At 32.2% G+C, this 115,343-nt stretch carries 125 protein-coding genes and 2 tRNA genes; 114 read left to right on the top strand and 13 right to left on the bottom strand.

The genetic code is table 11. The features are described 5' to 3' along the window. The first annotated feature begins 264 nt into the window (after nt 1–264). The 37 genes from rpsL to ctlX all read left to right on the top strand — a co-directional run bounded on the left by rpsL (nt 265) and on the right by ctlX (nt 23,855). Complete coding sequence (rpsL, locus tag JOD96_RS13085; protein WP_007136570.1) at nt 265–648, top strand: 30S ribosomal protein S12; 384 nt, start codon at nt 265–267, stop codon at nt 646–648. Between the two features lie 23 nt (nt 649–671). After that, entirely contained in the window at nt 672–1,148 is a 477-nt protein-coding gene (gene rpsG / locus JOD96_RS13080; RefSeq protein WP_007803600.1) for a 30S ribosomal protein S7, read from the top strand. 10 nt (nt 1,149–1,158) lie between these two features. Next, complete coding sequence (gene fusA, locus JOD96_RS13075) at nt 1,159–3,315, top strand: elongation factor G (protein ID WP_209564686.1); 2,157 nt, start codon at nt 1,159–1,161, stop codon at nt 3,313–3,315. A gap of 11 nt (nt 3,316–3,326) precedes the next feature. Beyond that, nucleotides 3,327–3,632, top strand: a complete 306-nt coding sequence (gene rpsJ / locus JOD96_RS13070) for a 30S ribosomal protein S10 (protein WP_007803605.1) — start codon at nt 3,327–3,329, stop codon at nt 3,630–3,632. A 403-nt stretch (nt 3,633–4,035) separates the two neighbouring features. Further along, nucleotides 4,036–4,653 carry a 50S ribosomal protein L3 gene (rplC, locus tag JOD96_RS13065; protein WP_007803612.1) on the top strand — a complete coding sequence of 206 codons (618 nt, stop codon included), beginning with the start codon at nt 4,036–4,038 and terminating at the stop codon, nt 4,651–4,653. Beyond that, nucleotides 4,653–5,282, top strand: coding sequence for a 50S ribosomal protein L4 (gene rplD / locus JOD96_RS13060; protein WP_065450855.1), 630 nt, complete (start codon nt 4,653–4,655; stop codon nt 5,280–5,282). The genes rplC and rplD overlap by 1 nt, the downstream gene beginning before the upstream one ends. 7 nt (nt 5,283–5,289) lie before the next feature. Next, the gene (gene rplW / locus JOD96_RS13055) at nt 5,290–5,580 is read left to right on the top strand and encodes a 50S ribosomal protein L23 (RefSeq protein WP_007803621.1); all 291 of its coding nucleotides are present in this window, start codon (nt 5,290–5,292) and stop codon (nt 5,578–5,580) included. 14 nt (nt 5,581–5,594) lie between these two features. Beyond that, nucleotides 5,595–6,419: a 50S ribosomal protein L2 gene (rplB, locus tag JOD96_RS13050; RefSeq protein ID WP_007803623.1), complete on the top strand. Its 825-nt coding sequence runs from the start codon at nt 5,595–5,597 to the stop codon at nt 6,417–6,419. A gap of 6 nt (nt 6,420–6,425) precedes the next feature. Then, nucleotides 6,426–6,704, top strand: coding sequence for a 30S ribosomal protein S19 (gene rpsS, locus JOD96_RS13045; RefSeq protein ID WP_007803626.1), 279 nt, complete (start codon nt 6,426–6,428; stop codon nt 6,702–6,704). A gap of 6 nt (nt 6,705–6,710) precedes the next feature. Continuing rightward, complete coding sequence (rplV, locus tag JOD96_RS13040) at nt 6,711–7,124, top strand: 50S ribosomal protein L22 (RefSeq protein ID WP_007803631.1); 414 nt, start codon at nt 6,711–6,713, stop codon at nt 7,122–7,124. A gap of 5 nt (nt 7,125–7,129) precedes the next feature. Next, on the top strand, nt 7,130–7,891 hold the full coding sequence (gene rpsC, locus JOD96_RS13035; RefSeq protein ID WP_007803635.1) for a 30S ribosomal protein S3: 762 nt from the start codon (nt 7,130–7,132) through the stop codon (nt 7,889–7,891). Between the two features lie 19 nt (nt 7,892–7,910). After that, nucleotides 7,911–8,336 (top strand): 50S ribosomal protein L16, encoded by a 426-nt coding sequence (rplP, locus tag JOD96_RS13030; RefSeq protein ID WP_007803637.1) that lies wholly within the window; start codon nt 7,911–7,913, stop codon nt 8,334–8,336. A 13-nt stretch (nt 8,337–8,349) separates the two neighbouring features. After that, on the top strand, nt 8,350–8,541 hold the full coding sequence (rpmC, locus tag JOD96_RS13025; protein ID WP_007803639.1) for a 50S ribosomal protein L29: 192 nt from the start codon (nt 8,350–8,352) through the stop codon (nt 8,539–8,541). Between the two features lie 17 nt (nt 8,542–8,558). Then, nucleotides 8,559–8,819 (top strand): 30S ribosomal protein S17, encoded by a 261-nt coding sequence (gene rpsQ / locus JOD96_RS13020; RefSeq protein ID WP_007803646.1) that lies wholly within the window; start codon nt 8,559–8,561, stop codon nt 8,817–8,819. A 2-nt stretch (nt 8,820–8,821) separates the two neighbouring features. After that, entirely contained in the window at nt 8,822–9,190 is a 369-nt protein-coding gene (gene rplN / locus JOD96_RS13015; RefSeq protein ID WP_007803649.1) for a 50S ribosomal protein L14, read from the top strand. Between the two features lie 11 nt (nt 9,191–9,201). Further along, nucleotides 9,202–9,516, top strand: a complete 315-nt coding sequence (gene rplX, locus JOD96_RS13010) for a 50S ribosomal protein L24 (protein ID WP_007803650.1) — start codon at nt 9,202–9,204, stop codon at nt 9,514–9,516. A gap of 2 nt (nt 9,517–9,518) precedes the next feature. Next, nucleotides 9,519–10,070, top strand: coding sequence for a 50S ribosomal protein L5 (gene rplE, locus JOD96_RS13005; RefSeq protein ID WP_007803652.1), 552 nt, complete (start codon nt 9,519–9,521; stop codon nt 10,068–10,070). A 3-nt stretch (nt 10,071–10,073) separates the two neighbouring features. Next, a complete protein-coding gene (rpsN, locus tag JOD96_RS13000) occupies nt 10,074–10,343 on the top strand; it encodes a 30S ribosomal protein S14 (protein WP_007803655.1) in 270 nt (89 codons plus the stop codon). Between the two features lie 104 nt (nt 10,344–10,447). Continuing rightward, nucleotides 10,448–10,846: a 30S ribosomal protein S8 gene (rpsH, locus tag JOD96_RS12995; RefSeq protein ID WP_007803657.1), complete on the top strand. Its 399-nt coding sequence runs from the start codon at nt 10,448–10,450 to the stop codon at nt 10,844–10,846. An 18-nt stretch (nt 10,847–10,864) separates the two neighbouring features. Beyond that, a complete protein-coding gene (gene rplF / locus JOD96_RS12990; RefSeq protein WP_042565877.1) occupies nt 10,865–11,407 on the top strand; it encodes a 50S ribosomal protein L6 in 543 nt (180 codons plus the stop codon). Nucleotides 11,408–11,418: 11 nt separating this feature from the next. Beyond that, nucleotides 11,419–11,769 carry a 50S ribosomal protein L18 gene (gene rplR / locus JOD96_RS12985; RefSeq protein WP_042565878.1) on the top strand — a complete coding sequence of 117 codons (351 nt, stop codon included), beginning with the start codon at nt 11,419–11,421 and terminating at the stop codon, nt 11,767–11,769. Between the two features lie 3 nt (nt 11,770–11,772). Continuing rightward, nucleotides 11,773–12,297, top strand: coding sequence for a 30S ribosomal protein S5 (gene rpsE / locus JOD96_RS12980; protein WP_085950926.1), 525 nt, complete (start codon nt 11,773–11,775; stop codon nt 12,295–12,297). Nucleotides 12,298–12,309: 12 nt separating this feature from the next. Beyond that, entirely contained in the window at nt 12,310–12,492 is a 183-nt protein-coding gene (gene rpmD, locus JOD96_RS12975; RefSeq protein WP_017495010.1) for a 50S ribosomal protein L30, read from the top strand. An 11-nt stretch (nt 12,493–12,503) separates the two neighbouring features. Then, nucleotides 12,504–12,956, top strand: coding sequence for a 50S ribosomal protein L15 (rplO, locus tag JOD96_RS12970; protein WP_007803667.1), 453 nt, complete (start codon nt 12,504–12,506; stop codon nt 12,954–12,956). A gap of 12 nt (nt 12,957–12,968) precedes the next feature. Further along, nucleotides 12,969–14,315, top strand: coding sequence for a preprotein translocase subunit SecY (secY, locus tag JOD96_RS12965; RefSeq protein ID WP_209564685.1), 1,347 nt, complete (start codon nt 12,969–12,971; stop codon nt 14,313–14,315). A 7-nt stretch (nt 14,316–14,322) separates the two neighbouring features. After that, on the top strand, nt 14,323–14,538 hold the full coding sequence (gene infA, locus JOD96_RS12960) for a translation initiation factor IF-1 (protein ID WP_007136545.1): 216 nt from the start codon (nt 14,323–14,325) through the stop codon (nt 14,536–14,538). 12 nt (nt 14,539–14,550) lie between these two features. After that, nucleotides 14,551–14,667, top strand: a complete 117-nt coding sequence (gene ykgO, locus JOD96_RS12955) for a type B 50S ribosomal protein L36 (RefSeq protein WP_002987490.1) — start codon at nt 14,551–14,553, stop codon at nt 14,665–14,667. A 2-nt stretch (nt 14,668–14,669) separates the two neighbouring features. Continuing rightward, nucleotides 14,670–15,044, top strand: a complete 375-nt coding sequence (gene rpsM / locus JOD96_RS12950; protein ID WP_007803675.1) for a 30S ribosomal protein S13 — start codon at nt 14,670–14,672, stop codon at nt 15,042–15,044. 8 nt (nt 15,045–15,052) lie between these two features. Continuing rightward, nucleotides 15,053–15,436: a 30S ribosomal protein S11 gene (gene rpsK, locus JOD96_RS12945; protein WP_007803677.1), complete on the top strand. Its 384-nt coding sequence runs from the start codon at nt 15,053–15,055 to the stop codon at nt 15,434–15,436. Nucleotides 15,437–15,526: 90 nt separating this feature from the next. Further along, a complete protein-coding gene (rpsD, locus tag JOD96_RS12940) occupies nt 15,527–16,132 on the top strand; it encodes a 30S ribosomal protein S4 (RefSeq protein ID WP_035619621.1) in 606 nt (201 codons plus the stop codon). Nucleotides 16,133–16,153: 21 nt separating this feature from the next. Next, on the top strand, nt 16,154–17,146 hold the full coding sequence (locus tag JOD96_RS12935) for a DNA-directed RNA polymerase subunit alpha (protein ID WP_026109818.1): 993 nt from the start codon (nt 16,154–16,156) through the stop codon (nt 17,144–17,146). A gap of 36 nt (nt 17,147–17,182) precedes the next feature. Then, nucleotides 17,183–17,674 (top strand): 50S ribosomal protein L17, encoded by a 492-nt coding sequence (gene rplQ, locus JOD96_RS12930; RefSeq protein ID WP_209564684.1) that lies wholly within the window; start codon nt 17,183–17,185, stop codon nt 17,672–17,674. Nucleotides 17,675–17,914: 240 nt separating this feature from the next. After that, nucleotides 17,915–19,033: a glutamine-hydrolyzing carbamoyl-phosphate synthase small subunit gene (gene carA / locus JOD96_RS12925; RefSeq protein WP_209564683.1), complete on the top strand. Its 1,119-nt coding sequence runs from the start codon at nt 17,915–17,917 to the stop codon at nt 19,031–19,033. A 101-nt stretch (nt 19,034–19,134) separates the two neighbouring features. Beyond that, the gene (eno, locus tag JOD96_RS12920) at nt 19,135–20,427 is read left to right on the top strand and encodes a phosphopyruvate hydratase (protein WP_209564682.1); all 1,293 of its coding nucleotides are present in this window, start codon (nt 19,135–19,137) and stop codon (nt 20,425–20,427) included. A gap of 154 nt (nt 20,428–20,581) precedes the next feature. Next, complete coding sequence (locus tag JOD96_RS12915) at nt 20,582–21,859, top strand: citrate synthase (protein ID WP_209564681.1); 1,278 nt, start codon at nt 20,582–20,584, stop codon at nt 21,857–21,859. A 64-nt stretch (nt 21,860–21,923) separates the two neighbouring features. Beyond that, nucleotides 21,924–22,838, top strand: a complete 915-nt coding sequence (locus JOD96_RS12910; RefSeq protein ID WP_209564680.1) for a dimethylarginine dimethylaminohydrolase family protein — start codon at nt 21,924–21,926, stop codon at nt 22,836–22,838. A gap of 81 nt (nt 22,839–22,919) precedes the next feature. Then, complete coding sequence (gene ctlX / locus JOD96_RS12905) at nt 22,920–23,855, top strand: citrulline utilization hydrolase CtlX (RefSeq protein ID WP_209564679.1); 936 nt, start codon at nt 22,920–22,922, stop codon at nt 23,853–23,855. 76 nt (nt 23,856–23,931) lie between these two features. Here the strand turns inward: ctlX and JOD96_RS12900 are convergent, their stop codons facing one another. Then, on the bottom strand, nt 23,932–24,561 hold the full coding sequence (locus tag JOD96_RS12900; RefSeq protein WP_209564678.1) for a MarC family NAAT transporter: 630 nt from the start codon (nt 24,559–24,561) through the stop codon (nt 23,932–23,934). Between the two features lie 151 nt (nt 24,562–24,712). Between JOD96_RS12900 and JOD96_RS12895 the strand changes: the two genes are divergently transcribed. The 63 genes from JOD96_RS12895 to JOD96_RS12585 all read left to right on the top strand — a co-directional run bounded on the left by JOD96_RS12895 (nt 24,713) and on the right by JOD96_RS12585 (nt 93,681). Further along, a complete protein-coding gene (locus tag JOD96_RS12895; RefSeq protein WP_209564793.1) occupies nt 24,713–25,078 on the top strand; it encodes a CoA-binding protein in 366 nt (121 codons plus the stop codon). 104 nt (nt 25,079–25,182) lie between these two features. Then, nucleotides 25,183–25,803 (top strand): recombination mediator RecR, encoded by a 621-nt coding sequence (recR, locus tag JOD96_RS12890; protein WP_209564677.1) that lies wholly within the window; start codon nt 25,183–25,185, stop codon nt 25,801–25,803. A gap of 71 nt (nt 25,804–25,874) precedes the next feature. After that, entirely contained in the window at nt 25,875–26,669 is a 795-nt protein-coding gene (locus JOD96_RS12885) for a polysaccharide biosynthesis/export family protein (protein ID WP_209564676.1), read from the top strand. Between the two features lie 14 nt (nt 26,670–26,683). Continuing rightward, nucleotides 26,684–29,131, top strand: coding sequence for a polysaccharide biosynthesis tyrosine autokinase (locus JOD96_RS12880; protein ID WP_209564675.1), 2,448 nt, complete (start codon nt 26,684–26,686; stop codon nt 29,129–29,131). Between the two features lie 8 nt (nt 29,132–29,139). Further along, entirely contained in the window at nt 29,140–30,123 is a 984-nt protein-coding gene (locus JOD96_RS12875; RefSeq protein ID WP_209564674.1) for an SDR family oxidoreductase, read from the top strand. A gap of 28 nt (nt 30,124–30,151) precedes the next feature. Then, a complete protein-coding gene (locus JOD96_RS12870) occupies nt 30,152–31,543 on the top strand; it encodes a UDP-glucose 6-dehydrogenase (protein WP_209564673.1) in 1,392 nt (463 codons plus the stop codon). An 81-nt stretch (nt 31,544–31,624) separates the two neighbouring features. Continuing rightward, on the top strand, nt 31,625–32,089 hold the full coding sequence (locus JOD96_RS12865) for a UpxY family transcription antiterminator (RefSeq protein ID WP_209564672.1): 465 nt from the start codon (nt 31,625–31,627) through the stop codon (nt 32,087–32,089). A 262-nt stretch (nt 32,090–32,351) separates the two neighbouring features. Further along, the gene (locus JOD96_RS12860; protein WP_209564671.1) at nt 32,352–33,662 is read left to right on the top strand and encodes a nucleotide sugar dehydrogenase; all 1,311 of its coding nucleotides are present in this window, start codon (nt 32,352–32,354) and stop codon (nt 33,660–33,662) included. A gap of 36 nt (nt 33,663–33,698) precedes the next feature. After that, nucleotides 33,699–34,706 (top strand): mannose-1-phosphate guanylyltransferase, encoded by a 1,008-nt coding sequence (locus JOD96_RS12855; RefSeq protein ID WP_209564670.1) that lies wholly within the window; start codon nt 33,699–33,701, stop codon nt 34,704–34,706. Between the two features lie 5 nt (nt 34,707–34,711). Next, nucleotides 34,712–35,758, top strand: coding sequence for a dTDP-glucose 4,6-dehydratase (gene rfbB, locus JOD96_RS12850; protein WP_209564669.1), 1,047 nt, complete (start codon nt 34,712–34,714; stop codon nt 35,756–35,758). Nucleotides 35,759–35,783: 25 nt separating this feature from the next. Continuing rightward, a complete protein-coding gene (locus JOD96_RS12845; RefSeq protein ID WP_209564668.1) occupies nt 35,784–38,183 on the top strand; it encodes an SLBB domain-containing protein in 2,400 nt (799 codons plus the stop codon). Nucleotide 38,184: 1 nt separating this feature from the next. Beyond that, nucleotides 38,185–39,252 carry a Wzz/FepE/Etk N-terminal domain-containing protein gene (locus JOD96_RS12840; RefSeq protein ID WP_209564667.1) on the top strand — a complete coding sequence of 356 codons (1,068 nt, stop codon included), beginning with the start codon at nt 38,185–38,187 and terminating at the stop codon, nt 39,250–39,252. 68 nt (nt 39,253–39,320) lie between these two features. Then, on the top strand, nt 39,321–41,210 hold the full coding sequence (locus JOD96_RS12835; RefSeq protein ID WP_209564666.1) for a DCC1-like thiol-disulfide oxidoreductase family protein: 1,890 nt from the start codon (nt 39,321–39,323) through the stop codon (nt 41,208–41,210). A gap of 12 nt (nt 41,211–41,222) precedes the next feature. Next, nucleotides 41,223–42,065, top strand: a complete 843-nt coding sequence (locus JOD96_RS12830; RefSeq protein ID WP_209564665.1) for an NAD-dependent epimerase/dehydratase family protein — start codon at nt 41,223–41,225, stop codon at nt 42,063–42,065. After that, a complete protein-coding gene (locus JOD96_RS12825) occupies nt 42,044–43,021 on the top strand; it encodes an ATP-grasp domain-containing protein (protein ID WP_209564664.1) in 978 nt (325 codons plus the stop codon). Before JOD96_RS12830 ends, JOD96_RS12825 begins: the two co-directional genes overlap by 22 nt. A 3-nt stretch (nt 43,022–43,024) precedes the next feature. Next, nucleotides 43,025–43,660: an HAD family hydrolase gene (locus JOD96_RS12820; RefSeq protein WP_209564663.1), complete on the top strand. Its 636-nt coding sequence runs from the start codon at nt 43,025–43,027 to the stop codon at nt 43,658–43,660. Beyond that, on the top strand, nt 43,660–44,289 hold the full coding sequence (locus JOD96_RS12815) for an acetyltransferase (RefSeq protein WP_209564662.1): 630 nt from the start codon (nt 43,660–43,662) through the stop codon (nt 44,287–44,289). Before JOD96_RS12820 ends, JOD96_RS12815 begins: the two co-directional genes overlap by 1 nt. Before the next feature lie 5 nt (nt 44,290–44,294). Then, entirely contained in the window at nt 44,295–45,479 is a 1,185-nt protein-coding gene (locus tag JOD96_RS12810) for an acyltransferase family protein (protein WP_209564661.1), read from the top strand. Further along, nucleotides 45,476–46,612, top strand: coding sequence for a dTDP-4-amino-4,6-dideoxygalactose transaminase (gene rffA, locus JOD96_RS12805; protein WP_209564660.1), 1,137 nt, complete (start codon nt 45,476–45,478; stop codon nt 46,610–46,612). Before JOD96_RS12810 ends, rffA begins: the two co-directional genes overlap by 4 nt. Further along, nucleotides 46,612–47,967: a lipopolysaccharide biosynthesis protein gene (locus JOD96_RS12800; protein ID WP_209564659.1), complete on the top strand. Its 1,356-nt coding sequence runs from the start codon at nt 46,612–46,614 to the stop codon at nt 47,965–47,967. Before rffA ends, JOD96_RS12800 begins: the two co-directional genes overlap by 1 nt. Then, nucleotides 47,948–49,258, top strand: a complete 1,311-nt coding sequence (locus tag JOD96_RS12795; protein WP_209564658.1) for a glycosyltransferase — start codon at nt 47,948–47,950, stop codon at nt 49,256–49,258. The genes JOD96_RS12800 and JOD96_RS12795 overlap by 20 nt, the downstream gene beginning before the upstream one ends. Before the next feature lie 18 nt (nt 49,259–49,276). Then, nucleotides 49,277–49,903: an acyltransferase gene (locus tag JOD96_RS12790; protein ID WP_209564657.1), complete on the top strand. Its 627-nt coding sequence runs from the start codon at nt 49,277–49,279 to the stop codon at nt 49,901–49,903. A gap of 2 nt (nt 49,904–49,905) precedes the next feature. Continuing rightward, complete coding sequence (locus JOD96_RS12785; protein ID WP_209564656.1) at nt 49,906–50,979, top strand: glycoside hydrolase family 99-like domain-containing protein; 1,074 nt, start codon at nt 49,906–49,908, stop codon at nt 50,977–50,979. 1 nt (nt 50,980) lies between these two features. After that, nucleotides 50,981–52,069 (top strand): glycosyltransferase, encoded by a 1,089-nt coding sequence (locus JOD96_RS12780; RefSeq protein ID WP_209564655.1) that lies wholly within the window; start codon nt 50,981–50,983, stop codon nt 52,067–52,069. Further along, nucleotides 52,069–53,091, top strand: coding sequence for an EpsG family protein (locus tag JOD96_RS12775; protein ID WP_209564654.1), 1,023 nt, complete (start codon nt 52,069–52,071; stop codon nt 53,089–53,091). Before JOD96_RS12780 ends, JOD96_RS12775 begins: the two co-directional genes overlap by 1 nt. 22 nt (nt 53,092–53,113) lie before the next feature. Then, nucleotides 53,114–54,199 carry a glycosyltransferase family 4 protein gene (locus tag JOD96_RS12770; RefSeq protein ID WP_209564653.1) on the top strand — a complete coding sequence of 362 codons (1,086 nt, stop codon included), beginning with the start codon at nt 53,114–53,116 and terminating at the stop codon, nt 54,197–54,199. Nucleotides 54,200–54,268: 69 nt separating this feature from the next. Next, nucleotides 54,269–55,087 (top strand): glycosyltransferase, encoded by an 819-nt coding sequence (locus tag JOD96_RS12765; protein WP_209564652.1) that lies wholly within the window; start codon nt 54,269–54,271, stop codon nt 55,085–55,087. Beyond that, entirely contained in the window at nt 55,087–55,983 is an 897-nt protein-coding gene (locus JOD96_RS12760; protein ID WP_209564651.1) for an NAD-dependent epimerase/dehydratase family protein, read from the top strand. The genes JOD96_RS12765 and JOD96_RS12760 overlap by 1 nt, the downstream gene beginning before the upstream one ends. 8 nt (nt 55,984–55,991) lie before the next feature. Further along, nucleotides 55,992–56,540: a dTDP-4-dehydrorhamnose 3,5-epimerase gene (rfbC, locus tag JOD96_RS12755; protein ID WP_209564650.1), complete on the top strand. Its 549-nt coding sequence runs from the start codon at nt 55,992–55,994 to the stop codon at nt 56,538–56,540. After that, nucleotides 56,540–57,388, top strand: coding sequence for a dTDP-4-dehydrorhamnose reductase (rfbD, locus tag JOD96_RS12750; protein WP_209564649.1), 849 nt, complete (start codon nt 56,540–56,542; stop codon nt 57,386–57,388). The genes rfbC and rfbD overlap by 1 nt, the downstream gene beginning before the upstream one ends. 33 nt (nt 57,389–57,421) lie before the next feature. Continuing rightward, nucleotides 57,422–58,291 carry a glucose-1-phosphate thymidylyltransferase RfbA gene (rfbA, locus tag JOD96_RS12745; RefSeq protein ID WP_209564648.1) on the top strand — a complete coding sequence of 290 codons (870 nt, stop codon included), beginning with the start codon at nt 57,422–57,424 and terminating at the stop codon, nt 58,289–58,291. A gap of 30 nt (nt 58,292–58,321) precedes the next feature. Continuing rightward, complete coding sequence (locus JOD96_RS12740; RefSeq protein WP_209564647.1) at nt 58,322–59,284, top strand: MraY family glycosyltransferase; 963 nt, start codon at nt 58,322–58,324, stop codon at nt 59,282–59,284. Continuing rightward, the gene (locus tag JOD96_RS12735) at nt 59,284–59,712 is read left to right on the top strand and encodes a WxcM-like domain-containing protein (protein WP_209564646.1); all 429 of its coding nucleotides are present in this window, start codon (nt 59,284–59,286) and stop codon (nt 59,710–59,712) included. Before JOD96_RS12740 ends, JOD96_RS12735 begins: the two co-directional genes overlap by 1 nt. Next, nucleotides 59,702–60,838, top strand: coding sequence for a DegT/DnrJ/EryC1/StrS family aminotransferase (locus JOD96_RS12730; RefSeq protein WP_209564792.1), 1,137 nt, complete (start codon nt 59,702–59,704; stop codon nt 60,836–60,838). The genes JOD96_RS12735 and JOD96_RS12730 overlap by 11 nt, the downstream gene beginning before the upstream one ends. Nucleotides 60,839–61,005: 167 nt before the next feature. Beyond that, on the top strand, nt 61,006–62,973 hold the full coding sequence (locus JOD96_RS12725) for a polysaccharide biosynthesis protein (RefSeq protein ID WP_209564645.1): 1,968 nt from the start codon (nt 61,006–61,008) through the stop codon (nt 62,971–62,973). Between the two features lie 171 nt (nt 62,974–63,144). Then, nucleotides 63,145–64,011 (top strand): ABC transporter permease, encoded by an 867-nt coding sequence (locus tag JOD96_RS12720; RefSeq protein WP_209564644.1) that lies wholly within the window; start codon nt 63,145–63,147, stop codon nt 64,009–64,011. Nucleotides 64,012–64,065: 54 nt separating this feature from the next. Beyond that, nucleotides 64,066–65,334: a polysaccharide ABC transporter ATP-binding protein gene (locus JOD96_RS12715; RefSeq protein WP_209564643.1), complete on the top strand. Its 1,269-nt coding sequence runs from the start codon at nt 64,066–64,068 to the stop codon at nt 65,332–65,334. 56 nt (nt 65,335–65,390) lie between these two features. Next, nucleotides 65,391–66,554: a hypothetical protein gene (locus tag JOD96_RS12710; RefSeq protein ID WP_209564642.1), complete on the top strand. Its 1,164-nt coding sequence runs from the start codon at nt 65,391–65,393 to the stop codon at nt 66,552–66,554. Nucleotides 66,555–66,604: 50 nt separating this feature from the next. Next, nucleotides 66,605–67,543, top strand: coding sequence for a glycosyltransferase family 2 protein (locus JOD96_RS12705; protein ID WP_410744289.1), 939 nt, complete (start codon nt 66,605–66,607; stop codon nt 67,541–67,543). Nucleotides 67,544–67,551: 8 nt separating this feature from the next. Beyond that, nucleotides 67,552–68,391 (top strand): glycosyltransferase family 2 protein, encoded by an 840-nt coding sequence (locus JOD96_RS12700; RefSeq protein WP_209564640.1) that lies wholly within the window; start codon nt 67,552–67,554, stop codon nt 68,389–68,391. Nucleotides 68,392–68,420: 29 nt separating this feature from the next. Continuing rightward, nucleotides 68,421–69,548, top strand: coding sequence for a glycoside hydrolase family 99-like domain-containing protein (locus JOD96_RS12695; RefSeq protein WP_209564639.1), 1,128 nt, complete (start codon nt 68,421–68,423; stop codon nt 69,546–69,548). A gap of 2 nt (nt 69,549–69,550) precedes the next feature. Then, entirely contained in the window at nt 69,551–70,564 is a 1,014-nt protein-coding gene (locus tag JOD96_RS12690) for a glycosyltransferase (protein ID WP_209564638.1), read from the top strand. Further along, nucleotides 70,565–71,491, top strand: coding sequence for a glycosyltransferase family 2 protein (locus JOD96_RS12685; RefSeq protein WP_209564637.1), 927 nt, complete (start codon nt 70,565–70,567; stop codon nt 71,489–71,491). It abuts the gene before it with no gap. Then, complete coding sequence (gene wecB, locus JOD96_RS12680; protein ID WP_209564636.1) at nt 71,488–72,594, top strand: non-hydrolyzing UDP-N-acetylglucosamine 2-epimerase; 1,107 nt, start codon at nt 71,488–71,490, stop codon at nt 72,592–72,594. Before JOD96_RS12685 ends, wecB begins: the two co-directional genes overlap by 4 nt. 6 nt (nt 72,595–72,600) lie before the next feature. Next, nucleotides 72,601–73,203, top strand: coding sequence for an acyltransferase (locus JOD96_RS12675; RefSeq protein ID WP_209564635.1), 603 nt, complete (start codon nt 72,601–72,603; stop codon nt 73,201–73,203). 1 nt (nt 73,204) lies between these two features. Beyond that, entirely contained in the window at nt 73,205–74,449 is a 1,245-nt protein-coding gene (locus JOD96_RS12670) for a UDP-glycosyltransferase (protein WP_209564634.1), read from the top strand. Next, on the top strand, nt 74,442–75,365 hold the full coding sequence (locus tag JOD96_RS12665; protein ID WP_245188407.1) for a glycosyltransferase family 2 protein: 924 nt from the start codon (nt 74,442–74,444) through the stop codon (nt 75,363–75,365). Before JOD96_RS12670 ends, JOD96_RS12665 begins: the two co-directional genes overlap by 8 nt. Before the next feature lie 9 nt (nt 75,366–75,374). Then, nucleotides 75,375–76,043, top strand: a complete 669-nt coding sequence (locus tag JOD96_RS12660) for a cytidylyltransferase domain-containing protein (RefSeq protein ID WP_209564633.1) — start codon at nt 75,375–75,377, stop codon at nt 76,041–76,043. A gap of 15 nt (nt 76,044–76,058) precedes the next feature. After that, entirely contained in the window at nt 76,059–77,099 is a 1,041-nt protein-coding gene (neuB, locus tag JOD96_RS12655) for an N-acetylneuraminate synthase (RefSeq protein WP_209564632.1), read from the top strand. 51 nt (nt 77,100–77,150) lie between these two features. Then, nucleotides 77,151–78,272 (top strand): UDP-N-acetylglucosamine 2-epimerase, encoded by a 1,122-nt coding sequence (gene neuC / locus JOD96_RS12650; protein ID WP_209564631.1) that lies wholly within the window; start codon nt 77,151–77,153, stop codon nt 78,270–78,272. Between the two features lie 21 nt (nt 78,273–78,293). Then, the gene (locus JOD96_RS12645; RefSeq protein WP_209564630.1) at nt 78,294–79,094 is read left to right on the top strand and encodes a hypothetical protein; all 801 of its coding nucleotides are present in this window, start codon (nt 78,294–78,296) and stop codon (nt 79,092–79,094) included. Further along, nucleotides 79,091–80,488: a CDP-glycerol glycerophosphotransferase family protein gene (locus JOD96_RS12640; protein WP_209564629.1), complete on the top strand. Its 1,398-nt coding sequence runs from the start codon at nt 79,091–79,093 to the stop codon at nt 80,486–80,488. The genes JOD96_RS12645 and JOD96_RS12640 overlap by 4 nt, the downstream gene beginning before the upstream one ends. After that, nucleotides 80,481–81,572: a glycosyltransferase family 4 protein gene (locus tag JOD96_RS12635; protein WP_245188406.1), complete on the top strand. Its 1,092-nt coding sequence runs from the start codon at nt 80,481–80,483 to the stop codon at nt 81,570–81,572. Before JOD96_RS12640 ends, JOD96_RS12635 begins: the two co-directional genes overlap by 8 nt. A gap of 18 nt (nt 81,573–81,590) precedes the next feature. Next, nucleotides 81,591–83,024: an MBOAT family O-acyltransferase gene (locus JOD96_RS12630; RefSeq protein WP_209564628.1), complete on the top strand. Its 1,434-nt coding sequence runs from the start codon at nt 81,591–81,593 to the stop codon at nt 83,022–83,024. Then, nucleotides 83,024–83,905 carry a hypothetical protein gene (locus tag JOD96_RS12625; RefSeq protein WP_209564627.1) on the top strand — a complete coding sequence of 294 codons (882 nt, stop codon included), beginning with the start codon at nt 83,024–83,026 and terminating at the stop codon, nt 83,903–83,905. The genes JOD96_RS12630 and JOD96_RS12625 overlap by 1 nt, the downstream gene beginning before the upstream one ends. Before the next feature lie 4 nt (nt 83,906–83,909). Continuing rightward, on the top strand, nt 83,910–85,055 hold the full coding sequence (locus JOD96_RS12620; protein ID WP_209564626.1) for a glycosyltransferase family 4 protein: 1,146 nt from the start codon (nt 83,910–83,912) through the stop codon (nt 85,053–85,055). A gap of 14 nt (nt 85,056–85,069) precedes the next feature. After that, nucleotides 85,070–86,608 (top strand): glycosyltransferase family 2 protein, encoded by a 1,539-nt coding sequence (locus JOD96_RS12615; RefSeq protein ID WP_209564625.1) that lies wholly within the window; start codon nt 85,070–85,072, stop codon nt 86,606–86,608. A 6-nt stretch (nt 86,609–86,614) separates the two neighbouring features. Next, complete coding sequence (locus tag JOD96_RS12610; protein WP_209564624.1) at nt 86,615–87,628, top strand: glycosyltransferase family 2 protein; 1,014 nt, start codon at nt 86,615–86,617, stop codon at nt 87,626–87,628. 12 nt (nt 87,629–87,640) lie between these two features. Next, nucleotides 87,641–88,645 carry a glycosyltransferase gene (locus JOD96_RS12605; protein ID WP_209564623.1) on the top strand — a complete coding sequence of 335 codons (1,005 nt, stop codon included), beginning with the start codon at nt 87,641–87,643 and terminating at the stop codon, nt 88,643–88,645. Nucleotides 88,646–88,654: 9 nt separating this feature from the next. Then, complete coding sequence (locus JOD96_RS12600) at nt 88,655–89,773, top strand: glycosyltransferase family 4 protein (protein WP_209564622.1); 1,119 nt, start codon at nt 88,655–88,657, stop codon at nt 89,771–89,773. Then, nucleotides 89,770–90,858, top strand: a complete 1,089-nt coding sequence (locus JOD96_RS12595) for a glycosyltransferase (RefSeq protein ID WP_209564621.1) — start codon at nt 89,770–89,772, stop codon at nt 90,856–90,858. Before JOD96_RS12600 ends, JOD96_RS12595 begins: the two co-directional genes overlap by 4 nt. Nucleotides 90,859–90,879: 21 nt before the next feature. Further along, nucleotides 90,880–92,229, top strand: a complete 1,350-nt coding sequence (locus tag JOD96_RS12590; protein WP_209564620.1) for an O-antigen ligase family protein — start codon at nt 90,880–90,882, stop codon at nt 92,227–92,229. Between the two features lie 57 nt (nt 92,230–92,286). Beyond that, nucleotides 92,287–93,681, top strand: a complete 1,395-nt coding sequence (locus JOD96_RS12585; RefSeq protein ID WP_209564619.1) for a sugar transferase — start codon at nt 92,287–92,289, stop codon at nt 93,679–93,681. 1 nt (nt 93,682) lies between these two features. Here JOD96_RS12585 and JOD96_RS12580 read toward each other — a convergent pair whose 3' ends face one another. Together JOD96_RS12580 and JOD96_RS12575 are read right to left on the bottom strand one after the other, a co-directional pair. Beyond that, nucleotides 93,683–94,816, bottom strand: coding sequence for a DUF4105 domain-containing protein (locus JOD96_RS12580; RefSeq protein ID WP_209564618.1), 1,134 nt, complete (start codon nt 94,814–94,816; stop codon nt 93,683–93,685). A 33-nt stretch (nt 94,817–94,849) separates the two neighbouring features. Then, a complete protein-coding gene (locus JOD96_RS12575; protein ID WP_209564789.1) occupies nt 94,850–95,833 on the bottom strand; it encodes a PorV/PorQ family protein in 984 nt (327 codons plus the stop codon). 277 nt (nt 95,834–96,110) lie between these two features. On the opposite strand from JOD96_RS12575, the gene JOD96_RS12570 reads away from it, so the two are divergent. Together JOD96_RS12570 and JOD96_RS12565 are read left to right on the top strand one after the other, a co-directional pair. After that, nucleotides 96,111–96,842, top strand: a complete 732-nt coding sequence (locus tag JOD96_RS12570; protein WP_209564617.1) for a CDP-alcohol phosphatidyltransferase family protein — start codon at nt 96,111–96,113, stop codon at nt 96,840–96,842. Nucleotides 96,843–96,851: 9 nt separating this feature from the next. Next, nucleotides 96,852–97,706 carry a glycoside hydrolase family 25 protein gene (locus JOD96_RS12565; protein ID WP_209564616.1) on the top strand — a complete coding sequence of 285 codons (855 nt, stop codon included), beginning with the start codon at nt 96,852–96,854 and terminating at the stop codon, nt 97,704–97,706. Here JOD96_RS12565 and JOD96_RS12560 read toward each other — a convergent pair. The 5 genes from JOD96_RS12560 to JOD96_RS12540 all read right to left on the bottom strand — a co-directional run bounded on the left by JOD96_RS12560 (nt 97,703) and on the right by JOD96_RS12540 (nt 101,084). Next, nucleotides 97,703–97,927 (bottom strand): DUF5808 domain-containing protein, encoded by a 225-nt coding sequence (locus JOD96_RS12560; RefSeq protein WP_209564615.1) that lies wholly within the window; start codon nt 97,925–97,927, stop codon nt 97,703–97,705. The genes JOD96_RS12565 and JOD96_RS12560 overlap by 4 nt on opposite strands. Nucleotides 97,928–98,000: 73 nt before the next feature. After that, a complete protein-coding gene (lptB, locus tag JOD96_RS12555; RefSeq protein WP_029272155.1) occupies nt 98,001–98,741 on the bottom strand; it encodes an LPS export ABC transporter ATP-binding protein in 741 nt (246 codons plus the stop codon). Between the two features lie 219 nt (nt 98,742–98,960). After that, nucleotides 98,961–99,311: a carboxymuconolactone decarboxylase family protein gene (locus tag JOD96_RS12550; protein ID WP_209564614.1), complete on the bottom strand. Its 351-nt coding sequence runs from the start codon at nt 99,309–99,311 to the stop codon at nt 98,961–98,963. Beyond that, nucleotides 99,304–100,119, bottom strand: coding sequence for a twin-arginine translocase subunit TatC (tatC, locus tag JOD96_RS12545; RefSeq protein WP_209564613.1), 816 nt, complete (start codon nt 100,117–100,119; stop codon nt 99,304–99,306). Before tatC ends, JOD96_RS12550 begins: the two co-directional genes overlap by 8 nt. Beyond that, entirely contained in the window at nt 100,119–101,084 is a 966-nt protein-coding gene (locus tag JOD96_RS12540; protein WP_209564612.1) for an SIS domain-containing protein, read from the bottom strand. The genes tatC and JOD96_RS12540 overlap by 1 nt, the downstream gene beginning before the upstream one ends. A gap of 86 nt (nt 101,085–101,170) precedes the next feature. Here JOD96_RS12540 and recQ point away from each other — a divergent pair, with 86 nt between their 5' ends. The 3 genes from recQ to JOD96_RS12525 all read left to right on the top strand — a co-directional run bounded on the left by recQ (nt 101,171) and on the right by JOD96_RS12525 (nt 104,560). After that, nucleotides 101,171–103,366, top strand: coding sequence for a DNA helicase RecQ (gene recQ, locus JOD96_RS12535; RefSeq protein WP_209564611.1), 2,196 nt, complete (start codon nt 101,171–101,173; stop codon nt 103,364–103,366). 115 nt (nt 103,367–103,481) lie between these two features. Next, nucleotides 103,482–104,138, top strand: a complete 657-nt coding sequence (locus JOD96_RS12530) for a hypothetical protein (protein ID WP_209564610.1) — start codon at nt 103,482–103,484, stop codon at nt 104,136–104,138. A gap of 2 nt (nt 104,139–104,140) precedes the next feature. After that, a complete protein-coding gene (locus JOD96_RS12525) occupies nt 104,141–104,560 on the top strand; it encodes a hypothetical protein (RefSeq protein WP_209564609.1) in 420 nt (139 codons plus the stop codon). A 99-nt stretch (nt 104,561–104,659) separates the two neighbouring features. Here JOD96_RS12525 and JOD96_RS12520 read toward each other — a convergent pair whose 3' ends face one another. Then, the gene (locus JOD96_RS12520) at nt 104,660–104,899 is read right to left on the bottom strand and encodes a hypothetical protein (protein ID WP_209564608.1); all 240 of its coding nucleotides are present in this window, start codon (nt 104,897–104,899) and stop codon (nt 104,660–104,662) included. A 124-nt stretch (nt 104,900–105,023) separates the two neighbouring features. Here JOD96_RS12520 and JOD96_RS12515 point away from each other — a divergent pair, with 124 nt between their 5' ends. Further along, on the top strand, nt 105,024–106,583 hold the full coding sequence (locus tag JOD96_RS12515) for an NAD(P)/FAD-dependent oxidoreductase (RefSeq protein WP_209564607.1): 1,560 nt from the start codon (nt 105,024–105,026) through the stop codon (nt 106,581–106,583). Between the two features lie 69 nt (nt 106,584–106,652). Then, nucleotides 106,653–107,744: a hypothetical protein gene (locus JOD96_RS12510; protein WP_209564606.1), complete on the top strand. Its 1,092-nt coding sequence runs from the start codon at nt 106,653–106,655 to the stop codon at nt 107,742–107,744. Nucleotides 107,745–107,801: 57 nt separating this feature from the next. On the opposite strand, the gene JOD96_RS12505 is transcribed toward JOD96_RS12510, so the two are convergent. From JOD96_RS12505 to msrB, 4 genes are all read right to left on the bottom strand, one after another. After that, a complete protein-coding gene (locus tag JOD96_RS12505; RefSeq protein ID WP_209564605.1) occupies nt 107,802–108,761 on the bottom strand; it encodes a quinone oxidoreductase family protein in 960 nt (319 codons plus the stop codon). A gap of 236 nt (nt 108,762–108,997) precedes the next feature. Further along, nucleotides 108,998–110,398: an aminopeptidase P N-terminal domain-containing protein gene (locus JOD96_RS12500; protein ID WP_209564604.1), complete on the bottom strand. Its 1,401-nt coding sequence runs from the start codon at nt 110,396–110,398 to the stop codon at nt 108,998–109,000. A 121-nt stretch (nt 110,399–110,519) separates the two neighbouring features. Beyond that, on the bottom strand, nt 110,520–111,137 hold the full coding sequence (gene msrA, locus JOD96_RS12495) for a peptide-methionine (S)-S-oxide reductase MsrA (RefSeq protein ID WP_209564603.1): 618 nt from the start codon (nt 111,135–111,137) through the stop codon (nt 110,520–110,522). 8 nt (nt 111,138–111,145) lie between these two features. Beyond that, the gene (gene msrB / locus JOD96_RS12490) at nt 111,146–111,709 is read right to left on the bottom strand and encodes a peptide-methionine (R)-S-oxide reductase MsrB (RefSeq protein ID WP_209564602.1); all 564 of its coding nucleotides are present in this window, start codon (nt 111,707–111,709) and stop codon (nt 111,146–111,148) included. 287 nt (nt 111,710–111,996) lie between these two features. Between msrB and idi the strand changes: the two genes are divergently transcribed. The 7 genes from idi (at nt 111,997) to JOD96_RS12455 (ending at nt 115,075) form a co-directional block, all read left to right on the top strand. Then, nucleotides 111,997–112,524: an isopentenyl-diphosphate Delta-isomerase gene (idi, locus tag JOD96_RS12485; RefSeq protein ID WP_209564601.1), complete on the top strand. Its 528-nt coding sequence runs from the start codon at nt 111,997–111,999 to the stop codon at nt 112,522–112,524. Nucleotides 112,525–112,546: 22 nt separating this feature from the next. Further along, nucleotides 112,547–112,957: a 6-carboxytetrahydropterin synthase gene (locus tag JOD96_RS12480; protein WP_209564600.1), complete on the top strand. Its 411-nt coding sequence runs from the start codon at nt 112,547–112,549 to the stop codon at nt 112,955–112,957. A gap of 3 nt (nt 112,958–112,960) precedes the next feature. Then, nucleotides 112,961–113,419 carry a peroxiredoxin gene (locus JOD96_RS12475; protein ID WP_209564599.1) on the top strand — a complete coding sequence of 153 codons (459 nt, stop codon included), beginning with the start codon at nt 112,961–112,963 and terminating at the stop codon, nt 113,417–113,419. Between the two features lie 40 nt (nt 113,420–113,459). Then, entirely contained in the window at nt 113,460–114,428 is a 969-nt protein-coding gene (locus JOD96_RS12470; protein WP_209564598.1) for a type I phosphomannose isomerase catalytic subunit, read from the top strand. A 57-nt stretch (nt 114,429–114,485) separates the two neighbouring features. After that, the gene (locus JOD96_RS12465) at nt 114,486–114,752 is read left to right on the top strand and encodes a hypothetical protein (RefSeq protein WP_026982865.1); all 267 of its coding nucleotides are present in this window, start codon (nt 114,486–114,488) and stop codon (nt 114,750–114,752) included. A gap of 78 nt (nt 114,753–114,830) precedes the next feature. Next, nucleotides 114,831–114,904: transfer RNA gene (locus JOD96_RS12460), tRNA-Thr, on the top strand. 97 nt (nt 114,905–115,001) lie between these two features. Beyond that, nucleotides 115,002–115,075: transfer RNA gene (locus JOD96_RS12455), tRNA-Thr, on the top strand. Nucleotides 115,076–115,343 lie beyond the last annotated feature (268 nt).

Genomic DNA, 115,343 nt, shown 5'->3' with positions numbered 1-115,343 from the left:
TTTCCATTTATTTTTAAATGAAAAATTTGAGCTTTACAACTCAAGCCGATTATTAAAATGAATATATTTAAAAGATGTCTCAAGCGAGTTTAGTGTTTGTTAAAAATACTGCAAATATCTATTATTTGTTTGTAAAAGTTTAAGCTTAAATAATGTTATTGAAAATTAATGGATTAACGTTTGTATAGTGAAAAATATTTTATACATTTGCAACCCCGTAAAAAGCGGGAATTTAATATACATAATAAATTTTTAGTATTAATTATGCCAACAATTCAACAATTAGTAAGAACAGGAAGAACTCAGATAACTAAGAAGAGTAAATCGGTTGCTTTAGATTCTTGTCCTCAAAGAAGAGGGGTTTGTACGCGTGTTTACACTACTACACCAAAAAAACCAAACTCTGCAATGCGTAAAGTTGCGCGTGTACGTTTGACAAATGGTAATGAAGTGAATGCTTACATCCCTGGAGAAGGACACAATTTACAAGAGCACTCGATAGTATTAGTTAGAGGCGGAAGGGTAAAAGATTTACCAGGTGTTAGATATCATATCGTTCGTGGAGCACTTGACACGTCAGGAGTTGCAGGAAGAACGCAAAGAAGATCTAAGTACGGTGCTAAACGCCCAAAAGAAGCAAAAAAGTAATTTAAAACTTTTAAGAAAAAGACATGAGAAAAAGAGCGGCAAAGAAAAGACCACTTTTACCAGATCCGAGGTTTAACGACCAATTGGTAACACGTTTTGTGAATAACTTAATGTGGGATGGTAAGAAATCTACAGCTTTCAAAGTATTTTATGATGCAATTGACATCATCGAATCTAAAAAGCAAGATTCAGAAAAATCTTCATTAGAAATTTGGAAAGATGCTTTAACTAACGTTATGCCTCACGTAGAAGTACGTAGTCGTAGAGTAGGTGGAGCTACATTTCAAATTCCAATGCAAATTAGACCAGACAGAAAAATTTCTATGGCAATGAAGTGGTTGATACTTTATTCTAGAAGAAGAAATGAAAAATCTATGGCACAACGTTTAGCGTCAGAATGTTTAGCTGCTGCTAAAGAAGAAGGTGCTGCGGTTAAGAAAAGAATGGATACTCACAAGATGGCAGAAGCTAATAAAGCTTTCTCTCACTTTAGATTTTAATTCGTAAGAAATGGCTAGAGATTTAAAATATACAAGAAATATCGGAATCGCTGCTCACATTGATGCTGGTAAAACAACAACAACTGAGCGTATCCTTTTTTATACTGGTAAATCACATAAAATTGGTGAAGTACATGATGGTGCTGCAACAATGGACTGGATGGCACAAGAGCAAGAAAGAGGTATTACAATTACATCGGCTGCAACAACTTGTGAGTGGAATTTTCCAACTGAGCAAGGTAAGCTTTTGCCTGAGTCATTGCCATATCACTTTAATATTATTGATACTCCTGGGCACGTTGACTTTACTGTAGAGGTAAACCGTTCTTTGCGTGTACTTGATGGATTGGTTTTCTTGTTTAGTGCTGTTGATGGTGTTGAGCCTCAATCAGAAACTAACTGGAGACTTGCTGATCAATATAGAGTTCCTCGTATGGGATTCGTTAATAAAATGGACCGTCAGGGATCTAACTTTTTGGCAGTTTGTCAACAAGTTCGTGATATGTTGAAATCTAATGCTGTTGCAATCACTTTGCCAATTGGTGAAGAAAATGATTTCAAAGGTGTTGTGGATTTAGTAAAAAACCAGGCTATCATTTGGCACGATGCAACTCAAGGGGCAACTTTTGATATTGTTGAAATTCCTGCTGATATGGTTGCAGAAGTTAAAGAATATAGAGATATCCTTATTGAGGCAGTTGCTGATTACGATGAGAACTTGCTTGATAAGTATATGGAAAATCCAGATTCTATCACAGAAGAAGAAATTAACAATGCTCTTAGAGCTGCAACTATGGACATGGCTATCATCCCGATGATTGCTGGTTCTTCTTTCAAAAACAAAGGAGTTCAGTTCATGTTAGATGCGGTTTGTAAGTATTTGCCATCTCCAATGGATAAAGAAGGTATTGAAGGGATTCATCCTGACGATGCTGAATTATTGGAAGAAGATCAAACTAAAATCTTGCGTAAGCCAGATGTAAAAGAGCCGTTCGCTGCTTTGGCATTTAAAATTGCTACTGACCCATTCGTAGGTCGTTTAGCTTTCTTCCGTGCTTACTCTGGACGTTTAGATGCTGGTTCTTATGTTTTGAACACTCGTTCAGGAAATAAAGAAAGAATTTCTCGTATCTACCAAATGCACGCTAATAAACAAAATCCAATCGAGTTTATTGAGGCTGGAGATATTGGAGCTGCTGTTGGATTTAAAGATATCAAAACTGGAGATACATTGTGTGATGAAAAACACCCAATCATTCTTGAGTCAATGAAATTCCCTGCACCGGTAATTGGTATTGCAATTGAACCTAAAACTAAAGCTGACGTTGATAAAATGGGTATGGCTTTGGCTAAATTAGCTGAAGAAGATCCAACATTTACTGTTAGAACAGATGAGGCTTCAGGGCAAACTATTATCTCTGGTATGGGTGAGCTTCACTTAGATATCTTAGTGGATCGTATGAAACGTGAATTTAAAGTTGAAGTGAACCAAGGTGAGCCTCAAGTTGAATATAAAGAAGCGTTTACAAGAAGTGCAACACATAGAGAGACTTATAAGAAACAATCAGGAGGTCGTGGTAAATTCGGTGATATCGTGTTTACACTTGAGCCAGCTGATGAAGTTGATGGTAAAGTTCCTGTAGGATTGCAGTTTATTAATGCAGTAAAAGGTGGTAACGTTCCTAAAGAATATATTCCATCTGTAGAAAAAGGTTTCCGTGAAGCTATGAAAACTGGTCCTTTGGCTGGTTATCAAGTGGATAGTTTGAAAGTAACTTTGACAGACGGATCTTTCCACCCTGTCGATTCTGATGCGCTTTCTTTTGAATTAGCAGCTAGAATGGGTTATAGAGAAGTAGCTAAGGCTGCTGGAGCAATTATTCTTGAGCCAATCATGAAAATGGAAGTTATTACTCCTGAGGAAAACATGGGAGATATCGTAGGTGATATCAATCGTCGTAGAGGTCAGGTTAATGACATGGGTGACAGAAATGGTGCTAAAACTATTAAAGCTGATGTGCCTTTATCAGAAATGTTTGGATATGTAACTACATTAAGAACATTATCTTCTGGTAGAGCTACTTCAACAATGGAGTTTTCACATTATGCAGAAACACCTTCTAATATTTCAGAAGCTGTAATTAAAAAAGCAAAAGGTAACGCTTAATTCTTAAGAAAATGAGTCAAAAAATCAGAATAAAACTAAAATCTTACGATCACATGTTGGTAGATAAATCTGCTGAAAAGATCGTAAAAACAGTAAAAACTACTGGAGCAGTTGTAACAGGTCCAATTCCGTTACCAACTCACAAAAAACTTTTCACTGTGTTGCGTTCTCCGCACGTTAACAAAAAAGCGAGAGAGCAATTTGAAGTAATGTCATACAAGAGATTGATTGATATTTATTCATCTTCATCTAAAACTATTGATGCATTAATGAAACTTGAATTGCCAAGTGGAGTTGAAGTTGAAATAAAAGTATAATTTTTATTATATTTTGTATATAAAAAGCGAGACAGAAATGTTTCGCTTTTTTTTTGTTAATGAGGATTTTTTGCGTTGTGTTTTTCAAGGTGTGAATTTTGATCGTTGTTTTTTTTGTTTTAGAGAAATGTCTTTTATTTAGCCTGTTGCGGGCGTTTTTCATTAGACATATTAAATAATTATTAAGCTAAATGGTGTTGTAGGTTAGATAAGTAAAATTTAATTTTTTCAGAAATAAAATACCGATGATGATGAGATAGATGCTTTGATTTTGATTATGAGCTATTTAATTTTTCTAACTGTTTGGTATATTCAATTTTAATGTATACTTTTGCACTCCCTGTTTGGAAATTTCTGTTATTTTCAAATTGAAGGGAATTTTAGTAATTAATAATTAATATTTATGTCTGGGTTAATTGGTAAAAAAATCGGCATGACTAGTATTTTCGACGAAAACGGGAAAAACATTCCTTGTACAGTAATCGAGGCTGGGCCGTGTGTTGTTACCCAAGTCAGAACCAAAGGTGTTGACGGGTACGAAGCGTTGCAACTTGGTTTCGATGACAAAAACGAGAAACATTCCACTAAAGCGGCTTTAGGTCACTTTAAAAAAGCTGGAACTGTTGCTAAGAAAAAAGTCGTTGAATTTCAAGATTTTGCAACTGAACAAAAATTAGGAGATCTTATTGATGTTTCTATTTTTGCTGAAGGAGAATTTGTAGATGTACAAGGTGTATCTAAAGGTAAAGGTTTTCAAGGGGTTGTTAAGCGTCACGGATTTGGTGGTGTTGGACAAGCAACTCACGGTCAACACAACCGTTTAAGAGCGCCAGGTTCTGTGGGAGCTTCTTCTTATCCATCTAGAGTATTCAAAGGAATGCGTATGGCTGGAAGAATGGGAGGAGACAATGTAAAAGTTCAAAACCTTAGAGTTTTAAAAGTAGTTGCTGAAAAGAACCTGCTTGTTATTAAAGGATGTGTTCCTGGACATAAAAACTCTTATGTAATCATTCAGAAGTAATGGAAGTAAAAGTATTAGATTTCAACGGAAAAGATACTGGAAGAAAAGTTCAACTTTCTGATTCAGTATTCGCAATTGAACCAAACAATCACGCTGTATACCTTGATGTTAAGCAATATCTTGCTAATCAAAGACAAGGAACTCACAAAGCTAAAGAAAGAGCTGAAGTGACTGGAAGTACACGTAAGATTAAAAAACAAAAAGGAACTGGTACAGCTCGTGCGGGAAGTATCAAAAATCCATTGTTTAAAGGTGGTGGAACAATTTTCGGGCCAAGACCAAGAAGTTATTCATTCAAATTGAATAAAAGCTTGAAAAGATTGGCAAGAAAATCAGCTTTCTCAATCAAAGCAAAAGAGTCGAATATTATCGTTCTTGAAGACTTTAATTTTGAAGCGCCAAACACTAAAAATTTCATTAACGTTTTGAAAGCTTTAGGGTTAGAAAATAAAAAATCTCTATTTGTGTTGGGAGAGTCGAATAAAAATGTATATTTGTCGTCACGCAATTTAAAGGCTTCTAATGTCGTAACTAGCTCAGAATTAAGCACTTACGCTATTTTAAACACTAATAATTTAGTGCTTTTAGAAGGTTCTTTGGAGTTAATCGAAGAAAATTTAAGTAAATAATAGGAATATGAGCATCATAATTAGACCTATAGTAACGGAAAAAGTAACCAAAGAAAGTGAAGTTTTAAACCGCTTCGGATTCGTTGTTGACAAAAAAGCAAACAAAGTTCAAATTAAGAAAGCTATTGAAGCTGCTTATGGAGTAACTATTGTTTCAGTTAACACGATGAACGTAAGACCGGACAGAACTACAAAATACACTAAAAGTGGTTTAATCAGTGGAAAGACAAATGCTATTAAAAAAGCAATTGTACAAGTACAAGAAGGAGAAACGATAGATTTTTATAATAATATCTAAAATAAGGCAGAAACATGTCAGTTAGAAAATTAAAACCTATTACCCCAGGTCAGCGATTTAGAGTTGTGAATGGTTATGACGCCATTACAACTGATAAGCCGGAACGCTCTTTGATAGCGCCGATAAAAAACTCTGGAGGTAGAAATAGTCAAGGAAAGATGACCATGCGTTATACGGGTGGTGGTCACAAGCAGAGATATCGTATTATTGATTTCAAAAGAACTAAAGACGGAATTCCGGCTACTGTGAAATCAATCGAATATGATCCAAATCGTACTGCATTTATCGCTTTATTAGCTTATGCTGATGGAGAGAAAACTTATGTTATTGCTCAAAACGGATTGAAAGTGGGTCAGAAATTAGTTTCTGGACCAGAATCTCAACCTGAAATTGGTAATACATTACCTTTAAGCAGAATTCCTTTAGGAACTGTAATTTCTTGTATTGAGTTACGTCCAGGTCAGGGAGCGGTAATCGCTCGTTCAGCTGGAACATTTGCTCAATTAATGGCAAGAGATGGAAAATATGCTACAATTAAAATGCCATCTGGTGAAACAAGATTGATCTTGTTAACTTGTTCGGCTACAATTGGAGCTGTTTCTAATTCAGACCACCAATTAGTTGTATCAGGAAAAGCTGGTAGAACAAGATGGTTAGGAAGAAGACCTAGAACAAGACCTGTTGCAATGAACCCTGTTGATCACCCAATGGGTGGTGGAGAAGGACGTTCTTCTGGTGGACATCCACGTTCAAGAAATGGAATACCAGCAAAAGGTTATAGAACTCGTTCTAAGAAAAACCCGAGTAACAAGTATATCGTAGAACGTAGAAAGAAATAATAAGATATGGCACGTTCATTAAAAAAAGGACCTTTCGTTCATTATAAGTTAGACAAGAAAGTTCAGGAAAACATTGAAAACGGAAACAAAGGAGTGGTAAAGACTTGGTCTAGAGCTTCTATGATTACTCCAGACTTTGTTGGACAGACTATCGCAGTTCATAACGGTCGTCAATTTGTACCAGTTTACGTAACAGAAAACATGGTAGGTCACAAATTAGGAGAGTTTTCGCCAACTAGATCTTTTAGAGGTCATGCTGGAGCAAAAAATAAAGGTAAAAAATAAGAAGCAATGGGAGTTCGTAAAAGAGAAACAGCAGATGCGAGAAAAGAGGCTAATAAGTCTATTGCTTTCGCAAAATTGAATAACTGCCCTACTTCACCTAGAAAAATGCGCTTAGTAGCGGACTTGGTAAGAGGTCAGAAGGTAGAAAGAGCACTTAACATCTTAAGATTCAGTTCTAAAGAAGCTTCAAGAAAATTAGAGAAACTATTATTATCTGCAATCAACAACTGGGAGCAAAAAAATAGTGAAGGTAATTTAGAAGAAGCTGGATTATTTGTTAAAGAGATCAGAGTAGATGGTGGAATGATGTTGAAAAGACTTCGTCCAGCTCCACAAGGTCGTGCACACAGAATAAGAAAACGTTCTAACCACGTTACAATCGTGCTTGGAGCTATCAATAACACACAAAGCAATTCTTAAGCAGCATGGGACAAAAGACAAATCCAATTGGAAATAGACTTGGTATCATCAGAGGGTGGGACTCAAACTGGTATGGTGGAAATGATTACGGTGATAAACTTGCCGAAGATCACAAAATCAGAAAGTATATCCACGCTCGTTTATCAAAAGCTAGTGTATCAAAAGTAATCATCGAGAGAACTTTGAAACTTGTAACCGTTACTATCACTACTGCAAGACCTGGTATCATTATCGGAAAAGGCGGACAAGAGGTAGACAAGTTGAAAGAAGAACTTAAGAAAGTTACTGACAAAGAGGTTCAAATCAACATCTTTGAAATCAAAAGACCTGAATTAGATGCTTATCTTGTGGCGACAAGCATCGCTCGTCAGATCGAAAGCCGTATTTCTTACAGACGTGCAATCAAAATGGCTATTGCTGCTTCTATGCGTATGAACGCTGAAGGTATCAAAGTTTTGATTTCTGGTCGTTTGAATGGAGCTGAGATGGCACGTTCAGAAGGTTTCAAAGAAGGTAGAATTCCTCTATCAACTTTCAGAGCTGACATTGATTATGCTTTGGCTGAAGCTCACACTACTTACGGTAGAATGGGTATCAAAGTATGGATCATGAAAGGTGAAGTTTATGGAAAGAGAGATCTTTCTCCACTTGCAGGAATGGATAAAAAACAATCTGGAACTGGTGGTGGTAAAGGTGGCGATTCTCCGAGAGGAGACAGAAAGCCTTTTAATAAAGGTGGAAAACCAGACGCTCGTAAAAGAAAGTAAATTTTTAAACTAAAGAAAAATGTTACAGCCTAAAAGAACAAAATACCGTAAGGTACAGAAAGGTAAAATGAAAGGTAACTCTCAAAGAGGGCATGAACTTTCTAATGGAATGTTTGGTATTAAATCTGTACATGAAGATGGAATGTTCTTAACGTCTCGTCAAATCGAAGCTGCACGTATTGCTGCAACTCGTTTCATGAAGAGAGAAGGACAATTATGGATCAAAATATTTCCAGACAAACCAATTACTAAGAAACCTCTTGAGGTACGTATGGGTAAAGGTAAAGGTGCCGTTGAATATTGGGCTGCCGTTGTTAAACCCGGAAGAATTATGTTTGAAGTTGGAGGAGTTCCTTTATCAGTTGCAAAAGAGGCTTTACGTCTTGCAGCTCAAAAGCTTCCAGTAAAAACTAAGTTCGTCGTTGCTAGAGATTTCGAAGCATAATTAAATTTATATTATGAAACAATCAGAAATAAAAGATCTTTCTGCAGCGGAGTTGCAAGAAAAACTTAGTCAAACTAAGAAAATATATGCTGACCTAAAAATGGCTCACGCTATTTCTCCAATTGAGAACCCACTTCAAATTAGAAGTGTAAGAAGAACAGTTGCAAGATTGGCTACAGAGTTAACTAAAAGAGAGTTACAATAATTGTATTCTGCTGAAAGATGGAAGAAAAAAGAAATTTAAGAAAAGAAAGAATAGGTGTTGTTACTTCAAATAAAATGGATAAGTCTATTGTTATTGCTGAAGTAAGAAAAGTAAAACACCCATTATACGGTAAGTTCGTGTTGAAAACTAAGAAATATGTTGCACACGACGAAACAAACGACTGTAACATTGGAGATACTGTAAGAATTAGCGAAACGCGTCCTTTAAGTAAAACAAAATGTTGGAGATTAGTTGAAATCTTAGAAAGAGCTAAATAATTATGGTACAACAGGAATCAAGACTAAAAGTAGCAGATAACACGGGAGCAAAAGAAGTTTTAACTATCCGTGTTTTAGGAGGTACCAAAAGAAGGTATGCCTCTGTTGGTGACAAGATTGTAGTATCTATTAAAGATGCAACTCCTAACGGTAACGTTAAAAAAGGAGCTGTTTCAACTGCAGTTGTTGTACGTACCAAAAAAGAAGTGAGAAGAGCTGATGGTTCTTATATCCGTTTCGATGATAATGCATGTGTTCTTTTGAACGCTGCAGGGGAAATGAGAGGAACACGTGTTTTTGGTCCGGTAGCAAGAGAACTTCGTGAAAAACAATTCATGAAAATTGTATCATTAGCACCAGAAGTGCTTTAATTCGTTTTAAGATGATAAAGCTAAAAATAAAATCAGGAGATATCGTAAGAGTTATTGCTGGAGACCATAAAGGTGCTGAAGGTAAAGTTTTACGTGTTTACCGTGAGAAAAATAAAGCGATAGTTGAAGGTGTAAACATGGTTTCGAAACATACAAAACCAAGTGCTAAAAACCCTCAAGGTGGTATCGTTAAGAAAGAAGCTTCTATACAAATATCTAACATTTCACTAATTGATCCTAAAACTAAGGAAACAACTAGAGTTGGTATTAGAGTAGAAGGAGATAAGAAAGTAAGATTTTCAAAAAAATCTAATCAAGTACTATAGTAATGGCATATACACCTAGACTAAAAGAAGAATATAAGAGTAGAGTAATCTCTGCTCTTAAAGAGGAATTCGGATATACAAACGTGATGCAAGTTCCAAAACTTGAAAAAATCGTTTTGAGCCGTGGAGTTGGTGCAGCTGTATCTGATAAAAAACTTATTGACTATGCGGTTGATGAGTTAACAAAGATCACTGGACAAAAAGCAGTATCTACAATTTCAAAGAAAGACGTTGCGTCTTTTAAATTGAGAAAAGGGATGCCTATTGGAGCAAAAGTTACTTTACGTGGTGAAAGAATGTATGAGTTTTTAGATAGACTTGTTACTTCTGCTTTGCCACGCGTTAGAGATTTTAGTGGTATCAAAGCTACTGGTTTCGACGGAAGAGGTAATTACAACCTTGGAGTTTTGGAGCAAATCATTTTCCCGGAAATTGATATTGACAAAGTAAACAAAATTTCAGGAATGGATATTACATTTGTTACTACTGCAAAAACAGACAAGGAAGCAAAGTCATTATTGGCTGAATTAGGATTACCTTTTAAAAAGAATTAAGACATGGCTAAAGAATCAATGAAAGCCCGTGAGGTTAAGAGAGAAAAAACGGTAGCAAAGTATGCTGAGAAAAGAAAAGCTTTGAAAGAAGCTGGAGATTTTGAAGGTTTACAAAAATTACCTAAAAATGCTTCACCAGTTCGTTTGCACAATCGTTGTAAGTTAACAGGTAGACCAAGAGGTTATATCCGTCAATTCGGTATTTCACGTGTAACTTTCCGTGAGATGGCTAATAATGGGTTAATTCCTGGAGTTAAAAAAGCGTCTTGGTAATCTCGCAATAAGTTAGTACTTTTGCAAACCAAAAAATAATTTTAATTGATTAAAGGTTCGGGAGATGAGTATCTCCCGAAAACCATAATCGCAATCAAATACATATGTATACAGATCCTATTGCAGATTATTTGACTAGAGTTCGTAACGCTGTGGCTGCAAACCACAAAGTTGTAGAAATTCCGGCTTCTAATCTAAAAAAAGAAATAACTAAGATCTTATTTGATCAAGGTTATATCTTGAGTTACAAATTTGAGGACAACACTGTTCAGGGTTCAATCAAAATCGCTTTGAAGTATGATAAAGATACTAAAGAGCCAGTAATTAAAGATATCCAAAGAATTAGTAAACCTGGTTTACGTAAATACGCAGGTGCTGCCAAATTACCAAGAATCCTTAACGGATTAGGAATTGCAATTGTTTCAACTTCAAAAGGTCTTATGACTGGAAAGCAAGCGAAACAATTAAATGTAGGTGGTGAAGTAATTTGTTACGTATACTAATTTTAAAGACTAAATAAGATGTCAAGAATAGGTAAAAGCCCAATTGTAATCGCTGCTGGAGTGACTGTAGAAGTTAAAGACGGTATCGTTACGGTAAAAGGAAAAAAAGGTCAACTAACTCAGGAGTTTTCGGACATTACTGTAAAAGTTGAAGGCGATCAGGTTCTATTAGAAAGATCGTCTGATCATAAAGACCAAAGAGCAAAACACGGATTATACAGATCATTAATCAATAATATGATAATTGGTGTATCTGAAGGTTTTACAAAAGAACTTGAATTAGTTGGAGTTGGATATAGAGCTTCAAACCAAGGTCAAAAGTTAGATTTAGCTCTTGGATATTCTCACAATATTGTTTTGGAAATTGCTCCGGAAGTAGCTTTAGAAACAATATCTGAAAAAGGTAAAAACCCTATCGTAAAATTAACATCATTTGACAAACAACTTTTAGGACAGGTTGCTGCGAAAATCAGAGGTTTCCGTAAGCCTGAGCCATACAAAGGAAAAGGTGTTAAATTTGTGGGTGAAGTATTAAGAAGAAAAGCAGGTAAATCAGCTTAAAAAATAAGATTATGTCATTAACAAAATCTGATAGAAGACAGAGAATTAGATTCAGAATTAGAAAATCGATTAGTGGTACTGCTACTAACCCAAGACTATCTGTATTTAGAAGTAACAAAGAAATTTATGCTCAACTTATAGATGACGTAAATGGAGTTACTTTATTAGCTGCATCTTCAAGAGAAAAAGAAATAGGAAAAGGTACTAACGTTGAAATCGCTGCTGCTGTTGGAAAATTGGTTGCAGAGAAAGCGTTAAAAGCTGGGATTGATACAATCACTTTTGATAGAGGTGGTTATTTATATCACGGTCGTATTAAATCATTAGCAGAAGGCGCAAGAGCGGCTGGACTTAAATTCTAATATATTATGTCTAAATACAAAAATGTAGAATTGGTAAAACCAAGTGGTCTTGAACTTAAAGATCGTCTGGTAAGTGTTAATCGTGTTACTAAAGTTACAAAAGGAGGTAGAGCTTTCGGTTTTTCTGCTATTGTAGTTGTAGGTGATGAAAACGGAGTAGTTGGTCATGGATTAGGAAAATCTAAAGACGTTTCTGAAGCAATTGCGAAAGCAGTAGAAGATGCTAAGAAAAATTTAGTAAAGATTCCTTTGAACGGACAATCTGTTCCTCACGAACAAAAAGGTAAATTTGGTGGTGCACGTGTATTCTTAATTCCTGCTTCTCATGGTACAGGAGTTATTGCTGGTGGAGCTGTTCGTTCAGTTCTTGAATCAGTAGGTATTCACGATGTATTATCTAAATCTCAAGGATCATCAAATCCTCATAACGTAGTGAAAGCAACTTTTGATGCTTTATTACAAATGAGAAGCGCTCATACTGTTGCAAAACAAAGAGGTGTTTCTTTAGAAAAAGTTTTTAAAGGTTAATTCAAGGAAATTATGGCTAAATTATTAGTAAAACAAGTAAGAAGCAAAATCAACTGCCCTCTTTCTCAAAAGAGAGGTTTAGAAGCTTTGGGTCTACGTAAAATGGGACAAGTTGTAGAGCATGATTCAAACCCTGCTATCCTTGGGATGATAAACAAAGTTAAACACTTAGTTTCTGTAGAAGAAGCTAAATAACAAATACTGTTATGAATTTAAGTAACTTACAACCAGCTGAAGGGTCAACACACAATCAAAATAAAAGATTAGGTAGAGGAGAAGGTTCTGGAAAAGGTGGTACTTCTGCAAGAGGTCACAAAGGAGCAAAATCTCGTTCTGGTTATTCTAAAAAGATTGGTTTTGAGGGAGGGCAAATGCCACTTCAAAGACGTGTGCCTAAGTTTGGTTTCACAAACATCAATCGTAAAGAATACGAAGGTGTTAATTTAGATACGCTTCAATTATTAGTAGACAATGGTGTGATTACTGATTCTGTTTCAATGACAGATTACGTAGCTAACCGTCTTGCTACCAAAAATGAAATCGTTAAGATTTTAGGTAGAGGAGAATTGAAAGCAAAATTAAAAGTAACTGCTCACAAATTTACTGCTACTGCAAAAGCTGCTATTGAAGCTGCTGGTGGAGAGGCTGTAACAATATAATTTTTCTATTGTATGAAGAAATTTATTGAATCAATTAGCAATGTTTGGAAAATCGAAGAACTAAAGAACAGAATCCTTATTACTTTAGGGCTTCTTTTAGTATATCGTTTTGGAGCACACGTTACGCTTCCTGGAATTGACGCAACTCAATTAACAGGATTGGCAGGACAAACTAAAAATGGTTTAGGATCTATCCTAGACATGTTCACCGGAGGTGCTTTTTCTAAAGCTTCAGTTTTTGCTTTAGGGATTATGCCTTATATTTCTGCTTCTATTGTTGTTCAGTTGATGGGAATTGCTATTCCTTATTTGCAAAAACTTCAAAATGATGGAGAAAGTGGTAGAAAAAAGATTAATCAAATTACACGTTGGTTAACTATTGCTATTACATTGGTTCAAGGTCCAACTTATATCTATAATTTATACAGAACGTTGCCTGGAAGTGCATTCTTATTAGGGTTTAACTCTCCTGAGTTTTTATTTTCGTCTGTTATCATTTTAGTTACTGGTACAATTTTTGCTATGTGGCTTGGTGAAAAAATTACTGATAAAGGAATTGGAAATGGAATTTCATTATTGATTATGGTTGGTATTTTGGCTCGTTTACCACAAGCTTTTATGCAAGAATTCAAATCTGTAGTAACAAATAATACTGGAGGTTTAATGTTAATGGCCATTGAAATTATTGTGTGGTTATTGGTAATTATTTCTTGTGTATTGCTTACAATGGCAGTACGTAGAATTCCGGTTCAATATGCTCGTCGTACAACAACTGGTGATTACGAGCAAGATTTAGCAGGTGGTAATAGACAATGGATTCCTCTTAAGCTTAATGCTTCTGGAGTTATGCCAATCATTTTTGCACAAGCAATTATGTTTATTCCTGCTGCTGTAGCAGGATTGTCTAAGTCAGACACATCACAATCTATCGTTGGTGCATTTAGTAATATTTTTGGATTTTGGTATAATTTTGTTTTTGCAACTTTAATTATTGTATTTACATTTTTCTATACTGCTATCACAGTACCTACTAATAAAATGGCTGATGATTTAAAAAGAAGTGGTGGTTTTATTCCTGGTGTTCGTCCAGGAGCTGAAACTTCAGATTTTCTTGATAAAGTGATGTCTTTAATAACTTTCCCAGGATCTTTATTCCTTGCTTTGATTGCTGTGTTCCCAGCTATTGTTGTAAGTATTATGGATGTACAACAATCTTGGGCAATGTTTTTTGGAGGTACCTCATTAATAATTATGGTTGGAGTTGCAATAGATACTATTCAACAAATCAATTCATACTTGTTAAACAAACATTATGATGGTTTAATGAAGACTGGTAAAAATAGAAAAGCGGTAGCTTAATATATTTATGGCAAAACAATCAGCAATAGAACAAGACGGATCAATCATCGAAGCGTTATCCAATGCGATGTTCCGTGTAGAGTTAGAAAATGGACATATTGTAATTGCTCATATTTCTGGTAAAATGCGTATGCATTACATCAAATTATTACCTGGTGATAAAGTGAAACTAGAAATGAGTCCTTATGATTTGTCAAAAGCAAGAATTACTTATCGATATTAAAGGATATTCACTATGAAAGTTAGAGCATCAGTAAAAAAGAGAAGTGCCGAGTGCATTATCGTGCGTAGAAAAGGGAGATTGTACGTAATAAACAAAAAGAATCCTAGATTTAAACAAAGACAAGGATAATTATGGCAAGAATAGCAGGGGTAGATATCCCAAAAAATAAGAGAGGTGTTATAGCACTAACCTATATCTTCGGATTAGGGAGAAGTAGAGCTATTGAGATTTTAGAGAAAGCTCAAGTTAGCCAAGATAAAAAAGTTCAAGATTGGAATGATGATGAGATCGGAGCGATTCGTGATGCTGTTTCATTTTACAAAATTGAAGGAGAATTACGTTCTGAAGTTTCTTTGAACATCAAACGTTTAATGGATATTGGTTGTTACAGAGGTATCCGTCACAGATCTGGTCTTCCTTTAAGAGGACAAAGAACTAAAAACAACTCTAGAACAAGAAAAGGTAAAAGAAAAACTGTTGCTAACAAGAAAAAAGCAACTAAATAATAAGTAATATGGCTAAAGCAACTGCAAAAAAACGTAAAGTTATCGTTGAATCAACGGGTGAAGCTCATATTTCTGCGACTTTCAACAATATTATCATTTCTTTGACTAATAAGAAAGGTGAAGTTATTTCTTGGTCTTCAGCTGGTAAAATGGGTTTCAGAGGTTCTAAAAAGAATACTCCGTACGCAGCTCAAATGGCAGCAGAAGATTGTAGTAAAGTAGCTCTTGAAGCAGGACTTAAAAAAGTAAAAGTTTATGTAAAAGGACCTGGAAACGGACGTGAGTCTGCTATTCGTTCTATACATAATGGTGGAATTGAAGTTACTGAGATTATCGATGTTACTCCAATGCCTCACAATGGATGTCGTCCTCCAAAAAGACGTAGAGTTTAATACTCAAATTTTTATAGTATAACCTAGATAGAATATAGATTATCGAAGGATAAGACCTGAATTCATAATCTCTATCTTAAACAATTTAAAATGGCAAGATATACTGGTCCTAGCACAAGAATCGCTCGTAAATTTGGCGAAGCAATCTTCGGAGATGATAAGTCTTTCGAAAAAAGAAATTACCCACCTGGACAACACGGGATGGCTAAAAAAAGAGGAAAAAAATCTGAGTACGCTGTTCAGTTAATGGAAAAGCAAAAAGCTAAATATTCTTACGGAATTTTAGAAAAACAATTCAGAAATTTATTCGAAAAAGCATCAGCTACTAAAGGAGTTACTGGTGAGGTTTTATTACAATTATGCGAAGCAAGATTAGATAACGTAGTTTTTAGAATGGGTATTGCTCCTTCTAGAAGAGGTGCACGTCAAATCGTATCTCACAGACACGTTACTGTAAATGGAGAAGTTGTAAATATTCCTTCTTACCACCTTAAGCCTGGTGATAAAGTTGCAGTTCGTGAAAAATCTAAATCTTTAGAAGCTATCGAACGTTCTTTATCAAATTCAAGTCATGTTTATGAATGGATTACTTGGAACAATGATCTTAAAGAAGGAACTTTTGTTTCTGTACCTGCGAGACTTCAAATTCCAGAAAACATTAAAGAACAATTAATCGTAGAGTTGTACAACAAATAATAATTGACTTAGTCGAAATTTATGGCAATATTTAATTTTCAAAAGCCCGATAAAGTTATCATGATCGATTCAACCGATTTTGAAGGTAAATTCGAATTTAGACCTTTAGAACCTGGTTATGGATTGACTGTTGGTAATGCACTTAGAAGAGTTTTGCTTTCAGCATTAGAAGGTTATGCAATTACATCTGTTCGTATCGAAGGTGTAGATCATGAGTTTTCTACTATTTCAGGTGTTGTTGAAGATGTTACCGAAATTATCCTTAATCTAAAGCAAGTACGTTTTAAACGTCAAATTGAAGATATCGATAATGAGGCAGTTACTATTTCTGTTTCTGGTAAAGATCAATTAACAGCAGGTGATTTTCAAAAATTTATCTCAGGTTTTCAAGTTCTGAACCCAGATCTTGTAATCTGTAATTTAGATTCTAAAATCAAATTGAACTTCGACTTAACAATCGAAAAAGGTAGAGGATACGTTCCTGCTGAGGAGAACAAAAAACAGAATGCTGCAATTGGTACTATTTTTACAGATTCTATTTTTACTCCGGTAAAAAATGTAAAATATGCAATTGAAAACTTCCGTGTTGAGCAAAAAACAGATTACGAAAAATTAGTTTTTGAAATTAAAACTGATGGTTCTATTAATCCAAAAGACGCTCTTACTGAGGCAGCTAAAGTTTTAATTCACCACTTCATGTTATTTTCTGACGAAAGAATTACACTCGAGGCTGACGAAATTGCACAAACAGAATCGTATGATGAAGAGTCATTGCATATGAGACAATTGCTTAAAACTAAGCTTGTTGATATGGATTTATCTGTGAGAGCATTAAATTGCTTGAAAGCGGCTGAAGTTGATACACTTGGTGATTTAGTATCGTTCAATAAAAATGACCTAATGAAATTCCGTAATTTTGGTAAAAAATCTTTAACTGAACTTGATGAACTTGTTGCAGTTAAAAATTTAACTTTCGGAATGGATTTAGCTAAATACAAATTAGATAAAGAATAATTCAATCCCGCTTGCGGGATTAAATTTAAAATAGCAATGAGACACGGAAAAAAATTCAATCACTTAAGCAGACAGACTGGACATAGAAAAGCTATGCTAGCTAATATGGCTTGTTCTCTTATTGAGCACAAACGTATTAATACTACTGTTGCTAAAGCTAAAGCGCTTAAACAATTTGTTGAGCCTTTAATTACAAAATCAAAAGAAGATACGACTCACAACCGTCGTATTGTTTTTGCTTACTTGCGTAGTAAATATGCTGTAACTGACTTGTTCAGAGACGTAGCTGCTAAAGTTGGTGACCGTCCAGGTGGATACACTCGTATCATTAAAGTTGGAAATCGTTTAGGAGATAATGCTGATATGGCAATGATCGAACTTGTAGATTTCAATGAACTTTACAATGGAGGTAAAAAAGAAGTTAAAAAAGCAAAAAGCCGTCGTGGTGGTAAAGCAAAAAAAGCTGAGGAGACTACTCTGGAAGCTCCTGTTGCTGAATCAGAATCGACTACTGAAGCTTCTGAATAATTATGAAAATAATGATTCTATAAAAATCAAGGATAAGCTAATTTTTAGTTTATCCTTTTTTTTTGATTTTTTTTAAGAGACTAAAATTTAACTTATTTCGGCTTCACGGTTTTATTTTTGTGAATGAAATTTTTAAAAAATCTTGGCAGCACTCTTTTAAAGAAGTAAATTTGCAAAATATCTAATTACAAATGAGACTTTAAGTTTCGTATACAATTAAAAAACAATACAAATTAAGGAATGAAATACACAACACGACAAAGCGCCATTTTATTACTAAGTGATGGAACTATCTTTCATGGAAAATCTATCGGGATTAGCGGTAAAACTTTTGGTGAAGTTTGTTTTAATACTGGGATGACTGGATATCAAGAGATTTTTACAGATCCTTCTTATTTTGGACAAATTATGGTTACCACTAATCCACATATTGGTAATTATGGTATTAATGATTTAGAAGTTGAATCAGAAAGCGTAAAAATTGCTGGTTTAGTTTGTAAAAATTTTAGTTTTAATTATTCAAGAGAAGGTGCTTCGGGGAGTTTAGAAGATTATTTTACTAAACAAAACTTAATATGCATTTCTGATGTTGATACGCGAGCTCTTGTAAGTTATATTCGTGATAATGGCGCTATGAATGCTGTTATCTGTACAGACGGAACTTCTGTTGAAGATTTGAAAAAAGAATTGGCTAATGTTCCAAACATGGAAGGACTGGAATTAGCTTCTAAAGTGTCAACTAAAGAGCCATATTTTGTTGGTGATGAAAATGCAAAGTATAAAATCTCTGCTTTGGACTTAGGTATAAAAAAGAATATTCTAAGAAATCTTGCTAAAAGAGATTGCTATATTAAAGTTTTTCCATATGATTCGTCATACGAAGATTTAACCGCATTTAATCCTGATGGTTATTTTTTGTCAAATGGTCCAGGAGATCCTGACCCGCTTTATGGTGCTATTGAAGTAGCAAAAAAGATTATTGCTGATGATAAACCTTTGTTTGGGATTTGTTTAGGACATCAGGTAATTGCGCTTGCAAATGGTGTTAAGACCTATAAAATGTTTGGCGGGCACAGAGGAATAAATCACCCTGTAAAAAATCTTCTTACAGGAAAAGGAGAAATCACTTCTCAGAATCATGGATTTGCTGTAAAAAGAGAAGCTCTTGATGGGCATCCTGAATTAGAGCTTACACATATACATTTGAATGATGATACTGTGGCAGGTATGCGTATGAAAAACAAGAATTGTTTCTCAGTACAATATCACCCTGAAGCCAGCCCTGGGCCACATGATTCTTCTTATCTGTTTGATCAGTTTGTTGAGAACATAAAAGGAGCTATCGCTAAAACGATATAGTTAATAAATAAAGGTGTTTAATAGATATAATGAGTAATTACTATTAAATAATTTTATAATTTCGAAAAAAAAATATAGTTTATTAATAAAAAACAAAAATAATGAGTATTATAATTAAAGTTCACGCAAGACAAATTCTTGATTCCAGAGGGAATCCTACTATTGAAGTTGATGTAGTAACAGAAAATGGAGTTTTAGGTAGAGCAGCTGTACCATCTGGAGCTTCAACTGGAGAGCACGAAGCTGTTGAATTACGTGATGGAGGTAAGGCCTACTTAGGTAAAGGAGTTTTAAATGCAGTGAATAATGTAAATACCGTTATTGCTGAAGAATTAGTTGGTACTTCTGTATTTGAACAAAACACTATTGATCAGTTAATGATTGATTTAGATGGAACTCCAAACAAATCTAAATTAGGGGCTAATGCTATTTTAGGAGTTTCTTTAGCTGCTGCAAAAGCTGCTGCAAATGAACTAGGTTTACCGTTATACAGATATGTAGGTGGAGTTTCTGCTAACACATTACCAGTACCGATGATGAACATCATCAACGGAGGGTCTCACTCTGATGCACCAATTGCATTTCAGGAATTTATGATTTTCCCTGTAAAAGCAACTTCTTTTACACATTCTATGCAAATGGGAACTGAGATTTTTCACAGCCTAAAAAAAGTTTTGCATGACAGAGGTTTAAGTACTGCTGTAGGTGACGAAGGTGGTTTTGCACCAAATTTGGCTGGAGGAACTGAAGATGCTCTTGATACTATAAAATTAGCAGTTGAAAAAGCGGGCTATTCTTTCGGTGATGAAATTATGATTGCTCTTGACTGTGCGGCATCTGAATTTTATGTAAATGGTAAATACGATTATACTAAATTTGAAGGTGAAACTGGAAAAATCAGAACTTCTGAGGAGCAAGCAGATTATTTAGCTGAACTTGCTGCTAAATATCCAATTATTTCTATCGAAGATGGTATGTATGAGAATGATTGGGACGGATGGAAATATCTAACTGATAAAATTGGACATAAAGTTCAATTGGTAGGTGATGATTTATTTGTAACTAATGTTGAGCGTTTATCTACAGGAATTCAAAAAGGTATTGCAAACTCAATTTTAGTAAAAGTAAACCAAATCGGAACTCTGACAGAAACTATTGCTGCAGTAAACATGGCTAAAAATGCTGGTTATACTTCTGTAATGTCTCACCGTTCCGGAGAAACAGAAGATAATACAATTGCAGATCTAGCTGTAGCTTTAAACTGTGGTCAGATTAAAACAGGTTCTGCTTCACGTTCAGATCGTATGGCAAAATATAATCAATTGTTAAGAATTGAAGAAGAGCTAGGAAGTAATGCTTATTTTCCTGGTTTGAATGCTTTCAAAATCAAATAATTGTAAGAGTTATATATTGAAAAAAAACCATTCGTTTTTGCGAATGGTTTTTTTTGGAGTTTTAACAAATTCATAGCAGGATTCTTTTTTTAATTAGTCTTAAATTCCTTAGATTTGATAAATTATTATTTTAAAGATTTATTTCCGATATATTATGTCAAAAATAGCTACATTAGAAGTAGATGGTAAAAAAATTGAACTTCCGGTAATCACAGGAAGCGAAAATGAATCAGCTATCGATATTAACAAATTACGTGATTTAACAGGTATTATCACAATTGATCCCGGATATAAAAATTCTGGTTCTTGTAAAAGTGAGATTACTTTCTTAGACGGAGAATTAGGAATTTTGCGTTACAGAGGGTATGCAATTGAGGATTTAGCTGAAAAAGCTAGCTTTCTTGAAGTTTCTTATCTTTTGATTTTTGGAGAATTACCAACTGCTCAAGAATTGGAACAGTTTGAAAATGGTATAAAAAAACATACTTTGGTAAACGAAGAAATGAAAAATATCATTGATGGTTTTCCAAAAACAGCGCACCCGATGGGTGTTTTATCTGCTTTGACAAGTGCATTAACAGCATTTAATCCAAAAGCAGTGAATGTAGACAATGAAAAAGAAATGTATGAAGCCATTTGTAAAACGATGGGTAAATTTCTTGTAATTGCTACCTGGACTTACAGAAAATCTATGGGTTATCCATTGAATTATTACGATAACACAACAGGTTACGTTGATAATTTCATGCAATTAATGTTTAAATTGCCTACAGGACCATATTCTGCAAATCCTGTTATTGTTGATGCGTTAGATAAATTGTTCATTCTTCATGCTGATCACGAGCAAAACTGTTCAACTTCTACAGTAAGAATGGTTGGTTCGTCTCATGCTGGGTTATTTGCTTCTATTTCTGCCGGAGTTTCAGCTCTTTGGGGGCCTCTTCACGGAGGTGCAAATCAGGCTGTACTTGAAATGTTAGAAGAAATTAATAAAGATGGAGGAGATACTGATAAATTTTTAGCAAAAGCAAAAGATAAAAATGACCCTTTCCGTTTGATGGGATTTGGGCATAGAGTTTATAAAAACTTTGATCCAAGAGCTAAAATCATCAAAAAAGCAGCTAACGAAGTTTTGGAAACTTTAGGTGTTGATGATCCGATTTTAGAAATTGCTAAGAAATTAGAAGCAGCAGCTTTAGAAGATGAGTACTTTAAATCAAGAAACTTATATCCAAACGTAGATTTTTACTCTGGAATTATCTATAGAGCATTAGGTATCCCAACAGATATGTTTACAGTAATGTTTGCTATTGGTAGATTACCGGGATGGATTGCACAATGGAAAGAAATGCGGGAGAATAAAGAACCTATCGGACGCCCTAGACAGATTTATACTGGACATCCTTTGAGAGACTTTAAGTCAAACAAATAAAAAAAACTAAAGCTTCACTTAACTGTGAAGCTTTTTTTATCTTTGCCCAAAATATAATATAGTTATGTTGCAATTAAATGTAAAGAACGAAACGTCAAGATTACGTGCAGTAGTTTTGGGTTCTGCTGTTCATAATGGGCCAACTCCTTCAATTGAAGAGGCTTATGATCCTAAATCATTGGAACATATTAAAGCAGGTACTTATCCTGTAGAGAAAGATATGGTTGCTGAAATGGATGCTTTTAATGCCGTCTTTCAGAAATACGATGTAACTGTTTATCGCCCGGCAATGATTGAAAATTACAATCAGATCTTCGCTAGAGATATTGGTTTTGTTATCGATAATACTTTTATAAAATCTAATATTTTACCTGATAGAGAAAGAGAATTAGATGCTATTCAATACATAATTGATCAAATAGATCCTCAAAAAGTTGTTCGGCCTCCGGAAGAAGTTCATATTGAGGGAGGTGATGTAATGTTGTGGAATGACCATATCTTTATTGGTACTTATAAAGGTAGTGATTACAAAGATTACATTACAGCAAGAACAAATATGCATGGAGTGAATTATATCAAAGAATTATTTCCAAATAAAATAGTAAAAGAATTTGACTTAGTTAAGTCAAAATTAGAGGCAAGAGATAACGCACTGCATCTTGATTGTTGTTTTCAGCCAGTTGGAAAAAATAAGGGAATCATTTATAAAAGGGGTTTTCGTGAGGAAGCTGATTATTTGTATTTGGTAAATCTTTTTGGAAAGGAAAATTTATTTCACATTGAAAGAAATGAAATGTATAATATGTTTTCTAATGTATTTTCAATTGATGAAAATATTGTGGTTTCTGAAAAAAACTTTACGAGATTAAATAATTGGCTGCGGGCAAACGGTTTTATAGTTGAAGAAATTCCGTATGCTGAAATAGCTAAACAAGAAGGGTTGTTGAGATGTTCAACTTTACCATTAATTAGAGATTAAATAAAATTCCAAGCTTCATATTTAAGTTTCACGTTGATTACAAACTTGAACTTTGAACATGAAACAAAAAATATAAAGAAAATGAGACAAACAACAAATGCAATTGTAATGATTCGCCCGGTTGCTTTTAGAATGAATGAGCAAACAGCGGTAAATAATTATTATCAAAAAGTATTAGACGGACTTTTGCCTAGTACAGTAAATGCAAAAGCGCAACAAGAATTTGATGCTTTTGTTGAAAAATTGAGAGCAGTTGGTGTAGATGTAACCGTTATTGAAGACACCTTAGAAACAGATACACCAGATAGTATTTTTCCAAACAATTGGGTTTCTTTTCATGAAAATGGTGATGTAGCCTTATATCCAATGTTTGCAGAAAACCGTCGTCAAGAACGCCGTGAAGATATTTTGGATACACTTGAAGAAAAAGGGTTTGAAATTGCCAATATAATGGATTATACTTCTGCCGAAGAAGATGGTATTTTTCTTGAGGGTACTGGAAGTTTGCTTTTAGACCGTGCAAATGGAAAAGCTTATTGTGCTTTGTCTCCTCGCGCAGATGAGGAATTGTTTATTGAATTTTGTGAAGATTTTGATTATGCCCCGGTAATTTTTGAGGCCTTTCAGACAGTTGATGGTGAGCGTAAATTAATTTATCATACCAATGTAATGATGTGTCTTGGAGAAACTTTTGCTGTTATTTGTGCAGATTGTATAGACGATAAGAAAGAAAGAAAAATGGTTTTGGATAATCTTAAAGGCGACAATAAAGAAATTATTTTGATTACCGAAGCTCAGGTCAATAATTTTGCAGGGAATATGTTAGAAGTACGAGGAGCAAATGATAAAAAATATATCGTAATGAGTGCGTCGGCACATCAAAGTTTAACTCCAAAGCAAATTACTCAATTAGAAAGTCATGCTGAAATCTTAAGTTCAAGTTTGGATACTATAGAAGCTTGTGGCGGAGGAAGTGCAAGATGCATGATGGCTGAAGTATTTTTACCAAGAAGTTAAATAAAAAGGAACTAATAAGAAAAGGGATAAAGCTTTTAAGTTTTATCCCTTTTTTTAGTGTTTAATTTTGAAAATATTACATCAAATTACCTTTGATGATATTGATAATTGAACTTACTATATATTGAATTCCGATAGAAATAACTATAAAACCAACGATTCTGGAAATAGCAACAATTCCGGAAGCCCCTAATATTCTTGCCAGGTAATGTGCGCTTTTTAAAATAAGAAAAATGGCAACTGCAATCGCTAAAATGGCTAAACATGAAAATATAATTTCCTCCATCTGATGATGTTCCTGATAGAATGCAATTAACAATGAAATTGAACCAGGGCCGGCCAGCATCGGAATTGCTAAGGGAGTTAAGGCAATGTCATTTCGTTGCTGAACTTCATTTTCAATTTTTTTATTAATACCCCTCTTTTTATTGAATTTTCCAGAGAGTAAGGAAAAACCTGAATTGACAATTACAATTCCTCCTGCAATGCGAAGCGCATCAATGCTAATTCCAAAAAAAGTCAGCACATACTGACCGATAAAATACGAAACAATTAAAATGATAAAAACGTTTACTGCAGTCCATATTGAAATTCTGGAACGTTCTTTTTTAGAATCATCTTGTGTTAATCCTACAAAAATAGGAACTGTTCCAATTGGATTCAATACAGAAAAAAGAGCAGCAAATAAATAAATGAATAAATCCATATTGTTTGAGTTAGTGAAGTAAAAATAGTCATTTTTTAATGCTAGATCATAAATTTATTTTATGTTATTGTTTTTTATTACACTAATTCTCTATAAATAACATAAAGTAAGCTCATTCTTTTTGATTACTTTTGTATCATATTTTAAAATGATGAAAAACAAGAAAACCTTAGTTCTGGGTGCTACCACAAAACCAGACCGCTACGCTTTTAGAGCAATAAATTCTTTAGTTCAAAAGGGACATACTGTTTTGGCTATCGGTCAAAATACAGGAGAAGTTGCAGGTGTAAAAATTCATACTAAAGCTATACCTGTTACAAATATTGATACTGTTACTCTTTATTTGAACCCAACCCGTCAAAGAGATTATTATAATTATATAGTAGAAGCACAGCCAAAAAGAGTAATTTTTAATCCGGGAACTGAAAATCCGGAATTATATCAATTACTTGAGTTAAATAATATTAAAGCAGAAGTTGCTTGTACATTGGTATTATTAGCTACCAATCAGTATTAATTTTTAGAAAATTTCTGAGTCATCGCCTTTTTTGTATTGAACGTAAATTTTTTACTATAAGCAGAATTGGGCTAAAGTACAATGAAAATGCTATTTTTGTCATTATGGAATTTTCATCAAAATTAATTGAAAAAGCAGTAAACGAAATGTCTCAATTGCCAGGAATTGGTAAACGTACGGCATTGAGATTGGTTTTGCATTTATTAAAGCAACCTAAAGAACAGACAGGTTTTTTATCTCAGGCATTGTTAAACATGCGTGAAGATATTAAGTTTTGTGAAAATTGCCATAATATTTCTGATACAAAAATTTGTGAAATTTGTGCTAATTCTTCAAGAAACCATCAGTTGATCTGTGTGGTTGAGGATATTCGTGATGTTATGGCTATCGAAAATACAGGTCAATATAAAGGGATATACCATGTTTTAGGTGGTAAAATTTCTCCGATTGAGGGTGTTGGCCCCAGTCAATTGAATATTGCAAGCCTTGTCAAAAAAGTAAAAGCAGGGAAAGTGGCAGAAGTTATTTTTGCACTAAGCTCAACAATGGAAGGTGACACAACAAATTTCTATATCTACAAACAAATCGCCGAATCTGATACCATACTTTCAACAATTGCAAGAGGCATTTCTGTTGGAGATGAATTAGAATATGCAGATGAAGTAACACTGGGCAGAAGTATTTTGCAACGTGTTCCGTTCGAAAAAACTTTCAAAAACAACTAAATAAGATCAAATAAACATTAGATTTCCTGAAGATTAAAGGAAAACCTATATTTGCCCATAAAATATTAATAATGACAAAGAACAGCTTTTATATAGTACTATTAATTAGTATGTTGTTTACTTCTTGTATCCCCGTAAAAGATTTAGTGTATTTACAAGATAAAAATTCTTCAGGAGAACAAAGTACAGTTGCAGCAGTAGAATCTAAACCTTACAGATTACAGGCAAATGATGTAATAAGTATAGATATCAAAGCGATTGATCCTAAGCTGGTGTCCATTTTTAATAAAGCAGAATCTGTTTCAAGTACAGCAGGAAAATCAGAGTCAGCTTTGTATTTTGATGGTTTTACAATTGATGATCATGGAAATATTAGAATGCCAATTTTAGGAGAAATAAATGTTATAGGATATACACTTGAAGAAGTAAGGGTTATAATTGAAAAAAAATTACTTGAAGAATATTTTAAAAGTGAAGCTAATATTTTTGTAACAGTAAAATTAGCCGGATTTAGATATACTATTAATGGCGAGGTCGGGAGTACGGGAACCAAAACATTATTTCAGACACATGTCAATATTATGGAGGCTATCGCAAATGCAGGTGATATTACGACAGTTGGAAATAGAAAGGAAGTGACTGTTATCCGCCAAACTCCAACAGGAGTATTAATGAATAATATAGATCTTACAGATGTAAATGTAATGAAATCACCATATTATTATCTCCAGCCAAACGATTACATTTATGTAAAGCCATTAAAACAAAAAACATGGGGAACAGGTCAGACGGGTATCCAGTCTGTAGGAACTATTATTACTTTACTGTCATTGGCTACAACAGTTTATTTAATTCTTAAAAATTAAAACCGGATTCAAAGATGTTAGATATAAAAGATTTTTCGATTTTTGAAAATCATTCGAATTTTGATTTTAAAGGACTTTTGTTGAAAATTGTCAGTTATTGGAAATGGTTTCTAATAAGCTTGATAATTGCCTTTACGATTGCATACCAGGTAAATATTCGGAAAGAGAAAATTTACTCCATGCAAACAATGATTTCTATTAAAGAAGAAAGTAATCCCTTTTTTACTTCTAATACCAGTTTAGTTTTTAACTGGGGAGGAATTTCTGATCAGGTCAACGGAATTTCAACTATTCTTAAATCAAGGTCACATAACGAACTAGTAGTCGATAAACTTCAGTTTTATATTGATTATCTGGTACAGGGAAAATACAACTTAGTTGATTCTTACGGAGCTATACCTTTTTATTTAGGGATTGATAAAACAAAAGGACAGATCGCGAATACTCTTATAAGTATCAAATTTTTAAGTGAAAATGAATATGAAATCAGAATTCCGTTCGAAAATAATTCGGTTTCATTGATAACATATTCAGAAAATAAATATACTACTACAGCTGTTCAGCCTGCTGAGTTTGTAAAAAAGTATAAAGTAGGAGAGCAGGTTTCATTGCCTTTTTTAAATTGGAAATTGCAAATAAATGACAACCCCGGTTTTTATAAGGGAAATGAATATTTTGTTCGTTTTAATGATTTTGATGGAACAGTTTCCAGGTATAGAAGCTTAGATGTGACGTCTGACGATAAAGGAGGTTCATTGTTAACGTTGTCATTACAAGGTACTAACAAGGCGAGGATGGTTGAATATTTAAACTCAACTGTAAGAATGTTGATTAAAATTCAGCTTGACGGAAAAAATCAATTTGCAAACAATACTATAAAATTTATTGATAGTACGCTTGTTGCTATGGAGTCTCAATTGAAAGAGACGGGTAATGAGCTTAAGACTTTCAGAAAAGATAAAAATATCTATGAAATTGAAGACGGAGGCCAAAAGGTTTCAGATAAGATAATGAATTTTGATGTTGAGAAAGATCAAATTTCAAGAAAAATTGCTTACTATAATTCGTTAAAAACCTACTTAAATAATAGTGTAGATTATTCACGTTTACCGGCTCCCTCTGTAGCAGGAATTGAGGATCCGAATATTGCTGTAAATGTTTCTAAGCTTATAGGACTTTCTACACAACGGTCAGAAATGGCATATGCTGTAAAAAGTGATAAAATATTTAAAGATTTTGATAATCAGATGCGTGCAGTAAAAGATGTTTTGCTAGAAAATATTGCAAGCGCAAAGTCATCTTTGTTGTATGATTTATCGATGATAAATGCCAAAATTGGACAAGCTGAAAGCACAGTTAAAAGACTTCCGGAGGAACAGCAAGAGTTATTGAAAATTAAAAGGAAATATGATTTAAATGATAATATTTATACTGAATTTCTTCAAAAAAGGAATGAAGCAGAAATTGTAAAAGCATCTAATTTATCTGATATTCATTTTATTGATCCTGCAAAAGACATTGGAGGAAATTTAATAGGACCAAAAACATCTGTAAACTATGTTTTAGCATTGTTTTTAGGAATACTTATTCCACTTATATTTGTTTTTATAATTTTCTTCATCAACAATTCTATTCAAAATCCTGATGATATCAGTAAATTGACACAGATTCCTCTTATAGGTGTTGTTGGGTTTAATAAAGATAATGTCAATTTAGCAGTTTTTGAAAAACCGAAATCAGCTCTTTCAGAGTCGTTTAGAACAATTCGTTCATCACTGCAATTTCTTTACAAGAAGCAACGTGTAAGCGGAGCAAAAACACTTATGATAACTTCTTCAGTAAGTGGTGAGGGAAAAACATTTTGTTCAATAAATATTGCAACCGTTTTTGCTTTGAGCGAGAAAAAAACTGTAATAATTGGTTTAGATCTAAGAAAGCCAAGATTGGCAGATGAATTTAATCTGACAAGCAATATTGGCGTGGTAAATTATTTGATTAAACAAAAAAGTCTTGATGAAATAACTCATTCAACTCAAATCCCTAATCTTGACGTTATACTATCAGGTCCAATTCCTCCAAACCCTTCTGAACTTATTTTAAGTGAAGTAATGAAGGAATTAATAGACGAATTGAAGCAGAAATATGATTATATCATTTTAGATACACCTCCGGTAGGTCTTGTTTCAGATTCTTTAGAGTTAGCTCAGTATGCTGATGTAACATTGTACATAGTGAGACAGAATTACACTAAGAAAGACATGATTACTCTGTTAAATAACAGAATAAAAAGAGGTGAGCTAAGCAATGCAAGTATTGTTTTGAACGGATATGAAAATAAAGCAAAATATGGTTCTGGATATGGGTACGGCTATGGATACGGAGCATATTCTAACGGATATCATGAAGAAGAACAAAAAGTGAACTTAATGAAATCTGTTTTCAATAAATTCAATAAAAAATAATTTGGACGATGGAGAATTCAGATCAATATAAAATTCTAGTTACAGGTGGGGCCGGTTTTATTGGTTCAAATTTATGTGAGTATTTTCTAGGATTAGATCATAAGGTAATTTGTTTAGATAATTTTTCAACTGGACATCGTCATAACCTAAAAAATTTTATTGAAAATCCAAATTTCAAATTGATAGAAGGAGATATCCGAAATATAGCTGATTGTGCGTTGGCAGTTGAAGGTGTTGATTACGTTTTGCATCAGGCCGCTTTAGGCTCAGTTCCGAGATCTATAAATGATCCAATAACATCAAACGAGGTCAATGTTTCCGGTTTTTTAAATATGTTGGTTGCTTCGCGTGATGCTAAAATAAAGCGGTTTGTCTACGCCGCAAGTTCTTCTACTTACGGAGATTCTGAAGGATTGCCAAAAGTTGAAGAAGTTATAGGAAAGCCTTTATCTCCCTATGCTATTACAAAATATGTTAACGAACTGTATGCGGAGATTTTCAGCAGAACTTACGGATTAGAAACAATTGGACTCCGTTATTTTAATGTTTTCGGAAGAAAACAAGATCCAAATGGAGCTTATGCAGCAGTCATTCCTAAGTTTGTTATGCAGTTTATGAATTATGAAAGTCCTGTTATAAATGGTGATGGAAATTATTCTCGTGATTTTACATATATCGATAATGTAATTCAGATGAATAAACTTGCTATAACAAACCAAAACCCTGATTCTATAAATACAGTTTATAATACAGCGTTTGGAGACAGAAACACATTAAATGATTTAGTTGGATATTTGAAAAAGTATTTAACCGAATATGACCCAAAAATTGCTGATGTTGAAGTCATATATGGTGCCAGTCGTGCTGGTGATATCCCTCATTCATTAGCAAGTATTAATAAGGCAAAAAAAATGTTAGGGTATAATCCAAAATACTCTTTACAGGAAGGATTAAAAGAAGCTGTAAAATGGTATTGGGATAATTTGAAATAAAACCAAAGATTAAGATAAAAATAATTAAATGAAAATAACAAATATTTGTTGTATTGGTGCAGGTTATGTTGGGGGGCCAACTATGGCAGTAATAGCTCAAAAATGTCCAGATATTCAAGTGACTGTTGTCGATTTGAACGAACAAAGAATTAAAGATTGGAATGACCCTAATACTGACAATATTCCGATTTATGAACCGGGACTTTCAGAAATTGTAGCTGAAGCAAGAGGAAGAAATCTTTTCTTTTCTACAGAAGTTGAAAAAGCAATTGATGAAGCTCAGGTGATTTTTATATCTGTAAACACACCAACCAAAACTTACGGAAAAGGTAAGGGTATGGCTGCGGATTTAAAATATATTGAACTATGTGCAAGACAAATTGCCAAAGTGGCCAAACAAAATAAAATTGTAGTAGAAAAATCAACATTGCCGGTTCGTACAGCCGAAGCAATAAAAAGTATTTTGGATAACACTGGAAATGGCGTTCAATTCCAAATCTTATCAAACCCGGAATTTTTAGCAGAAGGTACTGCCGTTACAGATTTATTAAATCCGGACAGAATTTTAATTGGTGGAGATACCACTCCGGAAGGAGAAATTGCAATTAATGCTTTAGTTGATGTATATGCGAATTGGGTAGATAAAAATAAAATTTTAACTACGAATGTTTGGTCGTCAGAATTATCTAAGCTAACAGCAAATGCATTTTTGGCACAACGAATTTCATCAATAAATGCAATGTCAGAGTTATGTGAGAAAACAGGTGCAGATGTTAGTGAAGTAGCAAGAGCGATTGGTATGGACAGCCGAATTGGTCCTAAATTTTTAAAAGCATCAGTAGGCTTTGGAGGTTCTTGTTTTCAAAAAGATATTTTGAACTTAGTTTATATAGCAAAAACATACGGATTAAATGAGGTTGCAGATTATTGGGAACAGGTTATTATCATGAACGATCACCAGAAGAGAAGATTTTCAAATAAAATTGTTCAAACATTATACAATACTGTAGCCGATAAGAAAATTACTTTTTTAGGCTGGGCATTTAAAAAAGACACAAACGATACTCGTGAGTCTGCAGCTATATATGTGGCTGATGATTTAATTAATGAACAGGCTAAAATTTCGGTTTATGATCCTAAAGTTTCAAGGAATAAAATATTGAATGATTTAAATTATTTAGAAACAAGATCCGATCTGGAAAATAAAGATGCAATTTTAACGTTTGATAATTCGTATGATGCCTGCAAAGGAGCCCATGCGGTTGCGATTCTTACTGAATGGGATGAATTTACAACCTATGACTGGAAAAAAATCTATGATTCAATGCATAAACCTGCATTTATATTTGATGGAAGAAATATATTAAACGCTCAAGAATTACAAGCCATCGGTTTTATTTATAAAGGAATTGGTTCCTAATTGATATTAATATTGATTTTAAAATTTAATGAGCAATAAAATGAATGGAGAAGTAAAGATTTTATTTTCAATAAAAATGATATGAATTGGTATGTTGTTTATACTAAGCCCAAATGGGAAAAAAAAGTTGCAGAAAAGCTAAAACAAATAGGAATAGAATGCTATTGTCCATTAATAACTCAGGTAAAGCAATGGTCAGACAGAAAGAAAAAAGTTGAAGTACCGCTTTTTAATTCATATGTTTTTGTTCAGTTATCAGAAAACGACAGAAATTCGGTTTTTCAGATAGTCGGTATTGTTCGCTATTTGTTTTGGCTAGGTAAACCTGCCATTGTTAGAAATGAAGAAATTGATATTATAAAAAAAAATCTCATGGCTTCAAATGTCAGTGAGATTTCAGTAACACCAATGCAGGTTGGAGATAGAATAAAATTAGATTCAGGAGCTTTTAGCAATCAGGAGGCAATTGTTCAGGAAGTCTCAAATACACACTATATTTTAGTTTTAGAATCTCTTGGGTGTGTTTTAAAAATTAAATACAAATAATATTTTTTGTGTTTTAATTTAATAAAGAATAAAAATCACGTGTTTTGTGTTTTTTTATTCTTTATTTTTTTTGTAGGTAATTACTTATGTTGTTGATTTATAAAGATTTGTAAATGATTTGTAACTTTTAAGAATTTTCTTTTTAAGTTCTGTAGGAAACTGTATTGAATTTATTGACTTAATGTGTTATATTTGCCAAAAATGAATCTACAGCTATCTGTGTCATGCCATGTGACAGAGAGTGGCGAAGCCGTGAGTTTTAATGACTGAATTTAAAAAAGAGCATAAATTGAATAAAGATATAAAAATAGCAGTTATTGGCTTAGGATACGTAGGACTGCCTTTGGCGAGGTTATTTGCTACAAAATATCCTGTTGTAGGTTTTGATATTAACCAATCAAGAGTAAGTTCCTTAAAATCCGGAACAGACACAACTTTAGAAATCGATGACGCTACTTTGCAAAATGTATTGGTTGATAATAATGAAGGGAAAGTTGGTTTATACTGCACGACATCTTTAGACGATATTGTGAATTGCAATTACTTTATAGTAACGGTTCCTACCCCCGTTGATAAAAATAATCGTCCTGATCTAACTCCATTATATAAATCAAGCGAATCAATAGGCAAGATTTTGAAAAAAGGGGATATTGTAATTTACGAATCTACAGTATATCCAGGGGTGACTGAAGAACAATGCATTCCGGTTTTAGAAAGAGTTTCAGGATTGATATTTAATGAAGATTTTTTTGCAGGATATTCACCAGAAAGAATTAATCCGGGAGATAAAGAGCATACTGTAGAGAAAATTTTAAAAGTAACTTCAGGATCTACTCTTGAAATTGGTTTAAAAGTTGATGCTTTATATAAATCTGTAATTACTGCAGGAACCCATTTAGCACCATCAATAAAAGTTGCTGAAGCAGCCAAGGTTATAGAAAACTCTCAGCGTGATATTAATATTGCTTTTGTTAATGAATTAGCGAAAATATTTAACCTGATGAATATTGATACACAGGAAGTATTAGCAGCAGCAGCTACAAAATGGAATTTTTTGCCTTTTAAACCTGGACTAGTTGGAGGTCATTGCATTGGCGTCGATCCTTATTATTTAGCACAAAGAGCACAGGAATTTGGATACCATCCCGAAATAATATTAGCAGGGCGACGTTTAAATGACAGCATGGGAGAATACGTTGCTTCTCAAGTAGTAAAGTTAATGATCAAAAAAGGAATTTCTGTAAATGGTGCAAATCTTTTAATGTTAGGTATTACCTTTAAGGAAAATTGCCCTGATGTTCGAAATACAAAAATTGTAGATGTTGTGAGAGCATTGAAAGAATACGGAATAACTGTCACAATATATGATCCTTTAGCTAATATTGAAGAAGTTAAAAAGGAATATAAATTAAAAACAACAAATTCTATTCCGAAAGAAAAATTTGATGCCATTGTTTTAGGTGTTGCGCATAAAGAATTTTTAAAGCTTAATTTTTCAGAATTACAAGAATCAAATAGTTTAATATATGATGTAAAAGGAGTTTTAGGAACAATAGCAGATAATAGATTATAGTTACTAAAAAAACTCTTTTTTTAATTTTTAAAAAATATGGAAGTAAATAATTCAATTATACATGTAATTTTAACCGGCGGAGTTGGAAGCAGACTTTGGCCATTGTCTCGCAAGAGCCAGCCAAAACAATATCTTGAGATATTTGAAGGAAAATCTTTATTCGAAATGACTGTAGATAGAAACAGTCATTTAGCAAATAAAGTTATGGTGGTAGGAAATGTTGATAACTATCATTTGAGTGGTAAAGTAATGGATAAAACGCAAACTTCATATATTAATATAGTTGAAGCCACCCCAAGAAATACTGCTGCTGCTATTGCTTTTGCAGCGTTTGCTTCTGATACTGAAGATATATTAATTGTTACGCCATCTGATCATATTATTGATAAAATGGATAATTACAATGAAGCGATAAACGAAGCTATAGTAAAAGCTCAGGATGGTTATATTGTAACATTTGGAATTATCCCAACCAAACCAGAAACAGGTTATGGCTATATAGAATCAAAAGGGGATAAAGTGATTTCATTCCGTGAAAAGCCAAACGAAACTACCGCAAAGGAGTTTATTGCAAGAGGAAATTTTTTATGGAACAGTGGTATGTTTTGCTTCAAGGCCGGAGTTTTACTTGATGAATTGAAACAATTTCAGCCAGATGTTTATGAAAAATCCAAATTAGTTTGGGAATCAAGTAATGAAGGTTTTCTTGATTTAAATTTATCTTTAGAAATTCCATCAATTAGTATTGATTATGCTGTAATGGAGCGAAGTAAAAAAATAAAAGTTGTTCCGGCATCATTTACCTGGTCAGATCTAGGATCTTTTGAGTCTGTTTATGAATATTTAGTTTCAAAAGGTCACCCTATTGATAAAAATGGAAATATGGTGATAGGATGTGAGTATCATACCACTTTTTTAGGATTAACAAATACCATATTTGTTCATACTAGTACTGCTAATTTGATCTTACATAAAGAAAGTTCTCAAGACGTAAAAGATGTATATAATGAACTTGAAAAACAAAATTCAGAATTGTTAAATTAAATAAAATGAAAAAAATTCTTATAACTGGTGGCGCGGGCTTTATCGGATCACATGTAGTTAGACGTTTTGTGAATAAATACCCAGAATATCAAATTTATAATTTGGATGCTTTGACATATGCCGGAAATTTAGAAAATATTAAGGATATTGAAAATCAGCCTAACTATACTTTTATAAAAGGAAATATTGTAGATGAAACCTTTATAAATGAACTTTTTTCCCTTCATAAGTTTGATGGAGTTTTGCATTTGGCTGCAGAATCTCATGTAGACCGTTCAATTGAAGATCCTTTAGCATTTGTAAAAACAAATGTAATTGGAACAATGAACCTGTTGAATGCTGCAAAAAATCAATGGAAAGATAACTTTGAAAATAAACGATTTTATCATATAAGTACAGATGAAGTTTATGGATCTTTAGGAGCAGAGGGATTATTTACTGAAACTACTCCTTATGACCCTAATTCTCCATATTCGGCTTCAAAAGCTAGTTCTGATCATTTTGTAAGGGCCTATGGAGAAACTTACGGATTACCTTATGTTTTAACAAACTGTTCAAATAATTATGGGTCCTATCATTTTCCTGAAAAACTGATCCCTCTTTTTATAAATAATATTATAAATAATAAGCCTTTGCCTGTTTATGGTGACGGCAATTACACACGAGATTGGTTATTTGTAGAAGATCATGCAGCTGCTATAGATTTAGTTTTTCATGAAGGAAAAAATCATGAAACATATAATATTGGTGGATTTAATGAATGGAAAAATATTGATTTGGTAAAAATATTATGCCAGATTATGGATAAAAAATTAGGCAGAAGTGAAGGTACATCTAAAGAACTAATTACTTATGTAAAAGACAGACCAGGGCACGATTTGCGTTATGCAATTGATGCATCAAAAATCAATAAAGAACTTGGCTGGAAACCTTCAGTAACTTTTGAAGAAGGTTTAGAAAAAACAATTAATTGGTACCTGGAGAATGGAGAATGGCTTCAAAATGTAACTTCTGGTTCATACAAAGATTACTATAAAAAACAATACTCATAGATTTATTTTTATCAAACATATTAATATGAAAAAAATAACATACGTTCTTACTCTGCTTATTCTTTTATTAACCTCTTTACATGTTCAAGCTCAGGATATACTTAAATCTAAAGATTTAAGTACTATAAATGTTGACTACTTGACAGATGATGATTTAGCGAAAATTAGTGCACAATTAAAAAATAATAATACTACTATTGAGCAAGTTGAACCAATGGCACTATCCAAAGGGATGAGTCAGGGAGAATATGATAAATTAAAGGCCAGATTGAATGAATATTCCAGTAAGTCTAATAATAAACCTAACATTCAAGAAAAATCAACCGAATCTCAAAGAAAACAAGTTAAAATTATAAACGAAAAAGTTAAGGATTCTGCTAATGCATTAATTTTCGGTTCTGAACTCTTTGATAATCCAACTCTAAATTTTGAACCTGATTTAAAATTAGCAACTCCTATGAATTATATTTTAGGACCTGGAGATGAATTGCAGGTTAGTGTTTATGGGATTCAGGAATATAACGCAAGCATACCTGTAAGTGTTGAAGGAAAAATAACAATTCAATATGTAGGACAAATTTCTGTTTCGGGAATGTCTGTTGAAGCTGCAACACAAAAAATTAAAGCTGCAATTGCAAAAGTTTACAGTACTGTTCGGTCTGGACAATCTCAAGTCAGTGTAAGTTTAAGCCAGATACGTACTATAAAGATAACTGTAGTTGGAGGAAAGCAACCCGGTAATTATTCAATTTCATCTTTGGCTACTGTTTATAATGCTTTGCATTTGGCAGGTGGTCCTGGAAAAAACGGAAGTTACCGAAATATTGAATTAATCAGAAACAATAAAGTTTTTAAAAATATTGATATTTATAGATTTTTGGTAAAAGGAGATCAATCAGATAATGTTAGCTTAAAAGATAATGATGTTATTAGAATTCCTGCATACAGTCACAGAGTAACTGTGGAGGGAGAAGTAAAACGAGCAGGGATTTTTGAAATGAAAAACGGAGAAACTTTTTCGGACTTATTAAATTTCGCTTCGGGATTTAATGAATTTGCATATACTGCTTCAGTAAATGTTACTCAAAAAACAGGAAAAGAATTTAAAGTTCATGATATAAATGAAAGTGATTTTTCAACTTATGTTCCACAATCAGGAGATGTCTTTAGAGTGACAAAAATTTTAAATCGTTTCGAAAATCGAATTAAAATTGAAGGTGCAGTTTTTAGACCGGATTATTATTCTTTTAATGAAGGCATGAGGGTGTCGGATCTTGTAACAAGAGCTGAAGGACTTAAAGAAGATGCCTATAGTAAAAGAGCTCGAATCATAAGACTAAAATCGGATTTAACAACAGAAATTGTAAATGTTGATTTGAGTGCTGCTTTATCTGGTGATACAAATGCAGACATTGAGTTAAAGAGGGAAGATATTCTAACGGTCTATTCAATTTTGGATTTCAGAGAAGAATATAAAGTTACTATTGATGGAGAGGTAAAAAAACCTGGGGTATATACTTACTTTGAGAATCTAACCTTAAATGATTTGATTGTACAGGTAGGTGGCTTAACGGGCTCTGCATCTAAAAGAGTTGAAATTGCAAGAATGGTAAAGTCAGATGTAATTAATGATTCAGATCCAAAACGCATAGAATTAGTTCAACTTGAAATTACTGCAGATAATAATGAGCAAATAAAAAACTTTCTTTTAAAACCATTTGATGTTATAAATATTAGAAGAATTGCTGTTTATGAAAAGCCACAAATGATTACTATTTCTGGTGCAGTAGCTTATCCCGGGAAATATGTATTGGCTAACAAGAAGGAAAAAGTATATGATATAGTGATGAGAGCTGGAGGATTAACTTCTATTTCTAATATTGAGGGGATGAAAATAAAAAGACCTATCAAACAAGAAGAAATTGATAAATTAGAAAGTATTGATTTAAATCTTTCTAAAAATGACTCTTTAAAAGAAAAATTGGCTGATATAAAGTTTTCTACTATACCTATTAACTGGGAAAAAATAGAAAAAAATAAAAATCATTATTCTAACGTTACTTTATTTCCAGGTGATGAAATTGAAGTTGCTGTTTATAATGAGGGAGTAAAGGTTACAGGAAATGTATTATTGACATCTGAAATTCCATATAGAAGCGGAAAAGGATTTAAGTATTATATAAATGCAGTAGGAGGAGTTAATAATAAAGGTTGGAAAAGAAAAGCGTATATCATATATCCTAATGGTAAAGCTGATGTAACTAAATCTTTTTTGTTTTTTAGATCATATCCAACAGTTGAACCTGACTCACAAATTGTTGTTCCGGAAAAACCTGAAACTAAGAAAATGAGTACAGGGGAATGGGTAAGCATAGGAAGTGTTATAACAAGTTTGGCATTATTAATAGTAACTGCTTTTAAATAATATGAATACTAAGCCTATTGAAAACCAGGAAGTTTCGTTAAAAGAACTAATAGAGAAGGTAAAGGACTGGTATGTTTTTTTATTGTCAAAATGGAAAGTAATATTTTTAGCAGGATTTATTGGCGCTATTTTTGGAATTACATATTCTCTTATTAAAAAGCCTATTTATACAGCTACCCTATCATTTGCTGTAGAAGATAAATCTTCTGGAGGAGGTTTTGGTGCAGCATTAGGTTTGGTTAGCTCACTTGGATTAGATATAAGTGGCGGTGGAGGAAGTGTTTTTTCGGGATCTAATCTGACAGAATTATTTAAATCCCGTTCTATGGTTGAGCAGACATTATTAACATCTATTCCAGTATCGACTCGTAAGAATGTTTCTTTGGCAGAAATGTATATTCAAAATTGTGGGTGGCGGGATGATTGGAAAAAGAAATCTACGCTGTCTTCAATACAGTTTTTACCGAATAGTGATCGAGAAAAATTTACTCGTGATCATGACAGCATTTTAGGTGTTATATACCGAAATTTGTCTGATAATTCATTAAAGGTGGAGCAAAAAGATAAAAAAATACCAATTATTACCATTGAGATGTCTTCTAATGACGAATTATTTGCTAAATATTTTACGGAAGCACTAGCAAAAAGGGTATCTGATTTTTATATAAATACGAAAAGTAAAAATGCTCGTGCGAATATGGAAATTTTACAAAGACAAACGGATTCAATCAGAAGTGAGTTAAATGGTGCTATTACAGGAGTAGCTGTAGCCAATGATAATACTTTTAATTTAAATCCGGCACTTAACGTACGTCGTACACCTTCGGCGAAAAGACAGGTAGATGTTCAGGCAAACACAGCAATTTTGACAGAACTTGTTAAACAAAGCGAATTAGCAAAGGTTACATTAAGAAAGGAAACACCTTTAATTCAAATAATAGATAGACCTATTTTACCCTTACAAAAAGAAAGATTCGGAAAATTAAAAGGGATTGTAATAGGTGGTTTTTTTGGAGTTTTTTTTATTTTAATTTTTTTAGCAATAAAAAGGCTGTTAGCATCTTTGTAGCTCTAGAAATATAAAAAGGACAATATCTAAACAGTAGAATTAAGATTAATTACTGAAAAAAAACATTAATGAAAAAATATCTTAAAAATGCTTTTATTAAGAAGATTGACGGAACTGGTCTGGCAATTTTCAGAATCACATACTGTCTAATATTACTGGCAGAAATTAGTCAAATGATGTATTTCAGATCATTAATTTTTGATAAAATTCCTTTTTTAGAACCTGCTGAGATAAATTTTGCAATTCCAATTTCTATATGGCTTATTGCTGTAATATTTATTCTGTTCGGTGCTTTTACAAGGTTTTTTGCTGTTATAAATTATTTGATGGGATTGATACTCATTGGTAGTATACAATCTTACGAATATCATGTTTTTTACCAATATATGGCAATTAATTTTTTGATGATTTTTATCCCTGTAAGTCAGTGTTTTTCTCTTGATAGATTATTTTTAAAATTAAAATATTCTAATACGACATTTCAATATAATCCGCCTAAAACTGTTAGTCAAATTTATTATTTCCTTCCTGTATTTCTTGCAATTGGACTAGTTTATTTTGATTCATTTTTTCTTAAAATATGTTCCCATGTATGGATTAATGGTTTAGGAATGTGGCTACCAGCTTCAATGCCAATGATGGTTCATACTAATTTATCATTTTTATTAAATTGTAAATATTTAATGATATTCTTAGGATACGTTACTTTGCTTTTTGAAGCAATATTTTTATTTATCTTTTTTAGAAAGAAATGGCGTGTCATTGCATTTTTCATTGGAGTTGGATTTCATCTGGGGATTTTAATTTTATTTCCAATACCTTGGTTTGCATTAACTGTAATTGCTGTTTATTTACTGTTAGTACCAGTTTCTTGGTGGAAAAGATTATTCAGTGCTAGAAAAGATTACTCAACACTATCATTTTATTATGATGCAGAATGCCCTTTGTGTATTCGCACTAAAATCACTATTACTCATTTAGATTGGTTTAATAAAATTAGTTTTAAAACTGTTCAATTTGACTCTCAAGAGAATCAGTATATAAATCATATAGAAACAGGTTTACTCTTAGATAATATTTATAGCGTGGATGTAAATGGTAGGGTATATTCTGGTATAGATACTTACATACAAGTAATGAAGCGCATTTTTTATCTATATCCGATTGCCTTATTATTAAAATTGCCGGGAATTTATTATGTAGGAAAAAGAATCTATTCTTATATTGCTACTAATAGAACAACTGTAAGATGCACCGAGGAAAATTGTGGATATAATCCTCCTAATATAGTAGAAGATGCTAAAGTTAAAATTTTAACCAATCTAACATTAGCCGATTTGAAATTTTTAGGACTAAAATTTCTTATTCATTTTTTCTTAGTCATTCAGCTAATTATTATCTATAATAGCTCTCTTATTGTTGCTGGAAGAGAATTAATCCATTTAAAAAACACCAAACTGGATAATATAATTTCTGCAGGAGCTTTCAAAATTAATGAAGTTACTAAAGTCTTGTTTGGCTCAACATCGCATTCCGTATTTCTAGATGCTCATTTTAATGGATATAATCATATAGTTGCTATTGTATATTTAAATAAAAATGGAGATGAGATATGGTTACCTTTAATTGATAGGAATGGTCAGCCTTCTTATTATAATTATGGTACAAACTGGCGTAAAATGTCATTTAGTACAAATAACGGTAATATCAATATCGTCGATATGAACAATGGTGTAAGAGATTTTACAGCATTTTGGTCAGTCAAAAATGGTTTACCTATTAACTTAGCAAATGCTAAATTTCTAATTAAGGTAAAAAAAATAGATTCTTTAAAAAATTGGGAATGGGAGAAAGATTTCCTGTCTAAACAAATTAATAAGCCTTGGATGGACGGAGGATATATTGAATGGAAAAATGGAAAATTTGTTTCTCACATTAAAGAGATTGAAAAACTTTAATATAGGTATCAATTGAAGAAAATACTTATTACTGGGATCAAAGGTTTTCTAGGTAGCAATTTAGCTTATAGTTTACGTAATCATAAGCTTTTTGGTCTTGGGAGAAAAGAAGAGTTTTTTGAAGATATTCAAGTTTTTAGCTCTAATGAATTAGAAAAATTAGATCCAAACATTGATATTATTATCATGTGTCATGCAGCAGTTGCTTCTGGAAACACACTATTATCAAATGATGTTTTATATGAAATAAATGTATGTCTTACCGAAAAAATAGTCGCTAAATTTCCACAAGCATTTATTATATATCTATCCACAGCATCAATATATAAAATAACTCCACTTTTTATTAGAGAGCAGTCAAATATTTATCCTCAGTCAAATTATGCATTATCAAAATTATGGGCTGAAAGAATAGTATTACTACACAAAAAAGCTTCTGTTTTAAGGATTTCTTCGATGTTTGGAATAAGTATGAAAGAAAACACACTAATTCCAAATTATGTCAATCAAGCACTAAGTAATAAAGAAATACTTGTATGGGGTAATGGTGCAAGACTTCAGAATTATATCCATGTTGATGATGTTATACGCTATATTACTCTAATGATTGACGCTCAAAAAAAAGTCATTGGTCAAATTATTTTAGGTGTTTCTACAAAAGAATATTCAAATCTGGAAATCGCACAAATAATTTCAGATATAACAAATGCTAAAATTAAATTTGTTAATGAGGATAATTCAAGTTCGGTTAAATATAATAACGAATTTAGTACTACTCTACTAAATTGGAAGCAAGAAATAAATATTGAAAAACGATTACAAAAATATATTGAATGGAAGCAAAAAAAGTGTTAGTTACTGGAATAGGAGGCAATGTTGGACAGGGAATATTGCGAAACATACGTGATTCTTTTCCAAAGGTAAGTATTGTTGGAGTAGATATAGCTCCTTTTACTTCGGGTAATTATTTATGTGACAAAACATATCAGGTACCTTACTCTTATGAAGATGCTTATATTGAAGTAATTAATGAAATAGTTGAGAGAGAAAATATTGACCTTATAATACCATCTACCGATTACGAGGTTTATTATTTAGCGCTTAATAAAGACAATATAAATGCTATTGTTGTTGCAAGTGATTTTAAGATAGCAAAATTATATTTGGATAAATATGAAACTTTTTTATATCACAAAGAAAATAATATTCCATTTGCACAATCTTGGTTGCCCGAAGAATATGATTTTTCTCAAGAAGAAATAATCGCTAAACCCAGAGAAGGGCGTGGATCTAGGGGGATTTTAATTAATCCTTCTAACCCAAAAGACCTGCCAAAAGGATATATGATTCAGCCTTTATTGAAAGGTAAGGAAATTACGACTGCTGTATATGTTACAAAGGAAAATATACTTCATTCTATTTTTACAATGGAAAGAGAATTGACAAATGGTACAACATCAAAATCCAAAGTATTATTTGATTATGATAATTTGTTAAAAGATATAATTCAAAGGATGATTAACTTAGGTGGATTAAAAGGAAGTTTTAATTTACAGTCAATAGTTACAAAAACAGGAGAAATTATCCCTTTTGAAGTAAATTGTAGAATTTCTGGAACAAACTCTATTCGTCATAATTTAGGTTTCCAAGATGTCAAATATGCTCTTCAGGAATATCTTTTTAATGAAAAACCAGATAAAGCCAGGCCCATTAAAGGAATTGCTACCAGAATTTTATTAGATGTTATTTATCCTGAAGCATCTGATGAGAGCGAATTGAATAATGTGTCTTCACATCATATTTTATACTAAGTTATGATAAAATATATTTTTTTTGATGTATCAGGTACAATTTTGGGTAAACCAACTTTGTTTAAAAAAATAAACGATACGTTAAACGAGTATGGTCATTTTGTTTCTTTTGATGAATTAAAACACAAGCACAAACTTTTATCAGAAGTAATACATTTTCCTGATAGAACAGATTCTGTTTTTTATAATCATTTTAATGGAGAACTTCTTCGTTTGTTAGGTATTGTTCCTAATGAGGAATTATTAGAAGCGATATTTAAAAATTGTACTTATCTTCCTTGGGAAAAATTTGATGATGTTGACTTTTTAACCAAAATTGATCTTCCTTTTGGTATAATATCAAATTTTAATTCTACTTTAAAAGATAAACTACTTCAGTTTTTTGGGCCTATTTTTCAAGATGTTTTAGTTTCTGAAGAATTAGGTATTGCAAAACCAAAGGTGGAGTTTTACCAAAAAGCATTAGATTGTATAGGCTACCATGCCAGTGAAGTTTTATATATTGGAGACTCAATAAAATTGGATATTGAACCGGCTACCCAATTGGGAATTAAATCACTATTGATTGATAGAGATAATTTTTACCAGCAATCAACCTATAAGATTAATAGTTTAAACGAAATTTCTAAACATCTATAATGAAAACCCTTGCTATAATAGGATCAGGTGATTTAGGACAGCAAATTGCGCATTATGCCATTTCAGATAAACACTATAAGAAGGTTGTTTTTTTTGACGATTTTACTGATAAGGATAAAATTAACGGATTTTGTATTTTAGGAAAAACGGAGGCTGTTGAACAAGAATTCTTAAAAAAATCTTTTGATGAATTGATAATTGGTATTGGTTACAAGCATTTGCAAATTAGAAAATCCCTTTTTGATCGTTTTGAAAAAAAAATTCCATTTGGAAAAATTGTCCATTCATCATCATGGCTCGATAAAACAGTTCAAATTAAAGAAGGAAGTATAATTTATCCGAGATGTAGTATTGATGCTAATGTTATTATTGAGAGTAATACTATACTTAATATTGGGTGTGTTGTTGCTCATGATTCAATTGTTGGCAGGCATAGTTTTCTTTCTCCTCGAGTTGCTTTGGCAGGGTTTATAAAGGTAGAAGAAATGTGTATTATAGGAATAAATGCTACGATAATTGATAATATAAGGATCGTGTCCGAAACACAAATAGGAGGTGGAGCTGTTGTAATTAAAAATATAGAAAATCCTGGTTTGTATGTTGGCAATCCGGTTAGATTTATTAGATAAATTTTATGGAGCAAAAAAAAATATTCTTTAATGGATTAAACGAGCTTAGGGCCTTTGCAGCGCTTTTAGTAATCTTTCATCATATTGAATTATTTAAAAACAGGGATCATACAGCAAGTTTATTAGATATAAAATATTTTTCTTACTTTATAGAAAAGGCGGGAAAAAATGGTGTATACCTTTTTTTTGTACTAAGTGGTTTTTTAATTACATTTTTATTACTTAAAGAAAAAGAAAAACTAAACACAATACAGTTTAAAAAGTTTTATTTAAGACGGATTTTTAGGATTTGGCCTTTGTATTATTTAATTATCCTGATTGGTTTTGTAATAATTCCTTTTCTAGCTCATACATTTGATATCTTTAAAAATGAAAGCTATTATTATAGCTTAATTTCAAATCCCGAAAATTATTCGATCAAATCTATCCTCTTATACATCTTATTTTTGCCAAATGTGGCTATACAAAATTTCCTCGTTGCAGGATGTTCTCAATCATGGTCAGTTGGAGTAGAAGAACAATTTTATATTATATGGCCATTTTTAATATTTATTACTACAAGAAAAAAATTACTGTGGGCTTTTTTTACTTTACTATTGTTCTTTATTTTTTGCCATTTACTATATCAACCATTTATATTTTCAAAAATTACTTCGATAATTGGTTTTAAGTTAACAATAATTCCACTTATTCATAATATATTAATATTGTTTCCATTTGAGTTTATGGCTATTGGGGCTATCGGAGCTTATGTGTTTTATTATTATAATGAAACAATTGTTTTTTGGACAAAATTTGGATTCGTTTATATGTTTACATTATTTGCCATTTTCATATTAATGTTTTTTCATGTAATACCATTGTATTTTCAAAGTGTGATGCTAAGTATTGTTTTTTTGTGTTTAATACTAATCACAATAAATGATAAGAATAATTATACCTTCAGAAATAAATATTTATCAAATATTGGTAAGATTTCATATGGAGTATATATGTTTCATCCATTTATATTTTTTTTAATTTTTCCCATAGCAAATAAATATTTTCTTTCTGACAATAATTTGCTGTCATATAACCTTTTTATTTATTGCTCAATCTTGACCTTAACATTTTTACTGAGCCATTTTTCATACAAATACTTTGAATCTATATTTATTAATATAAAAGACACTAAATACAAATCATTATGATACCTTTCAATAAACCTTACCTAACTGGAAAAGAAACGCACTATATATATGATGCAGTAAATTCAGGTAAAATATCAGGTAATGGAAAATACACACAAAAAGTTCAGAGTTTTTTTGAATCTGTTTATAGTTTTAAAAAATGCTTACTAACAACTTCTTGTACTGATGCATTAGAAATGGCTGCTATCTTAGCTAATATAAAAGAAGGTGATGAAGTAATTGTTCCTAGTTTTACTTTCGTTTCTACAGCAATAGCATTTATAAGACAAGGAGCAAACATAGTATTTGCCGATTCATATTCTGATAATCCAAATATTGATGCAGACAAAATTGAGGCTTTAATTACAGATAAAACTAAAGCAATTGTTCCAGTTCATTATGCAGGTGTTGCTTGTGATATGGACAAAATAATGGATTTAGCTTCTAAGTATAATTTATTAGTTATAGAAGACGCCGCGCAGGCTATCGATAGTTATCACATTGATAAGAATGGTGTAAAAAAGGCGCTGGGTTCAATTGGACACTTAGCGGCTTTTTCTTTTCATGAAACTAAAAATATTATATCCGGTGAGGGCGGAATGTTAGCTATTAATGACGAAAGATTTGTTAATAGAGCTGAAATAATTTGGGAAAAAGGAACAAATAGGGCAGAATTTTTTAGAGGAGAAGTTAATAAGTATGGATGGGTAGATACCGGTTCTTCCTTTTTACCTTCAGAAATTATAGCTGCTTTTCTTTGGGCGCAGGTTGAAAATTTAGAACATATCCAGGAAAAAAGAATTAAACTATGGAATCAATATTTTAATGGTATTAAAGAACTTAAATTAGATTCTATAAAATTACCTAAAGTCCCTGAATATGCAACAAATAATGGGCATATGTTCTATCTTACATGTAATAATGGACAAACACGTGAGAAATTAATTCTTAAGTTAAAAGAAAGCGGATTCCATGCCGTATTCCATTATTTATCACTGCATGCTAGTGATTTTTATAAAGGAAGACATGATAAAAGAGAACTTCCGAACTCTGACTGTTTTACGGAATGTTTGGTACGTCTTCCACTTTTTTTTGAACTAAAAGAAGAAGAGCTAAATGATATTATAATGTGCATTAAGAATAATTTTAAATAATGAACACCATATTAGAAAAATTTAAAAATTATTTTCAAAATAATGATCGTTCAAAAAATCTCCAAGCTAATATTATAGGTTCGATTTTTCTTAAAGGTATAAGCATCTTCCTTAGCCTTTTAATTGTTCCTATTACTATTAATTATATATCTCCTTATGAATATGGAATTTGGATAACTCTCTCTTCAATTATTGGATGGCTAAGTTTTTTCGATATAGGCTTTGGGAATGGTTTAAAAAATAAATTTGTAGAAGCTATAACGCACGGCAAAATTAAGTTAGCAAGAATTTATGTAAGTACTACTTATGCGCTTTTGGCAATTATAATTTTTTGTGTTTGGTTTATAGCTATTATCGTTTCAAATTTTATTAATTGGCCAAAATTTTTAAACGTTGAAGGGATAAATAATGATCAGTTTTTTTACATTTTTCTGATTGTTTTGACAACTTTTGCATTTCAATTTATATTAGGATTACTCAATACAATACTATCCGCACTTCAAAAGCCTGTCATAACATCTCTAATAAATGTTATAAGTCAATTATTAGTACTGCTAGGAATTTATTTTTTAACTATCACCACTACAGGTTCCATCTTAAATTTAAGTATTTTGATGGGGGTAGTAAACACTATTGTTCTTGTAATTTTTTCAGTTTATTTATATAATACTTCACTCAAAAAATATTATCCTAAATTCAAATACGTGCATTTTAGATATGCAAAAGGATTATTAAGTTTAGGACTTAATTTTTTTGTATTACAGATTATAGCTATTATATATTATGAAACAAATAATATTATTATAACTAAGACTCTAAGCCCATTAGATGTTACCGTTTATAATCTTGCCTTTAAATATATATCTATTGTAGGAATGCTGTTCAGTATAATTCTTTCTCCATTTTGGAGTGCATTTATTGAAGCCAGAGTTCTTAATGATGTTCAATGGATGAAATCAGAGACTAAGAAATTGTATAAAATATTTTCTTTTTTTTTTTTAATAACAATATTTTTAGTTTTATGTTCTTCTTTTTTTTACAAGATTTGGTTTGGTAAATCTGTTACAATAACTTTTACGTTAACTGCATGTATGGGCGTGTGGCAAATATTTAATATGTGGAATTCTTTGCATTCAACTTTAATATATGGATTTGGAAAAATTAAGCTACAAATAGTAGCATCTGTTTTGGTCGGAATATTAAATATACCAATCACAATTTTTTTATGTCAACTATGGGGATTAAATGGGGTGGTAATATCTCAAATTATTTTAGCAGCCTTAATTTCATGGATAGGACCTTTACAATTAAATTTTTTATTTAATAAAAAAGCAAATGGAATCTGGAATAAATAAAAAACCAAATATTCTTGTTTTAACAAGTTTTCTTTCTAATGACAATTCTTCTAAGATGATAAAAGATGTGGCCAAATCTTTAGAGGACGATTATAATGTAGATGTTCTCTCTAAATATCCAGCAGAGGTTGAAGGACTGAATATATATTCTGCATATAATAATTATGAGAGATTTATAATTAATATTTTATTACGTTTTAAGGCAAAATTTTTTTATTATAAAAGCAAGTTTATTAAGGCTAATAATAATATTTCAAAGGATTACCATTTTTTTGGACTAAATGAAATGAAACCGCCTGTAAATCCTAATAGAATAACAGGTAGGATAAAAAAAGATTATGATTTTGTTTTAGTTTTTTTTTGGCAAGGACTAATTACATCAAAAACATTAAAAGATATACATGATAAAATAAATAAACCAATTTTATTGATGGCTGCAGACATGTTTCCAATGACAGGAGGCTGTAGTTATTTTTGGGATTGTGACAGGTTAAAAGATTCATGTGGAAAATGTCCGGGATTATCTTCTACTATCGATCATGATATTACCAGAATTAATTTCTTGTATAAAAAAAAGATGATCAGTAATATAAACTGCATTATTTTAGGCAATACATGGCAAATTAATCATGCCAATAAATCTACATTGTTTAATAATCTGGGTGAAATTTATCCAATTGTAGACGAAAATGTGTTTAGACAACGTGATAAAAAAATGTTAAAGCAAAAATTTAATTATTCTAACAAGATTATATTATTTTTTGGTGCCCTTGGAGTTCATGATCCTAGAAAAGGGTTTAAATATTTAGTAGAGTCATTAAATTTGCTCCATAACTACAGACCTGATTTAGTAAAGAATATTGTTTTGTTAGTTGCAGGAACAGGTGAAGAGATATCTGAATTAAATCATTATGAAGTTAATTATACAGGACATTTATCATTTGATGAATTAGCAGAATATTATGCTCTTTCAGATGTTTTTCTTTGTCCAAGTGTCCAAGATGCCGGACCTATGATGCTAAATCAAGCACTAATGTGCGGTACGCCTGCTGTAGCTTTTAATATTGGTACAGCCTGTGACATTATTAATGAAGATACTGGTTACTTAGCAAAATATCGCAATAGTGAAGATTTTTGTAAAGGGATAATAACATTAATTACTAAGTCGAATGATGAATTATTAAATATTCAGGAAGAATGTAGAATTCAATCCTTAAAAAGATCTTCATATAAAGCGTTTCGTGATAAAATAATTTTTGCTTATAATGAGATTAAAAAAGTAGATAAATAAATTATTTATTAAGTAATAATGAAGAAAATAATAAAAAGTATAATTAAAGGAATTGTTAAGTTTTTACATGTTTTTTTCTCCCCAAAAACTTCAATAATATTAATTCATAAATTAGACTTGCTTTATTCGATTTGGATATCATTTGAATTTAAAAAAGTTTCTAATTGTTTTATAGCCCATCCAATATATTTAAAAGGAGGCAAATACATTGAAATAGGAGAAAATTGTGGGTTTGACCAACGATTAAGACTCGAAGCCTTTGATTCTTTTTTAGGGGATTCTTTTTCGCCATTAATTAAGGTGGGTAAAAATGTTTCTATACAAAAAGATTGTCATATTGGTGCGATAAATAAAATAATTATAGGAGACAATGTATTATTGGCTAGTAAAGTTTACATAAGTGATCACTCGCATGGAGAAATAACAAAGGAAAGTTTATTGCTTCCTCCTGCGCAAAGAAAGCTTTACAGCAAAGGCCCAGTTATTATCGAAGATAATGTCTGGCTAGGTGAGGGAGTCATTGTTTTGCCAGGAGTAACAATAGGAGAAAATAGTATCGTGGGTGCTAATGCAGTAGTAACCAAATCAATACCAAAAAATTGTATCGTTGGAGGAAATCCAGCTAAAATAATAAGAGAATTATAGTAATGGAAAAAATAAGATTAATTGCATCGTACCTGCCACAATTTCAACCAATAAAAGAAAATGATGAATGGTGGGGGAAAGGATTTACTGAGTGGACAAATGTTGGAAAGGCAAAGCCTTTGTTTGCAGGGCATTATCAACCTAGAGTTCCGGCAGATTTAGGTTATTATGACTTGAGATTACCAGCTGTGAGATTGGCACAAGCCGAAATGGCAAAAGAATATGGTATTGAAGGATTTTGTTACTGGCATTATTGGTTTGGAGATGGTAAAAGAATTTTAGAAAAAACTTTTGACGATATATTAATTAATAAAGAGCCTGACTTTCCTTTTTGCTTAGCATGGGCCAATGAAACATGGAGTGGTGTTTGGCATGGTCTGAAGAACCAAATATTAATGGAACAGAAATATTTAGGAGAAGAAGATTATAAACAACATTTCGAAGCTGTTTTACCCGCTTTTTTAGATGAAAGATATATCAAAGTAGATGATAAGCCTATATTTATGCTTTATAGGCCTTTAGATTTTTCTGATGCTCCAAAATTTATAGAATTATGGAATAAATGGGCTATTGAAAATGGTTTGAAAGGAGTATATTTTATTGGGCAGATTACAACTCCCGAAAATAGGGATTTGGTTCTTAATATGGGATTTGATGCTGTTAATATTGTTAGATTAACAGAATATATGAGATTAAATACTAGTAAAATTGCCAGAGGAATACAACGAGTTTCAGGACAGCTTAAGAAATATGCTTATAAAGATTTTTATCCGTATTTCTCTGGTCCAGAGGATAAAGATTTGAATTGTATTCCAACAATAATTCCAAATTGGGATCACTCTCCAAGAAGCGGAAAAAGGGCTTTGATTTTGCATGATTCAAACCCTCAATTTTTTGGAGAACACGTTAAAGATATTTTTTCTAAGATTTCGCATAAGCCTGATGATAATAGAATTTCTTTTATAAAATCATGGAATGAGTGGGGAGAAGGGAATTATTTAGAGCCTGATTTAGTTCATGGTCATGGTTATCTGAAAGCATTAAGAGAGCAGTTGGATTTATTGAATTTAGATTAATATGAAGTCTTTATTTATTTCTTCTAATTTATTAAACAATAAGAATGGTGGTTGGCAATGCTCTAATCGTAATTTTGAATCTATTAAAGAATTATCGAGTGTAATACATACATATAATATATTGCCAAATAATAAATTAAGTTATTTCGATATGTTATTCGGTTTTTATAACCTATTAAAATTATATTCCGGAGGCGTTAATAGTAAGCATATTTCGAATATTTTGGCAAAAATTAAATCCGAAAAATATGATTTAGTTTTTTTGGATAGCTCTGTTTATGGAAAGCTAGCAAGGCAAATAAAAAAATTAACTCCTAATGTTAAGCTAGTTGCTTTTTATCATAATGTTGAATATGACTTTATAAAAAAAATAATAAAAACGGGAGGCTTATTTCATTTTTTAAGACTACCATCATGCTTTTTTAATGAATTTTTAACCGCAAAGTGGTGTGATAAAATAATAGCACTTACAAATGAAGATAAACAACTTATAAATCAATATTATACTGATAAAAAAGAAATAATTCAAATTCCTATATCTTTTAAAAGAATTGAAAGAGACTTAAAAGGTAATGAACAAATAAGTCACAGTAATGAGATTCAAGTTTTATTTGTTGGAAGCTATTTTTATGCTAATATTCAAGGGATTACTTGGTTTATTGATGAAATAAGTTTTTCTTCAAAAATCAAAATTATTGTCGTTGGAAAAGAAATGGAAAAGCTACGCCCCTTAATTGATAATTCTAAAAATGTTGAAATACATGATAGTGTTGATGACTTATCAGTTTTTTACGAACGTGCTAATATAGTGGTTTGTCCATTATTTTATGGCGGAGGCATGAAAGTTAAGGTAGCAGAGGCGCTTATGTATGGAAAAAAAATTATTGGAACAGAATTGGCTTTTTTTGGATATGAACCGGAGAAGTGCCCTACAATGATTACATCATCTGATGCTGAAGTTTATAAAAAAGTGATTGAGAATTTAAATCCCGAGATAACTACATATGATGAAAGTATTTTGCATTTCGAAAAATATTTTTCGTACTCTTCAACATTAAAGTTATTTCACGAAGCTTTAGTTGAGAAATAATGGGTGTATATATACTTACATTATTTTTGTCCTGTATTTTTGCCTTATTTTATAAGATTACAAAAAATAGGCTTTTATGGATTATTTCTTTGTTGATTGTTTCTTTTTTTGCAGGGCTTAGATACTTTGTGGGTATTGATTACGAAAGTTATACTTTTATATTTGCTTCGATAACTAATTCTACAACAGAACCAGCATTTAGACTAATTAACTTAATTATTTTTTTCAGTGGACTAAATGTTCAATTTGTTTTTATAATTTCTTCATTAATAACGTTTAGTCTTTTTTATGCAGGAATCAGAAAACTTTCAAATGATGTCTTTCTCTCAGTTTTTATATTACTTTTCTGCGGATTTTTTATAGAAAGTCTTAATATTATAAGACAATATATTGCAATATCCATCTTTTTCTTTAGTATTAGATATATTATAAATAAAGATTTTAAGAGATATCTTTTATGTATTGCTTGTGCAGTTTGTTTTCATTATAGTGCAATATTTTTAATATTAGCTTATTTTTTTCTAAGAGTTAATGTAGGTAAGTGGTGGTTTTTAATATTATGCTCTGCGTATATTTTACCATTTGTTTTGCCTATAAAATTGCTATTTGGATTGATTCCGGGATATAATGTATATTTTGGAGCTGTTTCTGCTGCTAATGAGAGTGCTCAACTTGGTATAGGTTTTTTATCCAAATTATTGATTGGTTTTGTGTGTTTATCTTATTTTAATAAAATTGTTAGTTTCTCCAGCGAGTCTAAAATATATTTAAATGGCTTTTTTACTTATCTGTTTTTATTAAGTTTTTTTAGAGATTTTATGGTTATGGTGAGACTAGGCTATTATTTTCATGTTTTTCTACTATTATTAATCCCGAAATTTATTCAGATTTTTGATAAAAATGCCAAGATTGTAGGCTATATTTTATTTTTGGGGTATGGTATTTTACTTTTATTAATTAATCTGTCAGATAGTGATGCAAAACTGGTGCCTTATAATTATTTTATTAACCTCTTAGAATAATGATTTAATTGATTGAATGAAGATGAAAAAAATTATTTTTGTTACACCTCAAATTAAAACTGGTGGAGGAAACAGAGTGTTCTTCGAATTAGCAAATATATTAGTTAATGATTATGAAGTAAAAATAATATATCCAAATAACTCGGAGGAAACTAATACCTTTTTTGTAGATGATCGAATTAAATTTTTGCCAGTCGGTAAATTTGAACATAATAAAATTGGAAAATTAAGAAATGTTATCAATACTTTTTTGTATTTAAATAAGTACGAAAAAAAATCTTACGTAATAACTTCTGATCCAATTATGTCAATTTTTGGTTTTTTACTAAATGTGAAAAAAAAATATAGATTTATTCAGGCAGATGATTATAATATTTTTAATGATAAAATGATTATTAAGAAAAACTTTATGCTTTGGATATATAAAGTTCTTACAAAGTTTTCTTATAAGTATAATTATTCTTTTATCTTTAATTCTCGCTATTCTTATGATAGATTTTCTGTGCATAATCTAAAATTCAAACAAGAACCTTTTATTGTTCATCCTGCACTTAATCATGTAGTTTTTAATACTTCAAATAAACAATTTTCAAAAAAAAATAAAAAGCAATTGTGTCTTGTTGCAAGAAAACACCCTTTAAAAGGTTTACAAACGTTTATAGATGCTTGGTCCGGTATATCAGACACATTAAAAGAAAAAGTGGATAAAATTGTTTTGATTAGTCATGATGATCTTAGTGATTATAATATTAAGGATTTTGATATTGTAAGACCTAAATCTGATGAAGACATTGTAAAGGTTTACTTAGAATCAGATATTTTTATTTCAACATCTTTGAGCGAAGGCTTCGGATTACCTCCTTTAGAAGCCATGGCTTGTGGCTGCGGTGTAATAACTAGTGATTCAGGTGGGATCAATGAGTTTGCCGTTGGTGATGTAAACTGTCTCAAATTTCCTCCAAAGGACTATAAAGCTTTGCAAAAAGAACTCGAAATATTATTAAATGATAATGAAAAACTAAACTATCTGCAAAAAAATGCTATTGATACAGCCAAGTTATTTAATTGGGATTCTTCAGCAAAAAAAATTGCTCAAATTTTAAATTAATTAAGCAAATTATTTTTAAAATTATAAATGTTAAATTTGAGAATAAGAAATAATAAATAATCTATTAGAATGAATCTTGCTGTTTCTGGTTGTATTGTAATGTATAAAAATGATGTAGAAATGTTAAAAAAAGCAATTACATCATTTTTAAGTACAGGCTTAAAAGTGAAACTTTATTTAGTTGATAACTCTCCAACTGATGATTTGAAAGTTTTAGGAATTGGAGACAATATCAAATACATACATAACCCATCTAATCCTGGTTTTGGTGCTGCACATAATATAGCTATAAAAGAGGCTTTGTGTGAGAAGGCAAAATATCATTTTGTCATAAATCCCGATGTTTATTTTAAAGGAGAAATTATAGATTCTATGGTTAATTATATGCATGAAGATACTAAAATTGGAATGATGATGCCTCAGGTACTTAATGAAGATGGTTCGGTACAAAATTTGCCTAAACTACTTCCTTCTGTTTATAGTGTTTTGATGAGAAAACTAAAAAGACCAGCATTAGTTTATGAAAATTTTATAAATAAGTATGAGTTAAGATTTGTCCCTAAAGACAAGATTTATAATGCACCTATTTTATCAGGGTGTTTTACATTATTAAATCTTGAGGCAATTAAAGAAGTGGGGATGTATGATGATAATTTTTTTATGTATTTTGAAGATTGGGATTTGTCAAGGAGAATGCATCAAAAATATAAAACAATTTATTTTCCAAAAGTTTCAGTATATCATGAATATAATTCAGGTGCTAATAAAAGTAGTAGATTGTTTAAAATTTTTATGAATTCAGCAATTACTTATTTTAATAAATGGGGATGGCTAATAGATTCAGATCGAAAGTGTATTAATGAAAAGGCATTATCGCAATTTAAATAATGAAAAAAATAATTATTACCGGCGCTTCTGGTTTTGTAGGTGAAAATCTTTATAAATATCTCGATGATATTTATCGAATTGAACCTATAAGTGTCAGATATATTGAAAATCAAGAATTTGATTTAAAAGCCAATGCAATTGTACACTTAGCAGGAAAAGCACATGATTTAAAAAATGTATCTAATCCTACAGAATATTATGAAGCTAACTGTGAATTGACAAAACAGTTGTTTGATTCATTTTTAAATTCGGAAGCCTCAGTTTTTGTATTCCTTAGTACTGTAAAGGCTGTTGCTGATGAAGTACATGATATTTTAACAGAAGAATCAATTCCTAATCCAAAAACTCATTACGGTATTGCTAAGCGTAAAGCTGAAGAATATATTTTATCCAAACAACTTCCAAGTGGAAAGCGAATTTATATATTAAGACCTTGTATGATTCATGGACCGGGAAATAAGGGAAATTTGAATTTGCTATACCAATTGGTTTCAAAAGGTATACCTTGGCCATTAGGTGATTTTAAAAATCAACGCTCTTTTTTAAGCATAGAAAATCTTTGTTTTATAATAAAGGAAATACTAGAAAATCCAAGTATTAGATCAGGAGTTTATCAAATTTTAGATAACGAACCAATTTCTACAAATGAATTAGTAAATCTAATAGGGCAGAGTTTAAATAAAAAAAATAGAATTTTAAAAATTCCGTCATCAATAATAAAAAAGATTGCTAAAATTGGAGACTATTTACATCTTCCGTTAAATTCGGAACGTCTTCAAAAATTAACTGAGAATTATATAGCCAGTAACTACAAAATTACAAATGCAATTGGTAAGCCTTTGCCAATTACAGCAAAAGAAGGTTTGTTAAAAACCTTTAAATCTTTCAAAGAATAACAAATATTATGAATATAGAAGAAACATTTATAAAAAATCTAGTTGTAATTGAGCCAACTGTTTTTGGAGACGAAAGAGGTTATTTTTTTGAATCTTACAGCAAAACAAAATTTAATGATTTAGGAATTGACATTGAATTTGTTCAGGACAATCAGTCGTTCTCTAAAAAAGGTACTTTGAGAGGATTGCATTATCAAAATCCTCCTTTTGCTCAAACAAAATTAGTTCGTGTTTTAGAAGGAGAGATTATAGATGTTGCTGTAGATTTAAGAAAAGATTCCCCTACTTATGGTAAAGCATTTAGTGTTTTATTGACTGCAGAAAATAAGAAACAATTATTAGTACCACAAGGTTTTGCTCATGGCTTTTCTGTTATTAGCGAAACGGCTTCGGTTATGTATAAATGTGATCAGTTCTACAATAAAGCTTCTGAAGGTGGAATTAAGTTTGATGACCCTTCTCTTAATATTGATTGGGGTATGGATTTAGAAAATGCTATTGTTTCTGAAAAAGATCAGATACTGCCTTATATTGAAAATTGTAATAGTTTGTTCTAATGGAAAAAATTTTAGTTACAGGTTCAAATGGCCAATTAGGATCAGAATTAAGTTTATTATCTCAATTTTATTCTCAATTCAAATGGTTTTTTGCAGACAGAAATCAGGTTTCTTTAGATAATTTATCTGTTTTAGAAAAACAGTTAGAAGAAATTCATCCAAATATAATTATTAATTGTGGTGCTTACACAGCAGTGGATAAAGCAGAATCTGAAAAAGAATTGGCTAACACTATTAATCATTTAGCAGTTGGAGTGTTAGCAAAATGGTCTTTAAGAAATAACGCTAAGTTAATACATGTATCTACCGACTATGTTTTTGACGGTACTTCCTCGACAGCTTTGGCAGAAGACGCTTCAACTGGTCCGATCAATGTTTACGGTTCAACTAAGTTGGATGGCGAAAAAACATGTCAGCAAGAAAATCCTAATGCAGTAATTCTTAGAACTTCATGGGTATATTCAGGTTTTGGTAATAATTTTGTCAAAACCATGTCTCGTTTGATGCAGGAAAGAGATGATCTGAATGTTGTTAATGATCAAATAGGAAGTCCGACCTATGCTGCTGATTTAGCTCAGGCAATTATTAAAATAATTACATGTTCTGAATGGCATTCCGGAATTTATAATTTTTCTAATGAAGGAGAAATTAGCTGGTATGAATTTGCATTGGCTATAAAAGAGATAGGTGGCTATAATTGCGATGTAAAAGGGATTCCATCCTCATCGTATCCAACACCGGCAAAACGCCCGGCTTATTCTTTATTAGATAAATCAAAGATTAAAGAAACTTATAGTGTGGATGTTCCATATTATAAGGATAGTTTAAAGAAAATGATGAGCTTGTAATTGCGAGTTCATTTGAATTTAATATAAAAAAACATGAAAGGAATAATATTAGCAGGAGGTTCAGGAACCAGATTGCATCCGTTAACTTTGGCAGTGAGTAAGCAATTAATGCCAGTTTATGATAAACCAATGATTTATTATCCGCTCTCAACCTTAATGATGGCAGGTATTAATGAAATTCTTATTATATCTACACCTCATGATTTACCTCATTTTAAGAAACTTTTAGGGGATGGTAAAAATGTTGGATGCAAATTTAGTTATGCAGAACAGCCTAATCCAAATGGACTAGCTCAAGCATTTGTAATTGGAGAAGAATTTATTGGAAATGATAAAGTCGCTCTTGTTTTAGGAGATAATATCTTTTTTGGGACTCATATGCAGCAACTCTTAAAAGAAAATGCAAATCCGGATGGGGGAGTTGTTTTTGCATATCATGTTTCTGATCCTGAACGTTATGGTGTTGTAGAGTTTGATGAAAACAAAAATGCAATTTCTATTGAAGAAAAACCACTCGAGCCAAAATCAAATTTTGCTGTTCCTGGATTATATTTTTACGATAATTCGGTTGTTGAAATTGCTAAAAATATCAAACCAAGCGCAAGGGGAGAATATGAAATTACCGATGTAAATAAAGTTTACTTAGAGGAAGGTAAATTAAAAGTTGGTATTCTAAGCAGAGGTACAGCCTGGCTCGATACCGGCACCTTCAATAGTTTGATGCAAGCGGGGCAATTTGTTCAGGTTTTAGAAGAGCGTCAAGGCTTAAAAGTGGGTTGTATTGAAGAAATTGCATGGAGACAAGGTTTTATAACATCAGAACAATTAAGAGAATTGGCTGAACCTTTAAAGAAATCAGGTTATGGTGAGTACCTTTTAAATATTTTAAAGTTTAAAATCTAACAAAAACAATTTAAAGTTGTTACGCATCAAATGATCTATACTATTTTATTTTTTATTTTATTTATACTTGAGTTATTATACTTTAAGGTTGCAGATAGGTTTAATATTATAGATAAACCTAATCTGCGAAGCTCACATACTGAAATTACTTTAAGAGGCGGAGGTATTATTTTTTGGTTTGCAGCATTGCTTTATTTTGTTCAAAATATAGAATATAATTATTTATTCTTTACAGGAATTACTTTAGTTAGTCTCGTAAGTTTTTGGGATGATATTCAAAGTCTTTCTAATAAAATTAGGATTTCGATTCATTTTTTGGCTATCACCTTAATTTTTTATGATTTGGGTGTATTTAGTAGTGTGTCTTTTCCTTTAATTGCATTAGCTTACATTTTTGCTATTGGAATTATAAATGCTTATAATTTTATGGACGGTATAAATGGAATTACCGGTTTATATACTTTAGTTGTATTGGGAGCATTGTGGTATGTAAACAAAAATTTGCAGCTTTTTATTGATACAGATTTTATTATATATCCAATTCTGTCCAGCCTGGTTTTTTTATTTTTCAATTACAGAAAAAGAGCAAAATGTTTTGCAGGTGATGTAGGAAGTATAGCAATTGCCTTTTGGATTATTTATCTGATTTTTAAATTAATTTTAAATACTAACTCGATTATCTGGCTGCTGTTTTTAGCCGTTTATGGAGTAGATGCAATCTGTACAATTTTGCACAGATTATATCTTAAAGAAAATATTTTTGAAGCACACAGACTTCATTTTTATCAGATATTAAGCAATGAGTATAAAATACAACATAGAATTGTGTCTTTAATATACGCTATTCTGCAAAGTATTATTTCAGTAGCAGTTATATTCTTATATCATAGATTTGATTCGCTTACACTTTTTATAATAATTATACTTCCACTCGTTTTGATTTATTCTTCAAAGTTTTACATGATGAAGAAAACAAGTTTAAAAATAAGCTAATGAAACCAAAAATAATTCAAGGAGGAAATTTTGCAGATCACAGAGGAATTATTTCCTATGTAAACGATTTCAGTTTTAATGATATTGAAAGATTTTATATTATTAGTAATTCTGAAACTAATCCAATTCGGGCATGGCAGGGACATAAGCTTGATGCTAAAAATTTTTATTGTATAAGTGGCTCTTTTAAAATTCATTTTGTAAAAATTGATAATTGGGAAAATCCATCAAAAGATTTAGTTGTTGAAACAGTAACCGCATCTGTCTCTGACAGTAAAATTATTCATATACCTGCCGGATACGCAAACGCTATCGAATCACTGGAAAAAGATTCAAAGCTCATTTCATTTTCTACTTTACCTTTGTCAAAAGTTAGTGAAGATGACGTGAGATATGATTCAAATTATTGGAAGATCAATGGCAGATAAGCGAGTTTTTTTGTCATTACCCCAATTAAGTGGTCAAGAGCAAAAGTATATTCAAAGAGCATTAAATGATAATTGGATTACTTCAGGAGGGCCAAACGTCACTGATTTTGAAAATGATCTTGAAGCATATCATGGCAATGAAGTTTTTGTAGCAGCTTTAAATTCTGGAACCTCTGCAATTCATTTAGCATTAATTTTATTAAAAGTGAAAGCTGGGGATGAAGTTATTTGTCAGAGTATGACATTTTCTGCATCTGCAAATCCTATCTTATATCAGGGAGCGACTCCTGTTTTTGTTGATAGTGAAACAGAGACCTGGAATATCTGTCCGGAAAGTCTTGAGATTGCTATAAAATCCAGAATAGACAAAGGAAAAAAACCAAAAGCAATTATTGCAGTTCATTTATATGGAATGCCTTATAAGGTAGATGAGGTACATGCAATCGCAGAAAAATATGCAATACCTGTTATAGAAGATAGTGCAGAAGCTCTAGGCAGTCATTATAAAGGTAAAAAATGTGGAACTTTTGGTATGTATGGAATTTTTTCATTTAATGGAAATAAAATAATTACTACTTCAAGTGGAGGCGCACTGGTGGCAAATTCAAAGGAATTGAAAGAAAAAGCTATTTTTTATGCAACACAATCCAGAGATGAGGCAATTCATTATCAACACAGCGAAATAGGTTATAATTATAGAATGAGTAATGTCTGTGCAGGAATTGGAAGAGGTCAGATGAAAATTTTAAATTCTAATTTAGAATCCAAAAAACAAATTCATGATTTTTACGTTGATTTATTTACAGACATAAATGAAATTACAGTTTTCAAAAGTGCAAGTTCAGATTATAATTCAAATTATTGGTTGAGTACAATATTAATTGAACCTAATCAGAATATAAATAAAGATATTTTATTGCAGGCTTTTGAAAAAGCCAATATAGAATCAAGACCTTTATGGAAACCTATGCATCTTCAACCTTTATTTTGTAATTATCCTTATTATGGAAATAAAGTTTCTGAAGATTTGTTTAATAAAGGTTTATGTCTGCCATCAGGGACGAATCTTGATGATTCGGAAAAGACAAGAATTAAAGATGTTATAAATAAATTGTTCAAAGAATAAATAAACAATAAGTAATTAAAAACTCAGATTTAGCTTTAAGAACTAAATTAATTTAGAAAAAATTGAAGTAAGGCTAAACTTGTTATTTTTAAGTGAAATGAATTTTTTAATATCTTTAATTCGTATTTTTGTAAAAATTACATATAAGACTATCAAAGTAAATCAAATTGAATACAGAGAAACAAACCAGAGTTAGTGACTTCTTGCATAATTATTTTTCGCCAAGAAATCTAAGAGCCAATATTAATAACCTTAGCTATTTACCTAGGTGGATTATTGTTGGTATTGATGTGATGGTATTGATCTTTTCCTTTACTTTTACTTATTTACTGTTCGAAGGAACAGCTTTAGGATATATCATTACTTCGCATCATTTTTATTTTGTAGCCAGCTTAATTTTTGTAAATGTTTTTTTCTTTTGGTTATTTAGGACCTACTCCGGTATCATTCGGCACTCATCCTATATTGATGCTATAAAACTGTTGTTTTCTCAAATGTCAGTTTTGGTATTTTTTTTATTTTTCAATCTAATATTTGAATTATATTTTGGACATAAAGCGTTCTTAAATACGGCATTATTTATAAATTTAGTTTTGTCATTTTGCGGTTTGTTTTTATACCGCGTAATTGTTAAACAAACTTTTGAGTTATACTTCTCAGAGAAAACCAATTCTAAATTAATCAGAACTGTTATTTACGGAACAGATGCAAATGCAATTTCTGTTGCAAATGCGTTAAAATTTGAAACCCCTTCACGGTTTAAAATTGTTGGGTTCGTAGATAAAAATAATCAAAATGCATCTAAACGAATGCTAGATTTGCCAATTTTAATTTTAAGAAAAAAATTACCGGCTTTAATGCGTTCTGTCGCGGCTGAAGGTGTGATTATTGCTGATAAAAGTTTATCTAAAGATGAGCAATTAATCATTGTAGATCAGTGTCTAGAGTTTAACTACAGAGTTTATACTGTACCTCTGATTTCTGACTGGGAAAATCAAAAAGAAATTTCTCAAAAAGTAAAAAACATTCAGATTGAAGATTTATTAGAAAGAAAACCAATAGTTTTAGATAGTAAGTCAATTTCTAAACAATTAAAAGACAAAACAGTTCTCATTACAGGAGCTGCAGGTTCAATAGGAAGTGAAATTGTACGGCAGGTTTTAGGATTTAATCCAAAAAGAGTTATTATTCTTGACCATGCTGAAACTCCCCTGCATAATTTATGCTTAGAAACTTTAAGTATGAATTCCGAAACAAAGATTGTAGCTGTAATTGCCGATGTAAGAAGTAAAAAAGCATTAGAAAAAGTTTTTAAAACTTACACTCCACATGTTGTTTATCATGCTGCAGCTTATAAACATGTTCCTTTAATGGAAGAAAATCCTTCGCAGGCTATTTTAACCAATATTAAAGGGACCAAAAACCTGGCTGATTTATCCTGTAAATATAATGTCAGAAAATTTGTGATGGTTTCTACTGATAAAGCAGTTAATCCTAGTAATGTCATGGGAGCCAGTAAACGAATTGCAGAGAAATATGTACAGTCCTTATCGTTGAAAAATCAAAACGAAAATATACAGACAGCAACAAAATTTATTACAACGCGTTTCGGAAATGTTTTAGGTTCAAACGGATCTGTTGTTCCTTTGTTTACAAAACAAATTGCCGAAGGCGGACCTGTAACAATAACCCATCAGGATATTATTCGTTATTTTATGACAATTCCTGAGGCATGTCAATTAGTGTTAGAAGCCGGGGCAATGGGTAACGGCGGTGAGATTTATATATTCGACATGGGGAAACCGGTCAAAATTATTGATTTGGCCAAAAAGATGATTAAGCTTGCAGGCTTTATTCCTGATAAAGAAATAAAAATAAAAATTGTAGGTTTGAGGCCTGGAGAAAAATTATACGAAGAGTTATTAAATGACACTTCTAAAACACTTCCAACCTATCACAATAAAATCATGATTGCGCAGGAAATACAAGATGAGTATGAAAATTTGCATATTGAAATTGATGAACTCATCGGAATTGCAGATTTTTATGATAATGATGATATAGTGGCTAAAATGAAAAAAATCGTTCCTGAATTTAAAAGTATGAATTCTGCTTTTGAGGTATTGGACAAATAATTATGTTTTTAATTTTTTTAAATTAAATAAATATTAAAAGGTGTTTTTTTAAACGCCTTTTTGCTTTTTATAAACTTTTTAAACGACTAAAAATCTTGTTAATTTATAAATCTTTAGTCAAAATTAATTATACAGCTCCATATTGCAATAAGATTGTAATTAAAATTTAAAATGAATAATACAAATAATTCAAAAGATTGGTTGTTTGAAATAACACCAAAAAATAAGTTCTTTTCACTCAACTTAAAAGAAGTTTGGCAATATCGGGATTTATTATTTCTTTTTGTAAAACGTGATGTAATTACAGTCTACAAACAGACCATTTTAGGGCCGCTATGGTACCTGATTCAGCCATTGTTTACTTCGATCACTTTTACAATCATATTCAATAATGTTGCGGGAATCAATACAGGAAAGGTACCTCCGTTTTTATTTAATCTGGCAGGAATAACCGTTTGGAATTATTTTACCGCTTGTCTTAATGGAACATCAGATACATTTAAAGCCAACGCTGGGATTTTTGGAAAGGTTTATTTTCCCAGGCTTATTTCACCTCTATCAGTAGTTATCTCTAACCTGATCAAATTTGGAATTCAATTTTTGATTTTTATAGCCTTTTCTGCCTATTATTATTTTAATGGTACAGATCTTAGTTTAAATATTTCATTATTCTTTTTTCCTCTTTTAATTGTCATTATGGGAATTTTGGGATTAGGGTTAGGAATGTTAATATCATCAACAGTGACTAAATACCGTGATTTTAGTAACCTTGTCGGATTTGGTATTCAGTTGCTTATGTACTTATCAGCTGTTATGTATCCTATGGAATTAATAAAGGCAAAGTTACCTGATTATGGATGGATTGTAGCCTATAATCCTTTAGCATATATTATAGAAACAGCCCGTTATATGCTTTTAGATGTAGGGGAAATTTCGATTTTAGGATTAAGTTACACGCTACTACTTACTATAACTATATTTTTTATAGGACTTTTAGTTTTTAATAAAACTGAAAAAAACTTTATAGATACGGTTTAAGTTAAGGCATTCAGACAAACAAAATAATACAGAATTTATAATTACAATTTATAATTGGAAAAAGATATCATTTTAAAGGCCGAAAATATTTCTAAACAATATCGTTTGGGAGAAGTTGGAACTGGCACATTGAGCCATGATTTAAACAGATGGTGGCATGAAATTCGTGGTAAAGAAAATCCGTATTTAAAAATAGGTGATATAAATGATCGCGCTACTAAGGGAAGTTCTCAATATGTATGGGCTTTACAGGATATTAATTTTGAAGTTGAAAGAGGCGAGGTTCTAGGTATTATTGGTAAAAATGGTGCAGGTAAATCTACACTATTGAAAATACTTTCTAAAGTAACTGCCCCTACTACAGGAAGTATCAAATCACGAGGAAGAATAGCTTCTTTGCTTGAAGTAGGTACAGGATTTCATAGCGAAATGACCGGGCGTGAAAATATTTTTCTTAATGGCGCTATTTTGGGAATGACTAAAAAAGAAATCGCTTCAAAACTTGATGAAATTATTCAGTTTTCGGGTTGTGAACGTTACATAGATACACCAGTAAAAAGATATAGTAGCGGAATGACAGTCCGTTTAGCATTTGCTGTAGCTGCGTTTTTAGAACCTGAAATATTAGTAATTGATGAAGTTTTGGCAGTTGGCGATGCTGAATTTCAGAAAAAAGCAATTGGAAAAATGCAGGACATTTCCCGTGAAGGTGGCAGAACAGTATTGTTTGTAAGTCATAATATGGCAGCCGTAGAAACACTTTGTACGCGCGTTATAAGTATGAGTAATGGAACTATTTGCGGAGATGGAAATCCTACAAAAGTAATTACTGATTACTTACAAAGCAGCTCGTTTTCTGAAAGAAAAATAAGTTTTGATACGATTCAACAAGCCGTAGGAAATGAAAGCATCCGAATAATGTACGCAGCAATAGAGAATGGGTCTTCTTTAGATAAGGATGATGTTATTGATGTTACATCTTCTGTTAATTTTCGTTTAAAAATAGTCAATAAAACTACTAATAATATAATTTCTGTAGGCTTTGATTTACGTACAATAAAAGGTGATGTTGCTTTTGGCTCAGGATCTAAATTCAACTGTGCAATTGATCGAGTCACAGAACTTTGTTGTGAGATACCGGCAAATTTACTAAACGACGACTTATATCAAATACATGCCTATTTTTATACAAACGAAATGAGAAGTCTATACAGTAATGAAGAACTCTTAACTTTTGAAGTAAAAGATGTTAAGAGAGAGTCAGGATATCTTGGAAAAATAAATGGCGTGATTAGACCACAGTTAGAATGGAAGATTAAATAATTATGAATAAAATTTTGATTTTAGCTGATGTTTTAACTATTCAAATTTCTTAAGAAATGAATAAAACGACTGTGTTATTTATTGTTGGAGCTTTGCATAGAGCTGGGGCAGAGCGTTTTGCTTACGAAATAGATTTAGCTTTGAATAAGAATAAATTTAAAATTTCGATTTTATGTTTACAAAATAAAAATCACATATCAGCAAAATGGGACAGTAGGTACTATGAAGATAAACATGAAGCTCTCGGAACAAATGTAATTTATATTGATGAATTTCTCGAAAATAACAAAACTAGTTTATTAGAAAGAATATTTCATAAACTAACAAAAAAAAAGTTTAAAAAAGTTATTAAAGACAAATATAAAAAAACGCTATATTCCTATTTGGACAAATTTGATGTAATACATTGGATGGGCGAATACACTTTTATTCATCAGGTTACAACAGAAATCAAAAAGAAAAGTTTAATTCATTCTATGTGTGCTAAATTTCAGGATCCAACTTTATATGATAATTATGATTTTGATTATCCTTATGAGTTTCTATCAGGATTTTATAATGAAGAAGTGGCTTTTGAATATAGTGAATTTAAGAGCATTAAACATAACTATTTTCCTTTAACTCTTAAGATTGATAAAAATAAAAATACATGGAAATATCCTTATGGTGAAATAAAAAAGATAGGAATTTTTACAAGATTAGATAAAAATAAACCGCTTGATCCTTTTTTTTATGCATTCCAGCTTTTGTTAGATATTAATCCTAATACTGAATTGCATATTTTTGGGAACGGAAATCCTAAAGAGGAAGGAATGTTAGATTATCTGGACAGGCTGGGTATATCAGAAAAAGTTTTTTTCAGAGGCCATCAGGAAGATATTTCCAAAATAGCAATTAATGAAAGATTAAATTTATCGTGGTTTCAGGGATATAATAATCGTACGCCTGCTGGTTTTGCTGGTTTTGATATTTGCCTGACAGGTACTCCGCTTATTTGTTGGGACTTTTTTTCAGCACCTACAAATCCATTTAATTTTATTTATCCTCATTTTAAAAACCTAAATCAATTTGTCGATTTTACTTCTCAAGTTTTAAATAATAAGGATAAAGCCGAAGAATTATCAAACATGCAATTTAAAGACGTTTTATCAAATAGAGATATTGATAGATTTATTTCGGACTTGGAAAACTTATATTTGCAATTATCTCAAAGAGAATAATATTTTATGAACAAAAATATTTTCCTGTCTTAAAAAATTAAACCACCAGAATGCTCAATTCACATCCCCTAATAAGTATAATAATGCCCGCTTACAATGCAGAATTGTATATCAGCGATGCAGTGAATTCTGTTATTAAGCAAACATATACAAATTGGGAATTAATTATAATTGATGACGGATCAACAGATAAAACGGCAAATATTGTAAATCAATTAGTAGAAAGTGATTCACGAATTAATTATCATTATCAGGAAAATGGTAAACAAGGGAAAGCCAGAAATTATGGGATTTCTAAATCAAAAGGGATTTATTTGGCTTTTTTGGATGCTGATGATTTATGGTTACCTGAAAAATTAAAAATGCAGATTACACAAATTGAAGAAAAAAATGTTGATTTAGTTTTTTCAGATTCTTATGTTTTTAATGACAATCAAGTATTTGATATTTCTAAAAAAATGAATATTCCAGATTCTGTTTTTCATGGCCCAAAATCATTGCAATTATTTTTAAAAACAAACAAAGTCCCGATATTAACTGTTCTTGTTAAGAAAGAAAAAGTCACCGATGTTGAGTGTTTTTCACAGAAATTAGATATTCAAAATGTCGAAGATTATCATCTCTGGCTAAAGTTACTAATGACAAATTGCATTTTTTATTCATCAAATAGAGTTTTAGCAAAATATAGAATACATAATAATTCTGTTACTTCTTCAGATAAAATGGTTGTGGATAAAGTACCAAATGTTTTCTTTGATTTATTGCAACTTTATCCTAATTATAAAAGGCAAATACAAAAGGAATTGAAATTGAAATTTAGACTTATCTATAAAAGAAATATTTTTACAAAGCTGGAATTGTCTCAATTGATAAAAAAAAATGCACAGTATTTATCAAAGTCAAAATATGCATTTATATATTTATTTTTCAATTTTTTGTTTCCAACAAAACTTACTAAAAGGCTTTTGATGAAGATTTTAAATGCTTAAAATTCAAAATGAACAATCCGTCAGTTTCCATAATAGTTCCTTGTTACAATCAGGCTCAATATTTAGACGAGGCCTTAGAATCTGTTTTTAATCAAACATTTAAAAGCTGGGAATGTATTATTGTAAACGATGAAAGTCCAGATAATACAATAGAAGCTGCTCAAAAATGGTGTAAAAAAGATTCTCGTTTTAAATATACTTTTCAGCAAAATGGAGGGCTGAGCAGTGCCAGAAATTTAGGAATTTCTCAGGCTCTCGGAGAATTCATTTTACCGCTAGATGCAGATGACAAAATAGCTCCAAATTATGTTGAATTGGCAATTGAGACTTTTGAAAAAGATCAATCTTTAAAAGTTGTTTATTGTAAAGCAGAGAAGTTTGGTTATGAAACCGGTGTTTGGGATTTACCTCCTTTTTCTCTTTTTAATTTGAGCCGGAATAATTTAATTTTTTGTTCTGCTTTTTTCAAAAAAAAAGATTGGGAACAAGTGGGTGGCTACGATACTTCAATGAAACATGGTTGGGAAGATTGGGAGTTTTGGATTGCAATCCTGAAAAATGGAGGAAAGGCCAAGCAATTAGATGAAATAGGTTTTTATTATAGAATAAAAAAAATATCAATGCTTAAGTCAATTGAGCATCAAAAAGGGATTGAAATTCTAAAATATTTAAGTGTCAAACATGCTGATTTTTTTGTTGCACAATATGGTTCATTCAAAGAAATGGAACAACAGCAAATCAATTTGCAAAGAGAGAATGAAATTAAATTAAAAAGTGAAAAATTTGTAATTGATCTTTTCTGCAAAAGATTTTTTGGTTTTACAATATTTGGCAAATACAAAGAATGAATCGCTAAAAACGTTAATAACGCCCCCAAATGCCCGAAAACAGAATAAAATTTCTTGCCTACTATCTGCCACAATATCATCCAATTCCTGAAAATGATTTGTGGTGGGAAAAAGGTTTTACCGAATGGACAAATGTAACTAAAGCAACACCCTTGTTTAAAGGTCACTATCAGCCCATTCTGCCGGCAGACTTAGGTTTTTATGACTTAAGAGTACCCGAAGTTCAGGAACAACAAGCCAAATTGGCAAAAGAATATGGTCTTGATGGTTTTGTTTACTATCAATATTGGTTTGGAGATAATAAAATGCTGTTGGAAAAACCTGCTGAAGCTATGCTTCAAAATAAAAACATTGATTTTCCTTATTGTTTCTGTTGGGCAAATGAAACCTGGAAAGGAATCTGGCACGGACTTGATAATCCGTCTGTTCTCATTGAGCAAACTTATAATGGAAAAGAAGGATATCAGATTTATTTTGATTACTTGTTGCCGTTTTTCAAAGATGAGCGTTATATCAAAATTGATAACAAACCTATGTTTCATGTTTACAGGTTTGATGATATACCAAATGTAGAAGAATTTATAACTGTTTTTAATGAATTGGCAATTGCAAACGGTTTTGCCGGAATTTATTTTGTAGCCACAATAGCATCTGAAAATGTTCTTAAAAATGATCATATTTACGGAAAGGTAGGAGACGAAGTATTTCAGAAAATGAGATATAAAAGTGGGTTTCTATTTGCTGATGTAAGATACTTAGGCTGGCTCGAAAGAAAAATAAAAGTAGCCTTTGGATTTACTAGCCAAATCGGTAAAAGACTGAAACCCGTAATTATTGATTACAGTAAAGCAGTTTCCCGTATAAATGTTGTTTTTCCGCATCAGAAATATATTCCATGCGTTTTCCCTAATTGGGACAATTCTGCCCGAAGTGGAAAAAAGTCTTTGATTTTTATCAATTCAAGCCCGGAATCCTGGAAGAAACATTTGCAAAAAGCCGTTACTGAATTATTGAGAAATCCAAAAAACCCTCAATTTGTCATGATAAAATCGTGGAACGAATGGGCAGAGGGAAATCATCTGGAACCGGATGTAAAATTTGGATTGAAATGGTTAGAGGCATTAAAAAATGTCAAAGATAATTTATACAAGAATTAAGAATGGAAAACAATTTATTAATATCAGTTGTTTTACCAGTTTTTAATGGAGAAAAGTTTCTATCAAAATCTATTGAAAGTGTACTAAACCAAACGTATCAGAATATTGAATTAATTATTGTAAATGATAATTCAAACGATAATACATTAAACATTTCAAATCAATATGCTGAGAAAGATAGCAGGATAAAAATTATAAGTAACCCAATAAATAAAAAATTACCCGCAAGTTTAAATATTGGACATAACGCCTGCAAAGGTGATTTTATAACCTGGACCAGTGATGATAATTTTTATGAACCAGATACCTTAAAAATCTTATCAGATAATCTCCTCAAGGAAGAAGCAGACGTTGTGTACAGTAATTTTACTTTGATAGATGATAAGGATCAAAAGATTAGAGAAGTAATGCTTCCCGGTATCGAGAATCTAATCTTCGGGAACGTTATAAGTTGCTGTTTTATGTACAGAAAAGAAGTGTATGAGAGAAATAATGGCTATAACGAAGATTATTTCCTTATCGAAGATTACGATTTTTGGCTTCGGGCTGCAGTGCACAGCAAATTTAATCATATAAACAGATCTCTGTATAATTACAGAAAACATGAAGAAAGCCTGACAAACCAAATTACAGTTGATTCTGAAAAAAACATTCTTTGGAAAAAGAATTTAAAGGCAATGTTTCTTAGTTTTTGGGAAAATTTTGTCAAAATTAATTATTCTGAGATGGCAGAATTTTCAACTAAATTTTTATGGTTTGAAAAGATAGAATTTGACTGGCTAGTAGCGAATAATGATAAAATTAAAGAGGTAAAGGCAGAAATAAAGAAGAACCAAAATTTCTCCAATAAGCTATTAACAGAAAAAGTGTTCTTAAAAAAGACAATAGAAGTAATGATAAATGAAAAAGATACCAAAAGAAATTTCTCAAGATCTGCTTTTATTATAAAAAATTATGCAAAAGCATTAGATAAAAATGCTCTTAAGACACTAATTAAATATTCATTTTTTAAATAGATGCAGCCAAAAGTAACCATTATTATGGCGACCTACAACAGGGCGCACTTTATTGTTGCAACATTAGAATCAATTAAAAAACAAACTTTCTCAAATTGGGAATGCCTGATTATTGATGATGTAGGAACCGATAATACCAGTGAAGTAATTGCTCCGGTTTTGGTTGAAGATTCACGCTTTACATTTTTAAAAAGGCCGGATAGTTATCAAAAAGGTTTGCCGGGATGCAGAAATTATGGATTAGACCTGGCAAAAGGTGATTATATTATTTTTTTTGATGATGATGATATTGTACATCCCCAGAATCTGGAATTGTGTATAAAAGAATTAGAGAAACCAGAAATATCTTTTTGCAGATACGAAAGAGAAGTTTTTACAGGAGAATTTAATTATGATTTTGATTATTCAAAAGAATATTCATCATTCTTTATTGATGTTAATGATTTAGAAAAATTGCTAAACAATAATTTGCCATTTAACTCCTGTGCTGTAATGTGGAAAAAAGAATGTTTTGCGGGCAATCGCTTCGTAGAGCATTTAATGTATGCAGAAGAATGGGAATTATATTCCAGAATATTATCAGCAGGAATTAAAGGAATTTCTATAAAAAAATGTTTATTCTACGGAAGAAAACATTTAAAATCGAATACCGGTGAATTTTTTACACACAATCCTGTCAGGAGAAAATCTCATTGTGATGCTATAGTTTTAGTAATTAAAAATCTTAAGGAAAAGCAATTACTCACAAATTCTCTAATCCGTTATTTTGTTACAACTTCATTAGATTACAAAGAATATAAATTATTCAGTCAGATTTTAAAAATTCTAAATTTGCCTTTATTACAAAAAATAAAATGGCAAATCTATTATAGCTCTTACTTTTTACGCCTGCCAATTTACAAAATGAAAAAAAACATCAAAAAATGAGAATTCTTCTTTGTTTCGGAACACGCCCTGAAGCCATAAAAATGGCACCCTTATATCACGAACTCAAAGAAAATAAATTTGAAGTTATGGTTTGTGTTACAGCACAACATCGCGAAATGCTGGATCAGGTATTAGAATTTTTTGATATAAAACCTGATTATGATTTAGATTTAATGCAGCCAAATCAGACTCTAAACAATTTGAGTGCCCTCATTTTAAGTAAAATGGATAAAGTACTTTTAGAGGTTAACCCCGATTTGGTTTTTGTACACGGAGATACAACGACTTCTTCTATGGTAGCCCTGGCCTCATTTCATCGGAGTATTAGAGTAGCACATGTTGAAGCAGGACTAAGAACCTACAATAAACAGTCACCTTTTCCTGAAGAAATCAACCGACAGTTAACAGGCAGATTAGCAGATATTCATTTTACGCCTACAAACGAAGCAAGCAATAATTTAGTAAAGGAAGGAATTTCTCAATTGTCTATTATTCAAACAGGAAATACAGTCATTGATGCGCTGTTCTGGACTATCACTAAAATTGGAAAAGAAAATTTTGTACACCCTGAAATAGAAGAATTAAAAAACATAGTTCCGACAAATAAAAAGATTGTATTAGTAACGGGACATCGCAGGGAAAACTTTGGAACAGGAATGAAAAACCTCTGTGAAGCATTGTTGAAAATAGCAGCCAGAAAAGATGTTACGATTGTATATCCGGTACATTTAAACCCGAATGTGAAAGATATTGTACATGAAATGTTGTCCGATAAAGAAAACATTCAGCTCATTAGCCCGGTTTCATATCCTGCTTTTGTGTGGTTGATGCAACAATCATTTTTAATTGTTTCTGATTCAGGAGGTATTCAGGAAGAAGCACCTTCTTTAGGAAAGCCCGTTTTAGTAACCAGAAATACTTCAGAAAGGCCTGAAGGTGTAACAGCAGGTTTTTCAAAATTAGTTGGGACAGATAAAAATAAAATCATAAATGTTATACAAGAACTTTTAGAGAATTTTGATGGTTTTGAAAATAAATCAAATCCATATGGTAACGGCAATGCATCAAAAAATATAATTAGTTTTTTAAAAAATCTTAACTAAGATTATATGACAGTAAGATCAGTTCTTCTCAAGATAATCAAACACATACCTGTTAATTCAGTTAAAATAGTTCTGCTCAAAAAGTTATTTAATTATACCATAGGCAAAAACGTTAAAATTGGAAAAGCGATCATCAACTGTAATAAAGTTTATATTGGAAATAATGTTCATATTGCCAGTAACAATGTTATTGTTTGCAATAAATTTTCAATTGGAGAAAATTCCTCAATTCATTCCGGAAATGTAATTCAGGGAAGGGCAAATTTTTCGTTAGGAACAAACTCCAGAATTATTAATAATCATCATTTTGATTTGTGGAATAACATTCAAATCGGAAACAATACATGGATTGCCGGGAAAAACAGCCAGTTTTGGACACATGGCTCAATTCATACCAAATTGAATAATAAAGATCTGTCTATTTTAATTAAAAATGATGTTTATATAGGATCTGCCTGTCGTTTTGCACCGGGAATTACAATTGAAAGCGAAAATTTAATAGGCTTGGGAAGCGTTGTAACAAAAAGTTTTTTAGAAAGCAAAACCATTATCGCAGGCAACCCTGCAATTGTAGTAAAACAAGATATTGACTGGAGAACAAATTGGTAAAATGATAAAAAAAATACTTATTGTAGTCGATTCTATAAACATAGATGACAGCAGCGGATCTAAAGCAAATGTGGCGCTGATTAATAATTTGCATGAAGCCGGATTTGAACTTTTAGTTTATCATTACACCCGGAGAAATATAAACTTAAAAAAGATAAATACATTTAAGATACCAGAAATTAAGTATAGTTTTTTATACTTTTTAAGTAGGTTTCAGAGAGTTTTCAGTAGAAATTTTAAAGTAAATCTTGCACCTTTTTTTGAAAAAAGATTTGGTTTTTCGTTTACCTTTTTTAATGATATAAAAAGTATTAGCAGCGCCTTAAAAAAACAATCATTTGATCCTGATTTGGTACTTACTCTGAGCAAGGGAGCTAGCTTTAGACCTCACTATGCAGTTCTTAAATTACCTCAACTGCACAAAAAATGGATGGCATATATACATGATCCGTATCCTTTTCATTATTATCCAAGACCTTACAACTGGGTGGAGCCTGGATATGACTTCAAAGAATTTTTCTTTCAGGAACTATCTCAGAAAGCAAATTACACTGCTTTTCCAAGTCAGTTGTTAAAGGAATGGATGTCGAGCTATTTTCCTGAATTTTCTAAAACAGGAATCATAATTCCACATCAAAATGAAAAATACGAAGTTCAGAATACTGATTTTCCTTCTTATTTTGATGCTTCTCAGTTTAATTTAATGCATGCCGGAAATTTGATGAAACAGCGTTCTCCGGAAGGATTACTGAAAGGTTTTACGCTCTTTCTTGAAAATAACCCATCAGCAAAAAATGATGCAAAACTTATTTTACTCGGAGATGCTTCTTACCATAGTGAAATGCTAAAACAATATAATATTTCTCAGATTTATATTCATAATGGCAATAAAGCCTTTGATGAGGTTTATCATTTGCAAAAAAATGTTTCAGTAAATATTATTTTAGAAGCAAAAGGAGAAATAAGCCCTTTTTTGCCGGCGAAGTTTCCTCATTGTGTTGAGGCCGACAAAACAATTCTTTCACTGGCACCATATTATAGTGAAACGAGACGGCTATTAGGAGGAGGGTATTCTTTTTGGTCAGAAGTAGACGATGTGAATAAAATTGCGCAACTGATTGAAAAATTATATCAGGTATGGAAACAAAATCCTGATAATTTACTTTTAAATAGAAAAGACTTAGAAAGTTATGTTTCTGTCGCACATTTAAAAGAAATCATGAGCATCTTAAATAATAATGAATAAAAGAATGCAAAATTCCAGTTTTTCCATTTTAATAACTACTAAAAACCGCAAAGAGGATTTAATTTTTACTTTAGGTAAAATTCAGTATTTGTTAGACAAAGAAAATGTAAATTGTATTATATGTGATGATGGTTCTACCGACGGAACGGCTTCCTATATTCAGGATAATTTTCCTAAAATTCAATTAATTACTAATTCTGAAAGCAAAGGATTAATTTATAGCCGAAACAGATTACTGAATTTGGTTACTTCAGAATTTGCAATTTCTATTGATGATGATGCACATTTTATAACTCAAAATCCTTTTGAAATTATTCTAAAAGCTTTTGATGAAAATCCAAAAACCGGTTTGTTTAGTTTTAGGATTTTTTGGGGCTTACAAGAACCCGAAACATATCACTCTGATAAAAACTCCTATCGTATGAAAAGTTTTGTCGGATGCGGGCATGTTTGGCGTATGAGTGCCTGGCGTGATATACCCGATTATCCGGCCTGGTTTGTTTTTTACGGGGAAGAAGATTTTGCATCCTATCAGCTTTTCAAAAAAAAATGGGAAATATATTATCTGCCTGATGTTTTGGTTAACCACCGAGTAGATGTAAAATCCCGAAAAAAAAATGCAGATTACAGCTTACGATTGCAACGATCATTGCGTGCCGGATGGTATTTATATTTTTTATTTTACCCGATAAAATTAATTCCCAAAAAAATAGCCTATTCTATTTGGATTCAATTGAAGTTAAAAGTTTTTAAAGGCGATTTTAAAGCCTTAAAAGCAATTTTATTGGCTATTTTAAATTTGTTTTTTTCGATTCCGAAAATTATAAAAAACAAAAACAGATTATCAATTCAGGAATTTAATGCGTATCAAAAATTAGAAGAGACAAAAATCTATTGGAAACCAGGAGATAAATAATTTTGCTGTATGAAAACAATTGCTATAATTCCGGCTCGTGGAGGTTCTAAAAGACTGCCTCAGAAGAACATCAAAATATTAGGAGAAATTCCTTTATTGGCTCACAGTATTTTGTATGCTCAGGCCAATAAAGAAATTATAGACGAAATTTATGTATCGACAGAGGATAATGAAATTAAGAAAATTGCATTAGAATTTGGAGCAAAAGTAATTGACAGGCCAGAGAATATTTCGGGAGATACAGAACCAACAGTTTCAGCATTAAGAAATGCATTAGAACAAATTAATGAACCGGTAGAAAATGTTGTTTTGTTGCAGGCTACAAATCCGCTGCGTCCTCAAAGCTTACTCAATGAAGCTTTTGCCTACTACCAAAAAGAAAAATGCAACAGTTTATTTACTGTTTCGCGAAATCATCAGAAATTTGGAAAAATCGCTGATAATAAGTTTATTCCATATAATTATGAAATCGGACAAAGAAGTCAGGATTTAGAGCCGCTTTTTTTCGAAAATGGTTTATTATATATCACAAAAGCAGCATTAATTCTTGATAATATAATTATTTCAGAAAATGCATTTCCATTCGAGATAAATCATATTTTTGCCGAAGTTGATATTGATACGCAGGAAGATTTTGATTATGCGGAATATCTACTTTCCAAAAACAAAAACATATAATAAATAATTTTATTTATGAATCCATTTATAGAAATAGCCGGACGAAAGATAGGCCTGGACTATCCGCCATTAGTAATTGCCGAAATAGGGATTAATCATGAAGGTTCTCTGCGGGTAGCCAAAGAAATGGTAGATGCAGCTCACAGAGCAGGAGTTGAGGTAGTAAAACATCAGACACATATCGTAGAGGATGAAATGAGCGGTGCCGCAAAAAAAGTAATCCCTGGAAATGCCGATGTTTCTATTTATGAAATTATGGAACGCTGTTCCTTAAATGAAGAAGAGGAATTTGAATTGAAGAATTATGTTGAAAGTAAAGACATGATTTTTATTTCAACACCATTTTCCCGTGCAGCGGCCGAAAGATTAAAAAAATTCGATATCCCGGCCTATAAAATTGGCTCGGGAGAATGTAATAATTACCCATTATTAGAACACATTGCTTCGTTTGGCAAACCGGTAATCTTAAGCACCGGAATGAATACAATAGAAAGTATTCAGAAAGCGGTTACCATTTTTGATAAACATAATATTCCGGTAGCTTTATTGCACACAACCAATTTGTATCCAACACCAATTCATTTGGTTCGTTTTGGAGCAATGACAGAATTACATGAAGCTTTTCCCGATAAAGTTTTTGGTCTGAGTGACCATACGCTGAATAATAATGCGTGTCTTGGTGCAGTTGCTCTTGGCGCCAGTATTTTAGAAAGACATTTTACCGATCACATGCAGCGTACCGGACCAGATATTGTTTGTAGTATGGATGAAAAAGCCTGTCAGGAACTAATAATTTCAAGTACAGAAATCGCCTTAATGCGAGGAGGAACAAAAAAACCGGCATTAGAAGAACAAGTCACTATTGATTTTGCTTTTGCAACGGTTTGCGCTATTCAGGGAATAAAAAAAGGAGAAATTTTTACCAAGGAAAATATTTGGGTAAAACGTCCCGGAACCGGCAAAATTCTGGCGGAGCGTTTTAATGATATCCTGGGTAAAACAGCCACAAGAGATATTGAGAATGACGAACAGCTTACCTGGGACGATATTAAGTAATATTCCTTAAACTTTAATGCAATATTTTTTAGAGGCAGTTTTAATTAAACAATGAAAAAAATCCTTTTTCTTACTGGTACACGTGCTGATTTTGGTAAAATAAAATCATTAATTCAGATTCTTGAAGACCGTCAGGATTTTGAAGTTTTTGTGTTTGTAACCGGTATGCATCTACAGGAAGAATATGGATATACACTGATTGAAATCGAACGCTGTAATTTTAAAAATATACATACTTTTCAAAACCATACCCACGAAACAACTATGGATTTGACACTTGCCAAAACCATAGAAGGATTATCCAAATATTGCAAAGAAGTAAATCCTGACATGATTATAGTACATGGTGATAGGGTAGAAACGTTAGCCGGTGCAATTGTAGGTTCACTTAATAATATTTTGGTTTCACATATTGAGGGTGGTGAAATTTCCGGAACTGTAGATGAATTGATCAGGCATAGCGTTAGTAAATTGAGTCACATTCATTTTGTGTCCAATAAACAGGCTCAGAAAAGATTAATACAAATGGGAGAGATAAAAGAGTCTATTTTTACCATAGGTTCGCCGGACATCGATATTATGTTTTCAGATCAGCTGCCTAATTTAGGAACAGTAAAAAACTATTATAAAATCGATTTTGAAAAATTTGCAGTAGTAATGTTTCATCCTGTGACTACAGAATTCAAACAAATGAAAAATTACACAGAAAATTTTGTAAATACTTTATTGCAGGATTATCATAACTATGTTGTTATTTTTCCGAACAATGATTTAGGAAGCCAGTTTATAATCGATGCGTATCAAAAATTAAAAGAAAATGCAAGATTCAGGATTTTTCCTTCCATTCGTTTTGAATATTTTTTAACATTATTGAAGAATAGCCAGTTTATAATTGGCAACAGTAGTGCAGGAATCAGAGAAGCGCCTTATTACGGAATACCGATAATAAATATAGGGACCCGTCAGCAAAACAGAGCGATTCATGCTGATATTGTAAATACTGATTATTCTGAAAACAGCATTAAAGGGGCCCTATCTATTATCGACTCTCATAAAGTACAAATTGTAGAAGATGATTTTGGAAATGGAAATAGTAATGAGTTATTTCTTGAATGTCTTCAAAAAGAAGATATTTGGAAACTAAATCATCAAAAACAATTTCGGGATAACTGATCTGATATATATAAATTAAAAATGGCAGAATCTAAAATAGCAATACTTTCGACAGTAATAAACTTTGATTTATATGCTAAAAGTTCTCAGTTTTTTCCTCAGGATATTCAAAAATATGTGATTGACGGAAGAAACGGAATGCATGGTTTGGACAGCATATTTTATATGATGGATAAACTGAAAAACAAGAATTTAGATTGGCTTATTATGGCCGATGAAGATGTATTGTTTCAGGATTCTACTGTGTTTTTTGATATTATAAATAAAATGCAGTCTGAAAATTATATGGTTTGCGGTGTTCGTGATGGTGGAATGATTGCACACAGAATTTATAATCCGTATGCTGTAAATACTTTCTTTTCGATTATAAATTTCAAAGACCTGGAAAAAATCTGGAACAAAAAAGAAATACTCAAAAATCATTATATCAAAAAGGACGAATTTAGAGATGATCTTTCAGGTCTTCCAGGTCAGTATGATGTAAACAGTATTTATGAACCTTATTATGGGTTTTATTTCTGGATGAGAAGAAAAAACAAAAAATTTCTTTTTTTAGACGCCCAGATGAATTCAGATCAGATTGCAAATACAGTACTTTATAATGATAAAGTGTTTTTGTATCATACGTGGTTTGCGCGGTCTTATGGAATAAATGAAAAGCATACCAAAAGAATAAATAACATATTTGGGTTATTACATTTTGAAGAGAATAAAACTTCTGATCCAATAATTTTTAAAGACAAAACATTTTTTTTAATTCAAAAAATTAAAAAAAATTACCAAAGGATTGTCAAAAAATTTAAAAGCAAAAAACAGAAATGAAAAAGTTAGGAGTAGTAATAACTGACGGCGTAGGATTTAGAAATTTTGTTATGAGCGATTTCATAACAGAAGCATCAGCCCAATTTGATAAAATTATAGTCTATTCCGGTTTGCCAGAAACCTGTTATCAAAATTTGGATAATCTTAAACTCGAGATAAAAGAACTTTCTGTTTTTAAAGAAGGAAAATCAACCTGGGCTTTCAGAAAATGGAAAGAATTGGCGCATTTGCAAAAGTATAAAAGCTTTTATGGAATGAACGATAATCTGCTTGTAGGTTATCCCAAAAACAATTCTGCCCGATCATTATTTGTAAAAGGACTTTATATATTTACCAAATTTATACATTCAAATTCAAGTATTTTATTTGCAGAAAAGCTTCAGTTTTCTTCTTTTTCTAAAAATAAAATAACCGAAGAATATATTGAGATACTTAAGAAAGATAAACCTTCACATTTATTTTTTACACATCAGCGACCGCCTTATCTGGCGCCTTTTTTATATGCGGCTATTCAGTCTGGTATTCCGACAAGTACTTTTATTTTTAGTTGGGATAATCTGGCATCAAAAGGGCGAATGCTGGGTAGCTTTGATCACTTTTTGGTATGGAGCCAGTTGATGAAAGAGGAACTGCTTTATTTTTATCCAAATGTAAAAGATGAAAACGTAAAAATTGTGGGAACTCCTCAGTTTGAGCCCTACGTTCTTCCTAAATATGAATCGTCAAAGGAAAACTTCTTTGCCAAATTCAACTTAGATTCTGATAAAAAAATAATTTGCTACAGCTGTGCAGACGTTTCTATTGGGCCAAACGATCCGATAGTAATCAAAGCAATTGCAGAAGCAATTAGAAATAATGAAATTAAGTTTCCGGTACAGCTTCTGGTAAGAACATCACCGGCAGAAGACGACAGAAGATTTAAAACTATCAGAGAAGAATATCCTGAGATTATCTGGAACGTTCCAAAGTGGATACTTACAAGAGAAAATCATCAGGAAAGCTGGTCCCAAAGAATACCAAGTCACGAAGATATTACCGACTTGAGGTCATTATTAGAAAACTCCGATTTGAGTATAAATATGTGTTCTACAATGAGTCTTGACTTTATGTTATTTGATAAACCTGTAATTAATACGGTCTTTGGTAATCCTGAAAATGGATTATACGATGATCAGCGATTTTTAAATTACATTCATTACAAAAAAGTTATAGATGGTAATGCTGTTACAATTGCAAAAGACAAAACAGAATTAATACATCAGATCAATCAATCTTTTAGTAATCCGACTGAGCGGACTGCAGACAGAAAAAAAATGATTGATTTGCAAATAGGCCAGAAATTACCACAAACCAGCAAGCGAATTGCTGAGGTTTTATATCACTTCAATGAATAAAAAAATAGCCATAATCTGCAACTATCAGTTACTTCCGGAAAGAGTGGGAGGAATGGATTATTTTTTCTGGGACTTTGATAAAAAGTGCAAAGAAAATAATATTCAGGCAGATTGGTTTTTTCCAAATTATTCTGATCATGGAGGATATTCAAACCTCACAATCTATAGTGATGAAAATAAAAGCGTAGAAAACAATTTTCTGGATTTTTATGAAGAAAATAAACCTGCGTATTCGAATATTATTACCCATTTTGTCGAATTATGTACGCCATTTTTCCAAAAAACAAAGAAAATTTCAGATGCAGAAATTATTGCGATAGATCATAATCCAAGACCTTTAAGCGGATATCCTTTCAAAAAGAAAATCAATAAAAGGATAAAAGGTTTTTTATATTCAAAATACATAGATGTTTTTATCGGAGTTTCTGATTATACGGTCAATGAAATTTTGAAAGATTTTGGTTCTCATTTAAAATCGAAAACAAAAACAATTTATAACGGAGTTATTCTAGAAGCCATTTTGGTCAGAGAGATCCGAAACGTTGTAAAACCACGCTTTTTAGTAGCATCACATTTAAGAGAATCAAAAGGGATACAGGATTTAATAGAAGCCGTAAATAATCTTCCGGCAACTATCAGAAATGAAATTAAGATTGATATTTATGGAGACGGGCCTTATAAGGAGCAACTAGCAGAAAAAATAATGCAGTATAAACTCGAAGAATGTTTTGCTTTTATGGGAAGTAAACCAAACCTCAATGAGATTTTTTGCCGATACGATTATATGCTGCAGCCCACTCATATGGAATGTTTCAGTTTGTCTATTTTAGAAAGTCTGGCTGCAAATGTTCCCGTGATTACCACAGATGTCGGAGGAAATAAGGAAGCAATCACCAATGCAGAAAATGGTTATATTCTCAAAGCCAAAGACTTCAAAGCATTGAGCAAAATCCTTGAGGATCTTTATTTAGGGAACAAAAAGATATCAATTAATACAAGGGAATTAATTGACAATTCCTTTTCTTTGCCGAAAATGGTAGAGGATCATTTTCAACTACTTTCAGATAAAACAGATCAAATTTAAAATTTCATAAATACCTAGATGTTTTTTAATTCCTTAGCATTTGCTATTTTTTTACCAATCGTTTTCTTTTTATATTGGTTTGTCTTCAATAAAACAAAAAGCACTCAAAATGCTTTATTAATTGTCGCCAGCTATTATTTTTATTCCTGTTGGGATTGGAGATTTCTGTTCTTACTGGTTTTCTCTACGTTTTTGGATTATTATACAGGAATTCAAATTGAAAAAGGAAAATCAGAAAAAATCAGGAAATTTTGGTTTTGGTTAAGCATTATTGTGAATTTAGGTTTCCTGGGAATTTTTAAATACTATAACTTTTTTGCGGACTCTTTCTCCGATTTATTAAATTCAGCCGGAATAAAAGCCAGTCCGATTTTACTGGAAGTAATTCTTCCTGTGGGGATTTCATTCTACACTTTCCACGGATTATCTTATGTAATTGATATTTATTATAAACGAATAAAAGCCGAATACAATTTTATTGATTACTCTTTATTTGTGAGTTATTTTCCGCTTTTGGTAGCAGGACCAATTGAGAGAGCAACACATTTATTGCCCGAAATAAAAGTAAAAAGAGAATTTGATTTACAAAAAGCCAAAGAAGGAATTTATCAAATCGTTTGGGGATTGGTCAAAAAAGTAGTGATTGCCGATACGTGTGCTACATACGCCAATGCAATTTTTGATAACTACACTTCAATGAACTCATTTTCGTTGATTTTGGGAGCTGTATATTTTGCTTTTCAGATTTATGGAGACTTTTCGGGATATTCAGATATTGCATTGGGAGTTTCAAAATTGTTCGGATTAGATTTATTGCGAAATTTCAATTATCCTTATTTTTCAAGAGATATTGCCGAATTCTGGCGCCGCTGGCACATTTCGCTATCGTCGTGGTTTCGCGATTACTTATACATTCCTTTAGGCGGCAGCAAAGGCGGAATCTGGCTAAAAATCAGAAATACCTTTATCATTTTTGTAGTCAGTGGCTTTTGGCACGGAGCCAACTGGACTTATGTTGTCTGGGGATTTATAAATGCGGTTTATTTTCTGCCTTTGCTTTTATCAAATAGCAACAGGAACAATATGGATGAGATTCGGCTGAAGTTTAATTTTGATTCTGTCAAAGTTATAACCAGTATTTTATACACGTTTATCCTTACCTGTATTGCATGGGTTTTCTTTAGGGCAAGAACAATTACCGACGCAGTTTTATATTTAAAACGTATGGTTACAGACAGAGAATTCAAATTTCAATATCTGGATAATGAACGTTATAACTATGAGTTATTGCTTATAATTGGATTATTTATTTTGGTTGAATGGAATAATCGTAAAAAAATCGAACCGCTGTCCGGAAAAAGAAGCATGTTGAAAATAGCCTTGGCTATTGCTGCAATTATGGCTTTTGGAACGTTTTCTGATTATAAAGAATTTATATATTTCCAATTCTAATGAAGAGATTTTTAATTTATACAGCCAAAATTCTAATCACAACTATCCTGATTGCGGCTATCTTAGACGGATTATATACATTCGTTTTTCTTCAATCTAAAAACAGGGGCAAGATAGAAACTGTTTTTAATTCGAAATCAAAGAAATATGATGTTGTAATACTGGGATCTTCAAGAGCAAACAATCATTTTGTATCGCAAATGTTTGAAGATAAAGGGTTGAAGACATTTAACTACGGAATGAGCGGCGGTCACTTGTTTGAAGCTTCACTAATGCTGAAGTTAATGATCGAAAGAAAATATGAAATTAAAAATATAATTCTTGAAGCAGATTTAAGTCTCTCCAACGATCATGAATCTGACGGGGTTTCAGCAAAATTTTTGCCGTATATTCATAATTCAGAAGTTATTAAAGAGCATTTTAAAACTCAGAAAAATTTTAATGAGTTGTATTATGTTCCATTTTACCGATATATAAAATACGATTCTAAAATAGGATTTAGAGAGGTTTATAAAATAGCGACCGGAGAAAAAACAAATTCACTGGACAATCTTGGATATTATCCGTTATCAAAACACAAAAATGGCAATATGAAAAATAATATTGTCAACCTAAAGCCTTTGAAACACAATAAATATTACGAAGAGATAAAAAGCATTTGTAAAGCCAACAATATCAACTTTATTCCGGTTATGACACCAATGTGTGAAAATGTTGTGGGAATGAATTATTTTGACAAAGTAAAAAAAGCATATCCTGAAATTCATAATTATGAAAATGTAGTGATAGAAAACAAATATTTTTCTTCCTGCGGACACATGACAGATGCCGGGGCAAAAATGTTTACAGCCAGAATTTTAAAAGACTTTTTTAAGAAATAAATCTATGAAAATAGCCTTTTTGACACCAGAATACCCACACTCTAAAACAGGAAATTCAGGTGGTTTGGGAACAAGTATAAAGAACCTTGCAATCGCACTATTAGATCACGGAATCTCTGTTCGTGTTCTTGTATACGGTCAGAAAGAAGACGCTTTATTTGAAGATAACGGAATTGTTATTCAACAAATAAAGAATATAAAATTCAAAGGGTTGTCATGGTTCCTGACCCGAAAAAAGATTGAAAAAATAATCAACCAATTATATATTAATCAGGAAATTGATCTGGTCGAAGCTCCGGACTGGACGGGGATAACCTCATTTATAAAACCTGTTAATTGTCCGGTTGTGATACGCTTACATGGCTCAGATACTTATTTTTGCCATTTAGATAATCGTAAAGTAAAATGGCTGAATAAATTTCACGAAAAAAGAGCTTTGCAAAAAGCAGACAGTTTACTTTCGGTAAGTCGGTTTACAGCAGACAAGACAAATGAAGTTTTTGGTTTAAATAAAAAATTCACCATTATTCCAAATCTGATTGATAGTGATTTGTTTAAAGGAAATGATCAGGAAGTATTTTCAGAGAAAAGCATCTTGTATTTTGGAAGCCTGATTCGTAAAAAAGGACTTTTAGAATTGCCTTTAATTTTTAATAAAGTGATTGAAAAGAATCCAGACGCGAAGTTAATTTTGGTAGGAAAAGATGTTCCGGATATAATCTCAGGAAATTCCTCAACATGGCAGATGATGCAAGATCTCTTCTCAGATGCAGCAATAAAGAATGTAGAATATATTCAAAGCGTTCCTTATACCGAAATAAAAGAGAAAATTCAAAAAGCAACTGTTTGTGTCTTTCCTTCTTTTGCAGAGGCTTTTCCGGTTTCCTGGTTAGAAGCAATGGCGATGGAAAAACCAATTGTGGCTTCAAATATCGGTTGGGCAAGTGAAATGATAGACGAAGGCAAAAATGGCTTTTTGGTTCATCCGATGAATCATGATACCTTCTCAAAAAGGATCTGCAGTTTTCTTGAAAATAGAGAGTTATGCCTGAAAACAGGATTAGCAGCAAGAAAAAAAGTAAAAGATTTTTTTGATATTAAAGTGTTGTCCCAACAAAATATCGAATTTTATAAATCAGTAATAAAATAACAAATCCGGATTTAATGGAACTTAAAGAATTTGTAACGACAACTGGAGAAATTATTCTTTATAATGGTCAGCCTGATTTGAATAAATTAGAAATCCTGGCGGCAGGCGCCGGCGATATATGGCATAGCTCTTTTGAACAAGGCTATAAAAATGCATTTCCCGATATCGTATATCAGGCGGCAACTTTTTTTTGGTACATAAATGATTTTGATAATTTAGATGAATGTATAAGCTGGAGAGTAAATCCAAATTGTTTTGCAGTTCGTAAATCGGTTTGGCAAACATTAAACGGTTTTGATACGCAATATGAGAATATTCAGCTTCAGGCGCTCGATTTTGGGTATAATGCAGTACGAAATTCAGCTGCGATTCCATTATATGTAAAAGGCCTTTTTGAAACAAATCTCAGGGACGAAATAACCATTTCTGTAAAAGACAGATATGTTTTTTTTAGAAAAAATTTCAAAATTGACCATTCCATTTTTATGTTATACCGAAAAGGATTCTGGAAATGGAAAGAGTGGAACGCCTTTTTCTACGCTAAGAAAAACTTTAAGCAAACAGGAAATAAACCAGTTCTTCAACCACGAAAATTATTAAATATTGAGGGAAAACCAACTGTAAGTTATATTATCCCGACAATGATGCGACAGGATTTTACATTGCAGCTGCTGGAAGATTTAGCTTCTCAAACCTACCCTGTTTCTCAGGTTGTTATTGTAGACGCAACTCCCGAAAACCTGAGAGATGAAAAATTATATCTGGAAAAAAAATATCCTTTTGAATTAGTCATAAAATGGCAGGAAACAAAAGGAAGCTGCAGGGCGCGAAATGAAGCGATAGAATTATGTACAGGCGATTATATTGTTTTTGGAGATGATGACATACGTATAAAATCAGATTTTATAGAAAACCACATCCGAATATTGCAAACATATAAAGTAAATGCCTGCAACGGATTAGATATCAGAGCCGATAATCAGCAACAAGATCTGACAGACTTAGAAGTTAAACTGAAAAAGTTAGGAGCAGCAAGATGGAAAGTTGGAGCAAGTGCCGGTTTTAGCAATGCAAATTCATGTGTAAAAACAGAATATGTGAGAGCCTTAGTTGGTAATGATATTAATTTTGATGGCGGTTACGGCGAAGACAGTGATTTTGGAATGTCCTTAATCAAATTGGGACAAATTGTTATTTTTAATCCATTTTCTGCCAATTTGCATTTAAAACCTCCCGTTGGCGGATATCGATTTTGGGGCAATCAGGCAAAAATTTTAGGTAAAAAAAGAAAAACGCAGCCGTGGGAATTAGATACTCCGGTTAAATCCATACGTCCTGTGCCAAGTCCTACCATAATGTACGGAATTGTTAAACATTTTACGCCACAACAAGTAATTGAATATAAGTACAAACATTTTTTTCTGTATCTTTTTAAAGGTTCCAAAAAAGGATTGTTATATCGCTTTTTTAGAATCCCGTATAAAAATTTACAATTCAAAAAATCACTTTTTTACGCAAACAAACTCAATAAATTAGGAATCAGACATAAATAGCAAATCATGAAATTTTCTCTAATTATTTGTACCTATATGCGTCCCGGGCCTTTGTTACTCTTGTTGCAATCTGTTCGGGCACAAAGTGTATATCCGGATGAAATCTTAATTGTGGACGGTTCTGTAGATGATAAAACCAAAATTGTTTTAGAGGAAAATACTTTTGATAACTTAAAATATTTTCTCGTAGACGATCAGGATCGCGGCCTTACCAAACAACGAAATTTTGGAATTAAAAAAGTAAGCGAACAGAGTGAAATTGTTTGTTTTTTGGATGATGATACAGTTTTAGAAAGTGATTATTTTGAAAATCTTCTTGAAACTTATCAAATATTTCCTGAAGCTTTGGGAGTCGGGGGTTATATTTCAAATGAAGTCAAATGGGAAAAAGTTCCTGAAAATTATCTGCCTAAAATAAATGAATTTTATTTTGACGGCTGGAAACGCAGCGATGGAAGCCGTTTTGTATTAAGAAAAAAACTTAAACTGGATAGTGATTGTCCTCCTGGATTTTCTCCTTTATACTCACATGGAAGAAGTGTGGGTTTTTTGCCGCCTTCGGGCAAAATATATGAGGCAGAACAATTAATGGGAGGCGTTTCATCTTTTAGAAAATCAGTTTTTGAAAAATTTTCATTTTCAACTTATTTTGAAGGATATGGCTTGTATGAAGATGCAGATTTTACATTAAGACTTGCCAAAACAGGAAAATTATATTTGAATACCAAAGCCAAACTCGCGCATTTTCATGCCGAATCAGGCAGGCCAAATCAATATAAATACGGAAAAATGGTAGTGCGCAATGGCTGGTATGTGTGGCACGTTAAAAATCCAAAACCTAAATTAAGCGACCGTTTAAAATGGAATGCAATAACTATTTTACTGACAACAATTCGCTTCAGTAACGTACTTACAGATAAGAATAAAAAAGCAGCTTTTACAGAAGCTCTCGGGAGAACTATTGGCTGGTGGAGCCTGCTTTTTAGCAAACCCGTTTCTCCTGATAATTTACTTAATTAAAAAACTATAATTGTGAAATTAGAATTGTCATCATGGACACATCACCTCAATCAACTGCTTTATTCTTATTTTTATTTTTGTAAAAAAGAAAAAAGGAGTGTTGATATTGTTCGAAACAGTGCCATAAAATTTAATGGTGCGGTTTTGCATATAGACAATAAAACAGCTTTTTTTGATTATTCTGATGACACTAAATGTATAGATACTCCCGAAAAGTTTGATTATTATTTTAAAAGATCACTGCTGCCCGAGGATAAAAAAGCAAATATTTATCCGTTAAATTTTAATGTTCCAATGAGCTACAAAAGCCATTGGCTGCTTACGAACTTAAAATCTGATTTTTTATTTGATAAAAGTAACAGAACCGAAGTCATTAGGGCACTAGACTTGTTTTCGTTATTTACAAATTCTTCTCATTCTGTTTTAGATATAAAAAGATATCCAAAACAAGTAATCGATTATGGAGGAAATATAATTTTTCATACAAGATTATGGAATCCCGATAATCACCAGGATGAAGATGAAAAAGAACGCAGAAGAAATCAAAATGACTTTAGAATTAATGCCTGTCGAATTATAAAAAATACATTTAAAAATGCTTCGGTAGGTTTGTCTGCAGATGATCTTTCTAAGCAGCTTGCCCCGGATTTAATATTAGATTCAAGACATTCAGATAAAAACAGTTATTTCAACATGTTAAATAATTATGATATTTGTGTTGCAGATGATGGTCTTAAAGATACTCCGGGATGGAAAATTGGAGAATATCTTTTGTTTGGAAAATCGGTCATAACAACCCCCATAAATGTGGTTATCGATAAGTTTGAAGAGCATATCAATTATGAGAAACTAACTACCCGTAATTCTTTTGAGGAATTGCCGGAGAAAATAGAATATTTACTCAACGGAAAAAAATATCTGGAAATGGGGGCTAATAACTTAAAATGGAGCGAAGAGCATCTGCATCCAAAAAATTATATCCAAAGAATATTATCCATAGTCAAAACGATTGATTAATCCCAATAAATGAAGTTTTTAATAATTACTCATGTAGAACATCTCAAAGAAGCAGACCAATATTTTGGTTATGCTCCATATGTTCGTGAAATGAATATTTGGTTCAAATACACAGATGAGGTAATTATTGTTGGGCCATTATTGAAAAAAAAACCAACCGCAATAGATCTTGCATATCAGCATCAAAAAATAGATTTTAGAAAAGTACCTAATTTTAGTTTTACCAGCTTTAGCAATAATCTGATATCACTATTTAAATTGCCAATAATTTTTTGGAGAATATTTTGGGCAATGAAACAAGCAGATCATATTCATCTGAGATGCCCTGGTAATGTAGGTTTGATAGGCTGTATAGTGCAGATTCTTTTTCCGGGGAAACCAAAAACGGCAAAATATGCAGGAAACTGGGATCCAAAAAGTAAACAGCCCTGGACATACAGATTGCAAAAGTATATTTTGAACCATACTTTGCTAACCCGAAATATGCAGGTGCTGGTTTATGGAGAATGGGAAAATCAGTCAAAAAATATAAAACCTTTTTTTACAGCAACATACTCAGAAACAGAAAAAGAAGTTTTTCAAAAAACAGATTTGAATTCAGTTATTAAATTCATTTTTGTAGGCAGTCTTGTTGTCGGGAAAAATCCTTTATATGCTGTAAAATTGGTAGAGCAATTAGTAGAAAAAGGGAAAAATGCAATCCTGAATTTATACGGAGAAGGAGTTCAAAGAAGCCTTTTAGAACAATATATAAAAGAAAATCAACTGGAGAATATTATTTTTTTAAATGGAAATCACCATCACGAAACCATAAAAAAAGCTTATCAGGAAAGTCATTTTGTAGTATTGCCGTCTAAAAGCGAAGGCTGGCCAAAAGCTATTGCCGAAGGAATGTTTTGGGGATGTGTACCGCTTGCCAGTAAAGTTTCTTGTGTGCCCTTTATGCTGGATTATGGAAACAGAGGTGTTTTACTCGAAATGAATTTAGAAAAAGATGTTGCTCAGATCGAAAATCTTATTTCGAATCAAAATATGTATTTAGACAAAAGTGAAACAGCCAGTAGCTGGTCGCAACGATATACCACTGATATTTTTGAAACAGAAATTAAAAATCTGTTAGTAAAATGAGAATTGTACAAATTATAGATTCATTAGAACCGGGCGGGGCGGAGCGTATGGCATTAAACTATGCCAATGCTTTAGCAAACGAAATAAGTTTTTCAGGCTTAATTGCAACCCGAAAAGAAGGGATTCTAAAAAAACAAATGGATTCAAAAGTGTCTTACCTGTTTTTGAGAAAAAATAAAAGTGTTGATTTAAAAGCAGTTTTCCGTTTAAGAAAATATTTAACCCAGAATAAAGTTGAAATAATTCATGCCCATAGTTCTTCTTTTTTTATTGCAATACTAGTAAAACTGACTTTACCGGGAATAAAAATTATCTGGCACGATCACTACGGAATATCGAGTGATTTATCAGCCAGAAAAAATTTAGGACTAAAATTTGGTTCTCTTTTCTTTAAAGGAAGTATTGCTGTAAATACAGCCTTACAGAAATGGGCAGAATCTTATTTGTTTTGCTCTGATATTATATATTTTCCAAATTTTATAGACACAGTTTCAATTTCCGATGAAAAAATAATTCTAAATGGAGTAGAAGGGAAGAGGATAACATGTGTGGCAAATTTACGTCAGCAGAAAAATCATAAACTATTGATTGAAGCGGCTAAAGTAATTATTGACAAATATCCGGACTGGACATTCCATTTGTTTGGAAAAGATTTTGAAGATGATTATTCTCAAGCAATTAAAGCTCAGATAAAAGATGTAAAACTCGCGCAAAACATTTTCTTTTACGGAACAACTGATAACGTGGCATCTGCATTAAAACAATCTGATATTGCGATATTAACTTCTCTATCAGAAGGACTTCCGCTTGCTGTCTTAGAATACGGGTTGTATAAATTACCTGTTGTAAGTACAAATGTTGGTGAAATTTCTAAAGTAATAACTTCTCAAAATGAAGGTATTATTATTGAATCTGATAATAAAAATGAATTAACCGATGCAATCGAAAAGCTTATTCTAAATAAAAAGTATAGAGACGATTTAGGATTGGCACTACACGACAGGATCAAATTAAATTATAGCGAAACAGCAATTATCAAAGAATATCTGTCATGGTTGAATTCTTTGAGTAATTTTGCTTCATAAAATTGCTTTCATAAAACAGGAATGAAAAATACCAAATTGTCTTATACTTATCTTATTATAATTCACGCAATAATTGCTTTGGCAGTTTTTGCCCTGCCTTTTTTATCAAAAGTTTTAGCTCTTATATTACCTATAGTTGGTTTTTATGTAGTCAACAAAACAAAAAACAAAAATAATGAAGTACTGATTGTAGCAGCTTACATGATTGGAGTTGAGGTTTTTTTAAGGATGACAGACGGAAACTTTAATAATGAATATATCAAGTTCAATGTTATATTTTTTATGTTCATGGGTATGATTTACAGTAATTTTTCTACAAACGCATTCATCTACTGGTTCTTTCTTATCCTTCTGATTCCCGGAATATTAGTTACGGCCACCGCTACAGATTATGATGTAGATGTTAAAAAATTCTTGATATTTAACCTTTCAGGCCCCGTCTGCTTAGCGATTTCAGCCATATATACCTTTAAGCGGAAAATCCTGTTTTCGAATTTACAAAATATTGTCGTCGCTATGGGATTGCCTATTATAACAACTACAGTTTATTTGTTTCTGTACAATCCCAGCGTAAAAGAAGTCGTAACAGGAACGCAGTCTAATTTTGAAACTTCGGGGGGGTTTGGGCCTAATCAGGTTTCTACCATTTTGGGATTAGGAATTTTTGTATTCTTCACACAGCTTATATTGTTCTCAAAAACAAAAAAAGAAATCTTTTTAAATGGGTTTTTATTGTTATTTGTTAGTTATAGAGGAATTGTAACTTTTTCAAGGGGAGGAATTATAACAGCCGTGGTTATGATAGTCTGCCTGATGTTTTTATTGTATTATTTCTCAAACGCAAAAGGCAAAACCAAATTTAGTTTAGTTTTTATAATGACTGCCCTTATGGCTGCAGGAATCTGGACTTATAGCTCTTTTCAGACAAGCGGACTTATAGAGAAACGTTATGCGAACCAGGATGCTGCCGGGAGAACAAAAAAAGACAATTTGGGAGGAAGAGAAGAAATTATCGATTCTGAATTTAAAATTTTTATGGACAACCCAATATTAGGCGTTGGAGCCGGAATGGGAAAAGAAATTCGTAAAGAATCATTTGGTGCTACTGTTGCTTCTCATAATGAAATATCACGTATGATGAGTGAGCATGGGTTATTTGGTGTCTTCGGACTTCTGTTGCTCTTTTTAACTCCGTTTATTTTGTATGTCAATAACAGGCAGCATCTCTATTTTTTGTCTTTTTATGTGTTTTGGCTTTTAACAATAAACCACGCGGCCATGCGTACAGCGGCTCCGGCATTTGTATATGCCTTAACGCTTCTTTTTGTACAAGTTAAAATTCCTGAAAAACCTGAAACTTCAATAGATTAAATTCTATTTTTTTATGATACATTTGCTTTAAGTTTATTATCCCCAAATAACAAATAAATGTTTTCAAGCAAAAAAATTCATTTCCAAATATCGGAACGGAAAGTCCTATTGCATATTTTTGATGCTGTTTTTGTGTTATCGGCACTATATGTTTTAAGTCTTTTCCTGGATTTTCAATATCTTAAATTTTCAGCACCATACTTTTACCGACAGTTTGTATTAATGTTTTACATATACATGTTCGGATCAATTTTCGAAATGTACAATTTGCAAATTGCAAGTAATCAGTTTCAGGTTCTTAAGAGCACTATTTTTACTGCCACTACAACAGTAATTGTGTATTTGCTGACTCCCGTTTTATCTCCCGAACTCCCAAAACAGCGAATTTCCATCATTGTATTTTATTTAGCGGTGCTTTTTGCGCTTTTAATCTGGAGATATTTATATGTGTTTTTTCTCGCTTCGCACAGATTTGTTCAGAATGTTGTTTTAATCTGCGATAAAAGCCAGGTCGAAGAATTAGTTTTGGGACTTGAAAGTGTTGATCCTCATTACAAAATAGTGGGTTTTGTAAACTCAGATTCCGTTTCAGAAGAAGATTCCGAATTTCATTATGTGAAGCAGGTAATGAAAAATGATTTAGAAGATTTTGTGATAAGAAATAGTGTTTCAGAGATTGTAATTGCATCGCAAAATACCAATGGGATTACCACAGATTTGTATCAGAAACTATTACATTTATTAGAAAATGGTCATGTAATCAGAGAATATACACATGTTTACGAAAACAAAACACAACGTATTCCGGTACATCACATCTCAAGGGATTTTTATCGTTTCTTCCCCTTTAGCCGAAGCAATAACAATAAATTATATTTGCTTTTAGTTCGTTTTCTTGAACTTGTTTTATCTTTTGTTGGCTTGATAATCTGTTTTGCTTTCATCCCTTTTATTTTTATTGGAAATCTTATCGGAAACAAAGGAGGATTGTTTTATACACAAGAAAGAGTAGGCAGAAACGGCGTTGTATTTAAAATATACAAATTCAGGACAATGGTTGAAAATTCTGAGGCAAACGGAGTTGTTTTTGCAACGTCAAATGACAGGCGTATAACACCGTTTGGTAAATTAATGCGTAAGACAAGAATTGATGAGCTGCCGCAGTTTTTTAATGTCATAAAAGGTGATATGGCTGTTATTGGTCCCAGACCTGAGCGACCATTCTTTGTAAATGAAATTGCTCAGATTATGCCTTTTTACGAAACAAGGCATGTTATAAAACCAGGGCTTACAGGCTGGGCGCAAGTTAATTACTCTTATGGAGAATCAATAGAAGAAAGTCTGATAAAATTGCAATATGACCTGTACTACATCAAACACAGAAGTATTTTTCTGGATTTGAGTATTACTTTCAAAACGATTACCACAATTGTTTTTTATCGCGGACAGTAATTTAGATAATAATCGGAATTCTTTTTTTGTTTCGGATCGCAACCCTTACCAGGACAAAACCGCTGGTGATTATCATTGGCAGCACGATTAAAAGATGTGCCTTGTTAATCATGAAGAAAAGATAAACTATCAGAAAAATAAAATGCAGGACCGAAAAACGGTAAGTCCATCTCTTGTTTTTTACAATCGAAAAGAAAAGTAAAATAAGCAAAAGGGGACTAAATAAAAGAATATTGTAGTTCATCGCCAGCTCATGATGAAGGGAATAAAATCCCATAATAACAAAAAACACACCCATTAAAGACAAGATCAACAGGTATATTTTGTCCACTATCTTATTGTGTGCCAAAACCACGAAGGCAAGGATAAAAAGATAGGTGTATATATTATTCCACCAGGATATTGGCGTTTCTTTTTCAAAGCTTAAAAATGTTTTGGTTTTGCCCCCCAAAGGCTTGTTTTGAAAAGTAGTTTTGTCTAAACTTTCTTTTAATTCAAAAGGCAAAAATATTTTGGTTCCTAACTGGTCAACTTTTGTTCCGAAAATGATGCTGGTTCCAAGTTTCTCATAAAAATGCCCGTCAAAATAAGGGAATAATATGGATCGGTAAGTTATATCTGTACCTCCTTTTTTTACAACTACATCTTCGCCCAAAGTTGCATTGATAATATCAACCACCATCGAGGTACAGTTTTTATCAATAAACTTATAAGTATAATAACGGTCTTCTGAAGATAAAGTACTGTTTAATTTGTCAAAAAGCTTTTGTTTAAGATCATTTGAAATAAGTAATTCCTGCTCAAAAACACTTCTTTTGTCATAATTATATTCATTTATAAAATCAGAAAAAGAAGCAACGCCAACAAAATATTGTAAATCACCTTTGGCAAATTTCGCAACAAAATTAGGTGTCCTGAAATCAAAATTTCCATAATTATATACCACATCTATATTGTTTTCAGGATCAGCGACGCGAATAGCGGTATGTCCAAAAAAACTATAAGATTCATTGCCAAGCCCACAGGTTAGAACGCTTATTTTTGCGTCTTTTGATAAAGGGAGACTTTGGCTAAAACCAATCGTAAAACTTAATAATAAACTAAAAAGCGTTATTTTGAAAATGACTTTTTTCATGATTTAAAATTTTGAGTTTAATGGTTTTAATAATTATCTGAAGATGCCTAAATCAACTTTTATAGAAAAAATATTAGAATACAGGGCTGTACTCTGATTTCCTAAATCTGTCAAAGCATAATCTACCTGAATTCCTTTGTATTTAAATCCCAAACCAATATTGGGCTGAAAATTTATTTTCTCAGTATTATCTAATTGTGTCACATTTTGAAAGTTTCCTGCCCCGGCTCTCAAAAAAACGAGATCGGTATACCCAAATTCAAAACCAACAGCAGGATCAATACTCACTACTTTTGATGAAATGATATCATTGGTTTGCTCAAAACGCATGTTTAGGTTTGTAGCGACCAGCAAGCTGTAATCATTGTGAAATTCAATTAATCTTGAAACTCCCAATTGTGCTTTTGGTAGAGTGATTTCAGTGCTTTCAGGCAATTCGGTATTTTCGCCAGGAATAGCATTGGCAATTTTTTCATATTCCTCTTCATCGATATTCCAGATATTATACGTTGTTGTAATATCGCGAAGCATTAGCCCAAATTTCCAGTTATTTTTTTCAAACTGAAGGCCAAAATCAAATCCAAACCCCCATGAATTGGCAAATTTTCCAATTACACGACGAATAACTTTTGCATTTATTCCATATTGAAATCCTTCTATAGGCAGCTTTCTGGCGTATGAAAAAGTAAAACCATAATCGGCAGTCGAAAATAAACTAATTCTGTTGTAGTCAATATTTCCCTGGCTGTCTATTAATTCTGTAGTGTCTAAAATGTCATCTACACCAAAACGAATCATAGAAATTCCCCAAGCGCTTCTTTCATCAATAGGACTTGCGTATCCGATATAATCGTACTGTGCAATATTTGCAAAATAATTGGCGTGCATCAATGAAATTTGATGATCTTCAAGATGGGTCAGTCCGGCCGGATTCCAATATACAGCGTTTACATCGTTTGTCGAAGCAACCACAGTACTCGACATTCCCAATGCAGCAGCATCAACACCGATATTCATAAACTCGTTCGAATATTTTCGAACAGTTTGTGCATACTGTGCGGCGCAGCTCCAAAATAATAAAAACACAAAAAGTTTCTTCAACGGATATTTTTTTGTAAACCTGAGTCTATTTTTAATTTTTATCAAAAATATAATATTTTAGTCATCTAATTTGTTCCTTTTGATAAATAATGTGAAAGTCACAATTTCGGTAAAAAAACTTCTTTAAAAAACACATTTTAGATACAGGTTATTGTGTTAAATTTGTTGTTCACGATTATCAAAAATTCAAAACATGAATATCAAAAAGCACATTCCAAACTTAATAACATTAATTAATCTTTTTTGTGGCTGTATAGCAGTTGTTTATATTTCAGAAGCAATAAGAACAGATGATTCTCACTACTATTTATTGGCTTTTTACATGGTTTGTTTAGGAATCTTTTTTGATTTTTTTGATGGATTTTTTGCCAGATTATTCAAAGTTTCAAGTCCGTTGGGGCTGCAGCTGGATTCTTTGGCCGATATGGTAACCAGTGGTGTTGCTCCCGGTTATGTCATGTATAGCCTGTTTGCCAACAGCGGACATGAATTAGGAACAAATGCTTATATCCCGTTTTTAGGATTCATTATAACTTTAGGTTCTTGTTACCGTCTTGCTAATTTTAATATTGACACCCGTCAGACCGATTCGTTTATAGGATTGCCAACACCTGCCAATTCACTTTTTATTTTGAGTCTGCCTTTGGTTATAAAATTTTCGGATTCTTTACTCATGTTAGAAATCCTTACCAATCAATGGGTTTTACTACTTATCACTTTATGTAGTGCTTATATTTTAAATGCCGAAATTCCGTTGTTTTCTTTGAAATTTAAAAAGTTTAATTTAAAAGATAATGCCCTTCAGCTAGTGTTTTTGCTGGTTTCATTAGTTTTGGTTGTATTGCTTCAATATATCGCAATTCCGGTAATTATCATTTTTTATGTGTTGTTATCAGTAGTAAATAATGTTTTTTTGAAAAAGTAGTTTTATCGGATGGCAAGAAAAACGACTTATCGTAAAACAACTTCAAAAAGTTCCGGCCGCTCTTTTGCCGGTAAGATGCTGCGTTTTATAGTACTAACAATCTTTGCTTTGTTTTTTGTGGCGATAGTTTACCATTACCGTCGTGGATTGGCATATTATTTAGGTTTTAAAAGCGATAAAAAACTTACCGAAAAAGAAATCGAAGATAAGCGTTTGTCTGATGTTCGTAATTTTCAGGTTCTGGCAAAGCACGAAGGAAAATCTATTGGACTGGATGTATCAGAATATCAGGGCAAAATAAGCTGGTCTTATGTTGATACTTTAGAGCAGAAATATCCGCTTGATTTTGTGTTTATCAGGGCAACTGTAGGCAGGGACAGAAAAGATTTTCAGTTTAAACGAAACTGGATTGGTGCCAAAGAAAATAAAATGATTCGCGGAGCATATCATTATTACCGCCCAAACGAAAATTCTATTGAGCAGGCTGATCTGTTTATCAAAACAGTAAAATTAGAAAAGGGTGATTTACCACCCGTTCTGGACATAGAAAAATTACCAAAAAATCAATCGTTGGATAGTTTAAAAAAAGGCCTGAAACGCTGGCTTCTTAAAGTTGAAAATCATTACAAAGTGCGCCCGATTATTTATACCGGAGAACGATATTACTCAGATTTCCTGAAAGATGAATTTGGAGAATATTTGTTTTGGATAGCCAATTATAATTTCTACAGAGAAAGGATTGAGGATGACTGGCTGTTTTGGCAGTTTACAGAAAAAGCTACTGTGCCGGGAATCGAACGTACAGTCGATGTAAATATTTACAACGGAGATTTACAGCAATTGCAGTATATTACAGTGGATTAATTCTTTAATAATAATGCAAGAGGAATTAAAGCAAGAATTGCTATCAATATCAAAACAGAATACGGATTAGCAAAATTAACGGTCCATCCGAATGCTTTTAATCTTTTTGGCGGAAGCAGTCTTTTATCTTTTGGATTGTAATATAAAAAGCCCAAATACCAATTATTGGGATCTTTGTGCCAATTATCAAAATCCTCCTGAGTTGGTTTTTCTGATATCATCTTAACTTAGTTTTCAGTATTCAGTGGCAGTTTTCAGTTGTACTGTGATTAAAACTGTTACTGAATACTTGGTTTAAAACTCTAATTTTTTCTTACGAAGTTCGAAATTTTGTCCGAGATAAACACGGCGTACCATTTCGTCTTCAACCAATTCTTCGGGAACTCCGGCTTTTAAGATTCCACCTTCAAACATTAAGTATGTTTTGTCGGTAATAGCTAAAGTTTCCTGAACGTTGTGATCGGTAATAAGGATTCCGATATTTTTGTTTTTTAACTGCGCTACAATTCTCTGAATGTCCTCAACCGCAACCGGGTCAACTCCCGCAAAAGGCTCATCTAATAAAATGAATTTGGGATCTGTTGCCAGTGCACGGGCAATTTCGGTACGACGACGTTCACCTCCCGAAAGTAAATCACCACGGTTGGTGCGAATATGTTCTAAACTGAATTCTTCGATCAAACTTTCCATTTTTGCAATTTGTTCTTCTTTAGAAAGTTTAGTTAATTGCAAAACACTCAAAATATTATCTTCAATACTTAATTTTCTAAAAACAGAAGCTTCCTGGGCTAAATAACCAATTCCCTGTTGTGCACGTTTGTACATCGGATAATCAGTAATATTCAGATCATCAAGGTAAATATTTCCCTGGTTTGGTTTTACCAGTCCCACGATCATATAAAAAGAAGTTGTTTTTCCGGCACCATTTGGTCCCAAAAGCCCTACGATTTCCCCTTGATTTACTTCAACAGAAATTCCTTTTACAACACTTCTGCCCTTATAGGTTTTTATTAAATTATCGGCTCTTAGCTTCATTATTTTAATTAGATAATTAGATAATTAGAAAATGAGATAATTAAAACTAACTCAAATTCAATTTTAAAATTTATTAGAAGGGACAAATTAAAAGCAAAATAATCAACTAGATAAATGAATTAACAAATTATTGCGTTTTTAAAATTATCCAATTGGGTATTTTAGATTAGGTAATTAGAGTGCTTTGAAATTATCTAATTATCTAAATTGGCACATTTTCTAATTAGCGTTCTCTTCTAAAGCTTCCCAAAATTCATAAGCTCTTCTTAAATGCGGAACTACAATTGTTCCTCCAACCAGAGTGGCGATTCCCATTGCTTCCATCATTTCTTCTTTTGTAACGCCTTCTTTATAGCTTGTTTCCAAATGATACTTTACACAGTCGTCACAACGCAAAACTGCCGATGCAACAAGCCCAAGAAGTTCTTTTGTTTTGACATCCAGAGCACCTGCTGCATACGCATTGGTGTCAAGATTAAAAATTCTTTTTACGATTTTATTATTATCTGCAAGCAGTTTCTCGTTCATTTTAGAACGATAGTCGTTAAATTCTTGAACTATATCAGACATTTTCTTTTAATTTATTTTTATAAACAATCTTCGAAATCAGGATGCTTACCTCATAAATAAGCAACATAGGAATTGCAACAATGGTCTGGCTTACGACATCTGGAGGTGTTACAATTGCGGCAATAATCAAAATGATGATTACGGCATATTTCCAGTATTTTCTTAAAAATTCAGGAGTTACTAATCCTAACTTGGTTAAGAAATAAATGATAATAGGTAATTCAAAAAACAATCCGCTGGCAAGAACACTCGTTTTAACCATTCCCATGTAAGATTCAATAGTAAATTGATTAATAACCACTTTACTAATCGAGAATGTTGCCACAAAATTTACTGACATTGGGATTACGATAAAATAGCCGAATATGACTCCTAAAAAGAAAAGTAATGATGAAGTAAAAATAAACACTTTAGCATTTTTTCTTTCTTTTTCATATAAAGCCGGGCTTATAAATTTCCAGAGTTCCCATAAGATGTAGGGAAAACTTAAAATAAAACCTGCTAAAATACACATCCATACAAAAATATTGACTTGCCCTTCCATTTCTGTATTCTGAATAATAAAATTCAGTTCAGTAATACAAATGCTCTCTGCAATCCCTAATTTATGTGATAAGTCACAAAACCACTGATAAGTAAAAAAAGAGGGCTTTGTAGGAGCAAGTATGATCTCGTCAAACAAATAATCACTAAAAAAATAAGTCACAACTCCCATTACCAGAACTGCAATTGTGCTTCTTACCAAAAGCCATCTTAATTCTTCAAGATGGTCTAAAAATGACATCTCGCCAAGGTTTTTCTTTGCCATTATACGATTCCTTCTTTTAAAATGTCATGTAAATGTAATACTCCTTTGTACTCTCCGTTATCAGAAACGATCAGCTGTGTAATCGAATAATCTTCTAATATATTTAATGCATCAACAGCCATTGTTTCTGATGATACTAATTTAGGGTTTTTGCTCATAATATCCTTTGCAGTTAAGTCAGCAATAGAATCGCGGTCATTTAGCATTCTTCTGATATCTCCATCGGTAATAATTCCGATAATTTTATCATTTTCGACAACTGCAGTAACCCCGAGTCTTTTTTCTGATATCTCAAAAATAACTTTTTTAACCGAAGTTTCTGGTGTTACCATTGGTTTTAACGAATGTTCAATCATGTCTTTTACACGAAGCAATAGTTTTTTTCCTAAAGCGCCACCCGGATGATATACTGCAAAATCTTCTGGTTTAAAATCGCGCATTTCCATTAAACAGACTGCAAGGGCATCACCCATAACAAGTTGTGCAGTGGTGCTGTTTGTCGGGGCCAGATTAATAGGGCACGCTTCTATATCAACAGTAGTATTAAGGACATAATCGGAACCTTTTGCCAGAAAAGAAGTTATATTTCCGGTCATCGCAATAAGTATATTTCCAAATCTTTTTAACAAAGGAACCAGCACTTTAATTTCTGGGCTGTTACCGCTTTTTGAGATACAAATGATAATGTCTTCTTTCTGGATCATTCCCAAATCACCATGAATAGCTTCAGAGGCGTGCAAAAACATAGATGGGGTTCCGGTGGAGTTAAAAGTAGCCACCATTTTTTGTGCAATTATGGCGCTTTTTCCTATACCGGTAACGATCAGTCTGCCTTTTGTTTCATAAATACGTTGGGTTGCTTCGTAGAAATTTTCGTCCAGAAAATCAATTAGTTTTGTAATTGCTTCACTTTCAGAGAGTATTGTTTTTTTTGCTATCGCTAATATATTTTCTTTCGAGATCAAAACAGAATGTTTAAAATTTGTATGTATAAAAGAAAGTTGTATCTTTATGTGTTGCAAATTTATACAAAATACCCTTAATATAAAGAATGAATTCAAACGAAATTGAAATACACAAGGAATTAAAGAAGTATTTCGGCTTTAGCCAATTTAAAGGCTTGCAGGAGCAAGTCATTACGAGTATCTTAGGTAAAACGAATACTTTCGTGATTATGCCTACAGGCGGTGGAAAGTCTCTTTGTTATCAATTACCCGCTTTAATTCAGGATGGAACGGCTATTGTTGTTTCTCCTTTAATTGCTTTGATGAAAAACCAGGTGGATGCGATACGAAGCCTTTCTTCAGAAAACGGAATTGCACACGTTTTAAATTCCTCTCTTACCAAAACTGAAATTACACAGGTAAAAAAAGATATTACTTCCGGCTTAACCAAACTTTTATATGTAGCCCCAGAATCATTAACAAAAGAAGAATATGTGGCTTTTTTGCAAAGCGTGCCAATTTCATTTGTTGCTATTGATGAGGCGCATTGTATTTCAGAATGGGGGCATGATTTTAGGCCAGAATACAGAAATCTGAAAAACATAATAAAACAATTAGGTCAGGTACCTATTATAGGTCTTACAGCAACTGCAACACCAAAAGTTCAGGAAGACATTCTTAAAAACCTGGACATGTCTGATGCTAATACTTTTAAAGCATCATTTAACAGACCAAATTTATATTACGAAGTACGTACAAAAACAAAAAATATAGAATCGGATATTATTCGGTTTATCAAACAACACAAAGGCAAGTCAGGGATTATCTATTGCCTGAGCCGTAAAAAAGTAGAATCTATTGCCGAAGTTTTGCAGGTAAATGGTATTAGCGCTGTCCCGTATCATGCGGGGTTAGACGCAAAATCCAGAGCAAAACATCAGGATATGTTTCTGATGGAGGATGTAGATGTTGTTGTAGCAACAATTGCATTCGGAATGGGAATTGATAAACCAGACGTTCGTTTTGTAATTCATCATGATATTCCAAAATCACTCGAAAGTTATTATCAGGAAACCGGTCGTGCTGGTCGTGATGGAGGAGAAGGACATTGTTTGGCTTATTACTCCTATAAAGATGTAGAAAAGCTGGAGAAATTCATGTCCGGTAAACCAGTTGCAGAACAGGAAATTGGATTTGCACTTTTGCAGGAAGTGGTGGCTTACGCCGAAACCTCAATGTCCCGCAGGAAATTCCTATTGCATTATTTTGGTGAAGAATTTGACAGCGAAACCGGAGAAGGTGCCGATATGGACGACAATGTTCGTAATCCTAAAAATAAGATTGAAGCAAAAGAACAGGTCGTTAAATTGTTGGAAATCGTACGCGATACCAAACATATTTATAAATCAAAAGAAATTGTCTTTACCTTAATAGGACGAATCAATGCGGTAATCAAAGCGCATAAAACAGATACACAGCCTTACTTTGGTTCTGGTTCTGATCATGACGAAAAATATTGGATGGCATTACTAAGACAAGTTCTTGTAACAGGCTATTTATCAAAAGATATAGAAACGTATGGTGTTATAAAAATAACACAAGAAGGATTAGATTTTATCCAGAAACCGGTTTCATTTATGATGTCTGAAGACCATGAGTATAGTGAAGCCGATGATGAAGCAATTGTAACGGCATCCAAGTCAACCGGTACAGCAGATGAAGTACTGACAGGAATGCTTCGGGAGCTTCGTAAAAAAGTAGCCAAAAAACTTGGAGTTCCTCCCTTTGTCGTTTTTCAGGATCCCTCACTTGAAGACATGGCCTTAAAATATCCAATAACTTTACAGGAATTATACAATATTCATGGAGTTGGAGAAGGAAAAGCAAAAAAATACGGCAGCGAGTTTGTCGCTTTAATAAGTCGTTATGTAGAAGATAATGATGTAATTCGCCCAGACGATTTAGTTGTAAAATCTACCGGAGTAAACTCTGCCAATAAATTATATATCATTCAGAATATTGATAGAAAACTGTCACTAAAAGATATCGCTTCCGCTAAAGGACTAACGATGGATGCCTTAATCAAAGAAATGGAGCAGATTGTCTATGCAGGTACCAAACTGAATATCAAATATTGGGTGGATGATATGCTGGACGATGATCAGCAGGAAGAAATTCACGATTATTTCATGGAATCAGAATCAGACAAAATCGAAGACGCACTAAAAGAATTTGATGGTGAGTATGATATCGATGAATTGCGTTTGATGCGAATTAAGTTTATTAGCGAGGTTGCGAATTAAAATGTGTTTTATGAGATTTTCGAAAATCTATTTTCTTTTAACTTTTTTTATTTCAATTAAATTATTTGCAACTGCTCAGGTTCCGGATTATTTAATCATAGAAAAGGATACTTTGATGATTCAGTCAAATCCATTAGAAGGGTATTTTAAGGAACACCCGATTCCTGCAAATTTAATTACAACAATGTCTACTGCTAATTGGAGAGGCTACATTGCTTATTTTAAATTTTTGAATGGAAAATTAGTTGTTGAAAATATTTATAAGGAGGAGCATAAAAATGATGATAAGGGTAAAACGGAATTTTTTTTAACTTCAATATATAAGGATGTCTTTGGTGAAAATAAAAACTTTGAATGTAGTTTTTATTCTGGTCTATTGATTTGTCCTTCTGGAAAAATGTTGGAATATATTCATATGGGATATAGTTCTGTATATGAAAATTATGATCTGATAGAGCTGAAAGATGGAGTTAATGTGAAATCTAAAAAGTTTACTGCTGAGGAATTTATGGATTATAAAAGGGAATATTTTAAATATTTTAAGAAAACCGACGAATACAAACAAAAAGCAAACGAGTTTAAAGAAATGACTGCTGAAATTGACAAAAATTTAGACATGCGTGTTTTCGGTAATTCAAAAAGTAAAAACAAAGAAAATAAGTATTTAAAGGAAAAAGAAGCTGCCTACAGAGCAGATAAACAACTAGATTCTTTTATGTTTATTTTTTTAAACGATTATATGAAAACAATTGAAATCCCTTTAACTAAATAAAAATGAAAAAACTATCGTTATTATTAGCTTCATTTGGCGTCTTATTATTATCAATCTTATTTTTTAGTTTTTCTACAGAAACAAAAGAGCAGGATTCTAAATTAATTGGAGTATGGAAAGGCTTTGAAGTTGAAAAACAGATTGATGGCGTAGAAAAACACTGGATACAACAAAGATTTGAAAATGGAACATATGTAATTATGTTTACTACAAAACAAGATTGCGAAATAGAAACTTTTACAGAAAAAGGAAAATGGTGGACAGAAAAAGGAAAGTTTTATGAGCTATCTTCCAATGCAAAAAATCCGGAAATTTACAATTATGAAATTAAAAATGAAGAAGTAGTGGAGTTTAAAAGTATTAAACTTTCAGGAGAAAAAAACGACACTTATACATTTAGTGATTATAAAATTAGCTTCTAATTTATTTAAATAAGTTATAAACGAAAATAAAACCCAAATTTCAGGCTGATAAAGCAATTGGAATTTGGATTTTTTTATTGGAATTTCTCGAAAATAATGTTACTCCATATATACTTCCCCCCGATGCGGTTTCAGGGCATCTCTTACCTGAATCATGTTTTCGTCGGTTACCACCATAAAAGCTGTGGCATGCATATCGTTTATAACATTGAAACCAGTAATGTTTAAAGGAAGTTTTTCAATAACGATATATTCTTTTAAATGAATTTCATGATGTTCAGCTGTTTTTGCAGAAGCCGGACCGCGAAAATCCCAAATTAGTTTTATTTTTCTAGACATTATTTAAGTAGGTGCAAAGGTTCAAAGTAACAAAGGTACAAAGTCTATTCTAATCTCATTTCAAAATACTATTTTTGCATGTTCTTTTCATAGAAAGAAAAGCTAATAGAATAAACACGATACAATGCCAAGAGAACTTTTACTACAGGTAACTCCCGAAACTGCAGCAAACGAAATACTGCTTAAAGACTATTTGTCTAAACAAATTAAAGTTTCTCCAAATGAAATTCAGCATATTTCAATTTTAAAACGGTCTATTGATGCGCGCCAAAAAGCGATAAAAATCAATCTGAAAGTCATAATCTATTTAAAAGGAGAAGCTTTTCAGGAAACAAAAATTGGACTTCCCGAATATAAAGATGTTTCAAAAGCACAGGAAGTAATTGTTGTTGGAGCAGGGCCGGCAGGGCTTTTTGCAGCTTTGCAATTAGTAGAATTAGGTTTAAAACCAATAGTACTGGAACGCGGAAGAGATGTGCGAGGACGCCGTCGTGACTTAAAGGCAATAAACAGGGAACATATCGTAAATGAAGATTCTAATTATTGTTTTGGCGAAGGAGGAGCAGGAACGTATTCTGATGGCAAATTGTATACACGTTCTAAAAAACGCGGAGACGTAACGAGAATTTTGGAGCTTTTGGTTGCCTTTGGCGCTTCAGAAGATATTTTGGTTGAAGCACATCCACATATTGGGACCAATAAACTGCCAAAAATTATAGAAGATATCCGTAATAAAATCATTGAGTTTGGCGGACAGGTTTTGTTTGATACACGTGTTACAGATATTTTGGTTAAGAATAATGAAGTCGAAGGAATCGTAACGCAAAACGGAGATAAGATTCTTGCCAGTAAATTGATTTTGGCAACAGGGCATTCAGCTCGTGATATTTTTGAGTTATTAGACAAAAAGAAAATTTTTATAGAAGCAAAACCTTTTGCTTTAGGAGTTCGTGCCGAACATTCGCAGGAACTCATTGACAGTATACAATATAGCTGCGATTACAGAGGCGAGCATTTACCGCCAGCACCATATTCTATTGTAAAACAGGTAAACGGCCGTGGAATGTACTCATTTTGTATGTGCCCGGGCGGCGTAATTGCTCCTTGTGCCACAAGCCCGGGAGAAGTGGTTACAAACGGCTGGTCGCCGTCTAAACGCGATCAGGCAACTGCAAATTCGGGAATTGTAATTGAATTAAAACCAGAAGATTTTAAGCCTTTTGCAAAATTCGGCGCTTTGGCCGGAATGGAATTTCAAAAAAGCATTGAACAAAAAGCATGGCATTTGGCGGGACAGACCCAAAAAGTTCCGGCACAAAGAATGATCGATTTTACTCAGAATAAAATTTCATCAGATATTCCCAAAACATCCTATGTACCCGGAACGACTTCGGTTGAAATGGGTCAGGTTTTTCCGGGATTTTTGTCGCAGATTTTGCGTGAAGGATTTAAAGAATTCGGAAAATCAATGCGTGGTTATTTAACAAACGAAGCCATTTTGCACGCTCCGGAAAGCAGGACTTCATCGCCGGTGAGAATTCCGAGAGATGCCCAAACTTTAGAACACTTACAGATAAAAGGGTTGTATCCTTGCGGAGAAGGAGCAGGGTACGCAGGCGGAATTATTTCGGCGGCAATTGATGGTGAAAAATGTGCCTTGATGATTGCGGAATCTTTGAAATAATCTGCGGACTGTTTTCTGGTTATTAAAATTTGTAATACATTTAGTTCTCTTTTAATAATTATAAGCCCAATGAAAAATTTCTTCTCCAATTTATTTAACAGAAACAATGATCCGCAATCAATAATTTCTTTTGATGTTATTGATCCCATTTATTCTTACTTATACAACGAAAAAGGAAGTTTTGAATTCAAGGTAAAAGGAATTCAAGAGGAAGTATCCGTTAATTTGTTTTATTTTCCTGGCTCTTTTGATCACGAAGAGGGGCATGCAGAAATTAAAAAAGCCGGTTTCAATAATTCTTATGAGGTCTTAAATGAACTTTATAAAAAGATTGATATTGGCGCAATTTCCGAAGAAGATATGAATGCCGGATTAGAATATGATTTCATTCATATTCAGTTTTATTCTGCACCGAGCAAAGAAATGAAACAGTATTTCAAGCGTGTCATTAATAACTTTATCATTATTTTTTGCTGTACAAATAGCTTAGAAACAAACGATTTTAAGATATTGTATTCAAGTTATCATTTTCTTGATTATACAAAAGGATTGCTGGAAACGGAATATCTTGATTTTAATAATCCAAAGAACGAAACGCAGGAAATTGGAATTAAAGATTTTAAAATCGTTTTGCAGGGAATCTGTCAATACATGAATATAGAAATTCCTGAGAGCGTCGAACTGCCATCTTCAGAGAATTTACTAGAAGCAGAAGAGGTTACAGTGAAAACTTTTGAAGAATTTATAAAACTAGTTTCCAGAGGAAAGGCAGATCAAAAACTTATCAGTAAACAGTCAAAAAAACTGTTTAAGGATTTTCAGAAAGAATCAAAAGATTACCACGCAAAAGTTGAAGGTCATTTTGAGTTTTTTGAAAGCATTGATGCCTGGAACAGCGACTGGAAATTTGATCCGGAAGATGCAGAATATTTTATTTCAGAAATGATCGGGCAGGATTTAAATTTTGCTTATCCCGAAAAAACTTATAGCCATGATTTGTTCCCCTATATTCAGTCGGCTTTAGAAAAATTGAATTTAGAATTGATGTCGTACAATACAAATGGGGATAATTATTTGTTCTTTTTAGCAAATAAAGAGGATGTTTCCAGAATTTTAAAATTGTCTGATTTGACTAAAATAGAGGTAGATCAATTATCGTAATTCTGTTGTTATCCCTCGTTTCATCGGGATAACAACAGAAAAATAAGTACTATTTTTTTACGGAATCAAAATGATTTTCCCTGTGCTTTTACGGCTTTCAATATAATCATGTGCCAGTTTTCCTTCTGATAATTTGAAAGAAGTCGGTTCAGAAAGCTTAATTTTTCCATCAATAATCCAATTAAATAACTGATTGGCTCTTTTGATTCTTTCTTCCTTAGAATTTAAATAACTCCATAAATCGCCTCCTGTTAAGGTTTTAGAACCATCCATTAGCATTCTGGGGTCTACAGGCTCAGGATCGCCGCCCGCCATTCCGAAGAAAACAACCTGACCACATTCCTTAGTTACTTCAAAACTTTCTTTTAAAGTGCTTCCAATGCTGTCATAAACAACATCTACACCATTTTCAATCACGTTAAAAACTTCCGCTTTCCAGTCTTCATTGTACAGACAAACATGATCCGCGCCTTGTTCAAAAGCAACTTTCGCTTTGTCTGGAGACGAAGTTAAACCAATCACATTTGCTCCCAGAAGCTTACTGATCTGAGTTAAAATCTGTCCAACTCCGCCGGCAACTGCATGAATTAAAACTGTTTCATTTTTTTGAGTTTTATGACTGTCTGTAGCTAAATAATGTGCTGTTAAGCCTTGTAATAAAACAGCAGCTGCAGTTTCAAACGAAACAGCTTCCGGCAGAGGTAAAACATGATTTACATTTACAGCAACCAATTCTGCATTTGCAAATGGCGCATCGGCAAAAGCCACACGATCCCCAATTTTATATTCCGGGTGATTATTATTGTCTGCAACAATTCCTGCACCTTCATAACCAGCAATAAAGGGAGGATTTCCTTTTAGGTGATAATTTCCCTTTCGTCTGTAAACATCTGCAAAATTTAACCCGATGGCTTTCATCTCGATTAAAATTTCATCGTTTTGCAACCGTGGATTGGGAATTTCTATATATTCTAAAACATCTGATTCTCCAAAAGAAGAAAAGGTAAGTGCTTTCATTTTTTTATTTTTAGGAATACAAAGTACGGTAAAATTCAGATGAAGTTTTAAAAGCTGATCATGAAACTGCATAAAAAAACCTCGTTTATACTTAAAACGAGGTTTTGTTTTTTTGCTACAGATTAAAAGATTTAAAAAATTTTTTCGCCGCGAATTTTACTAATTAACACGAATTAATTAGTGCAGATTCGTGAAATTCGTGGCAAACTGTCTAGGATTTTAAAGCAAAAAATAAATTATATTTTAGGAAATTCCATGTCGTTAAAAGTACTTTTTTGTTTAGCCAAAGCTTCAATTTCTTCCCATTTTCTTGGAGAATCTGCAGACAGATTTTCGTATGAATCTTTTTTCATTAAAATATCATCTTCTATACGAACACCAATATTCCACCATTTTTTATCACATTTACTGTTTTCCGGAATGTAAATTCCAGGCTCAACAGTAAGAATCATATTTTCCTTAAGTGTGCCGGAATAGTTTCCTTTATCATGAACATCTAAACCCAGAAAATGAGAGCATCCGTGTGGATAATAAATTCTAGCATCCTTTGGATCAGTAATGATGCCAAGTTTGATTAATCCTGCGGCTATAACTTCTCTTGATCGTGTATTTAAATCCTGAATCGGCGTTCCTTCTTTGCAGATTTTAAAAACTTCTTCCTGCGCTTCATATACCAATTGATAAATTGCTTTTTGTTCTTCGGTGAATTTTCCGTTGGCCGGAACTGTTCTGGTAACATCTGCAGAATAGCCGTGATACTCAGAACCTACATCCATAAGCAACAACTGATTGTCAATTTTTGTAGCATTATTTTCTCCGTAATGCAAAATACAGCCATTTGCTCCGGCACCCACGATTGGAGGATAACCCTCATCTTCTGATCCATAATGTCTGTGAATGTATGCATGAATTCCGTCAGCTTCATTCTCGCTCATATCAGGTCCAACCGCCTTCATGACTTCATTGTGTGCAATACATGATAGCTTTACTGTTTTGCGCATTAATACTAATTCTTCCGGAGTTTTTATTTCACGAAGTGAGTTGGTAATGTTGGTAAACAATTCTACTGAAGCTTCATTTTCTTCCGAAATTTCTGCTTTGGCTTTAAACGATTGAATTAATGCATATATATTGTCAACATTATTGCTGGTAGAAATGTTGGTTGGAATTTTATCATAAATGATTTTGTCAAACTTTTTAAAATCAATTTTAAAAGCATGAAAATCTTTTCCGTTATAAACCTTTGTAAAACCTAACTTATTTTGAGCACCTTCAGTTCCTAAACGTCTTCCTGTCCACATTTCTCTGTTGGCATTTCTCTCTCGTACAAAAAGCACTTCGGTATACTTTTCTGTTCCCTGAGCATCTTTAAAAAGTAATAAAACAGCATCTGGTTCTTTGTATCCTGTTAAATAATACATGTCCGGATTTGCGTGATAATTGTAATTAATGTCTTTTGAAAATACTCTTTCGGGATAAGAAAAAATAACAGCTACAGAATTGGCTGGCATCAAAGCCTTAAAAGCTTCACGGCGTCCTTTGTGAAATTCTTTTGAAAGATAATCCGTTGGCAGATTTTTTTGGGAATGGACCTGAAAAATGGTTGTTAGTAAAAAGAACAGAAGAAAACGTTTCATTTTTTGATAGTTTTAAGTTGATGATTTTGGTTTTTAATGGAATGCAAATTACAAAAAATGCGAATACTGTTTTAAATAAAAAAACCGCTCATAAAATGAACGGTTTCTATAGAATTAATAACTATTTCTTTTTTAATTTGTCTTTAAAGACCTTCTCAAATTTTTCAATCTTAGGCTGAATCACCATTTTGCAATACGGCTGATTTTTGTTATTAGAATAATAATTCTGATGATAATCTTCTGCTTTGTAGAATTTAGTAAAAGGCTCGACTTTTGTCACTATCGGACTGTTGTACACTTTTGCTTTATTTAATTCTGCTATAATACTTTCCGCAGCCTTTTTTTGTTCAGGATTTTTATAGAAAATTACAGAACGATATTGTGTCCCAACGTCTGCACCTTGTCTGTTTAAAGTAGTGGGGTCATGAACAGTAAAGAAAACCCTGAAGATTTCATTTATGTCTGTTATCGTTTTGTCATAAGTAATCTGCACTACTTCGGCGTGGCCGGTAGTTCCCGTGCAAACTTCTTCATAAGTTGGATTAGCGGTTTTTCCGCCGGCAAAACCCGAAACTACAGATTTTACCCCGTTTAAGTTTTCATAAACCGCTTCAACACACCAATAACAGCCTCCACCAACGGTAATGGTTTCAAAATTGGATGTTTTTTTGACTGTTTTCTCTTGTGCAAAACCGGTTAGGGATAATGCTAAAAAGCCTATTAAAAATATATTTTTCATGTTTATTATTATTTAGAATCAGGAATAAAATCAAGTGCAATCGAATTCATACAGTAACGTTTTCCGGTTGGCTCAGGGCCATCGTCAAACAAATGGCCTAAATGCCCGCCACATCTTCCGCAAAGCGCTTCAATTCTTTCCATTCCCAGAGAATTATCATTTTTATATACTACACTTTTTTTGTTGTCCTGCTCAAAGAAACTTGGCCACCCGCAGCTGCTTGCAAATTTTGCGCCTGATCTGAAAAGTTTATTTCCGCAGGAAGCACAGTAATAAGTTCCTTTTTCATCAGTGTTCCAATACTTTCCGGTAAAAGGCCTTTCGGTATCTGCCTCACGCATTACGGCATACACATCTTCGGGAAGCACTTTTTTCCACTCTGCGTTGCTGATATTAAGTTTAGTTGTGTCTGTATTTGAATAATATGGATTTCCTGGTTTACTGATTTTATTTTCCATAACAACAGTTTTAGTATTTGTTTTTTTAGTGTTTTGCCCGCACGCCTGAAAGATAAATAGCGGGAGTAAAAAGCAAAGGCTGAAAAATTGAGTTTTTGTTTTTGAGGTTTTCATGAGGCTTATTTTTTAATAGTTCAAATGTACGACGACACTTCGGTTCGAAATGTCGCCTATTTTACAATTGAGATTTTTTTAAGTATGATTTAACGTTTTATTATTTACGTAAAAGAGCCGTAATAAGTTTTAACGCTTATTTTTAAAGGTTTTTTGAATATTGGTTTCCTTTAATTGATTGTAAATTAGTTTGTTGTAAAAACATTCTCTCGTTAAACTTTTCACAATCTTTTCTGAGATTTTCAAGCCATTTCTTTTTTCGTATTTTTGTTTGTACAAAATGCCCTATGATAGAAGAAAACGTAATATTAGTCAATCAAAATGATGAGCAAATTGGCTTAATGCCAAAATTAGAAGCACATGAAAAAGCGCTTTTACATCGTGCTTTTTCAGTTTTTATTTTGAATAGCAAAAATGAAATAATGCTGCAGCAGCGTGCACATCAAAAATATCATTCACCTTTACTTTGGACCAATACATGTTGTAGTCATCAGCGTGAAGGCGAAACTAATATTGAAGCAGGAAGCCGAAGATTGTTTGAAGAAATGGGTTTTAAAACTGAACTGAAAGAATTATTTCATTTTATATACAAAGCTCCTTTTGATAATGGCTTGACAGAGCATGAACTTGATCATGTTATGATTGGTTATTATAACCAGGAACCAGCTATTAATACAGAAGAAGTAGAGGCATGGAAATGGATGAAGATAGAAGATGTAAAAGAGAATATAGAGAAACAACCCGAAATTTATACTGTGTGGTTCAAAATAATTTTTGATGAATTTTATCATTATTTAGAAGAGCATAAGATTTAACCATACATAACCAAAGGCCTAAATGAGAGTAACCATATCAAGAAAAGCACATTTTAATGCTGCACATCGATTGTACAGGAAGGATTGGACATCAGAAAAAAACGATTTAGTTTTTGGAAAATGTAATAATCCCAATTTTCATGGTCATAATTATGGTTTAACAGTAAGTGTTACAGGAAAAATTGACCCGGAAACCGGTTTTGTAATAGATGTGAAAGTATTGGCGGACATCATACTTCAGGAAGTAGAAATTCCGTTTGATCACAAAAACCTGAATCTGGACGTTCCCGAATTCCAGGATTTGAATCCAACTGCAGAAAATATTGCCGTTGTGATATGGAATAAAATTAGAAAAAGAATTCATACCGATTTTGATATAGAAATCGTTTTGAATGAAACGGACCGCAATTTTGTAACTTATAAAGGAGAATAAAAAATGTCATTAAAAATAGGAGATATAGTTCCGAATTTTACTGCAAAAGATAGTCATGGAGAAGTTTTTGAAAGCCAAAGTTTTTTGGGACGAAAACCGCTCGTGATTTATTTTTATCCAAAAGACAATACCCCGGGCTGTATTACAGAGGCTTGTAGTTTTCGGGATCAATATGAAGATTTTAAAGATTTAGGAGCAGAAGTAATAGGCATAAGCAGTGATAGCGTAAAATCACATCACAAATTTGCCAATAAACACAAACTCCCTTTTATTTTACTGTCTGATCATAATAAAAAATTGAGGCATCTTTTTGGTGTACGAAATAATTTATTTGGCCTTTTACCAGGCAGAGTTACTTATATTATTGACAAAAATGGAGTGGTTATTTATATTTTTGATAGTATGAATGCCTCCAAACATATTCCAAAATCGTTGAAAATAATAAAAGAATTAGTATTGTAGATTTTTAATTAATTATAAATATTAGCCATAAACTAAAAATATGAAACCAGAATTATACCCATTACAATTTGAGCCAATCCTAAAAGAAAGAATTTGGGGAGGAGAAAAACTTAAAACAATATTAAATAAGCCTATTACGTCTAAAATTACTGGCGAAAGCTGGGAATTGTCTACTGTTGAAGGTGATGTGAGCATTGTCGCTAACGGAAACCTAAAAGGAAAATCCCTTATGGAACTTATTGATGAAACGCCAAACGGAATTTTAGGAACAAGAGTTTACGAACGCTTTGGGAAACAATTTCCTTTACTTTTTAAATATCTGGACGCCAGAGAAGATCTTTCTATTCAGGTTCATCCAAACGATAAACTGGCAAAAGAGCGTCATAATTCTTTTGGTAAAACCGAAATGTGGTATGTAATGCAGGCAGACACTGATTCCCGTATTATCGTTGGATTTAAAGAAAATTCAAGTAAAGAAGAATACCTGAAACATTTAAATGATAAAACACTGGTTTCAATTTTAGATGATGTAAAAGCAAAATCGGGAGATGTTTTCTTTTTAGAAACCGGAACCGTTCACGCCATTGGTGCAGGATTAGTTGTTGCCGAAATTCAGCAGACTTCTGATATTACGTATCGTTTATATGACTTTGATCGTAAAGATGCTCAGGGAAATACAAGAGAATTACACGTAGATCTGGCACTAGATGCAATCAACTATAATAAAGTTGATACCCATAAAAAATATGAGACAAAAACAAATGAATCGAATGTTGTTGTAGATTGTCCTTATTTTACAACTAATTTTATTCCGTTAGAAAATAAAGTTGATGTTTCTAAATCCGGAGAGACCTTTACAGTTTATATGTGTATTGAAGGAAGTTTTGAAATTGAATATGCAGGCTTTAAACAAGCGTATAAAAAAGGAGATACTGTTTTGGTTCCGGCTGAGATAAATGCATTTATTCTAAGCGGAAAAGCTTCAATTTTAGAAATTTACATTTCTTAACGTATATTCTAAAGATAATACGTATTTTTGCAGTCGCAAATTAAAATAAAAATAAAAATGGCAAACGTTAAGAATTTAAAGAAAGACATCAATTTCGTATTAGGAGATATTATTGAGGCAATTTACTTATTTGAAATGTCTACTACAGGAAATCCAACTCCGGAAACGAATGCTTTGATCGATCAGGCTATCGCTGCTTTTGATACTTTGATCACAAAAGTGAATGCAAAGAACGTTGAAAACAAAAAAGCGCACTTCAAACAAATTAATGTTGAATTGGAAGAAACTGCAAATCAATTGATTGCTAAAATCAACGAATTGTAAGCGAAAAAAAGTATAAAAAAGTGCAAATTTATTTTGGTAAAACCAAAATCCGCTTTATATTTGCACCCGTAATGAGTCGCCAGCGTAGCTCAGTTGGCTAGAGCAGCTGATTTGTAATCAGCAGGTCGTGGGTTCGAGTCCCTCCGCCGGCTCAACAAAACCATCACTTTTAGTGATGGTTTTTTAGTTATAATGAGGGCAGGTTTGTTTTGGAAAATAAAAAATCCACAGAAAATTTGCATCAAATAGGCCGATGTAGCTCAGTTGGCTAGAGCAGCTGATTTGTAATCAGCAGGTCGTGGGTTCGAGTCCCTCTATCGGCTCAAAAACCATCACAAAACTGTGATGGTTTTTTTTTGTTTCAAACTCAAAATGAAATTTTAATTATTTGATTATAGCACACGATTTTCATCGTGGAGTTTGGATAATAATTCTATTGTCGTCAATATTGTGTTCAATGGTTGAAATCATTGGCAATCCTTGCAATAATATTCTATAATGACTAGTCCTAAATAATCGATACAGATTATTAGACAAATATATTTAATTAAACACCTGTAAGAACTTTTTTTACAGGTGTTTTTCTTTTAT

Origin of the sequence: Flavobacterium sp. 1355 (genome assembly GCF_017833415.1) — a bacterium.
GTDB lineage: Bacteria > Bacteroidota > Bacteroidia > Flavobacteriales > Flavobacteriaceae > Flavobacterium.
This window is presented reverse-complemented; position numbering and strand designations above follow the sequence as displayed.

Coding starts and splice junctions, on each gene's coding strand:
- rpsL (WP_007136570.1), top strand. CDS start 265: ATGCCAACAATTCAACAATTAGTAAGAACAGGAAGAACTCAGATAACT.
- rpsG (WP_007803600.1), top strand. CDS start 672: ATGAGAAAAAGAGCGGCAAAGAAAAGACCACTTTTACCAGATCCGAGG.
- fusA (WP_209564686.1), top strand. CDS start 1,159: ATGGCTAGAGATTTAAAATATACAAGAAATATCGGAATCGCTGCTCAC.
- rpsJ (WP_007803605.1), top strand. CDS start 3,327: ATGAGTCAAAAAATCAGAATAAAACTAAAATCTTACGATCACATGTTG.
- rplC (WP_007803612.1), top strand. CDS start 4,036: ATGTCTGGGTTAATTGGTAAAAAAATCGGCATGACTAGTATTTTCGAC.
- rplD (WP_065450855.1), top strand. CDS start 4,653: ATGGAAGTAAAAGTATTAGATTTCAACGGAAAAGATACTGGAAGAAAA.
- rplW (WP_007803621.1), top strand. CDS start 5,290: ATGAGCATCATAATTAGACCTATAGTAACGGAAAAAGTAACCAAAGAA.
- rplB (WP_007803623.1), top strand. CDS start 5,595: ATGTCAGTTAGAAAATTAAAACCTATTACCCCAGGTCAGCGATTTAGA.
- rpsS (WP_007803626.1), top strand. CDS start 6,426: ATGGCACGTTCATTAAAAAAAGGACCTTTCGTTCATTATAAGTTAGAC.
- rplV (WP_007803631.1), top strand. CDS start 6,711: ATGGGAGTTCGTAAAAGAGAAACAGCAGATGCGAGAAAAGAGGCTAAT.
- rpsC (WP_007803635.1), top strand. CDS start 7,130: ATGGGACAAAAGACAAATCCAATTGGAAATAGACTTGGTATCATCAGA.
- rplP (WP_007803637.1), top strand. CDS start 7,911: ATGTTACAGCCTAAAAGAACAAAATACCGTAAGGTACAGAAAGGTAAA.
- rpmC (WP_007803639.1), top strand. CDS start 8,350: ATGAAACAATCAGAAATAAAAGATCTTTCTGCAGCGGAGTTGCAAGAA.
- rpsQ (WP_007803646.1), top strand. CDS start 8,559: ATGGAAGAAAAAAGAAATTTAAGAAAAGAAAGAATAGGTGTTGTTACT.
- rplN (WP_007803649.1), top strand. CDS start 8,822: ATGGTACAACAGGAATCAAGACTAAAAGTAGCAGATAACACGGGAGCA.
- rplX (WP_007803650.1), top strand. CDS start 9,202: ATGATAAAGCTAAAAATAAAATCAGGAGATATCGTAAGAGTTATTGCT.
- rplE (WP_007803652.1), top strand. CDS start 9,519: ATGGCATATACACCTAGACTAAAAGAAGAATATAAGAGTAGAGTAATC.
- rpsN (WP_007803655.1), top strand. CDS start 10,074: ATGGCTAAAGAATCAATGAAAGCCCGTGAGGTTAAGAGAGAAAAAACG.
- rpsH (WP_007803657.1), top strand. CDS start 10,448: ATGTATACAGATCCTATTGCAGATTATTTGACTAGAGTTCGTAACGCT.
- rplF (WP_042565877.1), top strand. CDS start 10,865: ATGTCAAGAATAGGTAAAAGCCCAATTGTAATCGCTGCTGGAGTGACT.
- rplR (WP_042565878.1), top strand. CDS start 11,419: ATGTCATTAACAAAATCTGATAGAAGACAGAGAATTAGATTCAGAATT.
- rpmD (WP_017495010.1), top strand. CDS start 12,310: ATGGCTAAATTATTAGTAAAACAAGTAAGAAGCAAAATCAACTGCCCT.
- rplO (WP_007803667.1), top strand. CDS start 12,504: ATGAATTTAAGTAACTTACAACCAGCTGAAGGGTCAACACACAATCAA.
- secY (WP_209564685.1), top strand. CDS start 12,969: ATGAAGAAATTTATTGAATCAATTAGCAATGTTTGGAAAATCGAAGAA.
- infA (WP_007136545.1), top strand. CDS start 14,323: ATGGCAAAACAATCAGCAATAGAACAAGACGGATCAATCATCGAAGCG.
- ykgO (WP_002987490.1), top strand. CDS start 14,551: ATGAAAGTTAGAGCATCAGTAAAAAAGAGAAGTGCCGAGTGCATTATC.
- rpsM (WP_007803675.1), top strand. CDS start 14,670: ATGGCAAGAATAGCAGGGGTAGATATCCCAAAAAATAAGAGAGGTGTT.
- rpsK (WP_007803677.1), top strand. CDS start 15,053: ATGGCTAAAGCAACTGCAAAAAAACGTAAAGTTATCGTTGAATCAACG.
- rpsD (WP_035619621.1), top strand. CDS start 15,527: ATGGCAAGATATACTGGTCCTAGCACAAGAATCGCTCGTAAATTTGGC.
- JOD96_RS12935 (WP_026109818.1), top strand. CDS start 16,154: ATGGCAATATTTAATTTTCAAAAGCCCGATAAAGTTATCATGATCGAT.
- rplQ (WP_209564684.1), top strand. CDS start 17,183: ATGAGACACGGAAAAAAATTCAATCACTTAAGCAGACAGACTGGACAT.
- carA (WP_209564683.1), top strand. CDS start 17,915: ATGAAATACACAACACGACAAAGCGCCATTTTATTACTAAGTGATGGA.
- eno (WP_209564682.1), top strand. CDS start 19,135: ATGAGTATTATAATTAAAGTTCACGCAAGACAAATTCTTGATTCCAGA.
- JOD96_RS12915 (WP_209564681.1), top strand. CDS start 20,582: ATGTCAAAAATAGCTACATTAGAAGTAGATGGTAAAAAAATTGAACTT.
- JOD96_RS12910 (WP_209564680.1), top strand. CDS start 21,924: ATGTTGCAATTAAATGTAAAGAACGAAACGTCAAGATTACGTGCAGTA.
- ctlX (WP_209564679.1), top strand. CDS start 22,920: ATGAGACAAACAACAAATGCAATTGTAATGATTCGCCCGGTTGCTTTT.
- JOD96_RS12900 (WP_209564678.1), bottom strand. CDS start 24,561: ATGGATTTATTCATTTATTTATTTGCTGCTCTTTTTTCTGTATTGAAT.
- JOD96_RS12895 (WP_209564793.1), top strand. CDS start 24,713: ATGAAAAACAAGAAAACCTTAGTTCTGGGTGCTACCACAAAACCAGAC.
- recR (WP_209564677.1), top strand. CDS start 25,183: ATGGAATTTTCATCAAAATTAATTGAAAAAGCAGTAAACGAAATGTCT.
- JOD96_RS12885 (WP_209564676.1), top strand. CDS start 25,875: ATGACAAAGAACAGCTTTTATATAGTACTATTAATTAGTATGTTGTTT.
- JOD96_RS12880 (WP_209564675.1), top strand. CDS start 26,684: ATGTTAGATATAAAAGATTTTTCGATTTTTGAAAATCATTCGAATTTT.
- JOD96_RS12875 (WP_209564674.1), top strand. CDS start 29,140: ATGGAGAATTCAGATCAATATAAAATTCTAGTTACAGGTGGGGCCGGT.
- JOD96_RS12870 (WP_209564673.1), top strand. CDS start 30,152: ATGAAAATAACAAATATTTGTTGTATTGGTGCAGGTTATGTTGGGGGG.
- JOD96_RS12865 (WP_209564672.1), top strand. CDS start 31,625: ATGAATTGGTATGTTGTTTATACTAAGCCCAAATGGGAAAAAAAAGTT.
- JOD96_RS12860 (WP_209564671.1), top strand. CDS start 32,352: ATGACTGAATTTAAAAAAGAGCATAAATTGAATAAAGATATAAAAATA.
- JOD96_RS12855 (WP_209564670.1), top strand. CDS start 33,699: ATGGAAGTAAATAATTCAATTATACATGTAATTTTAACCGGCGGAGTT.
- rfbB (WP_209564669.1), top strand. CDS start 34,712: ATGAAAAAAATTCTTATAACTGGTGGCGCGGGCTTTATCGGATCACAT.
- JOD96_RS12845 (WP_209564668.1), top strand. CDS start 35,784: ATGAAAAAAATAACATACGTTCTTACTCTGCTTATTCTTTTATTAACC.
- JOD96_RS12840 (WP_209564667.1), top strand. CDS start 38,185: ATGAATACTAAGCCTATTGAAAACCAGGAAGTTTCGTTAAAAGAACTA.
- JOD96_RS12835 (WP_209564666.1), top strand. CDS start 39,321: ATGAAAAAATATCTTAAAAATGCTTTTATTAAGAAGATTGACGGAACT.
- JOD96_RS12825 (WP_209564664.1), top strand. CDS start 42,044: ATGGAAGCAAAAAAAGTGTTAGTTACTGGAATAGGAGGCAATGTTGGA.
- JOD96_RS12820 (WP_209564663.1), top strand. CDS start 43,025: ATGATAAAATATATTTTTTTTGATGTATCAGGTACAATTTTGGGTAAA.
- JOD96_RS12815 (WP_209564662.1), top strand. CDS start 43,660: ATGAAAACCCTTGCTATAATAGGATCAGGTGATTTAGGACAGCAAATT.
- JOD96_RS12810 (WP_209564661.1), top strand. CDS start 44,295: ATGGAGCAAAAAAAAATATTCTTTAATGGATTAAACGAGCTTAGGGCC.
- rffA (WP_209564660.1), top strand. CDS start 45,476: ATGATACCTTTCAATAAACCTTACCTAACTGGAAAAGAAACGCACTAT.
- JOD96_RS12800 (WP_209564659.1), top strand. CDS start 46,612: ATGAACACCATATTAGAAAAATTTAAAAATTATTTTCAAAATAATGAT.
- JOD96_RS12795 (WP_209564658.1), top strand. CDS start 47,948: ATGGAATCTGGAATAAATAAAAAACCAAATATTCTTGTTTTAACAAGT.
- JOD96_RS12790 (WP_209564657.1), top strand. CDS start 49,277: ATGAAGAAAATAATAAAAAGTATAATTAAAGGAATTGTTAAGTTTTTA.
- JOD96_RS12785 (WP_209564656.1), top strand. CDS start 49,906: ATGGAAAAAATAAGATTAATTGCATCGTACCTGCCACAATTTCAACCA.
- JOD96_RS12780 (WP_209564655.1), top strand. CDS start 50,981: ATGAAGTCTTTATTTATTTCTTCTAATTTATTAAACAATAAGAATGGT.
- JOD96_RS12775 (WP_209564654.1), top strand. CDS start 52,069: ATGGGTGTATATATACTTACATTATTTTTGTCCTGTATTTTTGCCTTA.
- JOD96_RS12770 (WP_209564653.1), top strand. CDS start 53,114: ATGAAAAAAATTATTTTTGTTACACCTCAAATTAAAACTGGTGGAGGA.
- JOD96_RS12765 (WP_209564652.1), top strand. CDS start 54,269: ATGAATCTTGCTGTTTCTGGTTGTATTGTAATGTATAAAAATGATGTA.
- JOD96_RS12760 (WP_209564651.1), top strand. CDS start 55,087: ATGAAAAAAATAATTATTACCGGCGCTTCTGGTTTTGTAGGTGAAAAT.
- rfbC (WP_209564650.1), top strand. CDS start 55,992: ATGAATATAGAAGAAACATTTATAAAAAATCTAGTTGTAATTGAGCCA.
- rfbD (WP_209564649.1), top strand. CDS start 56,540: ATGGAAAAAATTTTAGTTACAGGTTCAAATGGCCAATTAGGATCAGAA.
- rfbA (WP_209564648.1), top strand. CDS start 57,422: ATGAAAGGAATAATATTAGCAGGAGGTTCAGGAACCAGATTGCATCCG.
- JOD96_RS12740 (WP_209564647.1), top strand. CDS start 58,322: ATGATCTATACTATTTTATTTTTTATTTTATTTATACTTGAGTTATTA.
- JOD96_RS12735 (WP_209564646.1), top strand. CDS start 59,284: ATGAAACCAAAAATAATTCAAGGAGGAAATTTTGCAGATCACAGAGGA.
- JOD96_RS12730 (WP_209564792.1), top strand. CDS start 59,702: ATGGCAGATAAGCGAGTTTTTTTGTCATTACCCCAATTAAGTGGTCAA.
- JOD96_RS12720 (WP_209564644.1), top strand. CDS start 63,145: ATGAATAATACAAATAATTCAAAAGATTGGTTGTTTGAAATAACACCA.
- JOD96_RS12710 (WP_209564642.1), top strand. CDS start 65,391: ATGAATAAAACGACTGTGTTATTTATTGTTGGAGCTTTGCATAGAGCT.
- JOD96_RS12705 (WP_410744289.1), top strand. CDS start 66,605: ATGCTCAATTCACATCCCCTAATAAGTATAATAATGCCCGCTTACAAT.
- JOD96_RS12700 (WP_209564640.1), top strand. CDS start 67,552: ATGAACAATCCGTCAGTTTCCATAATAGTTCCTTGTTACAATCAGGCT.
- JOD96_RS12695 (WP_209564639.1), top strand. CDS start 68,421: ATGCCCGAAAACAGAATAAAATTTCTTGCCTACTATCTGCCACAATAT.
- JOD96_RS12690 (WP_209564638.1), top strand. CDS start 69,551: ATGGAAAACAATTTATTAATATCAGTTGTTTTACCAGTTTTTAATGGA.
- JOD96_RS12685 (WP_209564637.1), top strand. CDS start 70,565: ATGCAGCCAAAAGTAACCATTATTATGGCGACCTACAACAGGGCGCAC.
- wecB (WP_209564636.1), top strand. CDS start 71,488: ATGAGAATTCTTCTTTGTTTCGGAACACGCCCTGAAGCCATAAAAATG.
- JOD96_RS12675 (WP_209564635.1), top strand. CDS start 72,601: ATGACAGTAAGATCAGTTCTTCTCAAGATAATCAAACACATACCTGTT.
- JOD96_RS12670 (WP_209564634.1), top strand. CDS start 73,205: ATGATAAAAAAAATACTTATTGTAGTCGATTCTATAAACATAGATGAC.
- JOD96_RS12665 (WP_245188407.1), top strand. CDS start 74,442: ATGAATAAAAGAATGCAAAATTCCAGTTTTTCCATTTTAATAACTACT.
- JOD96_RS12660 (WP_209564633.1), top strand. CDS start 75,375: ATGAAAACAATTGCTATAATTCCGGCTCGTGGAGGTTCTAAAAGACTG.
- neuB (WP_209564632.1), top strand. CDS start 76,059: ATGAATCCATTTATAGAAATAGCCGGACGAAAGATAGGCCTGGACTAT.
- neuC (WP_209564631.1), top strand. CDS start 77,151: ATGAAAAAAATCCTTTTTCTTACTGGTACACGTGCTGATTTTGGTAAA.
- JOD96_RS12645 (WP_209564630.1), top strand. CDS start 78,294: ATGGCAGAATCTAAAATAGCAATACTTTCGACAGTAATAAACTTTGAT.
- JOD96_RS12640 (WP_209564629.1), top strand. CDS start 79,091: ATGAAAAAGTTAGGAGTAGTAATAACTGACGGCGTAGGATTTAGAAAT.
- JOD96_RS12635 (WP_245188406.1), top strand. CDS start 80,481: ATGAATAAAAAAATAGCCATAATCTGCAACTATCAGTTACTTCCGGAA.
- JOD96_RS12630 (WP_209564628.1), top strand. CDS start 81,591: ATGTTTTTTAATTCCTTAGCATTTGCTATTTTTTTACCAATCGTTTTC.
- JOD96_RS12625 (WP_209564627.1), top strand. CDS start 83,024: ATGAAGAGATTTTTAATTTATACAGCCAAAATTCTAATCACAACTATC.
- JOD96_RS12620 (WP_209564626.1), top strand. CDS start 83,910: ATGAAAATAGCCTTTTTGACACCAGAATACCCACACTCTAAAACAGGA.
- JOD96_RS12615 (WP_209564625.1), top strand. CDS start 85,070: ATGGAACTTAAAGAATTTGTAACGACAACTGGAGAAATTATTCTTTAT.
- JOD96_RS12610 (WP_209564624.1), top strand. CDS start 86,615: ATGAAATTTTCTCTAATTATTTGTACCTATATGCGTCCCGGGCCTTTG.
- JOD96_RS12600 (WP_209564622.1), top strand. CDS start 88,655: ATGAAGTTTTTAATAATTACTCATGTAGAACATCTCAAAGAAGCAGAC.
- JOD96_RS12595 (WP_209564621.1), top strand. CDS start 89,770: ATGAGAATTGTACAAATTATAGATTCATTAGAACCGGGCGGGGCGGAG.
- JOD96_RS12590 (WP_209564620.1), top strand. CDS start 90,880: ATGAAAAATACCAAATTGTCTTATACTTATCTTATTATAATTCACGCA.
- JOD96_RS12585 (WP_209564619.1), top strand. CDS start 92,287: ATGTTTTCAAGCAAAAAAATTCATTTCCAAATATCGGAACGGAAAGTC.
- JOD96_RS12580 (WP_209564618.1), bottom strand. CDS start 94,816: ATGAAAAAAGTCATTTTCAAAATAACGCTTTTTAGTTTATTATTAAGT.
- JOD96_RS12575 (WP_209564789.1), bottom strand. CDS start 95,833: ATGAATATCGGTGTTGATGCTGCTGCATTGGGAATGTCGAGTACTGTG.
- JOD96_RS12570 (WP_209564617.1), top strand. CDS start 96,111: ATGAATATCAAAAAGCACATTCCAAACTTAATAACATTAATTAATCTT.
- JOD96_RS12565 (WP_209564616.1), top strand. CDS start 96,852: ATGGCAAGAAAAACGACTTATCGTAAAACAACTTCAAAAAGTTCCGGC.
- JOD96_RS12560 (WP_209564615.1), bottom strand. CDS start 97,927: ATGATATCAGAAAAACCAACTCAGGAGGATTTTGATAATTGGCACAAA.
- lptB (WP_029272155.1), bottom strand. CDS start 98,741: ATGAAGCTAAGAGCCGATAATTTAATAAAAACCTATAAGGGCAGAAGT.
- JOD96_RS12550 (WP_209564614.1), bottom strand. CDS start 99,311: ATGTCTGATATAGTTCAAGAATTTAACGACTATCGTTCTAAAATGAAC.
- tatC (WP_209564613.1), bottom strand. CDS start 100,119: ATGGCAAAGAAAAACCTTGGCGAGATGTCATTTTTAGACCATCTTGAA.
- recQ (WP_209564611.1), top strand. CDS start 101,171: ATGAATTCAAACGAAATTGAAATACACAAGGAATTAAAGAAGTATTTC.
- JOD96_RS12530 (WP_209564610.1), top strand. CDS start 103,482: ATGATTCAGTCAAATCCATTAGAAGGGTATTTTAAGGAACACCCGATT.
- JOD96_RS12525 (WP_209564609.1), top strand. CDS start 104,141: ATGAAAAAACTATCGTTATTATTAGCTTCATTTGGCGTCTTATTATTA.
- JOD96_RS12520 (WP_209564608.1), bottom strand. CDS start 104,899: ATGTCTAGAAAAATAAAACTAATTTGGGATTTTCGCGGTCCGGCTTCT.
- JOD96_RS12515 (WP_209564607.1), top strand. CDS start 105,024: ATGCCAAGAGAACTTTTACTACAGGTAACTCCCGAAACTGCAGCAAAC.
- JOD96_RS12510 (WP_209564606.1), top strand. CDS start 106,653: ATGAAAAATTTCTTCTCCAATTTATTTAACAGAAACAATGATCCGCAA.
- JOD96_RS12505 (WP_209564605.1), bottom strand. CDS start 108,761: ATGAAAGCACTTACCTTTTCTTCTTTTGGAGAATCAGATGTTTTAGAA.
- JOD96_RS12500 (WP_209564604.1), bottom strand. CDS start 110,398: ATGAAACGTTTTCTTCTGTTCTTTTTACTAACAACCATTTTTCAGGTC.
- msrA (WP_209564603.1), bottom strand. CDS start 111,137: ATGAAAAATATATTTTTAATAGGCTTTTTAGCATTATCCCTAACCGGT.
- msrB (WP_209564602.1), bottom strand. CDS start 111,709: ATGAAAACCTCAAAAACAAAAACTCAATTTTTCAGCCTTTGCTTTTTA.
- idi (WP_209564601.1), top strand. CDS start 111,997: ATGATAGAAGAAAACGTAATATTAGTCAATCAAAATGATGAGCAAATT.
- JOD96_RS12480 (WP_209564600.1), top strand. CDS start 112,547: ATGAGAGTAACCATATCAAGAAAAGCACATTTTAATGCTGCACATCGA.
- JOD96_RS12475 (WP_209564599.1), top strand. CDS start 112,961: ATGTCATTAAAAATAGGAGATATAGTTCCGAATTTTACTGCAAAAGAT.
- JOD96_RS12470 (WP_209564598.1), top strand. CDS start 113,460: ATGAAACCAGAATTATACCCATTACAATTTGAGCCAATCCTAAAAGAA.
- JOD96_RS12465 (WP_026982865.1), top strand. CDS start 114,486: ATGGCAAACGTTAAGAATTTAAAGAAAGACATCAATTTCGTATTAGGA.